At 34.3% G+C, this 115,343-nt stretch carries 97 protein-coding genes and 1 tRNA gene (2 of these 98 only partly in view); 38 read left to right on the forward strand and 60 right to left on the reverse strand.

Annotation, left to right across the window (positions count from 1 at the left end):
- The 11 genes from NMY3_RS11235 to NMY3_RS11285 form a co-directional block, all read right to left on the reverse strand.
- Window positions 1–79, reverse strand: partial view of an aminotransferase class I/II-fold pyridoxal phosphate-dependent enzyme gene (locus NMY3_RS11235; RefSeq protein WP_196815943.1) — the beginning only. Its footprint begins 1,436 nt before the window's first position; only the first 79 of its 1,515 coding nucleotides appear in the window; the start codon lies at window positions 77–79; its stop codon lies beyond the left edge, outside the window.
- A 10-nt stretch (window positions 80–89) separates the two neighbouring features.
- Window positions 90–1,199: a chorismate synthase gene (gene aroC / locus NMY3_RS11240; RefSeq protein WP_196815944.1), complete on the reverse strand. Its 1,110-nt coding sequence runs from the start codon at window positions 1,197–1,199 to the stop codon at window positions 90–92.
- A 101-nt stretch (window positions 1,200–1,300) separates the two neighbouring features.
- Entirely contained in the window at window positions 1,301–2,779 is a 1,479-nt protein-coding gene (locus tag NMY3_RS11245) for a 3-phosphoshikimate 1-carboxyvinyltransferase (protein ID WP_196815945.1), read from the reverse strand.
- A gap of 543 nt (window positions 2,780–3,322) precedes the next feature.
- Window positions 3,323–4,168, reverse strand: a complete 846-nt coding sequence (locus tag NMY3_RS11250; protein WP_196815946.1) for a shikimate kinase — start codon at window positions 4,166–4,168, stop codon at window positions 3,323–3,325.
- A complete protein-coding gene (locus tag NMY3_RS11255) occupies window positions 4,169–5,065 on the reverse strand; it encodes a shikimate dehydrogenase (protein ID WP_196815947.1) in 897 nt (298 codons plus the stop codon). It lies immediately after the preceding gene.
- A gap of 553 nt (window positions 5,066–5,618) precedes the next feature.
- Window positions 5,619–6,326, reverse strand: a complete 708-nt coding sequence (gene aroD, locus NMY3_RS11260; RefSeq protein ID WP_196815948.1) for a type I 3-dehydroquinate dehydratase — start codon at window positions 6,324–6,326, stop codon at window positions 5,619–5,621.
- Between the two features lie 79 nt (window positions 6,327–6,405).
- A complete protein-coding gene (tatC, locus tag NMY3_RS11265; RefSeq protein ID WP_196815949.1) occupies window positions 6,406–7,197 on the reverse strand; it encodes a twin-arginine translocase subunit TatC in 792 nt (263 codons plus the stop codon).
- A 100-nt stretch (window positions 7,198–7,297) separates the two neighbouring features.
- Window positions 7,298–8,077, reverse strand: coding sequence for a DNA-methyltransferase (locus NMY3_RS11270; RefSeq protein WP_231100419.1), 780 nt, complete (start codon window positions 8,075–8,077; stop codon window positions 7,298–7,300).
- Window positions 8,078–8,265: 188 nt separating this feature from the next.
- Window positions 8,266–9,453 (reverse strand): 3-dehydroquinate synthase II, encoded by a 1,188-nt coding sequence (locus NMY3_RS11275; RefSeq protein ID WP_231100029.1) that lies wholly within the window; start codon window positions 9,451–9,453, stop codon window positions 8,266–8,268.
- Window positions 9,416–10,207 carry a 2-amino-3,7-dideoxy-D-threo-hept-6-ulosonate synthase gene (locus NMY3_RS11280; protein ID WP_196815951.1) on the reverse strand — a complete coding sequence of 264 codons (792 nt, stop codon included), beginning with the start codon at window positions 10,205–10,207 and terminating at the stop codon, window positions 9,416–9,418. The genes NMY3_RS11275 and NMY3_RS11280 overlap by 38 nt, the downstream gene beginning before the upstream one ends.
- Window positions 10,208–10,284: 77 nt before the next feature.
- The gene (locus NMY3_RS11285; RefSeq protein ID WP_196815952.1) at window positions 10,285–11,067 is read right to left on the reverse strand and encodes an NAD+ synthase; all 783 of its coding nucleotides are present in this window, start codon (window positions 11,065–11,067) and stop codon (window positions 10,285–10,287) included.
- Between the two features lie 153 nt (window positions 11,068–11,220).
- On the opposite strand from NMY3_RS11285, the gene NMY3_RS11290 reads away from it, so the two are divergent.
- The 6 genes from NMY3_RS11290 to NMY3_RS11315 all read left to right on the forward strand — a co-directional run bounded on the left by NMY3_RS11290 (window position 11,221) and on the right by NMY3_RS11315 (window position 19,405).
- Complete coding sequence (locus NMY3_RS11290; RefSeq protein WP_196815953.1) at window positions 11,221–12,408, forward strand: citrate/2-methylcitrate synthase; 1,188 nt, start codon at window positions 11,221–11,223, stop codon at window positions 12,406–12,408.
- Window positions 12,409–12,479: 71 nt separating this feature from the next.
- Window positions 12,480–13,568, forward strand: coding sequence for a phosphoribosylformylglycinamidine cyclo-ligase (purM, locus tag NMY3_RS11295; RefSeq protein ID WP_196815954.1), 1,089 nt, complete (start codon window positions 12,480–12,482; stop codon window positions 13,566–13,568).
- Window positions 13,569–13,982: 414 nt separating this feature from the next.
- On the forward strand, window positions 13,983–15,911 hold the full coding sequence (locus NMY3_RS11300) for an elongator complex protein 3 (protein WP_196815955.1): 1,929 nt from the start codon (window positions 13,983–13,985) through the stop codon (window positions 15,909–15,911).
- Between the two features lie 5 nt (window positions 15,912–15,916).
- Window positions 15,917–17,626 (forward strand): lysine--tRNA ligase, encoded by a 1,710-nt coding sequence (gene lysS, locus NMY3_RS11305; RefSeq protein WP_196815956.1) that lies wholly within the window; start codon window positions 15,917–15,919, stop codon window positions 17,624–17,626.
- A 56-nt stretch (window positions 17,627–17,682) separates the two neighbouring features.
- A complete protein-coding gene (locus NMY3_RS11310; RefSeq protein WP_196815957.1) occupies window positions 17,683–18,978 on the forward strand; it encodes a hypothetical protein in 1,296 nt (431 codons plus the stop codon).
- A 103-nt stretch (window positions 18,979–19,081) separates the two neighbouring features.
- Window positions 19,082–19,405: a hypothetical protein gene (locus NMY3_RS11315; protein ID WP_196815958.1), complete on the forward strand. Its 324-nt coding sequence runs from the start codon at window positions 19,082–19,084 to the stop codon at window positions 19,403–19,405.
- Here the strand turns inward: NMY3_RS11315 and NMY3_RS11320 are convergent.
- Entirely contained in the window at window positions 19,402–19,791 is a 390-nt protein-coding gene (locus NMY3_RS11320) for a DUF6659 family protein (protein ID WP_196815959.1), read from the reverse strand. The genes NMY3_RS11315 and NMY3_RS11320 overlap by 4 nt on opposite strands.
- An 858-nt stretch (window positions 19,792–20,649) precedes the next feature.
- Between NMY3_RS11320 and NMY3_RS11325 the strand changes: the two genes are divergently transcribed.
- On the forward strand, window positions 20,650–21,198 hold the full coding sequence (locus NMY3_RS11325; RefSeq protein ID WP_196815960.1) for a hypothetical protein: 549 nt from the start codon (window positions 20,650–20,652) through the stop codon (window positions 21,196–21,198).
- A 331-nt stretch (window positions 21,199–21,529) separates the two neighbouring features.
- Here NMY3_RS11325 and NMY3_RS11330 read toward each other — a convergent pair whose 3' ends face one another.
- On the reverse strand, window positions 21,530–21,802 hold the full coding sequence (locus tag NMY3_RS11330) for a hypothetical protein (protein WP_196815961.1): 273 nt from the start codon (window positions 21,800–21,802) through the stop codon (window positions 21,530–21,532).
- Between the two features lie 337 nt (window positions 21,803–22,139).
- Between NMY3_RS11330 and NMY3_RS11335 the strand changes: the two genes are divergently transcribed.
- Window positions 22,140–22,730: a nitroreductase family protein gene (locus NMY3_RS11335; protein ID WP_425319407.1), complete on the forward strand. Its 591-nt coding sequence runs from the start codon at window positions 22,140–22,142 to the stop codon at window positions 22,728–22,730.
- Between the two features lie 266 nt (window positions 22,731–22,996).
- On the opposite strand, the gene NMY3_RS11340 is transcribed toward NMY3_RS11335, so the two are convergent.
- Window positions 22,997–23,560, reverse strand: coding sequence for a hypothetical protein (locus tag NMY3_RS11340; protein ID WP_196815962.1), 564 nt, complete (start codon window positions 23,558–23,560; stop codon window positions 22,997–22,999).
- A gap of 370 nt (window positions 23,561–23,930) precedes the next feature.
- Between NMY3_RS11340 and NMY3_RS11345 the strand changes: the two genes are divergently transcribed.
- The gene (locus NMY3_RS11345) at window positions 23,931–24,182 is read left to right on the forward strand and encodes a hypothetical protein (protein WP_196815963.1); all 252 of its coding nucleotides are present in this window, start codon (window positions 23,931–23,933) and stop codon (window positions 24,180–24,182) included.
- 119 nt (window positions 24,183–24,301) lie between these two features.
- Here NMY3_RS11345 and NMY3_RS11350 read toward each other — a convergent pair whose 3' ends face one another.
- The 5 genes from NMY3_RS11350 to NMY3_RS11370 form a co-directional block, all read right to left on the reverse strand.
- Window positions 24,302–25,285: an NAD(P)/FAD-dependent oxidoreductase gene (locus NMY3_RS11350; RefSeq protein WP_196815964.1), complete on the reverse strand. Its 984-nt coding sequence runs from the start codon at window positions 25,283–25,285 to the stop codon at window positions 24,302–24,304.
- Between the two features lie 51 nt (window positions 25,286–25,336).
- The gene (locus NMY3_RS11355) at window positions 25,337–25,567 is read right to left on the reverse strand and encodes an Lrp/AsnC ligand binding domain-containing protein (RefSeq protein ID WP_196815965.1); all 231 of its coding nucleotides are present in this window, start codon (window positions 25,565–25,567) and stop codon (window positions 25,337–25,339) included.
- Between the two features lie 98 nt (window positions 25,568–25,665).
- A complete protein-coding gene (locus tag NMY3_RS11360; protein WP_196815966.1) occupies window positions 25,666–26,502 on the reverse strand; it encodes a sugar phosphate isomerase/epimerase family protein in 837 nt (278 codons plus the stop codon).
- A 64-nt stretch (window positions 26,503–26,566) separates the two neighbouring features.
- Window positions 26,567–28,000 carry a nucleotide pyrophosphatase/phosphodiesterase family protein gene (locus NMY3_RS11365; RefSeq protein ID WP_231100031.1) on the reverse strand — a complete coding sequence of 478 codons (1,434 nt, stop codon included), beginning with the start codon at window positions 27,998–28,000 and terminating at the stop codon, window positions 26,567–26,569.
- Window positions 28,001–28,451: 451 nt separating this feature from the next.
- On the reverse strand, window positions 28,452–28,634 hold the full coding sequence (locus NMY3_RS11370) for a hypothetical protein (RefSeq protein ID WP_196815968.1): 183 nt from the start codon (window positions 28,632–28,634) through the stop codon (window positions 28,452–28,454).
- 252 nt (window positions 28,635–28,886) lie between these two features.
- Here NMY3_RS11370 and NMY3_RS11375 point away from each other — a divergent pair, with 252 nt between their 5' ends.
- Complete coding sequence (locus NMY3_RS11375) at window positions 28,887–29,255, forward strand: hypothetical protein (protein WP_196815969.1); 369 nt, start codon at window positions 28,887–28,889, stop codon at window positions 29,253–29,255.
- 172 nt (window positions 29,256–29,427) lie between these two features.
- On the opposite strand, the gene NMY3_RS11380 is transcribed toward NMY3_RS11375, so the two are convergent.
- The 5 genes from NMY3_RS11380 to NMY3_RS11400 form a co-directional block, all read right to left on the reverse strand.
- Complete coding sequence (locus NMY3_RS11380; RefSeq protein WP_196815970.1) at window positions 29,428–29,970, reverse strand: hypothetical protein; 543 nt, start codon at window positions 29,968–29,970, stop codon at window positions 29,428–29,430.
- 141 nt (window positions 29,971–30,111) lie between these two features.
- Window positions 30,112–31,080, reverse strand: coding sequence for a UbiA family prenyltransferase (locus NMY3_RS11385; protein WP_196815971.1), 969 nt, complete (start codon window positions 31,078–31,080; stop codon window positions 30,112–30,114).
- 34 nt (window positions 31,081–31,114) lie between these two features.
- Window positions 31,115–31,933, reverse strand: coding sequence for a sugar phosphate isomerase/epimerase family protein (locus tag NMY3_RS11390; protein WP_196815972.1), 819 nt, complete (start codon window positions 31,931–31,933; stop codon window positions 31,115–31,117).
- 182 nt (window positions 31,934–32,115) lie between these two features.
- A complete protein-coding gene (locus NMY3_RS11395; protein WP_196815973.1) occupies window positions 32,116–33,336 on the reverse strand; it encodes a 6-bladed beta-propeller in 1,221 nt (406 codons plus the stop codon).
- A 469-nt stretch (window positions 33,337–33,805) separates the two neighbouring features.
- Entirely contained in the window at window positions 33,806–34,405 is a 600-nt protein-coding gene (locus NMY3_RS11400) for a hypothetical protein (protein ID WP_196815974.1), read from the reverse strand.
- Window positions 34,406–34,867: 462 nt separating this feature from the next.
- On the opposite strand from NMY3_RS11400, the gene NMY3_RS11405 reads away from it, so the two are divergent.
- Both NMY3_RS11405 and NMY3_RS11410 read left to right on the forward strand, forming a co-directional pair.
- Window positions 34,868–35,014 (forward strand): hypothetical protein, encoded by a 147-nt coding sequence (locus tag NMY3_RS11405; protein ID WP_196815975.1) that lies wholly within the window; start codon window positions 34,868–34,870, stop codon window positions 35,012–35,014.
- Between the two features lie 237 nt (window positions 35,015–35,251).
- Window positions 35,252–35,425, forward strand: a complete 174-nt coding sequence (locus NMY3_RS11410; protein ID WP_196815976.1) for a hypothetical protein — start codon at window positions 35,252–35,254, stop codon at window positions 35,423–35,425.
- 318 nt (window positions 35,426–35,743) lie between these two features.
- On the opposite strand, the gene NMY3_RS11415 is transcribed toward NMY3_RS11410, so the two are convergent.
- Window positions 35,744–36,910 carry a hypothetical protein gene (locus tag NMY3_RS11415; RefSeq protein WP_196815977.1) on the reverse strand — a complete coding sequence of 389 codons (1,167 nt, stop codon included), beginning with the start codon at window positions 36,908–36,910 and terminating at the stop codon, window positions 35,744–35,746.
- Window positions 36,911–36,912: 2 nt separating this feature from the next.
- Window positions 36,913–37,389: a hypothetical protein gene (locus tag NMY3_RS11420; protein WP_196815978.1), complete on the reverse strand. Its 477-nt coding sequence runs from the start codon at window positions 37,387–37,389 to the stop codon at window positions 36,913–36,915.
- Window positions 37,390–38,120: 731 nt separating this feature from the next.
- Here NMY3_RS11420 and NMY3_RS11425 point away from each other — a divergent pair.
- Both NMY3_RS11425 and NMY3_RS11430 read left to right on the forward strand, forming a co-directional pair.
- Window positions 38,121–38,378 carry a hypothetical protein gene (locus NMY3_RS11425; protein WP_196815979.1) on the forward strand — a complete coding sequence of 86 codons (258 nt, stop codon included), beginning with the start codon at window positions 38,121–38,123 and terminating at the stop codon, window positions 38,376–38,378.
- Between the two features lie 393 nt (window positions 38,379–38,771).
- A complete protein-coding gene (locus NMY3_RS11430; protein WP_196815980.1) occupies window positions 38,772–39,290 on the forward strand; it encodes a hypothetical protein in 519 nt (172 codons plus the stop codon).
- Between the two features lie 1,745 nt (window positions 39,291–41,035).
- Here the strand turns inward: NMY3_RS11430 and NMY3_RS11435 are convergent.
- Together NMY3_RS11435 and NMY3_RS11440 are read right to left on the reverse strand one after the other, a co-directional pair.
- A complete protein-coding gene (locus tag NMY3_RS11435; protein WP_196815981.1) occupies window positions 41,036–42,058 on the reverse strand; it encodes an SDR family NAD(P)-dependent oxidoreductase in 1,023 nt (340 codons plus the stop codon).
- A gap of 244 nt (window positions 42,059–42,302) precedes the next feature.
- On the reverse strand, window positions 42,303–43,112 hold the full coding sequence (locus tag NMY3_RS11440; protein ID WP_196815982.1) for a TatD family hydrolase: 810 nt from the start codon (window positions 43,110–43,112) through the stop codon (window positions 42,303–42,305).
- Window positions 43,113–43,181: 69 nt separating this feature from the next.
- On the opposite strand from NMY3_RS11440, the gene NMY3_RS11445 reads away from it, so the two are divergent.
- Complete coding sequence (locus NMY3_RS11445) at window positions 43,182–44,252, forward strand: alcohol dehydrogenase catalytic domain-containing protein (RefSeq protein ID WP_196815983.1); 1,071 nt, start codon at window positions 43,182–43,184, stop codon at window positions 44,250–44,252.
- Window positions 44,253–44,334: 82 nt separating this feature from the next.
- Here NMY3_RS11445 and NMY3_RS11450 read toward each other — a convergent pair whose 3' ends face one another.
- The 8 genes from NMY3_RS11450 to NMY3_RS11485 all read right to left on the reverse strand — a co-directional run bounded on the left by NMY3_RS11450 (window position 44,335) and on the right by NMY3_RS11485 (window position 58,988).
- Window positions 44,335–45,588, reverse strand: a complete 1,254-nt coding sequence (locus NMY3_RS11450) for a hypothetical protein (protein ID WP_196815984.1) — start codon at window positions 45,586–45,588, stop codon at window positions 44,335–44,337.
- 243 nt (window positions 45,589–45,831) lie between these two features.
- Complete coding sequence (locus tag NMY3_RS11455) at window positions 45,832–46,755, reverse strand: glycosyltransferase family 2 protein (protein ID WP_196815985.1); 924 nt, start codon at window positions 46,753–46,755, stop codon at window positions 45,832–45,834.
- Between the two features lie 443 nt (window positions 46,756–47,198).
- The gene (locus NMY3_RS11460; RefSeq protein ID WP_196815986.1) at window positions 47,199–48,254 is read right to left on the reverse strand and encodes a glycosyltransferase family 4 protein; all 1,056 of its coding nucleotides are present in this window, start codon (window positions 48,252–48,254) and stop codon (window positions 47,199–47,201) included.
- Window positions 48,255–48,358: 104 nt separating this feature from the next.
- Complete coding sequence (locus tag NMY3_RS11465) at window positions 48,359–49,540, reverse strand: glycosyltransferase family 4 protein (RefSeq protein ID WP_196815987.1); 1,182 nt, start codon at window positions 49,538–49,540, stop codon at window positions 48,359–48,361.
- Between the two features lie 106 nt (window positions 49,541–49,646).
- Entirely contained in the window at window positions 49,647–51,491 is a 1,845-nt protein-coding gene (locus tag NMY3_RS11470; protein ID WP_231100032.1) for a hypothetical protein, read from the reverse strand.
- A 134-nt stretch (window positions 51,492–51,625) separates the two neighbouring features.
- Window positions 51,626–56,230 (reverse strand): hypothetical protein, encoded by a 4,605-nt coding sequence (locus NMY3_RS11475; RefSeq protein ID WP_196815989.1) that lies wholly within the window; start codon window positions 56,228–56,230, stop codon window positions 51,626–51,628.
- A 16-nt stretch (window positions 56,231–56,246) separates the two neighbouring features.
- Window positions 56,247–57,455 carry a glycosyltransferase family 4 protein gene (locus NMY3_RS11480; protein ID WP_196815990.1) on the reverse strand — a complete coding sequence of 403 codons (1,209 nt, stop codon included), beginning with the start codon at window positions 57,453–57,455 and terminating at the stop codon, window positions 56,247–56,249.
- 495 nt (window positions 57,456–57,950) lie between these two features.
- Window positions 57,951–58,988 (reverse strand): glycosyltransferase family 4 protein, encoded by a 1,038-nt coding sequence (locus NMY3_RS11485; protein WP_196815991.1) that lies wholly within the window; start codon window positions 58,986–58,988, stop codon window positions 57,951–57,953.
- A gap of 253 nt (window positions 58,989–59,241) precedes the next feature.
- On the opposite strand from NMY3_RS11485, the gene NMY3_RS11490 reads away from it, so the two are divergent.
- Together NMY3_RS11490 and NMY3_RS11495 are read left to right on the forward strand one after the other, a co-directional pair.
- Window positions 59,242–59,916: a class I SAM-dependent methyltransferase gene (locus NMY3_RS11490; protein WP_196815992.1), complete on the forward strand. Its 675-nt coding sequence runs from the start codon at window positions 59,242–59,244 to the stop codon at window positions 59,914–59,916.
- A 349-nt stretch (window positions 59,917–60,265) separates the two neighbouring features.
- A complete protein-coding gene (locus NMY3_RS11495; RefSeq protein ID WP_196815993.1) occupies window positions 60,266–61,780 on the forward strand; it encodes an oligosaccharide flippase family protein in 1,515 nt (504 codons plus the stop codon).
- Between the two features lie 153 nt (window positions 61,781–61,933).
- On the opposite strand, the gene NMY3_RS11500 is transcribed toward NMY3_RS11495, so the two are convergent.
- The 4 genes from NMY3_RS11500 to NMY3_RS11515 form a co-directional block, all read right to left on the reverse strand.
- Window positions 61,934–63,052, reverse strand: coding sequence for a hypothetical protein (locus tag NMY3_RS11500; RefSeq protein ID WP_196815994.1), 1,119 nt, complete (start codon window positions 63,050–63,052; stop codon window positions 61,934–61,936).
- 426 nt (window positions 63,053–63,478) lie between these two features.
- Window positions 63,479–64,744: a PQQ-dependent sugar dehydrogenase gene (locus NMY3_RS11505; protein ID WP_231100033.1), complete on the reverse strand. Its 1,266-nt coding sequence runs from the start codon at window positions 64,742–64,744 to the stop codon at window positions 63,479–63,481.
- Between the two features lie 599 nt (window positions 64,745–65,343).
- Window positions 65,344–66,462 (reverse strand): hypothetical protein, encoded by a 1,119-nt coding sequence (locus NMY3_RS11510; protein ID WP_196815996.1) that lies wholly within the window; start codon window positions 66,460–66,462, stop codon window positions 65,344–65,346.
- Window positions 66,463–66,770: 308 nt separating this feature from the next.
- On the reverse strand, window positions 66,771–67,157 hold the full coding sequence (locus tag NMY3_RS11515) for a hypothetical protein (RefSeq protein ID WP_231100034.1): 387 nt from the start codon (window positions 67,155–67,157) through the stop codon (window positions 66,771–66,773).
- A gap of 111 nt (window positions 67,158–67,268) precedes the next feature.
- Between NMY3_RS11515 and NMY3_RS11520 the strand changes: the two genes are divergently transcribed.
- Window positions 67,269–68,033, forward strand: a complete 765-nt coding sequence (locus NMY3_RS11520) for an SIMPL domain-containing protein (protein WP_196815998.1) — start codon at window positions 67,269–67,271, stop codon at window positions 68,031–68,033.
- A 561-nt stretch (window positions 68,034–68,594) separates the two neighbouring features.
- Entirely contained in the window at window positions 68,595–69,014 is a 420-nt protein-coding gene (locus NMY3_RS11525; protein WP_196815999.1) for a Trm112 family protein, read from the forward strand.
- Window positions 69,015–69,176: 162 nt separating this feature from the next.
- Here NMY3_RS11525 and NMY3_RS11530 read toward each other — a convergent pair whose 3' ends face one another.
- Window positions 69,177–69,470, reverse strand: a complete 294-nt coding sequence (locus tag NMY3_RS11530; protein ID WP_196816000.1) for a hypothetical protein — start codon at window positions 69,468–69,470, stop codon at window positions 69,177–69,179.
- Between the two features lie 90 nt (window positions 69,471–69,560).
- Between NMY3_RS11530 and NMY3_RS11535 the strand changes: the two genes are divergently transcribed.
- Entirely contained in the window at window positions 69,561–69,845 is a 285-nt protein-coding gene (locus NMY3_RS11535) for a hypothetical protein (protein ID WP_196816001.1), read from the forward strand.
- 391 nt (window positions 69,846–70,236) lie between these two features.
- Here the strand turns inward: NMY3_RS11535 and NMY3_RS11540 are convergent, their stop codons facing one another.
- Complete coding sequence (locus tag NMY3_RS11540) at window positions 70,237–70,977, reverse strand: protease inhibitor I9 family protein (protein WP_231100035.1); 741 nt, start codon at window positions 70,975–70,977, stop codon at window positions 70,237–70,239.
- A 433-nt stretch (window positions 70,978–71,410) separates the two neighbouring features.
- Window positions 71,411–71,695 (reverse strand): hypothetical protein, encoded by a 285-nt coding sequence (locus tag NMY3_RS11545; RefSeq protein WP_196816003.1) that lies wholly within the window; start codon window positions 71,693–71,695, stop codon window positions 71,411–71,413.
- A 331-nt stretch (window positions 71,696–72,026) separates the two neighbouring features.
- On the opposite strand from NMY3_RS11545, the gene NMY3_RS11550 reads away from it, so the two are divergent.
- Entirely contained in the window at window positions 72,027–75,728 is a 3,702-nt protein-coding gene (locus NMY3_RS11550; RefSeq protein WP_196816004.1) for an Ig-like domain-containing protein, read from the forward strand.
- A 446-nt stretch (window positions 75,729–76,174) separates the two neighbouring features.
- On the opposite strand, the gene NMY3_RS11555 is transcribed toward NMY3_RS11550, so the two are convergent.
- Both NMY3_RS11555 and NMY3_RS11560 read right to left on the reverse strand, forming a co-directional pair.
- Complete coding sequence (locus tag NMY3_RS11555; protein ID WP_196816005.1) at window positions 76,175–76,459, reverse strand: hypothetical protein; 285 nt, start codon at window positions 76,457–76,459, stop codon at window positions 76,175–76,177.
- A 533-nt stretch (window positions 76,460–76,992) separates the two neighbouring features.
- A complete protein-coding gene (locus NMY3_RS11560) occupies window positions 76,993–77,721 on the reverse strand; it encodes a hypothetical protein (protein WP_196816006.1) in 729 nt (242 codons plus the stop codon).
- 258 nt (window positions 77,722–77,979) lie between these two features.
- Here NMY3_RS11560 and NMY3_RS11565 point away from each other — a divergent pair, with 258 nt between their 5' ends.
- Window positions 77,980–78,432, forward strand: a complete 453-nt coding sequence (locus NMY3_RS11565; protein ID WP_196816007.1) for a universal stress protein — start codon at window positions 77,980–77,982, stop codon at window positions 78,430–78,432.
- A 270-nt stretch (window positions 78,433–78,702) separates the two neighbouring features.
- Window positions 78,703–79,494, forward strand: a complete 792-nt coding sequence (locus NMY3_RS11570; protein WP_196816008.1) for a cysteine hydrolase family protein — start codon at window positions 78,703–78,705, stop codon at window positions 79,492–79,494.
- A gap of 287 nt (window positions 79,495–79,781) precedes the next feature.
- Here NMY3_RS11570 and NMY3_RS11575 read toward each other — a convergent pair whose 3' ends face one another.
- Window positions 79,782–79,949, reverse strand: coding sequence for a hypothetical protein (locus tag NMY3_RS11575; RefSeq protein ID WP_196816009.1), 168 nt, complete (start codon window positions 79,947–79,949; stop codon window positions 79,782–79,784).
- A gap of 301 nt (window positions 79,950–80,250) precedes the next feature.
- On the opposite strand from NMY3_RS11575, the gene NMY3_RS11580 reads away from it, so the two are divergent.
- From NMY3_RS11580 to NMY3_RS11595, 4 genes are all read left to right on the forward strand, one after another.
- Window positions 80,251–80,703, forward strand: a complete 453-nt coding sequence (locus NMY3_RS11580) for a hypothetical protein (RefSeq protein WP_196816010.1) — start codon at window positions 80,251–80,253, stop codon at window positions 80,701–80,703.
- 348 nt (window positions 80,704–81,051) lie between these two features.
- Window positions 81,052–82,956: a potassium transporter TrkG gene (locus tag NMY3_RS11585; protein WP_196816011.1), complete on the forward strand. Its 1,905-nt coding sequence runs from the start codon at window positions 81,052–81,054 to the stop codon at window positions 82,954–82,956.
- 607 nt (window positions 82,957–83,563) lie between these two features.
- Window positions 83,564–84,208 (forward strand): hypothetical protein, encoded by a 645-nt coding sequence (locus NMY3_RS11590; protein ID WP_196816012.1) that lies wholly within the window; start codon window positions 83,564–83,566, stop codon window positions 84,206–84,208.
- 227 nt (window positions 84,209–84,435) lie between these two features.
- Window positions 84,436–84,738 (forward strand): hypothetical protein, encoded by a 303-nt coding sequence (locus tag NMY3_RS11595; RefSeq protein WP_196816013.1) that lies wholly within the window; start codon window positions 84,436–84,438, stop codon window positions 84,736–84,738.
- A 163-nt stretch (window positions 84,739–84,901) separates the two neighbouring features.
- Here the strand turns inward: NMY3_RS11595 and NMY3_RS11600 are convergent, their stop codons facing one another.
- The 5 genes from NMY3_RS11600 to NMY3_RS11620 form a co-directional block, all read right to left on the reverse strand.
- Complete coding sequence (locus NMY3_RS11600; protein ID WP_196816014.1) at window positions 84,902–85,399, reverse strand: hypothetical protein; 498 nt, start codon at window positions 85,397–85,399, stop codon at window positions 84,902–84,904.
- 170 nt (window positions 85,400–85,569) lie between these two features.
- Complete coding sequence (locus NMY3_RS11605; RefSeq protein WP_196818555.1) at window positions 85,570–86,967, reverse strand: M20/M25/M40 family metallo-hydrolase; 1,398 nt, start codon at window positions 86,965–86,967, stop codon at window positions 85,570–85,572.
- 187 nt (window positions 86,968–87,154) lie between these two features.
- Window positions 87,155–88,399, reverse strand: coding sequence for a hypothetical protein (locus NMY3_RS11610; RefSeq protein WP_196816015.1), 1,245 nt, complete (start codon window positions 88,397–88,399; stop codon window positions 87,155–87,157).
- A gap of 266 nt (window positions 88,400–88,665) precedes the next feature.
- Window positions 88,666–89,322 (reverse strand): HNH endonuclease, encoded by a 657-nt coding sequence (locus NMY3_RS11615; protein WP_196816016.1) that lies wholly within the window; start codon window positions 89,320–89,322, stop codon window positions 88,666–88,668.
- Window positions 89,323–89,382: 60 nt separating this feature from the next.
- The gene (locus NMY3_RS11620) at window positions 89,383–90,150 is read right to left on the reverse strand and encodes a hypothetical protein (RefSeq protein WP_231100036.1); all 768 of its coding nucleotides are present in this window, start codon (window positions 90,148–90,150) and stop codon (window positions 89,383–89,385) included.
- 107 nt (window positions 90,151–90,257) lie between these two features.
- Between NMY3_RS11620 and NMY3_RS11625 the strand changes: the two genes are divergently transcribed.
- The gene (locus NMY3_RS11625) at window positions 90,258–90,716 is read left to right on the forward strand and encodes a COX15/CtaA family protein (RefSeq protein WP_196816018.1); all 459 of its coding nucleotides are present in this window, start codon (window positions 90,258–90,260) and stop codon (window positions 90,714–90,716) included.
- A 64-nt stretch (window positions 90,717–90,780) separates the two neighbouring features.
- Here NMY3_RS11625 and NMY3_RS11630 read toward each other — a convergent pair whose 3' ends face one another.
- Complete coding sequence (locus NMY3_RS11630; protein WP_231100037.1) at window positions 90,781–91,854, reverse strand: NAD(P)/FAD-dependent oxidoreductase; 1,074 nt, start codon at window positions 91,852–91,854, stop codon at window positions 90,781–90,783.
- Window positions 91,855–91,909: 55 nt separating this feature from the next.
- Between NMY3_RS11630 and NMY3_RS11635 the strand changes: the two genes are divergently transcribed.
- Both NMY3_RS11635 and NMY3_RS11640 read left to right on the forward strand, forming a co-directional pair.
- Entirely contained in the window at window positions 91,910–92,143 is a 234-nt protein-coding gene (locus tag NMY3_RS11635; protein WP_196816019.1) for a hypothetical protein, read from the forward strand.
- A gap of 47 nt (window positions 92,144–92,190) precedes the next feature.
- Window positions 92,191–92,691 (forward strand): hypothetical protein, encoded by a 501-nt coding sequence (locus NMY3_RS11640; protein WP_196816020.1) that lies wholly within the window; start codon window positions 92,191–92,193, stop codon window positions 92,689–92,691.
- A gap of 464 nt (window positions 92,692–93,155) precedes the next feature.
- Here the strand turns inward: NMY3_RS11640 and NMY3_RS11645 are convergent, their stop codons facing one another.
- The gene (locus NMY3_RS11645) at window positions 93,156–96,314 is read right to left on the reverse strand and encodes a leucine--tRNA ligase (RefSeq protein ID WP_196816021.1); all 3,159 of its coding nucleotides are present in this window, start codon (window positions 96,312–96,314) and stop codon (window positions 93,156–93,158) included.
- 420 nt (window positions 96,315–96,734) lie between these two features.
- Between NMY3_RS11645 and NMY3_RS11650 the strand changes: the two genes are divergently transcribed.
- Window positions 96,735–97,694, forward strand: a complete 960-nt coding sequence (locus NMY3_RS11650) for a hypothetical protein (protein WP_196816022.1) — start codon at window positions 96,735–96,737, stop codon at window positions 97,692–97,694.
- Window positions 97,695–97,742: 48 nt separating this feature from the next.
- Here the strand turns inward: NMY3_RS11650 and NMY3_RS11655 are convergent, their stop codons facing one another.
- Complete coding sequence (locus NMY3_RS11655) at window positions 97,743–99,947, reverse strand: elongation factor EF-2 (RefSeq protein ID WP_196816023.1); 2,205 nt, start codon at window positions 99,945–99,947, stop codon at window positions 97,743–97,745.
- A 293-nt stretch (window positions 99,948–100,240) separates the two neighbouring features.
- Between NMY3_RS11655 and NMY3_RS11660 the strand changes: the two genes are divergently transcribed.
- Complete coding sequence (locus NMY3_RS11660; RefSeq protein ID WP_196816024.1) at window positions 100,241–101,074, forward strand: menaquinone biosynthesis family protein; 834 nt, start codon at window positions 100,241–100,243, stop codon at window positions 101,072–101,074.
- A 212-nt stretch (window positions 101,075–101,286) separates the two neighbouring features.
- Here NMY3_RS11660 and NMY3_RS11665 read toward each other — a convergent pair whose 3' ends face one another.
- A complete protein-coding gene (locus tag NMY3_RS11665; protein WP_425319408.1) occupies window positions 101,287–102,381 on the reverse strand; it encodes a radical SAM protein in 1,095 nt (364 codons plus the stop codon).
- A 102-nt stretch (window positions 102,382–102,483) separates the two neighbouring features.
- Between NMY3_RS11665 and NMY3_RS11670 the strand changes: the two genes are divergently transcribed.
- Window positions 102,484–103,611 carry a CofH family radical SAM protein gene (locus tag NMY3_RS11670; protein WP_196816025.1) on the forward strand — a complete coding sequence of 376 codons (1,128 nt, stop codon included), beginning with the start codon at window positions 102,484–102,486 and terminating at the stop codon, window positions 103,609–103,611.
- 114 nt (window positions 103,612–103,725) lie between these two features.
- The gene (locus tag NMY3_RS11675; RefSeq protein WP_231100039.1) at window positions 103,726–105,123 is read left to right on the forward strand and encodes a hydroxymethylglutaryl-CoA synthase family protein; all 1,398 of its coding nucleotides are present in this window, start codon (window positions 103,726–103,728) and stop codon (window positions 105,121–105,123) included.
- Window positions 105,124–105,188: 65 nt separating this feature from the next.
- Here NMY3_RS11675 and ilvA read toward each other — a convergent pair whose 3' ends face one another.
- The 3 genes from ilvA to NMY3_RS11690 form a co-directional block, all read right to left on the reverse strand.
- Window positions 105,189–106,421: a threonine ammonia-lyase gene (gene ilvA, locus NMY3_RS11680; RefSeq protein ID WP_231100040.1), complete on the reverse strand. Its 1,233-nt coding sequence runs from the start codon at window positions 106,419–106,421 to the stop codon at window positions 105,189–105,191.
- Window positions 106,422–107,675: 1,254 nt separating this feature from the next.
- Window positions 107,676–107,903 (reverse strand): hypothetical protein, encoded by a 228-nt coding sequence (locus NMY3_RS11685; protein ID WP_231100041.1) that lies wholly within the window; start codon window positions 107,901–107,903, stop codon window positions 107,676–107,678.
- Between the two features lie 290 nt (window positions 107,904–108,193).
- Window positions 108,194–109,081, reverse strand: coding sequence for a hypothetical protein (locus NMY3_RS11690; protein WP_196816027.1), 888 nt, complete (start codon window positions 109,079–109,081; stop codon window positions 108,194–108,196).
- A 90-nt stretch (window positions 109,082–109,171) separates the two neighbouring features.
- Between NMY3_RS11690 and NMY3_RS11695 the strand changes: the two genes are divergently transcribed.
- Window positions 109,172–109,420: an Lrp/AsnC family transcriptional regulator gene (locus NMY3_RS11695; protein ID WP_144728331.1), complete on the forward strand. Its 249-nt coding sequence runs from the start codon at window positions 109,172–109,174 to the stop codon at window positions 109,418–109,420.
- A gap of 183 nt (window positions 109,421–109,603) precedes the next feature.
- On the opposite strand, the gene NMY3_RS11700 is transcribed toward NMY3_RS11695, so the two are convergent.
- Entirely contained in the window at window positions 109,604–109,759 is a 156-nt protein-coding gene (locus NMY3_RS11700; RefSeq protein ID WP_196816028.1) for a hypothetical protein, read from the reverse strand.
- A 30-nt stretch (window positions 109,760–109,789) separates the two neighbouring features.
- A tRNA-Phe gene (locus NMY3_RS11705) sits at window positions 109,790–109,885 on the reverse strand.
- 150 nt (window positions 109,886–110,035) lie between these two features.
- On the opposite strand from NMY3_RS11705, the gene NMY3_RS11710 reads away from it, so the two are divergent.
- From NMY3_RS11710 to NMY3_RS11720, 3 genes are all read left to right on the forward strand, one after another.
- Window positions 110,036–110,221 (forward strand): hypothetical protein, encoded by a 186-nt coding sequence (locus tag NMY3_RS11710; protein ID WP_196816029.1) that lies wholly within the window; start codon window positions 110,036–110,038, stop codon window positions 110,219–110,221.
- Window positions 110,222–110,293: 72 nt separating this feature from the next.
- Window positions 110,294–110,845: a cob(I)yrinic acid a,c-diamide adenosyltransferase gene (locus NMY3_RS11715; RefSeq protein WP_196816030.1), complete on the forward strand. Its 552-nt coding sequence runs from the start codon at window positions 110,294–110,296 to the stop codon at window positions 110,843–110,845.
- A gap of 808 nt (window positions 110,846–111,653) precedes the next feature.
- Window positions 111,654–115,343: the 5' portion of a hypothetical protein gene (locus NMY3_RS11720; protein ID WP_196816031.1), read on the forward strand. The gene runs 906 nt beyond the window's last position; the window shows 3,690 of its 4,596 coding nt (coding positions 1–3,690); its start codon is at window positions 111,654–111,656; its stop codon lies off the right edge, out of view.

Genomic DNA, 115,343 nt, shown 5'->3' on the forward strand with positions numbered 1-115,343 from the left:
TTTGATTGACTAGTTGCATGATTTGCTTTGTAATTTCTTTCATGTCATTCCTCAAAATACTAACTTCTTCTATCGTCATCTTCGAATCCCTAACGTATTACCCTTGGCACAAGATTAGATTTTAGACAAAAATCTAGCAACACGATTGCTGTAATGCTATCTACTACAGGCGGGGCCCTGGGGACTACACACGGATCATGTCTACCGGATACAATTAATTGAGATTCCGTCATATCCTTCAAATCTACTGTCTTCTGAGGTTTTGGGATGGATGCAGCCGGTTTGAAAGCAACTCTAAATACTATTGGCATTCCATCTGTAATCCCACCCAATATTCCTCCTGATTTATTTGTATCAGTAATTATTTTGCCAGTGGATTTATCAATAGAGAATGAATCATTATTCTCAGACCCCCTCATAGCCGAACCGCTAAATCCAGATCCAAATTCAAGTCCTTTAACCGCAGGAATGCTGAAAATACCTTTTGATATCTCAGACTCTATTGATTCAAAAATTGGTTCGCCTAATCCTACTGGCACTCCTTGTGCTACGCACTCGATTACACCTCCCAATGAATCACCTTCTCTTCTAGCGGACAATATCAAATCCCTCATTCTCATTGCTATATCCTGGTCAGGGCAACGAACATCATTAAGATATCTGTTTTTAGAAAGCGTGTCAAATGGTATGTCAGCAGTATCCATTGTTATATCTCCAATAGATTTTGTATAACTTATTATTTCAATATTTAAATAATTCTTTAATATTTTCAACGCTACGGCTCCTCCCATCGCTATAGTCGCAGTTAACCTGCCTGAAAATCGTCCACTTCCCCTAAAGTCATTGAATCCTCCATATTTTGAAAAAGCAGTATAGTCTGCATGACCAGGTCTTGGCTTTGATACGAAATCATCATATGAACGAGAATCAGAGTCCTTGTTCCAAATAATCATGCTGATGGGAGCACCAGTTGTGAATCCATTGAAAACACCTGAAAGTATTTCCACTGTATCAGTTTCCCTCCTCTGGGTTGTAATGATTGATTGTCCGGGCTTCCTTAAATCAAGTAATGGCTGAACATCTGCCTCCGAGAGACGTAGTCCTGCTGGACACCCATCTATTATAGCTCCTATGCATTGGCCATGGCTCTCACCAAAACTTGATAACGTGAAGCAATCCCCAAGCGTATTTGAAGGCATGAATAAATTTTTAGTTGTAATTCTGATATATTATTATTTTTAATATTTAATCTACATCTTACAAGTTATGCTTGGATGTTCACAAATCATAGTCAACAATTTCACGTTACCAAATACTCAATTTGGGCGCCTATCCCTTTCAACTCACTTATGAAATTTGGAAAGGATACATCAACGGAATCTGCACTATCGATAATGGAATAGTCTGTAGATAAACCAGCTATCGTAAAGGCCATAAAGAGTCTGTGATCGTCAAATGAATTGATTACCGCATTTTTTAATTTGTCTGGAGGGTATATAGTTATTGAATCGTTTTCTTCTTTTATTTGAGCCCCAAATTTTGCTAGTTGAGAGGAAATAATAGAGACACGGTCAGTTTCCTTATATCTTGCATGCGACACACCAGTTATGATAGTCTTTTCTTTAGCCTTTAGTGACAAAATTGCTACTACCGGAAGTAAATCTGGGGTAGCAACCAAATTAAAGTCTCCGCCTTCTAATTTATCCGATCCATCTATTTTAGCCACTCCTTTGCTCTTGTCGGTTTCAATTCTACCCCCCATTCTCTTGATTATATTAATTATTTCCATATCTCCCTGAGGCATCGTAAAATCCAAATTCTTTATTACCAGAACACCTTCTGACATAATGGCTGCGGACAATAGCAATGCAGCAGTAGAAAAATCACCAGGCACTCGAAAGGTTTGGGCTTTGTAATCACATTTTATAGGTAGTCTATATTCCTCTGAGATATTTAGAATTGGTTTGGACTCTTTTGAATCATCTGAACCATCTCTCAAATTCTGAAGAAATTCCCTATTTGAAGAATTCTCCACTTCAACACCAAATTTTTTCATAATAAAAATAGTTGAGTCAATATATGGTTTGGAAACTTGGTTGCCTAAGACTTGGATCGTAGTTGGAGTTTGAGAATATATTCCGGAGAGAAGGATTGATGATATGAATTGGCTAGAAATATCTCCTCTAATCTTAGCCGTTCCTCCTTTAAAACCACCACCCTTTACGACAAGTGGAGGAAAGTTTTTGCTATTTGTGGAAAAGCAACTGACGCCCAATTGATTTAACGCGTTGATCAGATCACCCATGGGTCTTTTTCGAAGACTCTTATCACCAGTTAGAATACTATAACCATCATTTACCAAAGAACACATGGATGTAGCAATTCTAATGGTCGTACCTGAATTGTCAGCATTTAACACATCATCCGGTGTTTTAAAACCTCTCCTTCCTCCGTTGCTTTCAACTGTGAGATCCTGCATACCGGATAAACTAACTTTATCATACCTGGGCCCACTAACAAGATATGCTTGATAATTTTCCAGGTTATCAAATTTAGAAGTCTCTGAATAATTGGACTCTTTATTTAAAGGATTAACGATGACACCTAACATTTTGACACAGTCAATCGATGCAAGCGTGTCTCTAGAGATTAGGACATTTTCTATGTGGGATTTGCCACAAGAAAGGCTAGATATCAATATGGCCCGGTGACTATAACTTTTGCTTGGAGGACAATTGATCTCCCCGCATAGTTGGGATTTTTTTACTTTTATTTCCACGTAGATGACCTGCTATATTATTCACAGAAAATTAATATCAATATTGCTATTCTCAATAGCCCACATAAAACCTACTTTAAGTCAAATAGGATTTGTTATGAGGATTTATGAAACAAATTAACAATATCTTTTCTTTCTTCTCGCGGGCCTTGAAGGTCATTGAATGTGGAGATTCATCTGACTTACAAGTAATCTCTGTATTGAATCTAAAGCTGACCGAATAATCTTCTCAAATACCTTTTCTTTTCAAAAGTAGTGATTAGAATAACCGTTAAACTTATTCATAGGCAAAATTCATTAAGAGAATCAGCCTCTCTATCTTTCTAACTGTTTTCTCTGTAGAATTCTTGCTCTCATTGATTGATATAATATTGTAGTTTACCTTGTTGTTTGATAGATCCATTTTTATCAATTATCTGGTTATTTAGGCATTCCTGCAAAATATCAACAGGCATATTTATGATGACTAAGATTTCGAATCTCATTTAGTTGCGATATCAAATGCTAAATAAATTGGATTTGAAACCGGCTCATCTTGTGTATTTATTCAACGGTTGCTTTAGTGTTATTAACTTTAGCCGAGATTATTTTTCCGTCAAATTTTTCCATAGAATTCACGAAATTTTCTACATTGTCTTTATACAAAACCGCTGCAATAGCTGGTCCATTTCCTGAATGACTAATACTCAAACAATGATTTTCGAATGCATTAATCATGGGTGCGTAATTATTATATAAAATTGAGTTTATCAGGACACCGTTGAGATTCATCGCCTTCCAATAATCTCCTTTTAGGGCTAGTCTAAAAGCATGGTTGAACAGGTCCTTATGAATTCGTAGTTTAGGAACTTCACCTCTGGCAACTCCTGTAGGCAGAAATATAACAACAGCAAGATCGTTATTCACCACATCTCTTTTTATTATTTTCTTATAGTGGTTATCAGTTAATATTACTCCACCATAATAACATGCACAAGCATCATCAAAAGCCCCAGTCATGCTCACCTTTGCCCATAAAGAAGAATTGACCGCTGTGCTTAGGACTGCTCTGTCATAGATTTGATCATCCAATAATTTGTAGCATGCAAGTGAAATTGCATTTGAAACCGCACTCGAACTCTTGAGACCCCAACCTGCTGGTATTTCAGATGTCAGACTAATAGATAAGAAATGATTTTTCAAAACACTACCAGGCAATATGCTCCTGATTATCTTATTTACCAGTTTATCATTCACAAAATTTCTGGATATCCCTTGATGTCCTTTCTCAAGTGATAATTTTACCTTGACCTTTTGCGAAATTCCAAAAGTACACCCCTTGCCTGTTGCGATGGCATTTACTATAGATATGGCACCAAACATAGTAACAGAAGCAGAAGAATTTTTCATTTATTTCGGTACCCCAAATATTCCAAGTAATGACTTTCGCATGACTTCCTTTGGTGCATTCAACCCTGTCCATATCTCAAATGATTTATAGCCTTGGTTTAGTAACATCTCGTATCCAAATATTACCTTTGCATTAGCGCTTCTTGCACGATCTAAGAAATCAGTCATAATTGGTTTGTAAATAATGTCAAAAACTATAGATTCGTTGCTCATGGAATCTGAGCTTAAAAGACTTTTTTCGTTATTAAGACCTACTGAAGTAGTATTGATAATCAGTTTACAATGCGAGGAAACATGAGATAATTTCTCATGGTCTGAATACTCCATCGGAATACAATTTAGTCCCAAGGTATTGCCCAATTCAATTACTTTAGAGAGTTTTTGCCTATCTCTATTTACAACAAATACCGATTTTATACCTTTTTTTCTTGACAGTCCTACTAGCGCTGCTCTGCTTGATCCTCCTGCTCCAAGTATCAAAATTTCTAGGCCTTCAAATCTTGATATTCTTTCTTCAATTGGGGCCATCAATCCGTAAATATCTGTGTTATATCCAAAAAGGATTCCGTCTTCATTTTTGACTGTATTGACTGCCCCTGCCAGAGAAGCCTCTTCAGTTAATTTGTCGACATATTTTGTCATTTCTACCTTATGCGGAATCGTGACGTTGAACCCTGTTACATTAATTTGGCGCAACGATTCCACTGATTCCTCGAGTTCGTTTATCTTAACCTTAAAAGCAATGTATGAATAATTTAGATTTAGATACTTAAACGCAGCATTATGCATCAAAGGGGATAATGAATGCTCAACGGGATCTCCTATAATACAAAAAGTCTTAGTAGATTTATCTGCGGCTACCTGTGGATTAGATGTATCCTCACTAAAACTGCTCATGACTATATTCAGAATAGTTTTTGAAGCATATTTATTCTAAAGCATCATAATTCCATTCACCATCTGACTAGTTTGATTTAAAGAGTATTTTTTGTCTAGTTGTTTTTCATGTTAACATAGCTCGCCCTCCCTTCTCTGGGCTATTAAATGAAATGATATAATTCAATAAAAATTGAAATAAGCTTTTTTTGAGTTACAAAGTATTGTTAGCATGTTACTACAGTCTGCAATTTTATTTTCTCAAATGCAGTATTTGATTTGATCATGATGATCGATTATTCTTCTCATCGTGATCATCAAAAAGTTGATAATGCAAGTCTGGAACAATATATAGTCATTGATACTCCTCTAAATTACAAGATTCATAATTTATTCTGATTTTAATTTGCTACGATAACTAATTGCATAATAAAATCATTTTAAAAGCTATAATAAATTGGGGAACGATATCCTTTGGTAATAAGGATAAGTTGATGCCCTAAAAATGGTAGAAAAGGTAATTGGTAAAGGAAGCAATCGGATCCATTTTAGATTTTTATCAAACGTATCTTCTCTAAAACAAATCATAAATTGATTTCATTTGACCTATCGATAATTGACCTGGGGCTAGAGCTGCTCCAACCGATGCAAATGTAAATGGGGCTTTACCCACCACCGTACACAAAACTCTGCTTAAAACACCTGTTTCCCCCATTGCAAAAGCTATCAAATTAATGTGGGTATCAATTGATTGGTATATACTTAAGATCTTTATTGAATCATCTATTGACCTTGCGGTAGTAACTACCTTTACAAATGGGCTGTAAATTTGCATGTTTTTTACTTGTTCTAAAAGGCGATTTAATTCAGGAGTTTGAGAAAAATCATGCCAACTTACAAGAATTCGGGTGTTTCCATTTTCAACCAGATCGGCGATAAAGTCGTTACTTGAAATCAAATTGTATTCGATATCTACGAAAAGTGGACTTTTACGAATAAATTTGGCTATTATCTCAGCCCTTTTCTCGGAATCATTGGAAAATTTGCCACCTTCATTCTCAGGTCTGATTGTGTAAATGCATTTGTCCTGATATCTTGACAAAATATCTAAATAGAGATCGATATTTTCGAAACTACTAAGGTAATCAAATCGGCACTCAATTATATCTACTCCCCTACTTATTGCCTCGTCTATTTGATTCACGGTTAATACCAAACTTTTATCGTTATCAGTATCATTTATGACAGGAATTGATGCACATAATTTTCTATTGATAGACAAGTTAGATAATTAAAGAACTAGCAAGGTTACTTTATGTCTTTCTTACTACTAAGGGTTTCAGTAAGATTTGAGTAATCTCTTACTTGTTCCCCTTTTCTTTTAATGTTATGATTGCTATCCCAATTAAATAAAGTGCCAACATTGGTATCGTAATACACCACATTGTTATTCCACTACCATCAGGAGTAATTATTGCACCAAAGATGATCATTATCAATAGTGCATATTTCAGATTCTTTATCCAAAATTGCAGACTGATAAGACCGCTAGCCGTTAGGATGAACATAACGAGTGGTAATTGAAAGGAGATCCCAAATGCTATGAAAAACTGTAGTACGAAATTAATAAAGTCCGAGATGTTTAGAAATGTAAGGACGCCAATCGTTTGTCCGTACTCATACAAGAATGTTAGAGTGATTGGGATTGCCAGATAGAAGGAAAATGCCATTCCACTTATGAAAAGAATCGATGTGGGTAGCAGGTACATGAAAAAAGCCTTTTCTCGACTTTTAAAAGACATAGCAGGACTAACGAATCCAAAAACTTCCCTAACGATCAAAGGGATTGAACAAGAAACTGAAATCAGGATCGCTACATAAATTTGAGCATAAAGGGCTTGTCCGGGTGCTGTCTGAATCAAATCGACGCCATGTGGAATAAGATTATTACTTAGAAATATCGTCACCTGACTTGCGATATTATTATAGACCGTCGGAACAAGGAAATAAAATGAATAATTATTCACAGTCACCAGATGGATGCCAAAAACAGTACAAATAATCATTATTGCAATGGTAATAACTAATATCCTCAAAAATCGATTTCGTAATTCTTTTACGTGATCCATGAAAAGCATATCGCCAGGTGCCATTTACCTTAGACTCTTGTACCAAAAAAAGTAAAAAATATAAACTATGCTTAAACCGAACCTGTTGAAATGCCCTCTAAGATCTAACCCTTAGACCTTAAATCTACACCGCATGAGACGCTATTTTTTTCCAATTTGCTATGAGTGCTTCAGGTCTAATGTGTAGATCCTCGTTCAAAATTCTTTTTTTTGCCAAATCAACGTATTCCTGTTTAATATCAATGCCAAGAAAATGTCGATCAAGATTGTAAGCTACCTTTGTAGTTTGACCGCTTCCATTAAATGGATCCAGTACAATATCCCCATTGTAAGAGTAAATTTTAAGTAAACGATAAGGTATTTCCTCGGGGAAAGGACATGGATGTTCGATATAACCTGGAGGTACTGGAGCTATATGCCACACAGAATTTGCTATTTCTTTGGTCCATTCCTCATGGGTAGCCGGTAGGATTTCTCTTCTTTGATTCCTTCCGGTCTTCACGTCACCCTTCCTTAATACTAAAATGAATTCATGCATAATATTTGCCCTGTAGTATTTGGGGTATGGGTTTATCACAAACGAACCGTACCTGTTGGTTCCTCCAGTTACTTTGTGCCAAATAATTTCTTCATGAAGACTCCAGTTTCCACCAGGTGTCACTAGTTTTGATAATAGCAAGTGGGGCAATGGAATTAATGTCCCATTCACAACCTCGTTGGCGATCACAATACAGCAATACCCCCCCTCCTTGGTTACACGATATACCTGATTATTAAAAATAGTAACCATGTTTTCTATATAATCATCCAAACTGACCTTCTGAATCCCTCTATAATTCTCTGTGTTTCTTTTTGAGGTGTGTAAATCATAGTCTATGGCATTCCCATAAGGAGGTGAGGTCACAGTCAATTGGATACTTCTAGAAGGAACATTTTTTAATATCTTTTCACAGTTTCCTAATAAAATTTTATCGTATAGAGATTCGGACCTGATTAACACAAATTCAGTTTTTGGATAAGGTCCATAATCACATTACTCTAAAAATTTATACTCATTGATAAAAAGATTTAACAAATTTTAGAATTGTTTTATCATTTTTCTAGTATGTATTCGTTTGAAACCTCCATGCCAAAATGTCTACCTACCGATGGAATTGAATACACCAATATCTTATCACCACGTTTTGCATGAGTGACTGGCAATATTTGACCGCTCTCATCCAAAAATCTAATAGTTTCTGCATTTTGAACTATGATGGTTCCCATCTCACTATCATTAATTGCTGCTCTAAATAGTCGTAACGGTCGTGATTCTATTTTAGCTCTCCCAACGCCGACTATTCGAGCTTCGCCTTTGGTGTTTACTATAAAGACCTGACTTCCAGATTCAAGTTCAGACAAATACTTTGTTGTTCCGTCTGGGGTTATAGTGTAACAATGGACTGCACCAGCGTTCACCCTGAAAGGACGAGGTGATGTAAAAGATGATCCTATTGATTCGTTGTGTACTAGAAACAAAAAATTGGACTTGTTTCCAACTAGCATTCCCTCCCCTTCAGCCAACATAGATACGGTATCTATACAAACTCTTTCTCCCATACCTACCTCTTGTACTTCTTTTATTTCTGCAATTTTTATTTGAAACAAAGATTTTCTAATGATCTTTCTTGCTCTGGCTATTTCCTCTTCACTATTTGTGGACATCAGTACTCCGTCCACACCCAATTCTAACACGGTGAACAGAGTTTCAACTTCCTCTATGGATTTTGCAACCGCGAATATCTCCGTACCGGTATTCTGGAGAGAAGCTATAACATTTTCAAGTGGTATTATCCTCCAATCATCCAAATCTATAATAACAAATGATAAATGAAATTTATCTATTAAGCGCTTCATTTCATCTATATCTTGATTACTGGTAACCTTTTTGTAAACTCCAGTTTTGGTCCCTGCAGTCAGATTTGTTGAGTTGATTTGGTCAAGCTGTTGTTCTGATTCAAAAATCACATAATCCGCATCCTTAGAATTAAAAATTGTTTTAATTTTAGTTGAATTCTTGTTCAGACCATCAAGCTCCTCTGAAGGATCGATATAAATCAAATCAATTTGGTCTTTTATCCGTGTAATGAGACTAGCAAAATCAACAAATTTATTTTTGCCATGTAATTCAGGAATACTTGAAAGATCAGAATTAGAATAAGCTAATGGCTTTAGTATTATTTTCTTAGCTTTTTGGTTCTTTCTACTTTCTTCCGCTTTTCTTGGATTTGTTTCTGCCATAGTGCTTGTTCTCTATGATAATAGCATGCAAGGCTTTTATTATTTCATTTGGATTATCATGTTGAAAAATATTTCTGCCAAAAGTTACGCCAATAGCTCCTGCCTTCATTGCATCATTGCACATTTGTAATATTTCATGGTCGGTATTAGCCTTTGGTCCACCAGCAATTACAATCGGGACAGGGCATGATTTTATGACCTCTCTAAATGAATCAACATCACCCGTGTAAACTGTCTTAACTATATCAGCGCCTGCTTCTGCACCTATTCGAGCTGTATGAGCGACTATAGTCGGATCGTGTGGGTTTGTAATGTTGTCTCCACGAGGATACATCATCGCAATTAACGGGATATTCCATTCATTGCATTGATCGGACACTTGACCCAGCTTGTAAAGCATACTTGGCTCTTCTTTTGAACCTATATTAATATGCAAAGAAACAGCATCAGCCCCTAATCTTATCGCTTCTTTCACTGAACCCATCAAAATCTTGTTGTTTGGATCGGGGCCAAGGGAGGTTGCAGCCGACATGTGGGCAATTAGTCCTATACGTGGAGGCGCCGGGAGAGATTTTATGATTCCTTTATTTACTAGGAAACATGTTAAGCCGGAATCCTGAGTTTGGTTTATCAGTTCGGATATATTTTGAATGCCCCTCAATGGGCCACTGCTTATTCCGTGATCCAGCGGGATACATAACATTTTTCCCTTTTTTAATATACGATTGAGCCGAATTTCTTTCCCAAGGACCATAATACAAGAAAAATTGTAAACCTATTTAAAAGTGATATGGTTAATTTATTAAAAATTATCAATCACCAATCCTGGTTTCATTTTGAAATTCTACAAATTGGTGGAGAAGTCAGTTTGTGCTGATTATTTCTTATCCTTTGTTGAACCTCTTGTATAGCCTTCAAAGACAAACCTGGAAATTCACCAGCGATATCTTGTATGTCAAAGTGTAAGTTATTTTGTGACTCAAATAGTTGAAGCATATGATCGAGTTTAATGAATGGCAAACCTAATTCATCTTCGGTGAATTGGTCGGCCCATAACCTTGCGCTGCTTTTCTTGTCTATAACGGAACTGGGAATTTCAAGATACTTTGCTAACCCTAATAATTGAGTCTTATACAAGTCACCTAGGGGTAGTAAATCGGCTGCACCGTCTCCGAATTTTGTAAAATAGCCAAGCATCAGTTCGGTCTTATTAGACGATCCTACTACCAGCCTTCCCATTAGGCCAGAATAATAATATAACACACACATTCTAATTCTAGCAACCAGGTTTCCAGTCAGCAGTATATTATCGGTGTCCTCTATTACTTCTATGAAACTATTTTTGGGTTTGTTTATGTAAATTTTTTCACTATCAATTTTCAATATTGAGCATATTCTAATAGCATCCTCGATATCACTTGACGGGGTTACAGTTTCATCTGGCATTATCAACCCTTTTACATTTTCTGGCCCAACCGCGTTTGCTGCCAGATAAGCAAGCACAGTGGAATCTATGCCCCCAGAGATTCCTAAAACTACTCCGTCTGATTTTCTGGATTCTGTTTCTTTCTTAATGAAATTCATAATTTCCTGGCTAATTAATTCAAAGTTCATCGAATTTAAAGTCCTTATTAGAAATATCATATTAATTTTGTCATGTTACAATGTTCAGATTAGACTAGCTATGAAATTTCATCAGAAAAGAGAGCTTGCTTTGAATTAATAGAATTATTTTAATATGCAGAATCAATATTAGAATTTAGGTCATTGGATACACGCAATATAGGCTTAAGGAATATCGAAGTAGCGGACACAAAAATATGTTCCATCGACGGTGAAAACGGAAAATTGATTTATAGAGGTTATGACATTCTTGACCTGGCCAATCATTCCACTTATGAGGAAACAGCATTCCTCCTGCTATTTGGAGATTTGCCTGTAAAAGAGGAACTTGATGTCTTCAACTCAAAATTGACTGAGGCACGAAGAATTCCTGAATCAGTTACCAAGAATATGAAAAATAAACCTGTTACAGCACATCCAATGGATGTATTGCAATCTTCCATATTAGAACTAGCAGATTACGACCGGAACAGACAGGATGAAGGGAAAAATGCCAATATTGAAAGGGCCATATCTTTAATTGCAAAGATACCAACGATAGTTGCTGCATGGGATAGGATCAGAAATAACAAAAATGTAGTTGAACCACTTGTTGAAAATTCACACGCACATAATTTTTTATATATGCTTAGAGGAGAACACCCAAAGCACGATATATCTAAAATATTTGATATCAGTTTAATACTACACGCTGAACATAGTTTTAATGCCTCAACTTTTGCGGCTCGTGAGATAGCATCAACACGAGCAAGCATCTATGCAAGCATAGGCGGTGCAGTGGGTGCCTTGTCTGGGGAGCTCCATGGCGGAGCTAATATTCAAGTAATGAAGATGTTACTAGAAATTGGCGATATAAATAACGTTGAAAAATGGGTCCAAGATAGGCTGACAAAAGGTGCAAGAGTTATGGGGATGGGGCATGCGGTGTATAGAACTACCGATCCAAGATCAGAAGTCCTAGCGACATTATCTAGGGCTATTTCCAAAGAAAAAGATTCAAAATGGTATGACATAACTGAAAAAATTGAGGAAGTAACAAAGCGAATCATGTATCAGACAAAGAAAATGCTGATTTACCCAAATGTTGATTTGTACAGTGCCTCATTATACTACAGTTTGGGGATTCCCATTGATCTAAATACACCAATCTTTGCTATATCAAGAATAGCGGGATGGAACGCCCACATTATTGAAGAGAAATTCGCTGAAGCCGCTCCAAAACCAGCTCTCTATAGGCCAAAGGCAGTATATGTAGGGAGATACTGTGGCCCGATGGGTTGTGAATATATTAGTCTTATCAACAGAAAAAATCAGAATCCTCAAACATCATGATACTAAATTTGATTAGAAAGTATCATCCTCTTAAATTTATAAGGACCATCAAATTTCTCTAATTCATATCGTTGAAGTTCTCAAGCAAGAACAATATTAAATATAGTGATGTTGGAATAGACGTAGATAAGATAAAGTCAATTCAAAATTCTATTGGAAAAAACATAAAGAGTACTCATCTATTACCAAAAATAGGTAAAGTAATTTCTGGATTTGGTCACTATGCAGGGCTCATCGAATTCAATAGTAGAATAATGACATTGCACACTGATGGTGTTGGATCAAAGATTTTAGTGGCTCAAGCCATGAATAAGTACAATACAATCGGACTCGACTGCATAGCTATGAATGTTAATGACACCGTTTGCTTAGGCGCTACCCCTGTAGGGTATCTTTCATACGTAGCTCTGGAAAAAACTAATGACAATTTATTAAAGGAGATTACTAAGGGCCTAGTCAAAGGAGCTAAAATTTCAAATATGGCAATAGTTGGAGGCGAAACAGCAATACTTCCAGATATAATTACAGGACAAAAAAAAGACCATAACTTTGACTTGGCAGGAATGGTTCTTGGAATATTAGAAAATAAGAAAAACATGATACTAGGGGATAAGGTTAGACCTGGTGACTTGATAATAGGAATAAGGAGTTCTGGAATCCATTCGAATGGGTTAACTCTAGCAAGAGATGTCCTGCTTAAACAGCATGATATTAACGATAAACCAGATTTTGTTAATCAACCAATTGGATCTGAATTACTTAAACCCACTGCTATTTATTCAAATGTTATCCTTAGGATAGTTGAAATATTTGGAGCAAGAATACATGGACTTGCACATATTACAGGTGGTGCGTTTACAAAGCTAAAAAGATTGAATAAACGAGTTGATTATGTTTTAGATAATATGCCCGCTATTGAGGGTATATTTAAACAAATTATGATAGACGGGAATATTTCAGAAAAAGAAATGTATAGGACTTTTAACATGGGTATAGGGTTTTGCGTTATTGCAGCACGAGAAACTGCTAATGAAATAATTGAAACCATTAATGATGAGAGAATGAAATCCACCATAATTGGAAATATCCGGAGAAACGGAACAGGTAATTCATTTATCAAATCATCAAATCATAATAGGATAAAAGAAGTCCAGCTCTAGCTAAGAAATTGTTATAATGCCATTCTAATTGTTAAATCTTAATTGAATTTGAAAATTGGTCTAGTGTACAGTAGTGAATTGAATAACAAGCAGCCAATACTGTCCTCCATATAGGCAAGTTTCATTTTGTTGTTTTGATATTTTTTCGATAATTTGCCTTTTTAGCATGTGATTTGTGGTGTTTTTTTGGTTAACAGTAAATAGGACAGATAAATTTCCAAAGCTTTTTTAGTTAATTTTCAGATGGTTTAGTTTGGATATCTATTTGTAGCTCCGTTTCCGTCTCATTCCCCCTCATACCCTTCCTGCTATTCGCAGTTGATACCATCTAAATCAGAGTAATTTTTTTTAGAAAATTAGGAAGAGATATTTAGTCGGCATAATAGAATATTTTCAGAGGAGACAGTCACTAGATTGTTTGTAAAAGCGTCTCGTTATAATGATAAAGATGATAACAGATATCAGCAGATATGCAATGAAATAGCTAATGATATCTTGTCTAATAATACTAATGGCAATATGATGAATTTACGTGAGATCAATAGTCTCATAAAATCAAAATCTTCTCAGTATAAACTTCCTAGTATCCCAAAATATGCTGAAATAAACCGTTTCATCCCAATCAATAGTCAATATAAAAGACTCTTAAGGAAAAAGCCTATGAAAACTCAATCTGGTATAGCAGTCATTACAGTTATGCCAATGCCTTACGATTGTCCCCATGGGAAATGTATCTACTGTCCTGGTGGGAAGGAATACAACACACCTCTTAGTTATGTGGGTACTGAACCATCCACCAAATTCGCTCAAAGGGTAAAATATGATTCTTACGAACAGGTCCGTTATAAAATAATGCAATTGATGGAAGGCGGTCATGAGGTCAGTAAAGCAGAGTTAGTTGTAGTCGGAGGAACGTTTCCCTTCTATCCTAAGGATTACCAAATTTATTTTGTTAAAAGATGTTATGATGCTCTAAATTCAATCAAACATGTAGAATATCCGATCCAAGTACCTTATGAATATTCTAGTACCTTAGATAAGCATACTACGCTTTCAACAGGTAATAGTTCTCAAGAAGAAAGGATATCTAAATTGGATTCGCTTTTGCTTACACTCGAGAAAGCAAAGCAAAAAAATGAAACGGCTTTTGTAAGATGTGTTGGTCTCACCATAGAAACAAAACCTGACTATTGCAAAATGGATCATATCAATTTGATGTTAGAACTTGGAACAACCAGGATTGAACTAGGAGTCCAGTCACTTAATGATACTGTTTTTAAAATGGTCAATCGAGGTCATACTATCGAAGATGTTTATAAAGCTTTTTATCAGGCCCGCAATTCCGGTTATAAGATTGGTGCTCATATGATGCCTGGTTTACCCGGATCTTCTTTTGAGCAAGATTTGAATGATTCAAGGATCTTGTTTGAGGATGAAAGACTAAAACCAGATATGCTAAAAATCTACCCCACACTCGTAGTACGAAATACAGGACTCTATAAATTATATAAAGATCAAAAGTACAAAAGTTACTCTACAAACCAGCTTGTGGAACTCCTGGTAGAAATAAAAAAATTTATTCCTCCATGGGTAAGAATAATGAGAATACAGAGAGAAATCGAAGCTCCTGACATCATCTCGGGCCCTAAAATGGGAAACATTAGACAGAAGGTGCTAGAAGAATTAAAAAGACAAGGAATAAAGTGTAAATGTATACGCTGTAGAGAAATAGGACTATATGAAAACAAAGTAGAATTTTCAAACGATGATGTTTTGTTATTTAGAACAGAGTATAATGCAGCTAATGGAAAGGAAATTTTCTTATCTTTTGAGTTAAAGGATAGGATGCTCCTCTTTGGTTTCCTCCGACTGCGGATCATGTCTGATCCTCTTAGAAAAGAATTGCAGTCAGGGTTTGACTTTATAACAGGATCCAGTAACAACAATATCTCTGATTCGACAGACAAATCATTTACCTCTGCAATTGTACGAGAACTACATGTCTATGGCACTGTCGCAAAAATAGGAGAACAGGTTAATAAGAAACAATCTACAACTGATAATAAAAAATCTAGTATGATGTTCAGAATTGGTGACAACTCTTATGATAATTATTCCACTATTTTTAATCCCATTGCTAATGATAGTGGTTTGGTTGGTAATAATCAAGTCAAATATCAACATAAGGGTCTAGGTAAGGGTTTGTTAGCTGAAGCCGAAAAAATCTGCAGGGAAGAATACGGTTTAAAAAAAATTTCAGTTATAAGTGCAGTAGGTACCAGAGATTATTATAGAAAATTTGGATATACTAATAATGGTCCGTATGTTACAAAATTATTATAGGACAAATGAGTAGTTCTCCTGAAAATATAATTGGCAAAGGAACCTGGATTGATAAGATTGCATACACAATAATTGAACGGGAAAAAAAACTCGGCAGGTCAACGGCAAACATCAAGGTTGAAAGTGGTTTAGGAGCATCCGGGATCCCTCATATTGGAAGCATGGGGGACGCTGTGAGAGCGTATGGGATTTCTTTGGCCTTGAAGAATCTCGGTTATTCATCAGAATTAATAGCATTCTCAGATGACCTAGATGGATTAAGGAAGGTACCGGCTGGGCTGCCCAAATGGCTGGAAAATCACATTTGTAAGCCAGTATCTACCATTCCCGACCCATATGGTGATTGCCATGACTCCTACGGACAACATATGAGTAGTTTGCTTTTAGAAGGGTTAGACTCGGCAGGAATAAAGTACACCTTTAGGAGCGGTACCCAAACTTACAAAAGTGGTATACTAACAGAGCAAACTCACAAAATTCTATTAAATAGCAAATTGATTGGAGACAAGATTGCAGAATCTACGGGTCAACAAAAATACCTCAAATTTCTACCTTATTTTCCTATTTGTGAAAAATGTAGCAGACTTTATGTCGCTAACTCAATTGACTATTTAGAAAATGAGAGAGCTGTGACATATTCATGTACCGGTAACACAATTGGAAAGAAATTAATTCAAGGGTGCGGACATTCCGGTCAAGTCAAAATTGACAGTGGAAATGGAAAATTAGCCTGGAAAGTTGAATTTGCAGCACGTTGGCAAGCCTTTGACATCAAATTCGAGGCCTTTGGCAAAGACATTATGGATTCTGTAAGAATTAATGATTGGATATCTGATGAAGTCTTGAAATTTAGTCATCCTTTGCACGCAAAGTATGAAATGTTTTTAGACAAAGGTGGTAAGAAAATAAGCAAATCCGCTGGAAATGTCTTGACTCCACAGATGTGGCTAAAGTACGGATCACCTGAATCTCTTTTATTATTGCTCTACAAAAGAATTTCAGGTACCAGACATGTTGGCATTGACGATATTCCTTTACTCATGGATGAGTACGATTTATTTGAAGATATTTTCTATGGAAAAATAAGTGAACCAAATGATAGCAAACGACTGAAAATGAATGGAGTTTACGAGTATATTAATCACCTTCGTCCAGCAGCAGACGATTCCTCGTCAATACACATACCCTATAGGATACTAATACAGCAGGCAAATCTGTTTAATAACCAAATCCAGGATTCAGAACTGCTGTTAAATGCTATATTTGATAGGCTCAAGAAATATAGGTTGGTAAAGGCAGAAGACATCAAGAAAAAGGATTTGATTAACAAAATAACTCTTGCTACAAGCTGGGTAAGAGAATTCAGTGACTCGACAGGAGGTGAAGGCGAAGCCGAAGGTGGTAGAGCCGATGAAAAAGTTGAAATGAGCAGTATTCAGAAAGAAGTAATATCCGAAATAGGAAATCAGTTATCTAGCTTGGCATCAAACGTAGCTAAAAAGAGAGATAATTCTAAAACTCCAGATGAAGATTTAGCCCAAGAAGTACAAACCATAATTTTCAATAATGCTAAAGGCAACAATCTTCAGCCCAAAGAGATATTCAAACTATTATATAAGATTTTGATAAACACAGAAAAGGGTCCAAGGCTTGGTAACTATATTGTGGACCTTGGAATAGATAATGTGGTAAAAGTGATAGAAAAGAGAATCTGACTTTGTAGGAACGAGTTGGTCACATTTCAATATTTTAGGTGAACAGATGATTAACAATGTCGATCATTTCACTCCAGGCCTTTAGTGATATTCTTTATAGATATCAAAATTTAATCATCATTTCTGGACTAATTATCTCATTTTCGGGAGGCAGCTGGGATATAACGTACCATATTTTGAGCCAGCCTGAAAGTTTCTTTTCATATCCACATACCTTAGTTTATACTGGAATTTTTATTGTAATTAGTACATTTTTTATTAATTTAAGAAAAAATATTTCAAATAAAAATCCACACAGAAAAGCCAATATCCTCATATTATTAGGGACTATTTTGATTCTGTCAGCAGGACCATTTGATTTCTCTTGGCATCTAAAATTTGGACTAGATGGTCTTCTCAGCCCACCTCACGTTACTTTATTGATTGGGTGGATGTTAGTAGGATCGGGAAACCTTTGGATTACAAATAATTTGATTGATTCAATCCTCTTACAGAACAAAAAATCCAACAACCGCAAATCTGCCGATGAAGGAGATACAAACTATCGTGATCTTGATAATTTAAGCACTCTAGATCACTCAAATAGCCTACTAGATAAGAATGAACAAACTATTCTTAAAATTCAACTCATTCTCAATCTTTCTTTTATTTTGGTGATTTTGTCTGGATTTATTTATTTTTTCTCGCTACCATTTTCAGAAACTCAATTTTATAATTACAACCCTAATCCACTAGTTGCTTTGTTAGTTTATGGTTTTGGGTTCCCATTTTTGCTTTCGAGCTTTTTTATTAACATATTGAAAAATTATCCGGGTTTCAAAGAAGTGATCCTATTGGTGGGAAGTTTCTATATAATAATCATGCTTTTAACCCAAATCATCTCTAACCCATTCTTGATTGGGTTATCATGGTACTATATTTTAAACATAATCCCATTTGCAATTATTTATCTACTTGACAAAAAACAATCAAGAAAAACATTTACTGAAATAAATCTTCCACCACTATCATCGTCAGGGAATTTAAAAAACAAGACAAAAAAATGTACACATCCAAAAATCTATATTTTCTATGCATTGATACTAGCGATTTTTTCATTTACAATTTGTTTCCCACTAAATACCTACATATTAAACGAAGAACTTTATGGATATTTGGTATATCAGAATTTGGTATTCAAAGTGTATGCTCAACTATTCGCAGACTATTTCATTATAATTATGAGTATGTCTATAGTTGGCGGGCTTTTAGGATATGGTCTGGTGACGACTGGTGGAATAGTCGGACCATCGAAACATATGGTAATTCAAATGCATCATTATCTTTCAGAGCTTAGACATAGAGACCGATAATTCCTTTCTAAACCCTACAGAATCAGAAAATACAGCTTATGCTGAAACTGATGAAAAAATATATCTTGTGCGCCTCTTATATCCGAACATGAGAAACAACAGGATGCCGTCCATTTCTAATATCGTCTCAGAATCTAAAGAAGAAAGGGTTATACTCTATAGAAAATTCTTCGCTGAACTGAGATTAAATAGGTTACATTTTCAATTAATAATCCTAAATTATTTCTCTAATTTGGATACACCAGATAATAGACAATCTTTTATAAAGGAGCTTGAAAACTATATTTCTTTCTTTAGAAAAATGGATAGTTGGCTTGTGGCTTTAAAACAGGAAGGATTGTACCCCGAGTTTCAAGAACAATGCTTAGATGAAATAAAAGCCATAGAACAGATTATCCAGAGTTACGAAGGCAAAATGAAAACCTAAACAGTTGGCTTTTGATCAAATTCACTAATATACGCAAGGACGGCATTAACTATTTTTTCGTGATCTGCTTCTTTCTCTAGTGATAGTCTAATTATGTGACCATTGATTGGAAAAGAAAGCATTTTAATCTTTCTTCTGACAGTTAAAGAATAAACTACCTCCCCTAATTTAGAGTCAAAATCGGTATGTAATTTTGAAATTAAGGCAAATTCCATGTAAATTTTTACAGATTCAGTTTCAGATTCTAGTGAAATTTTTCCAGATCTCATTCCACCATACACCAATCTTCCCATATCATCTATCAATCCAACAAATCTGATGGTTGGGTCTAATCCCATAATAAAATCATAAATGGTCTTATAGTCTAATCTATCATGTTTTATCAATACTTTCACCGACTAATTTCAAATGCCAGACCAACATATTTATCTTTGGAAATAATTGTCGTGAATCTGCTCTTAGATACCAGATCAAATACTTTGAACTGATCTGACCAGTCTTGAAATTAATGTTTCTCCAAGGATTGAATCCATGCTATAACAATAAGCCAACAATAGCGATTATCTAACTTGAGAGCAAAGATCAAAAAAACATAGCCTTTTGAATTAATAGTATCTGCTCTTGATACCTCAGATAAAAAAAACAGGATTACAATTAATGAGTAACCTTTTCGTTTCCCCTATACTTGTAGATGAAGTTGCGGTCAATCTTATTCTTCTTATCAGAAACTAATCGTAACATTTTATTAAAACTGAAAAGTAAAAGTGAGGTTTGCTGACTATGGATTGAAGCATTACCCCACTTTTACTGATGCGTGCCGATCCTTCAAGACCAGTTCGTATTTTAGAATAATTATTAAACTATAAATACAGTGATCATACATTCTGCAGTTTACAAAATTCGTTAAATGCCAACATTTCATAAATAGATTTGATGACTAGACTTTTTTTTATTACTTCATACCAACATATAATTGATTGATCATGTTAAAATTGGTTAAAACACTAGTCCAATCAGACTATAGTATATCGAAGTTCTTTGCTAAAGTAGAAATCAAAACCAATACAAGAATAATTTTCTGCGCTCCACGTGCTGCAATTTTAGTCAATAAATATTTGGGAGATGAGAATTTTGTTAGCCTGGAATTGACTTGTATATCAAAGCAGGTGAATTTGGCAATCCACTACAGATTATATTTAAGGATCATTCAATGAAATACAATTCAAATGCAAAGAGGATTTAAGGTGCTAATTATAAGTGGTGCTCTCTTTTTAACTTCAATAATAGTGTTCTTTATGTGGGGGCTGTCTTTTAGCGGCATGTTTATTCAGAACAATCCAAGCCTCTCTACGAACCAAATAACACTTGATCCCCTAACGGCCTATAATTCTAGTATTTTCATTAATTCTACTGACAAGCTGCTTACTATTACCATTGATTCTACAGACAATGCTCAGACAGTGCTAAATGAATTGGTAACTGCTCCTAATGGAAAAATAGTGTCCAATTCTACTTTTCAAAAGACCTATTTTTCTACTATAACTCCAAATTCAACTGGAAGATATGATATTTCGGTGTTTAACATGGATCAAAACAATAAAGCTTCAGTTTATCTATTTTTCGGAAATTTACCATTCCTAAAGGATAATGGTGAAATAGACCTAAGCAGTTTTGGAGGCTTAGTTTTGGGAGTAATTTTGTTTATTGCAGGATTAGTAAGTTTTGTTATTGGTATAGTTTTATATCTTAAAGATAGGAACAAAGAAAAATACCGTGGTTTTATACCAAGGTAGAATTTTCACATTTAAAACTCGCTATTCTACTTGTTTCGTGGTGGCACAATATGGAGAAAAATTTAGATTTAAAGAGCTTTGTTAGGACACATTCCAGCAGACTCAAAATGTAGATGCATAGTCAAGTACTGAAAATGATTTTGATTTGTTGTTTGGTATAAGATGATTATTGCCAAAACAAGGTCCTACTATGAAATAAGACAAGTGCTAAAAGTTACTTAGGTATTCTATATTAAATTCCGAAATGGCAATTTATTTAGTAAAAGGCTAAAGAGGTATTTATTTGCTCAAGAAAATGTCTAATGCTATTTGAAATTACAAAAAAAGGAATTTAGTCGCTTTGACCTAAAACGTTGGAACCGAAGTTTTGTTGGTTTTGGAGGTTGATATTGTTACCAGATAAGATATTACCGCCACCGCCTATTGATTGGCTGCTTTGATGTGATGATTGATGTTGAGTAATGCTTTGTTTTGCTTTATTCTTTGCGAATGCATCTTCAGACATTGCCAATGGAGCTACGATTAATGCGAATGCGATTATGACTGCACTACATGCTAGAACTGTTTTTGTGTTCAGGTGTATCTTATTTAGAATCAGACACAAATATAAGGTTTCTCTTATTGGAAATCAAACCCAAATCAAAGCAAGTTCATTTTCTTAGGAAACAAAATAGAAAATACTACCTGTAGAAGTTACTATTACAAAATAGGTAAATCTTTAAGATACATTTGATTATTTAAATTATATGCAAAATTTTATCATTTCTTTTAAATAGAACTTTGTTCCATATAGGTCTAAAATAACTTGAACTATATAAATTAAATTAATAAAATAAAAATAATGTTGAATAATAAAACTAGACTTATTTTTTCAATCTATAATCTTTTTTAATGACGCTTATCTATTATGGATATTGGAAGATAATCGAATTTTAGAAAGTATGTTCCCTTCTGACATACTTCCAAAAGTTTATCCAAAAGAACCCACTCCACAGGAGAAGTCCGAAATTGACGACGTGTTGGGTAGTAATATTTTTAATGTTATGCTAAATAGGCGTTCGCAGAGAAAATTTGAGGAAAGAGAATTAGAAGATTGGAAAATCGATATTATTTTTGCTGCTGCTGACACGGCCCCCACGGCTGGAGGGTTCCAAGGTTTTGAAATTTATCATATCAAAAACACCCAATTAAAACAGAACTTGATAAAAGCTGCCAATAACCAACCTTACGTAAATGCACCCTTAGTTTTGGTATTTTGCTCTAATCCCTCACGGATTAAATTAAATTTTGATCCAGAGGTAATAAATAAATTTTCCATTCAAGACGCTACCCTTGCAGCTGGTTATGCCCAATTAGCTGCTCATGCATTAGGATTGAGCTCCATTTGGATAGGCATGTTTAATGAACACTTACTGAAAGAAGTAGTTGGTACTGATTTAGCCCCATCCTCGATCTTATGCATAGGATATCCAAAGAAAATGCTAATTCCCAAACCAAAGAGAAATCTTACAGATTTGATACATACTGTCTAATTGTATTATTCTAAAATAATACATATTTGGTGGTCTAGATATGTATGACATTTATTTTCTGATAGCTACTATTACTATGAATCCCATCATATCAATTTAGGATTTCTGTTTCACAAATCATTTTTGATATCAGGTTAATGACATAGGTAACATGAGTTCAAGAACAAATGTTCAAGAACAAATTATTATCTAATTTAATCAATTCACTATACTATCAATAATTAATCAAAAAAAATGGTTATAAAAAAAGTAAGGTATGCGGCAGTTTATTGGTTTTTGTATATTGCGGTATAGGGCAAATCAAATGATTGGTATAATTCTGAAACACCACTATTTGTATTTCTGTCAAATTGGTGGCTCAAATCCAATTCATCTTGAAATATTTGTTTAGGTGAGGATTCGATTGATTTTTTGTTCTTATCTGCGTTTGTTTTTAGTGGCTCATCTGACTCTGTGCCCTTATTTAGGTTGATTGGTTTAATGATGTGATCATCTGATGATGCTACCGCAGGACCTGCTGTGAGAACACTGTCGGCTTTACTTTCCACACCATTACTTTTATCAGCATCTTCATCATCGATTGAAGATGCAGAATCTTCACTTTCAGTTTTCAACCCCGAATTCTTTGATACTTTATCCACTTTTTCATCACACGACTTTATATCCTTCGTGTTAAGATCATTAGATCCATCTGCAACTTCTTTACAATTCAAAATGTCGTCAAGGGCCATTGCCGTAGACACTTGACTAAGTCCAATTGAGATGGCTATGGAAAATACTGCTACTAGAACACCTGCGTTTTTTGTAGAAAAACTTTTAGTACTGGTCATAGACACTAAGGATTTGATTTTTATAATTTATATCAAATTTGAAGAATGTAGCAGTAAAAAATTGCTAACTAAATTTACTTAGTAATTCCTATTATGAAATCAATCATTTCGAAATAAACTTGAAAGAAAGTTCAGATTTGAATTCGGATGGATTCAGAATGCTTCTGTATATGCATATAATTATTAACAACATGAGATTGGATTCCTCATCTTTATCCAAAAATAATTATATGGAAAAAATCCTAATAGCACTATCCCCAGTAAAATGTATTCTCAATCGAAATTGTGATATTTTAATGGTTTGACCCATATAATCGTTATATAAATTTACCTGGATTAGGATAAATACCAAATAGAATACAAGAATTAGATGACACAACGCGCAAACATAAGCATTAGTATGGAGGAAGAAAAGGTAACCAAATTGAAAACGATAATCAATGACCTGTTTGAATCTGGATCAATTAATTCAAATGAGATGGAAGATTTTATTAAATTTACACTATTTATTGTTTTTGATGAATATGAAAAGAACATATCTTCATTGAAAAAATTCTATTCAATGAATTTAACAAAGTATCTAGAATATAAAAAACCCTGGCCTCAGACCGGGTCCAAATGATGTTTCAATTAAAATAGATTTAGCAATAAACGCTATTTTTTCTTTATAAAATTTGGAGGAAAATATGTCTTTGGCATCCCTAAATAAAAAAATAAAGAAGATAAAAGCGACAATCTACTCTAGTAATGGAACACTGTATCGCCTATAGTTTTCTTCCAATCTGAACGGATACCCGGCTTTCCTTTTAATTTTTCAACGTAATTAAATGCAGAAATCCCTGCAGCTGCCCCGTCACCGCATGCAGCTACGATCTGCTTATAAGGAATGTTAGTTGCATCGCCAGAAGCAAAAATAGCAGGGTGAGAGGTCTTTCCTCCATCACTAACCTCGATTTCACCTTTGGTGTTAAGTTTTATAAGATGCTTTACAAAATCTAGATTTATCTTTGATCCCATTTCAACAAATAAACCATCAACATTTATCATTTTTTCTACACCAGCATTGTCTTTGATTTGAATTTGCTGCAACGAGTTGTTACCTGAAACTAGAGTCACCATGCTATTAGGGATTAGTTCCACGTTATTTTTCTTCTTGATTGATTCAATCATATCCCTATCTCCTCCAAGCTGACCACCTCGGTAAATTAGGTAAACTTTTGATGCCATTCTAGACAACAAGATTCCTGATTCTAAAAGGTATCCACCGACTCCTACAGTCGCGGTAGTTCTACCTTGATAAAATGGAGCGTCACATTTTGTACAATAATGAACACCTTTGTTTTGAAATTGGATTTCATTCTCGACACCTAAATTATTTGGAACTTTACCAGGGGCAAGAATTAATGATTTTGTAAGATATTCAGAACGCCCAGTTTTTACCCTCAAGTCAGTACTTCCTTCGACTTGATCGACCTTTTCCACAGTATCGAAAGTCATCTCCCCATTGAACGTCAAATATTGATTTTCCAATGTTTTAGCAAGTAGAGGGCCGCTTGACATCATGGTTCCTGGATAATTCTCGAGTTTAGGAATCAAATTCATTTGTCCGCCTAAATCCTTTGAAATCACAAGGCATTTCGTCCTCTGTCTTGCCACAAATATGCCCGCTGAAAGTCCAGAGGGACCTGCCCCTACTATTATAACTTCATACTCTTCTACTGACAATTTCAATCAATACTCCATATTTTATCTTAAGCATACATTCCTTGTTTTCTCTTATGAAACAGATATCAATGTTGTCATGTTATCTACTCCGTCAATAAGTGGTAACTTTTCGTCTATTTCGCTCTTCACTTGTTGCAAATTATCCGATTCAAAAATGATCACTAGATCATAAATTCCGTATACAGATTTAACTGCCTTTACTGTAGATAACTGTTTTATATGATCTATTACACTGGATTGTTTCTTATAATTAACATTCAATAATACATAGGCTTCACTCAAAATAATCTGTAAGTATGCTATTGCCTTTATTAATAAAGATTGATGTCTTACGAAATATTTTCAATATGACCAATTATTATTTCAGAATTTTTATATATTTAATATTTCAAATCAAGTTTTTTTACATGCTCTAATCCAAAATTAACAGCAGGAAAGTAATTTTTGTTTGAGATTGTGGGTTCAAAACTAATCTTGCCCTTATATGAAATTTTTTTTAAGGTTTTTACAATTATATCAAAATCAATATGGCCAAATCCTGGCATTTTCCTGTTATTATCAGCAAAGTGCATATGAGAAAGAATATGCTGTGAATTTAGAATTGTATCCTCAAAAGAATCTTCCTCTATGTTCATATGAAAAGTATCTAGCATGAGTTCTAAATCATTACATTTTTCGATTAGCGGTGTTGCGTCTAAATAAGTACTACAGTAGGGTGTTGAATATCGATTAAGTGGTTCTACCATCAAAGAGACATCTACATCTCTAGCAATTTTTAAAAGCCGGTTCAATAAAGGGACACAACTAGACAACACAGTAGTCTTGTGATTTGGTTTAACGTTCCTATGAGTTACGTCAAAAGAATAAATTGGATCTGAAAACAAACACAGATTAATTCGATTTCCTCCAAAATAATTACATAATTTAATGCACTTTAGCACATAATCTTCAGAATATTTCAGTATTGATTTATCGTTACTTAGAAGACGCCTTTTCCAACCGTTTGAACTCGACCTACCCCACATCCCAGTAACTCCTATTACTTTTATGTCAAATGAATTTAGAAGATCCTTAAGATGATCCCAATCCATATCATCTGGTTCTCCATACACTTCCACTTCAGTCAAACCTAATCGGCAAAGGTTTTCTAAGGTTTCTATCTCGTTTTTTTGTATATTCAGAAACGAAGATAAAGTAATAGAGTATGAAAATGTCATTTTATTGTTGATCTAACTAACGAAATTTTTTTCGCATAAAATGCTATCTAATTCTTGTATCCTCTTAAACAAAGTTCTTTCTTACTATTTCAAAAATATCCAAACAATTGATTACAGGATGTCCGTCGAAAATTTCTTTATCAATATGTTCTATTTTCTTGTTTGATACGAATGCAGACAAGCCCTCCCCTGATTCAATGCTGAATGGTCTTCCATGGGATCCTCTGATCAGGCTAGTATCTGTCGAGATGCATTTTCTTTTAGGGTCGATGAATAAATCTAGAGGGTCATATCCTGGTTTTCTGTGAATATCAACTGTTTTAGTAAAGCTAGGTGCTTTTTCAATTTCATTATTTTTAGTATCATCAGGATTTGAGTTCTTGATTTTCTGGTCATCATACCACCAGTAGTAACTAAACCATTTGTCCTTTTCCGCTATGGCAATGAGTTCTCCACTCCTTGCATGATCTATGTGAAGGTTTTGTTTTTCTTTCTCATCACAAACCATATGGATTCCGTTGATATCTTCTATCGCAATTTTAATCTTCTGTTTATCTATCTTGTTACTTGTATTCATGTAAACATGTGCTACTTGATGATCTACCATTGCAAAGGCTTCACTATATTCATAGTCGATATATTCTTTTCCGTTAATGGTTCTTACTTGGAGCAATCCCTTCTCTCTTAAAATTCTATTTATTGGTATCGCATTTTTTACATCATTAAATCCATACTCAGAAATCAAGAGAAAATGAGTTTCATCAAAAATACCTGCTTCCTTAACCTTTTCTATAATATTACCGACGCAATTATCGATTTGCTTTAAATCATCTGTTACTTGGGGGCTAGAATAACCAAATTTCTGAGCAGTATAATCAAGTTGTGGAAAGTAAGCGTACAACAAGTTTGGGCGATGGTTTTTGATGGTGTATTGAACAGATTTCGTTATCCATTCAGAGGACTTTATAGAAGAAAACGGACCCCAATAATTCATCAGATTAAATCCGCCAATTTCTTTGCTTATTTCCTCATAATAGTTTACTGGTTTAGAATAACACCACATGTCCATCTGTCCGTTTTCTAAATGGATAGGACGAGGGGTAACAACGTAGTCATTATTTGAATACATAGAGTTTTGCCAGAATAAAAGGGCTGTCTTGAGGACATCATTTTTGGCTTTTATAGTATCCCAAATTTTTTCAGCCTGAACAAGATTAGTAGATTGCTCCCAGAATAAGGTCTGTAAGTTTTCTCTATCAAAAAAACCATTTGAAATAATTCCATGTTCCTTTGGATATTTTCCAGTCAAAATACTTGCCTGGACGGAACATGTTACAGACGGAAACACAGGCTTCATATATCCATATTCACCGTCGTTCCCAAGCAAACTTGAGATATTAGGATAATCCTGAGATGCCGAAGAAATATGTGAAACCCCTAATCCTACAATATCTAAAATAACAAAATATTTTGAACTTTTATTATTGTTGTTTGTCAAACAAGTGAATATATTGGTCATAGTATTTATTAATCAATAGAAAATTCTGCTTTATCCGTGGATAAAATTAACTAGCATACATTTGGCCTGTCTAGTAGAGCTTCCTCGTTTTCATCTTTTTGAAAATACCAAATAACTCACCCTAATAGAATCTACTTTAATTCCATGTTTTGTACAATAGAAAAAATAAATGATTAACTAAAATAGATGTACCCGATTGCAAATCTCAAATTAGTTAGTTATTGATTAAGTGTGTATTAATCAATCTTTTGTATTTTTAATAGTATCTCGCATTTGGGACAACTCAAGCCCAAGAACTTGAATAACAAATCCCCATCTTCGAATTCCTCCGTTATGAGTTGACTTAAATTTATTGCTTCCTTACAAAATGGACATTTTGCCATATGTATGAGATATCCAAAGTTCTTATTTAAAACTAGTGAATGCTATGTTATTTATGGTAAAGCCAACCTTTCTTGCTTAAAACTATAAATTCAATCGGTTTTTTGATGATATTCTTACATCCGATAATCAAGAAATTGTTTATATTATAGTTAGGTGCACCTAATATTGCATCTAATAAAGCATTGTTGTCAAGCAAAAACAACATCCAAATCCCTTGTTTGATGTCCAAATGTCTTACCTTCAAACCAATACACGTCTGGAAAATCTGGAAGTTGTTGAAAGGGTTGGCATCACATTATACCACGATTGGCAGTATGGCGGAAAAAAGGATGGCATTTTAAATGTCACCCAATTTTCAACTTTCAATAAAAGTCTTTGGATTTATTCATGTTTAGCAATTGTTAATACTAGAAACACTTGTCAAAATTAAATAAAGAAAAATAGGATCATGACTTAATTACTTTTCTTAACATATACTATTATGAAAGGCTACCAGAAGCTAACCATTATCACAGCTATTTTAGGACTCATTATTCCCTTTATTGGGCTCTTTTTGTATTTTTTGATAAATAGCTTTGTTGGAATCCCGATTTTGGCACTTTTTGTTGGTTGGGCATTGCTAATAGCAATAGCTATAATAGGAATAAACGTAGGAGCCATTATTGCTGCATTTAAAATTAAAAATAATAAAATTGTTGGAGGCATCTTAATCGCGTGTGGAGTAATGCTTTTCGCTCTGATTCAATGGTTTGCAGTGCCTGCATTGGCATTATTTGTTATTGCGGGGATATTGGCCCTTAGAGAAAAGAACACTCTTAGCAATCTTAAAAGTGACAATTTAGCACCTTAGCAAGATAGTCTACTAATTAGTATTTTGCAAACTTTCGCCTTTATTTTTTGGAAATATGCAAGAAAAAAGTATGTTCCACAAGATTCAACTAAGCCAGGATAAAGATAAAAAATAATATCTAGGTTTAGGACTAAACTCCTCTCAATTCACTTCAAAAAAACTCTGATCTTTTTTACTCTTCACTCATTTCCTTAGCAGCATCTTCACATTCAGACATATCTCCAATACCTGATGATCCCTTCTTTTCGCTGCAATTGTTGATATTGTAATAATGTATGCCATTATTATCAGTTAGATATTCGCCTCTTTGTTGAGAATCTGATATGGTATCATTGTTTGTAGCTTCACTGCTAACATTAGCCTTTATAGTATCATTAGAGGAATCCAAATCACTTTGATCTTTCACTACTCCTGTACTTGTATTAGTTGATGACAAAGAATTTAGTAGTGGAACACTTTGCATAGGTACATTAGTAACATTCTCGCTACTACTAGAATTTTCATTTAACCTGGAATTTTCATTTGGAATGATAATTGTAGTTACAGGATTACTTTCAAAACTGCTTACTGAAGAATTTGAAAGTGTCGAATTCTTTTCAGGTACAAAAGAAGATGCACTACTGGATTGAATATCTGGTGACCAAATAATGATAAAAGCTGATGCTACGAAGCAACCTAAACTTACGAGTAAAGCCAAATTAATAGATTTATTCATGTCATATACACATCATGAAAACCCATTTAAAAAAATTTGTAATACAAACCGTCTAGTTTGCATGTATATGACTTACCTTGTTAATTCATATTTTTGGATTAATAAAATAGTGAAAATTATCTCCTAATCTAAGGGACTTAATTATGTCATGCTTATCCATCTACCGAGTACTATGCACGGAATTGTAAGTAATGCTACAATTGACCCCGGCAGCAGGCCAACTTCGCCTGCTATAAATGCTGAATCTAGCATTATGAGGAGAATTAGCATGTATTTGACCAAGAATCTCATCATAAACTCACCCCGGCTGCGATCCATTTTGGAGGCTTTACCGAAAAGTAAATTGATCAAGAACAAGAATAATAAAATAAAAATTAGAAAATCCAATTTTAATGGGACCAAAATAATTGCTAAAGATAAAGTGATAAGCAAAAAGATAAGATACGTAATTTGGATTCTTTGAATATTTAGGGCATTTTTGACTATTAAGAATTCTCTGGTTGTTTCGTTTTTGCTAAGAGAGGTAAGGACAAAGACATGAAAATATACAGCAAAGGATGCCAAGGCAAGTAATAGAGAAGAGTTAAAACCTGTATTAGACATCAAAAGACTTCCGTTTTCAACTGTGCTATTGCTTGACAAATCAAAAACAAAGCTTGCACCATACAGAACGTTTAATGCTCGTATTCCCGCCATCAAATATGGTCTGAAAAAGCCATTCTTGATTCGATAGTTATATGATAATATGCCTATAATAAGTAACATCGAGATTCCAACAGCCGAAAGATTTACAAATGATGCTAGGATTATTCCCAGGCTAAACATGAGGATGGCAAGTAATAGTGCATTTGTTTTTCTTATTTTGCCTGAGGGTAAAGGTCTAGTTGGTCGCTCAAGTCTATCTACCCTGATATCAAATAGATCATTTGAGACCATACCACCAAGGTATAAAAATATGGATGAAAAAATCAGGATCACGAGATCTGAAATATTGTAACCTATTGATGGATTTATGCTAAGGGCAACTGCTAAAAAACCTACGATAATATCTGGTGGAATTGTAAAAACATTAGAAATACGGAAGAGTTTTAGATAAGGATTTTGTAACATGATAATTCAGTCAAATATTTGGAGTAACATGTGTCTAAATTGAATTAATGTAGTTCATTGATTCTAAAGCAGCACCAATGGGGTTTTCCTTATAAGGATATAGTTCAACAGTAACATAACCATCATAGCCTATTTCGTCCATTTTTGCAAAAGCGGTTCTAAAATCAATCGATCCATGTCCAGGGATCAGATGGAAATGCTTTCGGTTTTTTATATCGGCCATATGAAAATGTTCAATAAAGTTTTGCAACTTGAGAATCAAAGCGCTAGGATCCTCATTAACACAGTAAAAATGACCAATATCAAAATTTAATTTCAAATATTCAGAATCAAATTCCTTCATAAAATCCATAAATTCAGTTGAAGATTCTAGCAACAATTCTGGTTCTGGTTCAATCAAAACTTTTATTTGTTTTTTCTCTGCTTGTGGGAGGACAGACCTTATACCGCTCGCAAAAAGTTCCAAATACTTGTTTCTGCTTGTAGACATTTCAATCGGTCCTCCTGGTTCCACTGAAATATTTTTTGCGCCAAGTTTTTCAGCTAGATTAATGCAATCTATTGTATGTTTTATGCGGAGCTCGCGAGCATCTTTATCATTTTCTATCCAAGAAGGATGATAGGTATCGCCTAATCCAAATAAAGTAAAAGCATTTAGGTTTGAAATTTGTAACTTATTGCGACTTAATGAATTCTTAATCTCATTAATTTTATTTTCATTCAAATTTGGCGGGTAGGCATGGGGCACGTCACACATTATTTCGACACCTTGATAGCCTATTTTGGAGATTTCCTCTATCGATCGGGTTAGTGAATAATTGGTAAAGGCATTAGTACTAAAGGCAAACTTCACAAAAAAAATTATTTTCTTTGGGTTAAATAGTTATGTAGTAATTAAGATAAAGTAATCGTTGATTAATTTAACTGCAATTACTATGCCTAGAGTAGATTTATCTACGCTTAAAAAATATTGAAACCCTAATCTCTGCAAGTCAATGGAAAATAGAATCTAACTAAAAAAAATTGTAAAAAATATCATGATACCACGATGCTATGAGGATCAAGAAATTGATCATTATTACTTCCTTGGGATCCCCAAGTCGACAAGAATTCACCATTGCTATCAAACTTTTGAACTCTGTAATTCAGCTGCTCAACCACGTAAACGTTCCCATCAGAATCTACGGCAACATCATGCGGACTTGCCAATTGCCCATTCCCTGGTCCTTTAGATCCCCATGCTGATAGAAAGTTACCTTCGGTATCAAACTTTTGAATCCGACTATTGCCAGCATCTACTACGTAAATATTATCATTTTTATCTATATCCAACCCAGCTGGCTTCTTGAATTGACCTTCATTTTCACCAGTAATACCCCATTTGGAGATAAAGTTACCTTCGCTATCAAACTTTTGAACGTTATTGTTATCAGTATCTGTGACGTATATATTGTCCAAAGAATCTATGGCAACGCCTTCGGGAGCATTGAATTGACCATCACCAGTACCCATTGAACCCCATTTAAACAGAAAGTTACCTTCGCTATCAAACTTTTGAATATTAAAGTTTGCCATGTCACTTACGTAGGAGTTACCTACAGAATCCAATTTTATAGTATGAGGATGCATGAATTGACCATCACCAGTACCCATTGAACCCCATTTAAACAGAAAGTTACCTTCGCTATCAAACTTTTGAACGTTATTGTTATCCATATCAACAACATAAACATTCCCATCTTTGTCTACATCTACTCCATGAGGTACTCCGAACTGACCGTCTGCCTTACCTTTTGCACCCCACTTTGAGATAAAGTCACCTTGAGTATCAAATTTCTGGATTCTAATATTGCTGTAATCTACTACATATACATCGCCAGCACCGCCACCACTACCACTGGTAGTAGTAGGAGTAGGAGTAGGTGTATCAAGGTCATTGCCACCAATTCCAGTCTCGGTTTCCTGATTCGCAGGTGAGCCTTCATCTTGATTATCCTTGGTTTCAGATTTTTCTATCGGGTTCTGAAACGTTGGTTTTATTATTTCGTTAACCTGAGAATCTACCTCTTCATCAATATCACCAAGTTCTGAAAGTGAATTCTGCATGTTTGTTGGCATATCAGAATATGGATTATTAAAGGATAAAGAAGGTAGTTGAAAATCCGTACTTTGAGCATAAATATCATCATAATCAGATAAGATCAAACTTCCACCTACTGCAGGAATAAGAAGAACCAATAAAACCAGACTATTCACAAGATTTTATTGTTAAATTTATTATTATGTGATTGGGAATAAAAGACAATTATTATCCATATGACAAATTTTTGATGAAATGGATTATCTGAAGGTTTTAGGACAATTTACAATAACATTTAGCTGTCATTGATTTGATGACTATGATCTTGCCGTATTTTCCCATTTTTTTACGATTCGGGTTTTCGAATATCTATTCAAACTTGGTTAAGCTCTAGGTGGCAATAAGATGAAACTTACACCGCACCGAAGAATGATGATTGTTTTGTCGTGGAGGATATGGAAATCTACTAAAGGATTAAATTTTGATATATAAATGTAAATTTTTTAACCTATCTTATGAACAGAATTAAAAAGCAATAGTCTAGAGTTATCAACAAAGTTTGGTTTAAGAAACAAAACTTGATCAATAGGCATTATTCATGTAGCTTTATCAACAGAGATTGAGAAATTGGTAAAAAAATCAAAACTAGACAAGAAAATAGATTGAAAATAGTTCTTGATGGTTGTAATTGTAATTGACATTTGCTGTAGTCTGAACGAAGTTTTGTATGGTATCAGGTGCGATCAAATGAGCAGAAATATTTCCGGTTCCTCCACTTGCAAGAATATTTAACATAAATAGCGTTAAAATAAAGCCAACTACTACAGCAACAAGAATTATTATCTTAAATTTCATTGTACCAAGTGTCATCTTACCTTTCGGATCAGCGGGTGACGATGCAGAGACAGGAGCACTAACTGTTCCATTATTGGCTGGATTAGAATCCTTTAATTCCTCTTCCAGAACTCGCATTCTTTCCGCATGTTTGGACGTATTAAGTACGGGGACTCTTTTGATTGTAGATCCATCTATTTTTGATTTGTGTACTTCATATAATATTAGATTTTTACCCTCTTTTGACCTCTGATTAAACAATTCTAAGGCATCTTCATAATTTGGAAGTTCTATAGTAGAAGTATTTTTAAATTTCCCAACAATCTCTATCAAGTATTTTTTTGTTATCTCCGTATCACCATTAGAGTCCAAATTGGAATCACCATTATTCTTATCATCGATCCCTTCCATTTTTCATTTTCCTACCTTGTCTAATATAAAACTAAATATATCTAGTATTTACGCTATTTGGATTAAAAAAATTGATAAATGTAATCTTGTGTAAGATTGGGAAGATTGAGAACGAAACAAGCTAAAGATCGTTCAATTATGGAAGAGGGTATATCTGAAATCACCAAAAAATCGTTTTTGGTATTTAAACAGAACTGGCCAACTAAGAATGTCTTGAAGCTCACACATTTCAACCTGGAGATTGTAATCATTATGAGCGCTCCGTTCTAAATGGACTAGTCAGAACGGCAAAATAAGGTGTAATTTTTGCTTATAGAAGCAAAGTTATACTCAAAAGATACCATATGTCGAGGATCATTAGACCTAGAATAGTATGTAAATCATACTTATTCAGATGTAGGACATCTGTTCTTAAGCAACACGTTTAATGCTTATATTTACATTTGCTGTATAGTTATTGATATGGGGACATCAGCTGAACCAAGTAGCAAGCCGTCTACTGATAACACATGCCACCTATGCGGAATTACATTTAGAAACAAAGATGAAAAAGAAGAGCACATAAAGCTTGAGCATTCAGAACATAAACAGCCTAGTGGAGTTTCTTAAACTTCATTATATTTTGAATTTTGGAATAATTTACTTTCTTCATTTTAAGAAGGATTTTAGTTTCATAGTATCTGAATGAAATGACTGGATTATGACTAAAACTATGGCATTGATATGGAATTATTAGATCACCTCGAGGATTAGGTAGTTTAACTATAATTATTCTACGTAGTCAAATGATTTTTATATAATAATAAAAAAGTAACCTGTTTTATAGTTTATTGGCCTAAAACGAGCATGAAAAAGGATAGACACAAAACCGAAATCGGTACAGTAGAAAGTGGATTAAAATCTTCACAACTAAGGCCACTTTTTAATAGACAGGAATCAAATTCAGCCCAAGGTAAAAAGCGCGAACTACAAACAGCCGATAGAATATTACTATTAATGCAAGAAGAGGAAAAATACTAGGCAAAATTTTTACTAGGTTTTTATATAATATTCCCTAACATTTGAAGGATAGAATGTCTTTGATTACGCTTGCAGCCTTCCTTTTTTATGAAATATAATTTTTTAAGCAGGATAATGGTTGAATGATAATCAAATTTTTTGGGTAGTTTGTGCAGATAAATCCCATAATAATCTAACAAAGTATCATTTTTGAAGGAGCAAATACCAAAAAGAAAAGCAAATCTTGGCAGAACATTCTCGCGTATAAGTTATCAAGATTATTATTTTTTTCTACTGAATAAAAAAGGACAAATCTCAAGACTAGGACAAATAATTCATCTACTTGTCATCGTTGTTTTCTCTATTGTCATATTCCTCGTCCCTGTTATTTAGTATCAGTAGATTAATAATTAGTGGATTTAGTCGATGAGAAGTTGATAATCTTTTATCTATTTCTTGATGGATCTGTCTTGCCGCATTCATCGAATAAGTTATTTGATAAACTATATGATTCAGATTTGCTATCGCATCTGAGCAGGTCTTTTCCAATTCCTGTTTTTGACGATCTAACATCTCGACTTCCTTTTTTAGATTGTTTAAAATGGCTAAGCTCTGTTCAATTGCCACATGAATATTTTTTAAGCTCCTTAATTTTTCTATATACCGTGTCCAGAATTCATTCTTACTGACGGTGTCATTTCTTATAGGACTGTTACCATCCATATTTAATGAAAGGTCATCGACAAAACCGGTATTTTTAAGAGACGTTACCAAATTATAAATATTAATAATATCCTCGTTTGTTACACCGCTATGATTAAGATGGACTATCTGAAGGTTCAAAATCCCCTGTAATTGCAAATACATTTTATATTCTGGAACTTCTTCTTGCAGTTTCTCTTTTTCTGTCTTGAGACTTTTTATTATACTTTCAAATCCGAGTTTATTGTCGTATTGTTTTTCTACAATGTTGAGAAATTGAGGAAGTGCTTCATTATCAGGCAAACTGTTAGCTCTTGAGATTTCTACTAATCTGCTCAATAACCGTTTGAGTTCTTTAAGTCCAAGCCCTCTTTTCTGTAATTCCTCAAAAGTATTCGTGCTTTGTATATAATAGCTTCGTTTTTCTTCGAGAAATTCAATTTCTTTCAATAGTTTATCCCTTGCGGGTCTGTTCATTTCGAGCATGCTCTGGATTATCTGTATCTCTTCCCTTACTGATTTGAGCTCTTTATAATCATTGATTATATCGAGAACATTATAGTCATAACCATTAAAATCATTAATAGCCTTTGCAAAAGTACTAAATTCCTCTCTGATATCTAACCCATATTCGTCTCTCAATTCTCGAGTTAGGGACTTGTACCATGAATAATATTTCATGATACTTCGCTCTCTCTTTATTGCTTTATCTAAATCAGAGTCAATAGCATTCTTTAGCCCCTTTGCCCTTTCTATATCTCTCAAAAGTAAAGTATGGGCTTGTTGCAGACTTTGAAATTTCATCTTCATTTGCTCAAGATAACCGTCAATTTTAGAAACAAAAAGTATTTGTTTTTTGTATTTTTTACGAAACTATTTTTAGGTAAATCAATCGCATCCTCATTAATTGGATCTCTAGCTCTGGCATCAATGGTATTAGAAAGGAAGTCGGAAGAGCCAAATTCTAACAAGTCATTAATCCATCTTATTATTATAGAGGGATCGATACCGTGAATCTTGCATTGATTATACAGACTACCTACAAACATATAAAAACTGTTTCTGCGAGTTGGGGGAGCCCTGCCACGACTTTTTCCAAGTTTTCCATCTGCGATCCCTCCAGTTTCATCGAGGTGTGAATATTTAATTGGAGTCTTATCATCTGGACTGAGGGAGACATCTATTTCCGATTCATCCGTAATTCCAAACTTGGATAAAATTTTGATAAATCTAAAACCTTGAGCACATTGCTCAACGGTCAAGCCTGATTTGTTGACAAGCACCGAAAATTCTCTTAAAGAATCAATGTTTGGAACTGCGATTTGGTCCTTCCAACTCTATCATATTAAACACGGTACCCTTTGAGATTTGATTCTCTACGGATATTGTTTCATATGAATTTCCATTAGTTAATCCTCTATTACCGATTTTCCTGCCCCTTTCAAATCTACCTTGCGAGCGCTAAACTCAAATTTATACTATTCAAAGATATGTTCATTTTGTTCATATTTTTGTTCAACTCGTTCAAAAAATATGATTAGATGAAGAAATCTTATCTGAGGAGTATTATAGGTGGAAAATCACCTCCGTGAGATTAGTAGAGGCGAACGGGTAGGTCGTTTTTGGCTCCACTATCTATTAATATGCTGTTAGATTCTCTAGGGACGATATAGAAGCGGCTTTCTAATGACATTTTTGTCTTTCAGGGTTTGCTTTTTGTATCTAAGTGGATCATACTCACTGTACCTGTCACCCTGTTGACGTAGACCAAATAAGACTAACCCGGTAATTCGATGATGTGGTTTAAATCAAAAAGATTAAAGCTGTTAAATATAGTCAGATAAAAATAATCTGAGATCAACGACTATGAGATGATTAAATTGACGAGAGCTGGGATAAAATCCTACTCTTTATCCTGTTTATTTTAGCTGAAACATATGGAAATTAATTATAGTAAGATTATTTCAGAATCTGATTAAACAATTCACTTATACAATACTAGGAACCTATACACATGAATAAAAAAATTCAATTGTCAATCTTGTCAATCTTTATTGCAGCAGCTTTGGTAGGTTCAGCGGTCACATTTGGAGATAATATGGCATTTGCAACAAAGAAGAGTAGCAACGATTTAGCACAATTTTTAGGCCAATCATCAGAAACAGGCCAATTTTCAGAATGTGCAACAGACAACAATACACTCGCTTCATGTAACAATGTAGGCTTATCCATTAACGCACAAGACGGTAACAACGCCGCAGGTCAACAATAAACACTATTCAAAATAGTATTGCCACATCCTTTTTTTTAAACAAGATTTTTATATCGAATTAAAATCCTCAAAAATAGAAATTCAAGCCCTGCATATGGAATTTTGAAAATTAAATTAATTAATGTTTATCTGGTAAATCATACTAACCGCCTATTGTAGTTGTCTATTGCAAACTCTCCAGCTTGACAAATAACTAGTGAAAAGTTACAATTTTTCCTTTTGATTACTCACTTTAGACTTTGGGGGCTAATTGGCTATTATTTTTTAGATATATAAAGAAATTCTAAAACAATACCATAACAAATTAATGAATATTTTAAACAGAAATTATTACTCTGAAAATCTTAACAAATTGTTATATCATATTTTCATAATATAGAATTTAAGACTAAAATGTTAAGGTCAAACCATACAAAAAAAACTGCACTATTAGTTGTAGCAGTATTAGCGACAGTAATGATTATGGGTCCATCAATATCAGGCATAAATAGCGTACTAGCAAAGCAAAAGTACAATGATTGGGAAGATTGTAGGGATGATCATAGTAAAAACTGGTGCAAGAATTACTTTAGACACCACAATGATAACGATAATGGTAATGGTAACAGAGCATCACAAGCAATAGGTCAATCACAATCCTCCAGCCAGAATTCTCAATGTGTTTCTGGTGGTAGTACTAGCGGATCATGTAACAACTTTAATTTCCAAAACCAAAAGAACAGTGGAAACAATGCACTAGCACAAGATGGGAATGGAAAGGGTGGTAACAAAGCTAGTCAAGGAATAGGTCAATCACAGTCCTCCAGTCAAAATAGCCAAGTAGTATCAGGTGGAGACACAATAGGTTCTGGTAACAACTTTAATTTCCAAAACCAAGTTAATACCGGCAATAATGCCTTAGCACAAAGATAACCTATCTTATTTTCTTTTTTACAAATACTGTTTGTATCTCGATAACAAAATATAATGTTTCGGCTAATTGCATTAATACACCAAATCAACTAATTAAAAATATTATGGGATAAATCTTACCAAATTTGATAATGAGGTAAGAAGTTCTAAATCAATTTACTATGTAAAAAAAATGAAACTTCATTCTTTTGTTTAAAAATCTTATACATCAAATTTTGAATCGATCTAAATTTGTAATTCAGTAAGGGTATTTGATTCTTTTCAAGTTAAATGATTTTGCAATAAAATTACTAAATTTTGCTAGCCAAAAGATTTATAAAAATATGAAATTGAGATTTAATGAATTTGATTTCTTCCCAAGTCGCTTTCTTCTTCGCAAATCACATGTATTCAAATCAGATCACAGCAGCCGATAGGATAATTTTATATCTGCCAATTACTTGGAGGTTCTATTTACTTTTTTGTTCACAAAAGGGATCAAGTTATCGAATAAACTAAGGCGGCTTAAAAAAATTCTTTGCTAGGCCATATGCGAGAATTATGAATACCGGTTTGCAAGGTTTGAAAATTACTCTTGATAAACAAGTTCAAACTAATTTAGTTTTAGAGCGGTTTCAAGACATGATCGAGCAAGTGTATGAACAGTTTGCATAAATGGTTCTCGTATTAAGGTTTCAAATACAATGGATATAGCAAAGCAAGTCCAATGAAATTAACCTCACTGTTTGTTTGTAACGAATAAGAACCCCTATCTTTTGATAATTCATCGTTAATTGTGGGCGAAAATCATTAATTGTATTATTGGTCTTATTTTGTATATTCTTATCATCTTAGGTAAGAAAAGAGGCATACATATTATTTCAATTCACCCCAAGTCAGTTTTATAAATATAAACAATAATTTTGAAATCCTCGAAATAGTTAATATTAGTATTAGATATGCAATACCATCATCTGATGTTTCTTGGGAATAACTAATTAAATATATTAGGGCTGTATAGAAATATTTTTGCAATTCAATCTATTCATTTGCAATATCCGAACTCAAGCTAATGAATTTTGATTCTCAGTTAACGCAATAAAATAATTAGTCATATTTTAGAGCCGAAACTTTCCTTTCTATCATTTATTTATCATTATAGTGTTTTTTTATATTGATTTAAATATATAACCTTATATGGATAAAATAACATGATACCTAAAACGACTGCTACGTTCAGTTTTAGCACTTTTGTAATAATATCATATTTATTCACCGTCGTCGCCCATACCTCTACATATTGATTTCAGCGAATTAATTTGTGTTCATCGATCGGCCAAAGTAAAAGTCGATCATTATTAAATGCTTAATTAAAACTAATTAGGTCCTCCACTACACAAGAGAACTCATGCTTTCCTGTTGAACCAGATTCAGTCACAATGATTGGTACAGAGGGTCCATCCACTGCAGCTCCCGATTCAAACTCAACGTCTTAAAGTTTTTGATCGTAAAATGGCGGTTGTCTTTGATTATATTCCAGGTATTTGATGATCTGTAATTCCCTACAAATCCTAATATAACATTTCAATCTTGGTAATACTTGATCCATTTTATAATTTCTCATAAATCTGTTCCCATTAAAAGAAAGATCTATCACACTTCTGCTCAAAAAGGATATTTAAATATTCATATTAACAATAGTCAAATTAATTCAAAACATAAGCCTGCTCAAAAAATGCGATTCATTCGTTTATTTATTTAGTAATCTATGCACTAATGAGCGATGAAGATGAGTATGCTCTCACAAAACTTTCTAACCCATCTTGGAGATTTATTTTTGGATTATACGCTAATAAGTTTCGCGCCCTTGATATATCTGAAAGACTTTGTAGAATATCTCCAGCACGAGCATCAGTGAACGTAGGATTAATTTCATCCTTACCGACGGTGTTCCTTGCAATTTGAACTAGATCTAGAATTGATGTAGGGATTCCGGTTCCAACATTAAAAATTTCACCCACAGCGTTGTTAGATTCCATTGATAGCATATTGGCATAAACCACGTCTTGGATATTAACAAAATCCCTTGTCTGGGATCCATCTCCGTAAATAATAGGGGATTGATTGTTTATCAACCTGTCGATAAAAATTGTTATTACTCCACTATACTCATTATTGCTTTGTCTAGGACCATATACATTGAAATAACGTAAGGAAACGCATTTTAAACCATAAGTTTTCCAATAACTATGAAGGTAGTTTTCGACAGATAACTTTGAAGCGCCATAAGGAGAAGTCGGTTTGCACGCTAAATCCTCATTTAATACGTCATTAGACAAATCGCCATAGACTGCCGAGGATGAAGCAAAAATAATCTTTTTTACACCAGAATTCAGACAGAAATCGATTACCTTCATTGTGGATCGTACGTTTGAATAAAATACTTTTTCAGGATTTCGAACTGATTCCGTGACACTCGCTATTGCAGCTTCATGAAATACAACATCTATTTCCTCAATATCTTTCATAATGTTATGAATTTGGGAAATATCTCCAGGCAGAACATGCAATCTTGGGTTTAATAGATTATTTTTCAAATTATATAATTTGCCGCTAGAAAAATCATCAATGACAAAAGTTTCAAAACCTCTTTTTAGTAATTCATCTACAATGTGGCTTCCGATGAATCCGGCGCCCCCAGTTACAAGAACTCGTTGAACAGATCTCAAAGCTATAATTAGCCAATTCGAATTATAAAAACGTTCCTTAATAGAGTAAAAACTGTTCAAATGTTTTGTTGTTTTTTCATTTTTGTTTTATGATTCAACATAATTTTATTGATAATGATAATAACTTATAATTCAAGAAAAATTGATTAAATCTTTTTTGTAACAGACTAGTAAAACTATCCCTAGGTATTTGATTTTTATTCTTGTATTAAAGTACGTTTCTGATATTTGAATTTGAGCAAAAAAACAGATTCTGGGGTCGTCTATCACAAAGATAATACGCAGTTTTTAGACGTAAAAGAGATCATGGCACCCATGTAAATTTCTCTGATTGTCTATAAAATTCAAATGCATTAAGGAAAGTAACTTTTTCGATATCCGTGGGAGAACAGCCATTTTTTCGCATTTCTTTCGCGGTCAAAGGCACACTCAATGGGTCAGACACACCCCAGTCTGCTGCACTATTAACCATTATTTTGTCACTTCCATACTCTTTTACAATATTAATCACGCGATCAGGTGAAAGCTTCGTAACTGGATAGACTGAGAGTCCGGCCCAGGCACCCAGATCTAACGTCTTTTTTATTGTCTCCTCAGTATTATGATCAATAAGGATCTTATTGTAATCATAGTTACCGTTCTCAAAGATCTTTTCCATCCTTCTCATCCCCTCCGTTTTATTTTGATGTGGTAAGTGAATCATTGCCAATAAATTATCCTTTTGACAAATTTCCAATTGCTTAACAAAAATCTCCTCCTCAAGAACATTAATTAAGTTATAACCAATTTCACCAAGTGCAACAACCCGTTCTCTTTTTAAGAATTTATTATCTATCATTGCATTTAATGCGTCAATAGCTAAAGGTCTCTCTACTGATTCTTTAGGGTTGACAGAAATGCATGTAAAATGCTCTATGCCATGCTCTTTAGCTCTTTTTGTTTCAAAAGAAATCATGTGCTCCCAATAATCAATAAATGTGCCCACGTGAGTACGCGGGGCCCCTAGCCAAAATGAAGGCTGTACTATGACTTCGATACCGGCGATTGACATCCTCTCGTAATCATCTGTCGTCCTTGAATACATATGAATATGTGGATCGAAAAATCGGGTCATAATTCATCTATTTACAAATTAAATATATATACACTAACGACTGAAATATCTTTAAAAATTGAGACTTTGATGAAAGCTGCCTTCTTCTATGGACCTAATGATATAAGGATTAAGAATATAGACACTGAAATCAGAACTGATGGGGAAAGCAAGTTAAGGGTATTGGCCTGCTCGGTCTGCAGCTATGATGTAAGAACATTTAGAAACGGGAGCTTTAAAGTAACTCCTCCAGTTATCCTTGGTCACGAAATTTGTGCTCAGACTATAACAGATTATAAGGGGAAAAACTTTAGCATCAAATCAGGCACTAGAGTTTCAATTTATCCTGTTATTCCTTGTTTTGAATGTTGGTATTGTAACAATAATAAGTATAATTTATGCTCTAATCTAAAAGAAATAGGATCCACTGTTAACGGAGGCTTTGCGGAATTCATAAGGATTCCTAATCGGTTGTTTGAAATTGGTGGTATTGTTCCCGTATCAGACAAAATATCAAATGAGGAAGCAGCCCTCATTGAGCCCTTGGCCTGTTGTATAAATGGAATAAATCAAATCAGGAGAGGGGACTTTCAATCTATTGTAATTATAGGTGATGGACCCATTGGCCTTATGCAATTGATTTTATTAAGAAGATTATTTCCAGAAACAAACGTAACTGTGATAGGTAAAATAAAGCATAGATTAGAATCAGCTCGCAAATTAGGGGCACATAGGACCCTTGAAGTTACTGATAATGATTTCAATCCAATAATAGATGCCTTAAAGAAGTCTGACGAAGATCGTGCTCCAAATTTGATTTTTATTTCAAACAATAGCTCTACATCGATTGATCTAGCACTCAAGATAATTACCAAAAACGGAAAATTGGTTATTTTTTCAGGAATAAAGAATCAACATAATAATTCAAATACTGGGACGACAAGATTAGATCCTAATTTTATACATTACAATCAGATTACAATTTTTGGTAGTTTCAGTTCAAATCCTGAAAATCTAATAGAGGCAATGGATTTAGTTGATTCAGGAGAAATCAAATTATCTGATTTTATAACTGGTACATACCATCTGAAGGATCTTACTAATGCTTTCGCATTCTCGGAATCATTTAAAGGCTTAAAATCGGTGATCAATAAATTTTAGAAAAATTATAATATTAACTATATAGTCGATTGTTTGTATTGTGAATTCTCTTGAGATCTATGATAAGGATGCTTCAAAAAAATTAATTGAAGCTAAATCCGGATCCTAGAGAACCTTGAATTCGGTATTTAGCTTGAGTTATTGCGTCATCCAGTTGTCCCTGTGCTCTATCCAAGCTGCTATCTACTCTGTCTAACACTGCAGGGAATCCCTGTAAGAATGGAGTATATATTGCTCTTGCGTTATCGATTTGACCTATACCAATGCTCCTAGCTAAATCCAAGAAGCTGGTTGGATTGAAATTTGGAGTTGCACTTGCAGAAGCCTCTGGGTCTGTTGCTGGGGTGTTAATGAATGATGTTGGATTAATACCGCCAAATCTGTTTAAGATGTCACTAATTCCATTTTGTTGTGGGTTGTTGTCACCAACTAAACTTTGACTAGATGGGTTTGTATCTTCAGTGTTAGAGGGAGCATCTCTGTTAGTAAACTTGCTTATAATGTCGTTAATTCCATTTTGTTGTGGGTTGTTGTCACCAACTAGGCTTTGACTAGATGGGTTTGTATCTTCAGTGTTAGAGGGAGCATCTCTGTTAGTAAACTTGCTTATAATGTCGTTAATTCCATTTTGTTGTGGGTTGTTGTCACCAACTAGGCTTTGACTAGATGGGTTTGTATCTTCAGTGTTAGAGGGAGCATCTCTGTTAGTAAACTTGCTTATAATGTCGTTTACATTGTTTGTTTGTTCATTATCATCACTGCTTGTTTGTTCATTTTCGCCTGGGTTTGTTTGTTCTTCATTTTCGGTATTAGTATTTTCAGTGTTAGAGGAAGCATCTCTGTTAGTAAACTTGCTTATAATGTCGTTTACATTGTTTGTTTGTTCATTATCATCACTGCTTGTTTGTTCATTATCATCACTGCTTGTTTGTTCATTATCATCACTGCTTGTTTGTTCATTATCATCACTGCTTGTTTGTTCATTATCATCACTGCTTGTTTGTTCATTATCATCACTGCTTGTTTGTTCATTATCATCACTGCTTGTTTGTTCATTATTGCCGTTGTCATTGCCGTTGTCATTGCCGTTGTCATTGCCGTTGTCATTGCCGTTGTCATTGCCGTTGTCATTGCCGTTGTCATTGCCGTTGTCATTGCCGTTGTCATTGCCACCTCTATCGGTAAATTTCTTTATTGCATCTGAGACAGAATCTGCAGAAGTTTGCTGAAGACTCATATTGTTGATGGGAACAACGTATAACAGTAGTGTGAAAGCTACTACTACTAATGCTATTTGGTATTTATATTTTTTTAGATCTGTATCGCGATATTTCACTAGATATTATGAATATAACAATATATAAAAAGATATCTCTGTTGATATCGGTACTCTCTCCAACCTATAGTAACAAAATTGAAATATTTGAAAATCATTTAATCCTCCACACCTATATTCCAAAACCAATTTACTTTCTATTATTTTGGAATTAATTGAATTTATCAAAAAAAATTTTAATTGTATAGCCTTGTTATACTCTTTAATTTCATACTAACATCATTAAAGGAGGAATTTTTAAGATCATATTTCTCTCAATCTTCCTTTGAACAAGGTAATCAAAGTATATACAATTGCGGAAGTAGCCAGTAATAATATTCCCATAATTGCAAAACCGAGAGATAGTATTATCATATTGGTTGAAACAAAACGTGTCGTAGAAAACAAGTCAAGGGCACTATACATGAATATCGATGATATAATTAGTAATAATAATCCCGGAATACCATAGAATATCAGAGGCTTCCTGAATGATAGATATCTAAATAAATGGTTAAAAACCGCTAATCCATGCGCTATCGGATTATGTGTGGAACCATTACCATTGTACGTTACGGTAATTGGTACTTCTGCCACTCTCAAATTATGTTCATTAGCTTTTAACAAGATTTCAGTAGATATCGCCATACCGTCTTCATACAATTTTAGATTATCAAGGGCATTCAGATTATACGCTCTGAAGCCACTTTGAGCGTCTGTTATCTTATTATAAGAAACTACCTGAGTAAATTTTGTAATTGCTCTTATTCCAAAATTCCTATATGAAGGAACATGCTGCATATCTTCTTTTTTTAAGAACCGAGATCCGATTACAATATCTGCCTCATTTTTCATGAGCGGGTCGATTATCTCAGGTATCTGATCAGGGTCGTGTTGACCATCAGAATCAAGTGTTATCATAATATCCGCGTTTCTTTTCAAGGCAAATTTGAATAATTCACTCAGGGCCTTTCCATACCCTTTATTTCGAGAGTTTCGGATCACTACAGCACCTACTTCTTTAGCAATTTCTGAAGTTCGATCTATAGATCCATCATCATATACAATTACCTCACTAGCATGGGTTTTTGCTTTTGTTATTATTTCTCTAATATTATCTTCCTCATTATAAGCAGGAATACATACAATTATATGTTTAGACGTAGATTCATTTGAAACCAAATCCAAAGTCATTTTTTCATCACCCGATTAATTCCAAATTACTCCAATTCACCACATACACTACACTCGAAGGATAAGGATCTTTAGGTCCTATGTTAAACTGAAAATTCAATATTTTGTATTGATACAACAATATATAAAAAGATATCTCTGTTGATATCGGTACTCTCTCCAACCTATAGTAACAAAATTGAAATATTTGAAATTTGATTATTTGTTCAAAAACCGTTAGATTTGTTATAAATAATTTAATAAATGTGATACTATGTCTAATCTCCAATCAAGTATTATCCATTCAAGAAATTATTTAACGCAGAATATTAAATAAGTTTATTGAATGATTTTATTAGATTCAACATAAATATAAATTATGGAATGGATTATTTTGCATGAAAGATCGAATTGAAAGTATTAGAGAGAAATCATAATTTTACTCCCTAGAGAGTATACTATTTACCTGTAGCCAAAGCTTCATAAAGTGTCAAATATTTTTTCATAACCTTCTCATGGGCAAACATATTTATAGCAAATTCCTTATTTTTTAAACCCATTTCTTTGAATTTCTTATTATTAAATACAATATCATGTAATAATTTTTTCAGTCCATCATTAATGGAATCCTGATCAAGTTCCACTATGTAATTGTTATTGGAATCCATCATTTCTAATACTCCATCTAGTTGATTGCAAAAGATAACCTTTTCATTCATCATGGCTTCCATTATTACATAGGGTTGGTTATCTAATCCTGAGATATGCAAGTAAGCATCTGCATCTTTTAGGTAGTCATTAAAAATCCCACTAAATCCCATAAACTTGATATTCTTGATATAACCATATTTTTTTTTAAATTTCTCTAGATGTTTTCCATTCCCGAAAACTAGTAATTTAATATCTCTCGAAGGTATTGACACTTTTTCTATAACTCTCAAGAGGTAATTTAGCCCCTCAGCCTTCTTCTCAATCTTGAATGTGGTTGCAGTCAATAGAAGAATGTCTGCTATTTTTGGAAAAGCAGATTCGTGGTTAACAGTCTTTTTAGGAATGTAAGGATTGGGAATAATGGTATAATTTGTCCTAATCTTAAGCTCATTCAACAAATACTTGTTGAGGGATACTAATCGGTCTGAGATTAATCTAGATATTTTATCTGTGATTAGGAAAAGAAGGTATTGTATAGGTTGCCTAAATTTGGATATCTCTTTAGTATAAATTCCATGGTAGGTTATAATAATTTTCTTTTTTTTGAGTCTTGCAATAATCATGAATGGTAAAATGTATGGCGATAATACTACGAAGTGGATGATTTCAATTTTTGGTTGCAAACTTAAAAATTCTCTGAATAAGCCTAAGTAGCTCAAAAATAATCCATTTTCCCGATTCCAAAAAAGTTGGTACGATTTGATAGGTATGGTTTTAGCCCCCTCCGTAATTTCTCGTGCAAATCGTTGAACACCAGATTTTGAATTATTTGCAAAGGGACAAAAATACAATACTGATATCATTATATTAAAGCAGCAAAAGAACTAACCAGATAATTGATATATAAACCCATTCTAACCTCAATCCTAGCATTAGTCCGAGCTACAACATAAAGAGCGAATCTCTCTTATTGCAAATGATCTTGATTTATTGTCTGTCGATAGGCAAATTCAACTTGTCTTGTTATATTCCTCCAGTCAAATCTTTCCATATAGTTCATTACCTTCTTTTCATTAGTGGAAATGACCTCAAAGTTATTCAAGAGGCCTTCTATAGTTCTATAGATTTCATCTGCAGTACAACTTTTGATCATAGACTTCATCGGGTACTTTTCCAAGACTTCGGGCATACTTCCAACAGGCGTATATACGATGTGCATTGAAGCAGCCATGGCCTCAAGTAGGACTATTGGTAATCCTTCAAATTTTGAAGGGATTACAAAAATATCTGACATTATATAATATTTAATTAATTCTTCATGTGACTGCCAGTTTATTAAGATAATGTTTGGTTCATCCCTTATAATAGAAACTATCTGCTCCTTTAGAGATCCATTTCCTATCATTATCACTTTAATCATTTGGAAATTGCTTGCTAATTGTCTTGAAGCTTCAGCAAATTCTAATATCCCCTTCACATCTTCAAATCTCCCACAGAAAAGTATGATTGGAGTATTGTTACTAAGACCGTGGGCTTCTCGGAATGGAACTCTTTTGTTACTATTTTCATAATAAAGCTGGTTATTGATCCCGTTAGAAATTTGATAATAATACTTGTCACCTTTGGCATATAGTTTTGCATAGCTAATATTATTTGCAGTCAACCCTATTATCCCAGTAGTCTTACCAAGGATTCTTGCGAAAACAAGTTTGTTAAAATATTCTTCAATTTTTGTTTTTCCCCCTAGTCTTTTTGGATTTAGTGCGAAATTAGTATGGATGGTTAAAATACAAGGAACCCCATATTTTTTGGAAGATCTTATGGCCAGCCATGACGTTGGATAGTGCTGACCATGTGTATGTACCAGGTCAAAATTTCCATTCTTTATTATTTTATCGATTCGCATACCCAGGTCTACCGGAAAACTAAAATTTTTTAGCGTAGAATACGGCCAGGGCAATAAGTACAACGAAGGAATTTTGATCAATTTGTTAATATCGTTTGCATTATTTCTCTCAGTAATTTTATGCGGAGCTATGATAGTAACATCATGGCCATCTAATTGTAGATTCTTAGAAATGGCATATACATGGTCCGAAATTCCACCTATGTCTGGAGGGAAAAAGGGTGTAACTTGTAGAATTTTCAAAATAAACAATTAATTTAGAATACCAGACAGATTTATGGCTTATGTTGGTAACAACACAGTCAAATCTTGCAAGTCCCCAGAATATGTTTGGTTGAGAAAGATAAAATTATTGGCCAGGATAAAAATGAAAATTCATTACTGTCCTTACTGATACTGTGATCAAACTAATACAAATGAACAGGAGTAAAAGATTTCCGTTGTACCTTATTATTCTTGAAAGTCCTATGGCAGCGGGGATCTGTAATGGTATTTCATAAATTAGCCTGGTCAAAATTTCCGTTTCCCCAAATAATATGGGAAATAAGGTCAGAGAAGAAAAAATGAGGAAGAAGATAGTCCCTGTTTCCCTTGTCGAGCAATATATAATCCAATAGACTACAAGTGAGAGTATTATAGGATTCCCAATTTGGCCAGCCATGTATATTTGGGTGGTGTCAACCAAGTTGTGCCAAATTGTATAAATATCATTAACGCCGAGTCCTTGATTGTTCGCAAATGTGAAATTTTCAGTAACTCCAGAGTTATTAGTTAAAATCATTTTCGAAGTATCTATGGCTATAGATGGAATAAGCGCCAAAAATAGGAAGAGAATGAGTTTTCTCTGTTTACTATGGGAAAAAAGTAATGTTGTAAGGAAAATTAACAGAACAAGACAAAAAATGGTCCATGTAGGAGCATGACTAAAATGCACAAGAACTAATAACAATGAAAAAATTACTATGTAGCGAATTGATTTTTTCCTTAGTGATTTAAACAAGAAATATATGGCCAGGTAACCGAAAATTAGAGAAAACCAATTTGCATATAGTCCAGCATAAATCCCAATAAGAACTTGGAAAGGTATTGTAAATAATGCAGCTATTAATGCAGTCCTATAACTTGAAGTCAGTTCTACAGTAAGGAAATAGACGCTAAGTATAAGTAAAGGTCCTAACAGTAGAGGTAATAGTTCTAAAGTGGTACCATAGCCATTGGTATTTAGTATGTTAGAAATAGAATAGAAAACTAGCAGGGAAACAGCCCTATCTCCGCTTGACTGGTTATGAAATACTTGATAAAGAATTTCAGGAATCGAAGTTGACTCAGATTGAGTGTTGTTTAAAAATCTAATGTAATCAAGCGTATCATCACCAATAAACTGTGCGTCTGGATTTATTGTTATTAAATGAGGGATCAAAGAAATACTGGTCGAAATACAGATAATGATAAGCAGATAAATTACCCTATCCTTAAGGTTTGGTTGTGGACCAGAAATACAAAATTGCTTCGCCTGATCTTGATGAGGATCAATATGAGGTCTAAATATTTTTGAGATTGCCATCTTTATTGGAATAGCTAAAGCGATGAGGAATAACATAATCGGCGTAAGAACTGTAAATAACAAATAACCATAATAAAAAAAGTTCATTGGCGGAAATAACAAATCTGGGTCAAATACTAATGGAATGGTAATAGCCAGACTGAGGAGCGCTAAAGCAATACCCATGATCGAGATATAATTAATGCAAAGTTTTTCATCTATTAGTAACAAATTTCTTTTTGAAATCCGGTTGAATATAATAAGGGATACGATTGATGGTGGGATTATTAGAGATAGATACGTGATAAAGGTTGATAAATTGAGTACAATGCACGTCAAAACTAATATATAAAGTGGAATCCACATTTTCAAAGGATTTTTACTTCTTATGACTAAAGTGAACCAAGCTGCAGAACAAATTATGATAATCAAGGAATCCACATAATCGGAAAAAAAATGCTTGTCTACAAAGGGAGTAGAATATGTTACCCGATCTAAAAGTGGATAGATGGTCGGGCCGAAATAAGACCCCATGTTTAGAATAAAAAAATACAAAACTATCGAAAGGATAGTTGAACTCAGTACGACTCTGACAGCCGTAGTCTTCTCTAAGCGCCGAAAGGGGTTAACATAATATTCAATTTTGGTCACTATTTACTAATTACATAATACACTTATCTTTAAATCTTGGTTAATTATGATATCTTACAAATTTCTAGCCACGATTTGAATAATGCTATCGTGACATACCAATCTTATCCTTGCTTGATACAGAAACAGATGAATCATCTTAATCTCCTTTGAGTCAATCTTTTGACAAGGTAGATTGAGAGGATAATAGACGTCAGAGCGATCAGCACGTAAACCGAAATCGAATCCGAAGAAAGAAAGTTAAAAGTCGTTTTAAGAAAATCCGCATCAGTATATAACTTAGACGAAGGGATCTTTTGCATTTCCCCATGTGCCTTAAAATTAGAAACTAATGTGTATAAATCGGATAGCTCTGAAGTGAATGAGACTGTTCCATTTAACATGCGGTCTTGTTTAGCGTTTATGAACTTTCCAAAATAAAAATCTTTGATAAAGATGTCTCCATTGATTTGCACAACAGGATGATTGACATACATTCCTATCTGCTGATCATTTAAATCAATTTTTGATATATTAGGAAATTCAAAATATTTGCCGTTAGAAACTCCTGTTATTGTAGAATTCTCAGGTATGATAGACACTGAAGAATCGTTAGAACCTTCGAATTGGATATTATTATACAAGCCCCTTCCATTACCTAATCTAAATTCATCATTTCCCAGGACAGATACAGTATCGTAATCAGTGATTGATAAATCAGTAATATTGTTGAGCTTGTAAGAATTGTGGTTTTGTTCTAAAATAACTTCTGGATATGAATCATTTAACAAAATTACGGATGTTGAATTTATCACGATATTTCCTCGTCCCTTTATTTCTTGAAAAACATTTAGTCCATTTAGATCTATTGATGGTTTGGTTGAATTCTCTAAAGGTAAGACACTCGAAATTTCTCTAATGACCTCCGAAAAGTCTTGTGATGAGATAGAATTGGTCAGATATTTAGTCAGAGTAGGATATATATCGAAATATGTTATCTTACCTTTGCCGATATGTTTTTCAAATACAGGGACTACGACTTTAGTGTTATTGATGGTTATAATAGACTTGATGACATTGCCACCAAATATTGAAATCAAATCCTTGCTTTCTAAATCATTTTCAATCGAGTCATTATATTGAAGATTCATAGGCCTACCATTGCCACCAAATATTGAAATCAAATCCTTGCTTTCTAAATCATTTTCAATCGAGTCATTATATTGAAGATTCATAGGCCTACCATTGCCACCAAATATTGAAATCAAATCCTTGCTTTCTAAATCATTTTCAATCGAGTCATTATATTGAAGATTCATAGGCCTACCATTGCCACCAAATATTGAAATCAAATCCTTGCTTTCTAAATCATTTTCAATCGAGTCATTATATTGAAGATTCATAGGCCTACCATTGCCACCAAATATTGAAATCAAATCCTTGCTTTCTAAATCATTTTCAATCGAATTAAATTCAACAGTATTATTGAGTAATTTGACTAGGGTACCATAGTCATAAGTGTTAAATATATATAAATTCCCCCCATTATTGAGATATTCCAGATATCTTTTTATCTTTGATTCTTTGAACATGCTAGAGTCTTTTCGACCATAGTCCTTAAAGTCTAAGTCCTTTACTCCATTGTACTCTAATCCTACGTAACCATTTTTACCTAATGATTTATCATTAAATAAATGATATTTTGTACCATTTATGACCAAATAATGTGAACCATTTTGAATAATTAATTTCAATTCATAAAGAGATCCTGGGTTCCACTTTAAATTGGTCTTTACTCCGGGCCAAATAAATTCACCGCTCCGTTGACCATTCTCCACCTTATAAGAATTAACATAAATATCATCCTCCAAAAAATTGATACCTGTATATCTATAATTTCTATTATCCACAAATGAATAAATTAAGGAAACATAATTCGAGATATTCTTATTTAGACTATTAACATGGAAGGAAGTAGATAACTCAGTTAAATTTTCAGTGACTGGTTTTCTTATTATTATATTTTCGACCGCATTTGTATTTGTGCCCCCATGCAAGCTCTCCCCTGAATAACTCCAATATCCTGAAATAACATTCCACTTATTCGAATAATTGTCAAGAGTAAAATTGTCAATGCTATGTGAAGAGAAATCAGGATCGTAACTTAACAGAATATTTTTTCCTTTAAACATTTGTGGATCTTGATCCAATTTTTCTGTATAGCTAAGATTACCCTTCTTGTTAAATATTTCATTTAGATACAACCACTGATCATCCGAGAAAATAGTAGGATTAACAAGAGTTAGATTTGAATTCAATACGGGAGATGAACCCTTTGTGACATTAAATATCGTAACCACCCCGTTCGTGTAAATGATGGGTAATTTTGCAAGTAGATGACTTGACAGCCAGTCATCAGGAGATTGCTTTAGCAGAAAAGCATCTCTCTGGTGAAGATATAGATAACCATGATCAAAACCATTTACAGAGAAGGAAAGCAGAGGAATGTTGGGATACAAAGCAGAGGTTATAATCTGCGGTATAGGAAAATTGTATGCAGGAGCAGTAAAAACCATCAGCTCTCTTGACTGCGAAGTAGGAGCTATGACAAATGAGTATTTATCTTTACTCAATAATTCTCTAAGATAGTCAATAGCTTCTAATTCCTTTTCACTGATTTTCATACTATGAATATAGATATTCCAAAATTCAACTTGGAGCATTAATGAAGAGAATCCTAAAAGTACTAGTAACGAAATTGTAAATGCAAGAAGAGCGACGTATGGCAATCCCTTATCTCTAAATGACAAATAGTCACTAAGTTTGATCAAAGGTATAGGGGCGACTAGAGATGCGAAGAGGAAAGCAATCATGATCAATCTCTGCTCATAGTAACCCGTAATTATCAGATTACTATTCAAAACGGAAATAACTTTGCCTATCAGGAACATGGTTAATATCATTAGTAAAATGATTGTAAACCCGGATCTTTTTTCCTTAGACGAGTTCGAATAATGGTTTAAACTCAATATTGCCATTATTCCTACCACCCCAAATGCTATAGGGTAAATGAACCAGGGTATGTAACCAGTTTCATTCACTGAAGATATATCAATAGAGTCAGTTGAAAGCCAGATTACTATGCTAACAATGTATATAAGGATGAGTGACCACATCAACAAACTATAGAATCTATACTTTAGAGTGATATCCTTTATCGAAACTAACCTTTTTCTTAATTTTGGGGTAGTTCTATTTAGCTTTTGAATCAGGATGTCCGATATCTTGACTCTGTAAATGAATGCGAAGGTTAGCAGTAAGGGCATTGTGAAAAATATTAAAGATATTATACTAAATTGAGGAAATCGAAAATCTCCTGTCATAACAACTGTTTCGGTTATCAAAAAAATGTCAGTTATAACGGTTCCTATTATACATCCTAACAATAGTCTTTCTAAATTCAATAATCTAGATGTAGTAGCAAAAGACAAGACAAAAATAAAGATCAAAAATGCTAATCCTTCCGATACATGAATTAAGTTTAAGGATAGGGTCAGTATGGAAACCATCCCAATAAATCTAAATCTTGATTGATCTCCAATTCTTAACAAGAGGAATAAGGCGATTAAAATTATGAAGGAAATTGACATGGGTGTAAAATAATGAAATGGTTGTAGAAAGATCGAACCTCCGAGCGCCTTTTCACCAACTAATTGGAATAAATCAAGATTGGTAGGATGTCCAGCTACTTTCAATGATAGAAAGTATAAGAATGTAAAATTGCTAAAAAATGAATATACAATTACTGACAGGGATGGAATCCTGTTATCAATCGTTGTAAGATATCTCTTGGACAGGGTATAAACTGACAAGGGTAGGACTAAGTTTATCACAATTTGAATAGATTGAATATCGGTAATCTTTTGACCAAGCCCCGAGAGGGTATGTAATGATGCACCGAACGCGTGGAATAACAAATAATTAAATCCACTATATAAGTCGGGTGATTTTGATAAAATAATGAAGTTATGAAAATGCCTTGTAATATCCACATCTCTCATCATCGTTGCTTGTGGGTATAAAAGCCAGAATACAAAGCAAAAGAGGGTTACAGAAATCAGTATAGCATATATATCTTTGCCGTTAGATAGTGAGGAAATACTCAGGTCAATCGACGTCAGTTTTCTTTGTTTTATGACAAAAATGATTCCAAGAATAATAAAAATTGAGCAAAGAAAAATAATTCGTGCATGTTCCTCTATGGGTAATAAGCCAAGGAGAGAAAACCCAGAAACAACAAAACTTATGATAACAGAAAAAAGTATTATTTCAAGCAAGGAAAGACTTTTTGAAATCCCGCTTAATCTAACGATTGCATATCCTGGTAAAAAAGATACGCATGAAAAAGCCATGATCAATTGAATGTATTTTTGTTCGTAGTTTATGGAATTGAGAACTAAAATACAAATTGGAAATATAATGAGGAGTAGACCTAAAAATCTGTCAATATTGTTACTCTTATAGTTAGTTAGTGATTTTCTACTGACTCGGAAGAAGCGATGTAGTAAAAATATATTTTCTGAGGTAGAATTTCTTAAGATAAAATAAACCAAGATAATAATTGACATTTCAAATACAAAAAAAGGATATTTTATCCATGATTCGATCAACCATAGAGTGAATGCAGAAAATAAAACTGCAATTAGTGTAACGATTACAAAATCTTTTTTCTGAAATTTCTCGTCTATGGCTATATTCATCTTTTATCAATCAAAATTATCTTTTTTCTGTAACTAGGTTCATCAATTCATTAGCCAACTTTTCGCTATCAAATCTTTCCTTTATAAGGGAGATGCCTCTAGTACTAGCGTTGGTAACAAAATGACGATCCCAGAATACTGTGTATATGTTCTCCGAAAGCATTTGCACATTTTCTGGAGGGGATATCAGTCCAATCTGATTTTCTTCTATAAATCTACCAAGTAACGAAGTCCTATATGTAGTGGCCAAAATTGGAATTCCGCAAGACAAATACTCAAGAGCCTTAACTGGCATAGCATTATTTAGAAAAACATGATTCTCATGATAAGGAATCACTCCTACGTCTGAAGCAGATACGATATCAGCTACATCTGATCGGTTATTTTTTTTCCCTAAATATTTTACATTTTCACTGATACCCAAATTCTCAGCAAGATTCATGATGTTATCTATATCAGAACCGCCACCAATCAATATGAGCTTCAAAGTTGGAATTTTTGGCAAAAGGATTTTCATTGCATGAACTATTACCTCAATTTTATAATACTCTCCCAATAGACCGCTATGAATTAAAACAAAATCCTTAGTATCTAATCCAACCTTCTTTCTTATGGAATTCTTATTTTTAATATTAGGCTTAAAAATTTTAGTATTGGCCCCATTTGAAATAACTCGATTATTTGTTACACCTCTCAAAGAAAGTTTATTCGATACGGACTCTGTAACTGTAATTACGAGATTACTTTTCTTATAACATTTAGTCATAATTGTTTTCAATATTTTATACATGAATGTGAACACTTTGGCTTGTGAATTTGATATGGCATAGTCCTCCCATTCATCGCGGTAGTCAAAAAAAATTCGTTTGGTCCGTACTAGCTTTGCCAAAATAAAGGCCCCCAACGAAGCTTCTCCCGGCGGTACTGAAATTATCACTATATCAGGTTTTGCTATAACATAGGGTATCCAAGAAGTAAAGAAAAGTGAAAATAAATTAAAGACAAGGGTCAACGGCGTTAGATTTAATATTAGCGGAACATAATTAATTATCTTAATACCATTCCAATATCTTGATCCTGGTTTTCCTCCTCTCGTAGGATCAAAGATGCATGAGACTGTTACACTGTTTCCCATTCGCCTCAGATAGTCGGCATTATATTCTACCCTTGTTGATGCAATTCCGGGCCCAGAATTTTGAAGCGAAAGTATAAACAATATATTCATATTAAATCTAGTATTTGCAATTTTCGAAATCCAAATGATCTGATTTTAGCATCTTGGATGATAATTCCATAAAGACAAAGAAATGTCATATACTTGATCATTAATATTACTTTTAGAAACATAACAGATGATTAGAAAATCCTAGTTATTTATTTATTTCTTCTATGAAAGGCTATGAATATCTAGTTTCTAATGTATTGGAATGATGAGAATGTTTTAGTTCAATAGAAGCGAGAGGACCACTAAAGATTTCATTTGAATTAAAAGGGTTGATCTTTAATATTAGAATACAAACAAATAATTCATGAAAAACTTAATAGTTCCAGTTTTGATCTGTAATTTGAATTATGTTTTCAACTTACTGAACTTAATTTAAATCCATTAACATAAAAACAATAGGTACCGTAACAACCAATATTAGGTTTAGATACTCTATCTATTTTCGATCGAATTTTTTTGATGATGCCATTTTATAACAGAATTGTTAAATCAAATTTAACCCAAATCAACTGACAAAATCTTGCAATAGAGTTTATGATAGGCAATCGATACTGTTTTTGACGAGTATTTTGATAATGCATTTTTTCTATTATTCAAACCTTTTTGATAGAATGATTCCGGATTAATCTTGATCTCATGAACAATAGATCTAACTGCATTGACAACATGAGTCTCATCTAATATTACAATATAATTGTTAATAGAGTCAACCATTTCAGTTAACGCTTGCAAATTATTACAGAGGATCACATTTCCTCTCATAAGAGCGTCAACCAATGCATAAGGTTGATTGTCAAAGGTTGAAAAGTGAGCATATATATCTGAGGTTTGTAACGAATTTCCAAAATCACTTCGAAAACCCATAAATTTGATATTCGCGACCCCTCCAAACCTAGTCTTAAAATCTCTGAGATACTTCCCGTCTCCAAAAATGAAAAGTTTGATCTGCACCGTATCCTTTGAAACTTTGGTAAATGAATCACAAAGAACGTATAGGGCCGATACCTTCTCCTTTATATTAAAATTTGAAGCAGAAGTAATTATGATATCATCATCTTTAGATGTTTTTGGCTTTCTAGAAAAGCCCGTTATCTGTTCCAAGTCAAAAGGATTTGGGATTACGAATGATTTCTTAGAATCAAATTTTAGTTCGCTAAATAAATATTCGCTAGGTGATACAAGAGCATGTGAAAATTTTCTAAAAAGTTTATCACCTACCCAAAATAAGGCATTTAAAAGCGGATGACCAGTGATGGAATTCTGTTTCAGGTAGTCACCATGATAAGTAGTTAATATCTTTTTTCCAAATAATTTTGCCAATAATATGATTGGAATTTCTGCAGGGGACATCACAACAAAGTGAACTACGTTTACTCTAGTCATTTTTGAACAAAAATCCTTCATGAGTTGTATATAACCTCGGAAAATTCCATCACGCTTATTCCAATAGATACAGTATGTTGAAGGTTCCATGGCACTAATTCCTTTTATTATCTCTTTAGAAAATCTATGAACGCCAGTTTCGTTACCCATTTCAAAACCACAAAAAATCAATATAGATAATTGTTTTTCCAATTTTATATAGTACTACAGTAAATGGCGAATATATAATTTGTCCAAATGAAAAAAAGTCTCAGTTTGGTAACAACATGAAAGGCAGTAACCAAAGTAATGGACCAAAAATATCATTACTAGGATGATGGTATAGTTGAGTTTTTCAAATACGGGACTCTCTGAATTAATAACTCAAAGGACTTAAATATTTGATAAAAAAATATAAAACAACTTGAGACAAAATCTTTGGGATAATAAGGGGATAGCCTTAAATAGACAAATAAGAAGATCTCAGGTCGTTAAGAAGAGTTTAGATCGAAATAGTACAATGTTATTGGATATAGGGTGTGCAGAAGGTTTCACAACTAATTTTATTAAAAATATTGCCGAAACTGTTATTGGATTGGAATTAAACTTTGAATATTTAAAAATTGCCATCAAAAAGGTCACAACGGTGCATTTCCTAAATGCATCAATTGAATTCTTACCCTTTAGAGAAAAAACCTTCGATGCTGTTACTATTTTGGAAGTATTAGAGCACTTACCCACACAGTTACAGGTTGATGGGCTTCGAGAAGCAAGTCGGGTGTTGCAATCGACGGGTACTTTGATAATTTCCGTCCCGTACAAAGAACAAAGAACTTTTACTACGTGTATACATTGCAATAAGGATACTCCGTTGTATGGACACTTGCACTCCTTGGATGAGGACATGATAGGTTCAATTTTACCTAATAGACTATTTGAACCTGTTAAGAAATACTATTTGCCACATTTAGAAATGATATCCTGTTTGAATATTTTTCGTTTTCTACCCCTTTCGGCATGGTTGAAAATCAACAATATTCTAGGGAAATTTAATGTTATGAGAGGCTATTGGATAGTTTTGAAATATATTAAAATTTAAATACTGAATTTATTATTAATTAAATGTAACTAAATAGTAGATTATTCCCTCATTGAATTTAAGCCCTTATTGAGAGATGGATATAGAGATCAATTATGCATAAAAAGAGTTCTACACTTTGAAAGGATCAAAGATGGGATTGGTGCAATTTGATTATTTTATCATTGATTGTAGAAGATCAGATAGATTGACATTACCATTAAATAGGAAAAATGAATGACCTAGTTTGGTCATATTTTCTCCTAGTTTAGATTGGATAATTGATCGCTAAAAAAAATTAAATTACATTGCTTTATTAGTGGACAGAGAACAAGATAGATAATCTATATTTTTAATAGTTGATGATAAAATGAGCGAAATAAATAAAAAGAATGTAGGAACCGGAGCAGCATACCTCTACATAGAAGCACTTAGTTTGATGTTTTCCGGATATATTTATTGGTTAATATTATCAAGAATCGCAACTCCTTCGGAAATTGGAATTTCTTCTACAACTATATCTATAGCTTTAATTTTCATGACAATAGCGTCTTTTGGGATTTCGAATGGAATCCAAAGTTATCTTGGAAGATCTTTACTTAACAAAAATTCAGAAGAAATGAGGCAGGTTATTAATTCGTCAATTCTCATGCTTAGTATTGGAGTTATCGCTTCGGGCATCTTTATGATTTCTTATTCTGGTTGGATATATGGATCGTTTAAGGTAGATTTTGTATTAAGCATAATATCAGTTTTAATCATGGGGTTTTCTACATATGCAGGGCTCCTACGTGCTATTATTATTCCATCACTAAAAACAAGAGTAATAACAATTTCCTCAGTCTTGGCTACGATTGCGAAAATTTTAGTAGCAGTAATATTAGTAATGTTAGACTGGGGTGTAATCGGGATCTTAATAGGTTACATGATGTATCCAATTACCTCTATCTTCATACTGGCCTTCGCAGCTAAAAGAATACTTTATAGCGATCTAGATTTGAAATCTTGCAAAGAATATCTAAAAATAGGCAGTATATTTCAGATCCGTAATATTCTAAATTCAAGTCTTGCATTCTGGATCCCAAATATTGTAAATATCATTGGTTCTCAACTAGGAACAGTCACAGTATTCGTATCCAACGGTGCTGCTGATGCGGGAATTTACTTCATTGCTTTTTCGATCGTGACAGGTATCTCTATCATTCTATCAGTTTTCTCGACAATAGCTTATCCTACTTTGAGCACAATGAATGATGGGAGAAAACGCGCGGTTTGGAGACTCATTAAAATTTCACTTTTGATTACCATCCCTATTTCAAACATTCTGCTATACTATACCAATGAAATCATGACTCTATTCGGAAGCTCCTATTCAGCGGGTTCATCAAACCTAGCTATTTTATTGCTGTCCATCTTGCCAACGGCTTTAATTACTGGGGTAAGTGTTTTATCATACTCATACAATAACAACCGAAACGTTCTATACCTAGGACTCTTTACAAGTTTCCCAAGAACCCTTTTTTATTTGATTTTAGTTCCGATTTGGGGTGGAGATGGAGCAGCAATTACATACTTTGCTGGTTCTCTGATAGGATGCGTTGCTTCCCTTTTGATTGCTAAGAAAATGGGTCTAAAGTTTAACTGGACAATGATCGGAACAATATGTTTTGTTCCCCTATTAATAGCATTACCTTTTAAATTATTTGATATCAATTACGGTATTAGTATCATTGTTAGTATTATAATTTCGTATTTGATCTTATTAAGATTAAAAATCATTGAACTGGAAGATATTCAAGACATCCTGAGAATACTCCCTAATTTCATTGTAGAGCCATTCGTAAGGCTTGTTAAAAATGTAACTAGTAGGATAAGAAGGTTTTGAAAGTTCTTTCGACATAGTCCTCAGAATTTGCACAAAATATGAAGTATATTGAATTTTATATCATTTAATCATCATAAACAGAAATTTCTTGATCCCTGTGTAGTTTTATAAGCTCGTTGTAAGGGTTCAATACCCCACGGAATTCTGCATTCCCTATTCACCTAATCTTATAGATTGGATCATTGTAATTATCTGAGGCATGAACGCATCAAATTTTTCATACGAATTTGCAAAATAGGTATAAACAAATAATGAATTGTCTACAAACTTCCACAACTGCAGCCCTTTAAAGTATTGAGTTCCATTTTCATACGTAAATAAAATCATTGGTGTAGGATATCCCAATAAATTCGTTGTTGTAGAATTAATCACGCTGAAATTATGTAATGTTTGATTTAGAGAGATCATATGGTCGACGACAAAATCGTTATATGAGCTGTTAGAAAGCGGTATTCTAGAGGCAGTAATAGCAATTCCATCATCTTTGGAAGAAAATATCAAGCCGTCATTCGCTTCGATTTTTTTTAAGTTTGCAGGGTATTTTAGTGATAGGCTTAACTTCTGATTCTCATAATTTGACAATATGGTCTTTTTGGCTTGCTGAGTTTGTGATTTGTTGCCTTGTGAATCATTCAAGTGGTGTGATTGATTCAAGTTTTCTAAATATCGTACGGGTTCAAAAATATTTACAAACGAGGGCATTTGAAGTGATGAGTACATGTGTGAAGCCAACGGGAAAAAACGATCGAATAAATTTTCTTCAGAGTAATATGTAAAAACTATTGTTCTATCGTCATATATTTTGATGAATAAAAGAATCTTGTATGAATTATTTTCCTCTCCGTACCTAAATAATAATGTCTGTGTGGCTAAATTAGATGAGTCCTCAGACAGGTCAGTATTTAAGATTTGAACATTAGGAAACTTGGTTTGAATAGAAGAGATCATGTTCATTGTAATTTCATCTAATGATTCGTTTATACTGGGCTTATTTTGAATTATTACGCCGGTATTCGTAATAGGCGATTGGAAAGAAATTTCATTTGAATTACTTTGTGTCATTATTGTCCAAAATGAAGGATACTGAATCTTAATCATCTCATATGGATCATAGTAATTAAGAAATTTAGTACTTAAATTTACTTCGTTCTCAAAAGAAAGAGCATCTTGATATTGAGATGGAAGATTCAGTCCGAAGTATAATAAAAATAGGAGTGAAAATGTTATCAAAGTCAATTGAATCTTGCTTGACTGCATTACAGAATTAGGCATATTGCATTATATTAATATTAGTCATGAATGCGATCGCTCAGATTACTCCGCCATTTTATTACTGACTATAAGTACGATAGGTTCTTTAATACCAAGCTAAACATAAAAGGGCTAAGAGCGAGATTGAAAAACAATTATTGAATCCAAAATTATCCACTAGATTCAAGAAATATGAATATTTCTCTAAATTTAAATTTGAATTAGAACTATCAAAGTTGAAATTCAATATTTTATATTTGATTTGAACAATAACATTTATTTGACAATTCAGGTCTTAAAATTTGGATTTATTCGCTGTCTTCCAAAAGTGAACGTCATAAGTATCAAGGCACATAACTAGGAAGTGCATCGTAAAACCATGGAAAGATCAGATTAGTTCCAAGGTAAGATATTAATTTAAACATATTAAAAAAGTTCAAAAAATGATCATTTGGGGTATAGTTTAAAGATCCTATGTACAGGAGGATTATCATCAATTTTACCATAGCCATAATCGACGACGTATAATAATCCATCCGGGCCTGTTTTGACATCTGTAATTCTTCCAAAACCAGTTCCAAAAACTATTGGGGACTGTTCGAGATTATTATCCGCTACTAGATCTTGAAGCCCAGGTATATCATCGAAATTCAAACCTGTCCTAGTTTTATTTACCATCAAATGATACAGATTTCCGTTATTAAAGTCACCAACAAATAAATTATTAAGATATTTCGTTCCAAGTTTAGAAGATTTCATGAAATCTATGCCAGTAATACCTACGGGGATCTTCCAACTAAATACAGGATCGATATATTTGGCTCCGTGTAACTGAGTCAAATTCGCCAACGTTGAGTTGGTTCTTGATATTGGTCCATGCACAATTTTCCACCCGCCGTTGAAACCCGGATTTAAAATGTTTATCTCATCATATGATTCAGGGCCATTTTCTGATTCCCACAATTTGCCTGTAATTGGATCAAAGCTTATTCCGAAGCTATTCCGGATCCCATACCCAAAGTATTTACCTAAAGGGTCGCCAGTGTTATTGGAAAAAAAAGGATTATCGATTGGTTGTGAACCATCACTCCCATTAAGTCTTAATATCACACCTGTATCATCGGGAGCTGTTCCATTTTTGATATTTTGGAGTATCCCATTATGTCGATAATCTCCAATATGTTCATAATCGCCTATTGTAACATACAAGAATCCATCAGGACCCATTGCCAACTCACCTCCGTTATGGTGTGGGCCAGGAGGTAGTGGCAAATTCAAGATGAGATGCGGATTAATAAGTCTACTGCCGTTCCAATCATATTTGTATAATCTGTTATGAGTCAGGTTCCCGTCATGAATTTCTGTAAAATATAAATAAACACTCGTTCCTAATTCATTGTAAATGGTTTGATTAATGCTATCAATTGAGAATGGATCCTTTTCTATGGCTATGCCTAATAACCCCCTTTCAACTTCCCCACTAACATTTAGATTAAGCACCGGATTAGGTTGCAGTATCTCATTTGAAATTAGATAAATTTCTCCAGATGTTTTACCTAAAGCAAGTATATTATTCCTATCTAAAAAATCTATATTTGAAATTGAATCTGGCAATCCTTTACCTATTTCCTTTACACCTATGGAAGAATCGTTAACGGTGGGCAGTTTTTCTAAATTAAGTGTTGCATATACAAAATTTTGAGAGAAAATCATGACAACACATAATAATGCTGAATATAGAAACCCTATTAAGAGAACGATATTATAATTCATTTCCTAGTTTTTGTAACAATTTCTACAATATAAGCTTAGCCAAAGGTGAATGCATCACGACATTGCAAAGGGATCATCCACCACTTTGATGCCAATTTTATCTGATAATCATCAATCATTTAACTTGATTTTTATATTGACAGGATATTTAGATACTGATTAAATGAGTTAGGACTTGCAAATATACTGGGGAAGTAATCTTGTATTCCACTCAAATTAATCGCATTAGAAAAATTAAATGATTTATCAATAACATGCAGTTGCTTCAAATGTAATTCGATTGGCTAGGCCTATACGCACTTTAAAGAACATATTTCTATGTTTTGTTTACTATTGAGGGTGAGCACGGAACCAACTGTTCCTTCAATATTGACGCCATTTGCTTTTCGGATCTTAGGATGGGAGTAATGTAATATTCTGAATGTTGCAGCTTTTCAGTTCGACTCCTAATCCATCGACTTTGAAAGGGATCCATTAAGAATGATCAATTGATGGTTTGAAACTAGATCTATAAAACTATTCTTTTCATGCAAAAATCCTTAAGGTCTAGACATTTCATTTAGGCTGATCAATATGCTACTTTTACTTGGAAATTCAATATCATCTGTAGAGTTATTTTGAATGGCTATATCTGTAATAGGATTTGTTTCATCTGAAGCAACATTTACATGATATAAACAGAGTTCTCCAAGAGTAGACAATGGATCTACTAATTCCAAATCAGCTGGGTTTAGGTTTGGGACTTGACCAACGAGGACATTTAAATCAGTAGAACCATCACCATCACAGGGAAGATTCATAGCTACGTGGCCACTCAGGATTTTGTATGGGGAGCTATCATATATTTGAATATATTCGCCTCCGGGAATAGTTTTACCATCAAGTAAAATAGTTTGACTGTCCTGGGTTGTATATGATTTACCCACAGAATTATTTGGTTGCTCAGTAGTAAAACTAAAGAAATCCAGATCTTTAATTCTACCATAGTCTAGTCCTACCATGCCATCAGAAAGAAAATCCTCGGTGACGGGAATTGAATAGTAAGTTGTACCATTAATTATCAAATCCAAAGATGAATCATGATTTACTAGAGACATATTAAACAAAGTTCCTGGTTTCCAATTCAGATCTGTTTTTATTCCTGGCCATTGAGGGTATGAGGTCAAGATACCGTTAGTGACATTATAGAAAATCCCGTAAATAGCATCATCAAAAAGATTGATGCCAGCATATTTGTAATTATTAGAATCGAGGAAAGAATGCACTATTGCAACATAATTTGGAACTACCATGTTCAGATCGTTAATCCTAAAAGAGGTTGACAGATTCTCTATGGTATTATTGATGGCCGGATCCAATATTATGTTACTTACTAGCACTTTGCCACTACCGTCCGAGCCCCCATGAAAACCTCTTTCATCCGAAGTCCAATGCCCAGAAATATTTACCCATTGAATTGGAATATTATTTGATTGACTCTCATTTACAGATAAGTTTGATTCAGCACTGGGTGGTGTAATTGTTTGATTAGCATTTTCGTTTGCGACCAATTGGTTAAAGAGGCTCTGTCCGAAGATTGTTTGATCAAGAGTAGATATATTCAAAATTATTGTTAACATTACTAACGAAAATGTTACCCAATAGTACTTTGATTTCATATTGAATTCATGATCATCAGTCAATAAAAAGATATTGAAAATCTTGATAAATACATATTAAAAATAGTAACGTAACTAAAAGTATACAAAGTTTCTTCTGTTAAGCGAATTTTAATAAAATGTTCTTAAAAAGTTATGCCATTTTAAATGTATTTGAACGTCTTTTAAAAGATGCGCCAAATCGAATTTGGATTAACCCATGTATTTATCCAAAATGGAAACACTATTTCCTTGGATGAAATTAGCATTTGTATACCTTTCCCTAAGGCATTCTGTCCTCGTGTAGGATTACCACTTCTGGAATTAGATCATTTTTTACGATAGGCTATACGGTAATACTTTCTTACGTGAGGTCTGTACATATAGTAAATGATAATAGCGTTGTAGAGTACCCCAAATATAGAAATAAACTGCCCGTTTACGACATTTAGCAAATACCCGGCTGCTCCAAATCCTGACAAAACCAACAAAAGTTTCCATGACCAGTTCCTACCCATATAAAGTCCATATGCAGTTAACAACGATGCTACTCCCAAAATCAACAAAAATGCTGGCCCCATAAGATATACCCCGCCTAACGGTAGCAATAGATTAAATGCATAAGCAGACATCATTATAAGAAGTATACCACTAATTGTCGTAAGTATAGTGATTATCAAAATTCCTCGAGGAAGCTTTTTGTTTATTTTTTCCACTTTTTTATCTAAAAGTTGTGGGAATATAACTTTTAACTAGCGATTTAGAAATTTTATAACTGATCGATTTCAACAAAAAATCTTAAATAAGAATATTATCACAATTTTTTTATGGTTTTTAATAGAAAATTATACCTAGCTCTATCTTTTCTTATTGTGCTTCCGCTCACTGTCATTACCTCAAACGTCGCTATAGTTGATGCACAGAGTTTTGTCATCCCAGAAGAAAAGCCTACAATTTCCACAACTGGAAGTGCAGAAAAAGAAATTCCCTCCGATGAATCTCGAATATCTTTGGCGGTTGAAAATACGAATGCAAATCCCAATACTGCTAGAAAAAATAATGCTGACAAGATGAATGCAATAATTAATATCTTAAAACAGTCGGGACTTTCAGATGAAAACATTACCACTTCAAACTATCAAATAACGCCAAATTATGACTATGAAAATAGTAATTATGACAAAATAATTTCTTATACGGCTCTAAATAAAATAGAACTCAAGACTTCTGCAAATGCAAATATTTCCAAATTCATTGACCTTGCTGTTAATAATGGGGCTAATAGGGTTGAGAACATCGACTTTGTAATTTCAAAGAAAACTCTGGATGAGAACAGTATGGAGTTGCTCAAGGATGCTTTTAGAAATGCCAAACTTAAGGCTGAAATTTTGGCTACAGAAGGTAATTTTACAATAACAGGTGTAAAAAAAATTGATACTAGTTCTGAAGGAGGTTATACCCCACCAGTCTATTTCTACAATAATTATGCCGGAGATACTGCAGAAAAAATGCCATCTCCTTCTACTCAAATAATGCCTCAAAAAAACAAGATTACAATAACCCTGCCTGTAGTTTTTTATATAGGTAACTAGACCCAATAGTCAATACATCATTCTTTATCTTTGTGGCATAGTTCGCTTAATCTACTGGATATGTGAAGTATTCAGACTGCAATAATATTTCATTACTATTTAATGGCAATGTCATGGTAATAGAATAGTAGCAGAAAATTTAGTGTAAAATATGATTATGAACTAAATACAAATAATATACAACTCTCCTTTTTTGAAAACATGTACAGATATGATAAAAAGTGCACAAATAAGAATTTCTTATCCAAAGTCAAAAAAAGAATATCAAATGTATAGCAAAATTCAATGGTATTGATTCTATTTAGATTCTTCATAGGCATATATCAAGAGATGAGACATGCATTTTGTTTAGATGTAGACAAGATTATTTCTCATACAAATAAGGACATGGTAAAAGTACCAGTAATTGCCAAAAAAAGGACTATAAAATGTCCTAATTTAGGAGAAAATACCATATCCATTAAGCACTAGATGACCGGTTGTTTCTTACCTAGTAGGGAATAGGTCTGGATTAACAAATATTAAATAATTGGATCATATTGTTTCCCATAGTGAATAATGATGAATAAGAAACTTTTAGATATACTAGTTTGTCCGTTTGACAAGGTGTCTAGTCTCGAACTATTTCAATTCAAGGCTAAAACAAATTCTAACAATCCTACCTCAATTGTCAATAACATAGGTCCAGAAAGTAAAAATTCTTTAACAAATCAGAAGGAAAATGATCAAGAGTCAAAGGATATTAACACGAATACAAAAGACCCATCTGTTTCAGAATTAGACATGGAGTCTTCTGAAATTGTTGAGGAAGGATTATTACTATGCCGGACATGCCTTAGATTTTATCCCATCACTGAGGAAATTCCGATAATTCTGCCAGACGAGCTCAGGGATAAGAAAAAAGACTTGGAATTTCTGAAGACGTGGAACGAAGCAATTCCCAAGGACCTCTTAAAGAATCTAAAACCTTGGACTATATGAAAATACGTAAAAATAGGATCAGAAACTTCAATGTTAAATCAAATATTCAGACCAGTTTCAACTTAAAAATGGCTCTTTACTTTAGTTCCAAAACCCAATCTTGAGCAAGATATTGCCAAACGGGATTCTATAAATTAAACATCGGCACACTAGAAATATTTGTCAAGTTCGGTTTATCATGACGCTTGTTCTGCGATAATTCCGCATTACATTTAAAACCTGACTTAATTCTATTATCTCATTTTCGATAATATCCTTGTCATTTTCCTCTTCATAAGGTAGTCTTAGTAGCCTTTGACAGGCTTTCAGCTGTGCCTGTAATAGTTCTTCCTTGTCCAAACAAGTTGGATGAGCCGACTCCATAAAATGATAAGTAATATTTCTGTTTTTTCTGTTATTACAATCAGTTGTTTTTGCCTCCACTATAAAAGGAATTTCTGTTTTGATTATGTTCATATTATTAATACCATTGGAAGGAGTGCAGCTTACTATATAACGGTAATCAATGATCAAAATTTTTTATACTATATGGTGATACATTTCTTATTGACCAAAAAATCGACTCCCTCAATCTTTATAATCCTAGTTCTATCAATTTTTGTTGCATATTACCTCCAAAACAACTTTCATACAGTTTCAGCAACTACCGGTAGTCCCAAAGATCAACTAATGCCATTTGACATCAAGGATATGTTTGATGCCGGAGCCGCTCAAAATGAAACTGCAGAGAATTCATCAAATATTGTTACAGAAGACAATCAAGACAGTCCCGTAAACTGTGAAATGCCCCCATGTCCACCAGGACAGGCCTGCATACAAAGCTGCCCTTAATTTATTAAATTATGCTGTGACTGCATATCTTGGATTCTTATTTGATATTTCTTGTATTTGGTAATAGGTACGACAAAATCGACAAGTCCACCTCACATAAGTAAATAAATTTTCACTTGAAAAAGTAATCTGTAAGTCTATAACAGTCATCCGATGATTACCCAAACTTTTTTCACTGCAAGGATGAGTTAATCCACTTCCCAATTGTTGTTGTATTATTCCTAAACATTGAGGTTCCTTTAAAGTAGAGGTCATGGAATGGCTAAATAGCCATTAGTATGATAAAATAAAAGATGTGCCAGGTGGATCCCATCATAATTAGGTAATTCATAGTTGAGAAAATATCTTTAAGTGCTTAGATCTAAAAATTAAACTTAGCAGTCAAATCTCTCTAAGGTGCCATAGGTTCTATGTCCGGTGAAAAGACTTCTAGAACTGCACTTGGTAGCGTTTGTGCAAAAGCCTGAGCCATTACATCCTTTTCTACATAGTCAACAATAGGAAGTTGCTCAATTGATTCGATGACTTTATCATTTGGTACCTTGATTGTCAATCCGTTTATGACATTTTCATAAACTTGAAGAACTTCAATGTTTTGTGTGTCAGATTTTTTAGATAACATTGAAAAAAAGTCAGATACAGTCGTATCATCGTCCTTAAAAACAACAATATATTGCCCGGGGATTTCTTCGTCTTCAGAACCCATTGTATTTGAAAGAAAAGTAGATGGGGCGTCAGAATAATCACCGACCAAAGGTAAAGTATCTTGGAGTTCAAAGGGAGTTTTGCTGATCTTATCAGTGTTATCATCTTCGTTACTATAAACCTGTGTCATCATATTCGCCGGAAAAGGGAGGGAGGCGGATCGAGATGAGGTAGTATCTTCATTGGACTGCCCATCGCTATCCCTGTTATGTGTAGTGTCTAGGTCAGAATCCATATTATCCTTCTTATCGTCTTCGTCGGCATTAAATTTAGGAATACTATTTGTAATTGCACCAAAGTCAATAATAGACGAACTGTCCTTCTTAGGAGAACTATTGTCAAAATTAAAATTAAGAAAAGGAATATCAGGCAAGCCTATGCTAAATGCGTCGGCTCTTTGAATGACGCTTGTACTCAAAATACTCAAAAGTACCAATAAAGATAAAAAGTATAATTTAGCATGTTGACGGCCTTTGCTATTCACATATTAGTATCGATGCTAGAACATTTATGAAATATTGAAAATTTTCTCTTCTCATAGTTTCAGATCTTGATTATACAACACTCGACAAATATCAAATACTGGTATAGTTTTATGATAGATAAAATTACTAATGAGGAATTAGTTTATAGATAGTATATTAACTTCTGGTATAGTTTTATGATAGATAAAATTACTAATGAGGAATTTTGTTTAATTAAGTAATATAATCAAAACAGGTAATTCATAAAAAAGTGAAAAGAGTAACTTTTCTTTTAAATTCTTGAATATCATATATGACAGAAAAAGATAGGTTAGGTAAATATATTAAAATACGGATTTCTATTAAAAATTTGATTTATGAAAATAAAAAAAGGTCTTATTGTTGACCTAATGCGTTGTTGCCGTCATTTAAGTTCAATGACAAGGCTACGTTGTTACATGATGCAGTTGTATCGTTACCAGAACCACATCTTGATGATTGGAGTGTTTCTGTATCTTGAGCGATCCCTTGTGCTGCTTCATTAGATTTTTTCTTGTGTTTATCCCCATGGTGATTATCCCCACCTGCAAAGGCCATGTTATCACCAAATGTTGCTACTGAGCCAATCAAAGCTGCTGCTATAAAGATTGACAAGATTGACAATTGAATTTTTTTATTCATGCAAGATAAAGTGTCGTATTATATAATTGGATTGTTAAATCAGATTCTGAAATAATCTTACTAAATATGATTCTTGAATAATATTTCTCGATAAAATTCAACCACAAATTATTCGATGACTTATAGTTCTAGTATTGTATACGTATCTCATAATTTCCACGTCAAAATTCATTGATAAGCATGTTACATATACAGCAAACGTCTCAAAAATAGTTCGATGAAAACCGTGAATGGTTAATTATCTATATTTTTGATTAAAAAACTAATCATTTCTATCTCGGAATCAACTATCATCATATAACTTAAATAGTTGCTTTTTTTTGATTTAATATTGAACAAGAATTTCATACTTGTGATTATTTTAATATTATCGGCAACCGTGTACATCAATTATTCAGTCTGGATTGACATATACGCACAAAATAACGGATCTGGGGATAATGATGAAAAAGACCCAGTTATCACTGTCCCGGCCAATCCAATAATCGCGGAAGCTACAGGACCACTAGGCTCCCTTGTTTCCTATAATGTTTCAGCAACAAATGCTACTGGGACCCCTATAGACGTTAGCTGTACACCACCAAGTGACAGCATGTTTGCCTTGGGAACTTCAACGGTAGAGTGTATCGCTATAGATGAAGCAGGAAATGATGCAAAGGCTTCGTTTGCAGTATTAGTTCAAGATACAACTCCACCTACAACCGAACTAGGAATTGTTAAGACAGGTTGGATGGGCATATTAATTGACAATGATTCTACAAATTCTGATGATATTGGATTTGCCTTTACAGGTTCCGATCTTGTAGGTGTCAAAGGCTTTGAATGTAAACTGGATGATGGGAATTGGCGTCCAAGTACAATAGATTATCAGGAAACTGATAAAGCTGGGTGTTATTACATGAACGTCGAAGAAGGCCCTCATTCGTTTCAGGTTAGGGCAGTAGATACATCAGACAACAAAGATCCAAATCCACAATCCTTTTCATGGACAATCATATCTCTTGAAGATGCAATAGTTAATCTTCGTGATTTTGTATCGACAATAGTTATGCCTCCTAATTTGGAAGAAGAATTAATAGATTCGCTAAACAATGCGATTGGTAATATTCAGGATGATGGCAGCTACGACCATCTAATTTGCGAATACCTAGATTCATTTAGTTATAGTTTTGCAAAGGCTTCTGTACTAGATTTGTTTAATCAAGACGTCACAAATTATGTAGATAACTCATTCACATCAATCAGAGACAGAACAGGTTGTAATCCACCAGTAGTGAGTCTAGAAAATGAGATCACAGTGGACGAGGGGGTCAAAGGTGTGATTTTGGATGCTTCTGGTAGCTTTGACTCAAAGGATGGGAAAAATTTAGACTACGAATGGAGTCAAATCGCAGGTACTACAGTAGATTTGTCAAATATTTACAAGTCAAAGGCCTCCTTTGATGCCCCAATTCTTGAAGGCACTTCAAACCAAGTAGTATTTTTCAAAGTACAAGTAACTGACAAGAATGATCTATCATCAGAAAAAACTATCAAAGTGGTAATTCGAAATTTGGTACCGGTCCATGTTCCACCAGTAGCCGATGATCAGCGTGTGTCAGCAAATACGGCTGATCCTACAGAGATAACTCTCACAGCTACAGATCCAGGTGGTAATCCTTTGACATATTCCATAGTTTCACAGCCACAGTCAGGCACCATCACAGACCTTAACGAAGACACAGGTAGTTTGGTCTATACATCCAATGCCGGATTTACAGGACAGGATAGATTCACATTCAAGGCCAATGATGGAACCGTCGACAGCAATACAGCCACAGTAAGAGTAACAGTGAACGCAGTCAATGTTCCACCAGTAGCCGATGATCAGCGTGTGTCAGCAAATACGGCTGATCCTACAGAGATAACTCTCACAGCTACAGATCCAGGTGGTAATCCTTTGACATATTCCATAGTTTCACAGCCACAGTCAGGCACCATCACAGACCTTAACGAAGACACAGGTAGTTTGGTCTATACATCCAATGCCGGATTTACAGGACAGGATAGATTCACATTCAAGGCCAATGATGGAACCGTCGACAGCAATACAGCCACAGTAAGAGTAACAGTGAACGCAGTCAATGTTCCACCAGTAGCCGATGATCAGCGTGTGTCAGCAAATACGGCTGATCCTACAGAGATAACTCTCACAGCTACAGATCCAGGTGGTAATCCTTTGACATATTCCATAGTTTCACAGCCACAGTCAGGCACCATCACAGACCTTAACGAAGACACAGGTAGTTTGGTCTATACATCCAATGCCGGATTTACAGGACAGGATAGATTCACATTCAAGGCCAATGATGGAACCGTCGACAGCAATACAGCCACAGTAAGAGTAACAGTGAACGCAGTCAATGTTCCACCAGTAGCCGATGATCAGCGTGTGTCAGCAAATACGGCTGATCCTACAGAGATAACTCTCACAGCTACAGATCCAGGTGGTAATCCTTTGACATATTCCATAGTTTCACAGCCACAGTCAGGCACCATCACAGACCTTAACGAAGACACAGGTAGTTTGGTCTATACATCCAATGCCGGATTTACAGGACAGGATAGATTCACATTCAAGGCCAATGATGGAACCGTCGACAGCAATACAGCCACAGTAAGAGTAACAGTGAACGCAGTCAATGTTCCACCAGTAGCCGATGATCAGCGTGTGTCAGCAAATACGGCTGATCCTACAGAGATAACTCTCACAGCTACAGATCCAGGTGGTAATCCTTTGACATATTCCATAGTTTCACAGCCACAGTCAGGCACCATCACAGACCTTAACGAAGACACAGGTAGTTTGGTCTATACATCCAATGCCGGATTTACAGGACAGGATAGATTCACATTCAAGGCCAATGATGGAACCGTCGACAGCAATACAGCCACAGTAAGAGTAACAGTGAACGCAGTCAATGTTCCACCAGTAGCCGATGATCAGCGTGTGTCAGCAAATACGGCTGATCCTACAGAGATAACTCTCACAGCTACAGATCCAGGTGGTAATCCTTTGACATATTCCATAGTTTCACAGCCACAGTCAGGCACCATCACAGACCTTAACGAAGACACAGGTAGTTTGGTCTATACATCCAATGCCGGATTTACAGGACAGGATAGATTCACATTCAAGGCCAATGATGGAACCGTCGACAGCAATACAGCCACAGTAAGAGTAACAGTGAACGCAGTCAATGTTCCACCAGTAGCCGATGATCAGCGTGTGTCAGCAAATACGGCTGATCCTACAGAGATAACTCTCACAGCTACAGATCCAGGTGGTAATCCTTTGACATATTCCATAGTTTCACAGCCACAGTCAGGCACCATCACAGACCTTAACGAAGACACAGGTAGTTTGGTCTATACATCCAATGCCGGATTTACAGGACAGGATAGATTCACATTCAAGGCCAATGATGGAACCGTCGACAGCAATACAGCCACAGTAAGAGTAACAGTGAACGCAGTCAATGTTCCACCAGTAGCCGATGATCAGCGTGTGTCAGCAAATACGGCTGATCCTACAGAGATAACTCTCACAGCTACAGATCCAGGTGGTAATCCTTTGACATATTCCATAGTTTCACAGCCACAGTCAGGCACCATCACAGACCTTAACGAAGACACAGGTAGTTTGGTCTATACATCCAATGCCGGATTTACAGGACAGGATAGATTCACATTCAAGGCCAATGATGGAACCGTCGACAGCAATACAGCCACAGTAAGAGTAACAGTGAATGAAGTTAGTACTCAGCCTGTGCCTAAGCCAGAATCTGAACCAGAGGTAGACAACTCATCTGAGGATACCACACCTCCAACATCAACTAAAGATACCACACCTCCAACATCAACTAAAGACAGTAAACCTTCAACTTCCAAATCAACCGGTCTTAACAGTACAAGCCTCAGCAGTGGCGGGGGCCTCTTTTCTGATGGATTTCCAGGGTTTACAGGTAATATGAAGAATCTATTTGGCAATTAAGCAAAGGGGAATACATACATTATTGATTGATTACCTAACACTGATCTAAAAGCGCTCTTATTTTTTTAGATTTTAAACATTTACATTAAAATTATTTTTCTAAAATTCGATTGTCCCAGAATAAAAAATTTAGTTCATAATCATATGTCAACTTTGAAAAAGAGTCATTTTTGATCTTGTCGATTTAAATATGATAAATTTGACCCATCTGAACTTAGAGGATATCAAAAGAGAACTCAAGTTTGGTTAATATTTTGATCTGATAAATAATTTATTACCATTCAAAAACTGAGACAATTAGATCATAAAAAAACCTGATTAGTCATTTAAGATCTAGTAACAGTATTTCACGACATCATAAACCAAATATGGTAATATACAAAATGCATAGAACTTGAGAATAATTTTTTGATATAAAATATCTGAGATAAAAAAGAATAGGTCCTTTACTCTTGACCTAATGCGTTGTTGCCGTCATTTAAGTTCAATGACAAGGCTACGTTGTTACATGATGCAGTTGTATCGTTACCAGAACCACATGATGAATCTTGACCAGTTCCTGAAAATTGTTCTAGATCTTGGAGTGCTTCGTTAGATTTTTTCTTGTGTTTATCCCCATGGTGATTATCCCCACCTGCAAAGGCCATGTTATCACCAAATGTTGCTACTGAGCCAATCAAAGCTGCTGCTATAAAGATTGACAAGATTGACAATTGAATTTTTTTATTCATGCAAGATAAAGTGTCGTATTATATAATTGGATTGTTAAATCAGATTCTGAAATAATCTTACTAAATATGATTCTTGAATAAGATAGTATTATAGAATTTTATTATTTGATTTTCGTATGTTTGAATGGAAACGAAATAAGGCTAATCTCTATTTGTACGGTATATTGTAATCATGCTATTACATAATATGGATATCAAACTTGTTTATATAGAATAAATGGTTTAAATTGAGTTTCTACAGGGGCCTTTTTTTAAATCCGTGCGTATCATATAACTCAAATTAAATTAGGCGAGTTCGCTTAGACAAATATTAGATAAGCCTGACTTTTGAAACTTTTTTATGGCAAAAAGTTCATGGACAATTGGACATGTCTAATAAGATTGGAGTAGATATAAGAATAGTGGATAGCAAGTCATGTCTTTGAAAGTTCATAAAAAATTATACCAATAATGTCATGTTCTCATTTAGAAAACACCGGTAAAAAAGATGAAATTTGAATCTCTAGTACAGTATGGTATTAAAACTCATTATCCTAATTATTTGCTCTCAGTGTCCCTGTGCCATTTGGATATAGGTTTACACTAGTTGATGCATCCGAAAATATTACACCACCAATCTCAATATTTTCTACCAAATTAGGACTGTTGATAATTGTTTTAGAGCCGTCGGGGTTCTGCGTTGTATTTACCGGATTTGAGAACACTTTCATGTACACGGGCAGAGCACTACCAGTGGAATTGTCTAATTTAATTGTAGCTCTCATTGAAATAAGAATATCAGTAATAGTAATCTCATCGCTAGTATCATTTAAAAATTCATATGTTAGAGGAACGTTATTTATCAAAACCTTCGGTTTGCCTACTATTAGATAATCAGTGTCAAGTCCCACCGGTTTAGATGAAAAATTAGCAACAAGAGTCACATTTTCTGTCCCAGTTAACTGAGTATCATTTACTATAGAACCAGCGGTGCCTGTTACATTTGTCAGGTTATCCATGCTAGCAAATTGTTCGCTCAGCGGGGTATTATTGATCAATCCCAATGTAGAATTAGAGAGATTAAGGTTAAGGTCAAGGGTTGATGCATTTGTAAGGATAGAGGAAGACAAAAGAGAAGAGTTTGAAGAGTTTGTTCCAGACAAATTAGGGGATGTACTTTCATCAGTAGAGGCCACCGTGGAAAATGCTGGATTTAACGATATAAGCATCAAAACTATTGAAAGTGTCAAGCAGGAAATTATGCTATATTTTATTCCAGCCAATTTACATAAAAACTGCATTAAAAAAATACATAGATTGTAACGTAATTAAGTTTTTACTTAGAAAGTATTCGGTCCGGCTCATATTTACACCCCATTCAAGATTTATCAAAATTCAAGAATTTGGCTGTCTTAGAACAAGATGGAAAATCAAGGTAAATACCTCATAAAAAAATTAGCGATAATCCAAAATCAAGACAATTCATATCCTTAATTTCATGAAAATTCAAACTTTATAAAAAAATTTGCGTAGGGGAAAATATGTATAAAGATCTCAATATTTCTAGAATCCTGGTTGGAATTGATGGATCAGAGTATTCAATCAGGGCCTTAGAATTCTCAAAAAACTTGGCACATAAATACAATTCTCAAATCATCGCGTTTACTGCATTTAATATTCCAGATATGTACAAGATATTTGAAAAAAGGGAAGAAGATTACAACACTATCTCCATAGAAAAAGAGATTCGTGAATTAAAGATACTATTATCAAATTTAACAAAGAAGGCAATAGAAGAAGGGATCAATTTGAAAAGCGTATTTTACGATACAAAATTAACTCCAGATCTGGCAATGACAGAATATGCCGAAAGCGAAGGAGTAAACCATATTGTAATAGGCTATAGAGGTAGATCATTTGAAAACCTCTTGATTGGTAATATCGCAACTTCTATTGTGAAAATATCAAAATGCTCAGTCACCATAATAAAGTAAGATAGGAATCCAAAATAAGTTTTGATAAAATTGAAACTTTTTGTCCATTCAGAAGAGCCATCGAACCTGACTAATATTATTTCAACCGAGTATCTAACAAGACGACCCTTAGAGGACAAACATAGCGGACAATTACTATAACAAAATTATTTTTATCATACGGCCATCCATATTACACTCAAAAAATTGTATGATCTTTAGAAATTTATTGAAATGCCGCCTTGATTCTGCCTGATTCCCAGGCTTTTCTCTTTTTTGAGTAAATAGACAATGGAAAAAACAATTTTAATATGGTACAATAGTCTAAGTCTAATGCTTCAAATCCAGTACGGTAGTAACCTTATCAGTTTAGGGTTGGTAATAGTAGACATGCAGAATGGATTCGTTAGTAAAGATGGATCCTATGATAAACTTGGCATGAATATTGAAAATTACCAACAAATAATTCCTAATATTAAGAGGTTGATAAGTTTTTGTAGGACTGAAAAAATTCCAATCTTTTATACCGAAGCCATCAGGGAACCAAGCGGTATTGATCTTCTACTTAACATTCACAACATTCTTCCCAGGGCAAGGGAAGAGAGGCTTCAAAACAAAAAAATTCCAATATGTATGAGAGATACGTGGGATGCACATATTATTGACGATATAAAACCCGCCCCTGAGGATCATGTTATCCTCAAGCGACGTGATTCAGCATTTCAGGATACAGAATTAAGAGTATGGTTGCAAAGTATTCACGTGAATACTTTGATTTTTTGTGGTATAGATACCTCGATTTGTGTCGAGACATCTTTAAGAGATGCTTTTAATTTAGGATATGATGTTATTTTGGTATCCGATGCAACGGCATCTGGATCAAAAAAACATTATGAAACTACTATTGAAAGAGTACGAGACTACTATGGAGTTGTTATCAAGATTGATGATCTAAAAAAAATGATTCAGACACTAGATGATCTAAGTAAGGATGAAATGCAATCTAATGAGGAGGAAAATGAAAGTATTAGCCAATTCCTTGAGAAGCATAATTTGATAAACGTGAGAAGAGAAAAGAAGTAGTTTTTCAATTTCGGTTTAGAGCATTCATTACGTCTGTTACAATCATGGATAAAAAACCTATTCTGAAAGACTTGTAAATTTAAGATAGTGTCATCTTGAGTTGATTCCTTTGCTTATAAGCGCGGGGATATCATTTGTTTAAAGGATGTTCATAAGTATTATAAATCTCAGATCAGAGCTGAATTGGATTTACATGATTTCTTAGTCTTATTGAAGTTACAGTTGGGGTCAAACCTGCAATAATTATGATAAAAGCGTATGTTTGAAGAATGGATGGTACTTGTCGCTTAAGCACTTGCAATTATTGCTTGATTGATTCCTAGAAAATATCCTACATTTAGTATCTTGGCTCTAGATTTATCATTAGGAAACAGAATATTTGGTAATTTACATCCTGCAAGTCTCCTAGATAATGCTATAAACATCAATTGATTTGCAAAAACTATTATTATCAAATTCTGCTAGATGGTTTATATTAGAAATCTTGACATGGGCATGGGCATAAAATCCTACAATGATGGGTCTACATGAAGAATAGTATATATCGTTTCAAAACTCAGTAATGGTATACAATAATTAATTAATCTACTAATGATCCTCATCCAATAAACCGTGCCAATAAATTGATACTAACTAAGAGATCTATCATTTTTTGGTGGGTCGGCATGTAGAATAACTTATCCTACAGTCTTTCAGAATTTTATTCTAGCATAATCATTAACAAAATTTAATAAATAATTTCATTTTAATATAGTAATGAAACTATGTTTTGATGGAACATATTTAAAGCGATCTCCTTCAATTAGAAACACAACCAAAAGTATGAGGATTAATTCATTATATGCATGCGCTTTACTAGTCTTAATTGGATCAATTGCCATTTCTTGGGGTATTAAAGACGTAAATGCCCAAAGCGCACAAAGCGGTCAATTTAAGGTAATAGTTCAAGTGCAAAATACAGGCAATTTAGACGAACATGGAGCTTTACATGTTGCTATTGACGGCTCACGCAATCCTCAAACTATGGCCGGATTAATCTTTCCAGGTTTACAAACTAGTTCATATACATTTGAATTCAGTTCTGCTGAAGTGCCAGTAGGAAAAGGCTTTACTGCGGAAGTAATTTACGGAGATGACGATGTAAAGAGAGCAACTGGAACAAATAGCGCCTCTAACACACCAGAAATGGTGACTTTATTAATTCCATAGGCCGTCTATCCTTCTTTATGTATCTAGTTTCATTCTAATGTGCCTTTATTTTTTTATGACAAATAAGGTAATACTTTATACATTCTACGCTGCAACCAAGTAATTATAATGAAATTCTGAGCAAACAGTTTCATCTACAAAGCGATGGAGTCTGAAACTGAATTTATCCCCCATCATAAATATTCGTGGTTTTAGTTTGTTTTTCTATTACCTAAAGACAAAAATAGATTCACACAAAATTGAGATTCATCAAATAAAAACGAGTGATTAATAGGGTTTTTAAAGTTGGCTGCATAGAAAAGTTTAAAATGATTTGTCATACCATCTTTACTAAATTCTGAAGAAATAATGGACACAGACCCTCTCAACCGTCCTGTATTAACCTATGCGCATCACAACTATATAATTTTAGATGAAGAGACAGACGCGGCAAATGCTGTTAAACTAATGCATGGAAAAAAGGCCGAAACCATTATTGTAACGAACAAGAAGGAAGAACACGTAGGGATTATAACTGATAGCGATATTTTAGACAAAATTGTTATGAGAGGAGAGGATTCTGACCAGGTCTCAATTAAATCAATAATGTCTTCCCCCCTCATCACAATATCAGCTAAGGCAAACGTAAGGCAAGCGTTAGAATTGATGAGATTAAATCTGATCAAGAGAATTCCCGTAACCGACAATGTGCATATTTTGGGGATGGTAACTCAAGAAGGGTTGGCAAATGCAATTAGGACATCAGTTCTAGAACGGCAGTTTAGGAGTTATAGGGTAGTAATCAGGGAAAGGTACAAACCAATTTGGGGAAACCTAGGGTTCATCCTTCAATTCTCAGGTTTACTTTTCATTGCCCCAGCCATTTTAGCCACAGCACTAGGTGAAGTAGTTTCTGCAACCGGAATATTCCTTGGAATTACCACAATGTCCATTACAGGATTCGTCTTGAATGCTTATGGAGAAAAGACGCCGATGAACCTTAGACAAGCGTCAATTCTAATGGTCTTTAGTTTTGTCTTACTAAGTTTTTTTGGGAGTATCCCCTACATGTATGTTAATCCTTTCGGTCAAGGTACAGACCCTTTAACTCTGGTGGTAAACAGTTTCTTTGAAAGTGCGTCAGGTTTTACAACCACTGGGTTATCTATGATAGTATATCCCGAAAATCTCCCACAGAGTTTTGATTTTTATAGAGCATTTACCCAGTGGATAGGGGGTTTAAGTTTCGTATACTTGGTAATCACTTTCTTCTACCCCGAAAGGAAGTTGGCTCATATGAAAGGCATGTTAGGTGGAGGAAGCCTTCGTTTAAAGCAATTGATCCTAACAATAGGAGTTATTTTTAGTATATACACTGTTTCCTTGTCAGTTTTATTATATATTTCAGGAAACCATAATATCATCTCTAATATTTCGCTAATATTTAGCGCGGTAACAGGTGGAGGCTTTGTACCTTCTTCTACATCCCTAATTTCTGAAAACTTTTTGGAATTATTTGTGATAATGGCTGGTATGATCATTTCTGCCTTACCATTTGCTTTTCATTATGCTGTTTTTAGCAAAGAAATGCATACCACAAAAATGCGTCCAGAAGTAATATTATACTTTGCGATCATGTTTACTGCTATTCCCATTTTCACATATCTTCTTTTCTTATCTTATCCGGATGCAAATATTGTAACTGGAATTTTTCATACCGTGAGTGCTGCAACCACTACCGGGTTTCAATTCATAGATATTACACTATTATCGGATGATGGCAAGATTCTATTGATAATTATGATGCTGATTGGAGGAACGGCTTTTTCAACTGCGGGTGGAATTAAGGTTGGAAGAATTTTACAAATAGTCCAGAAATTGACAAAAAAGAAATTTTCTGCAGACGTAACAACTCGATCAATTTCAGCAGTCTCTTCCAGGTACAACAATTCATATCATGGCTTTGAAAAAAAATCCGACATTCATAAGGAAGAAAAAACATTCAACGAAGCCATCCTTGTTATTTTCCTTTTTATCTTTATGTCTTTTTTTACTGGTGCGCTATTATCAATATTTACAGAAAAGAATTTTTTAGATTCATTATTTGAATCAGTATCAGCATTAACGACTACGGGTTTGACAGCAGGAATAACAAACATCAATGCAGATCTGCTTTCTAAAATATTACTTATCGTTAACATGATTATAGGTAGATTCGAAATAATTGCAGTGATTTATCTATTTTTAGAAATTTCAAAAATAAAAAAACATTGATTCTTTTTTTGCTGGAAATGGAGATTAGATAGATCGAACTCCCAACTATTCTTTATTTGAGGACCGTAATCCTAATAATCCCAACGACCTGATCAAGTCGAAATAGTCTATTTGATAGAAGATTATCCATGTAATGCTCCTTTGCAATGTTACTTCGTGTTAGTGTACTCTCTTATTCAATTCTTATTAACCAAGATTAAACATAAAAAGAGAATGGGGACCAAAATGATAGTAGTGTTAGCAATAATAGCCTATAGACTGACACTTGTAATTCTAATTTTGACACCAAAAGCTTAATTTTGTCGTGTCATGATTTTAATGAATATCTTAAATTCCAGTTTCTGAGTAGTGGGATGAAGTACTAGATCTTAATTCCGGTTTGAACTATTCAAATGAGAGGAACTATGACAATTAAATTTTCAAACCTTTTAATTATTATCACAATCACGAATAGACCTTACAATTTTGATTTGAATAAAAAACGGTAAGTATAACTATACTAATGAAATAATTGGGATAGTGCTCCTTTACTACCAAGAATAAGTAATAATTTTCTATTGAAATAATATAGTATATACTTTTATATTTTGAAATTCATTAAATTGCAATGAATACAAAAAATTCATTTACCTTTGTGTTTCTGGCAGGACTATTGGCAGCATCGATTGGATTTTTACCGTTGATGAATTCAAATAATGCCTTAGCCCAAACTAATTCAACAACTAGCACCGGTTCAACTAATATGACCGGTGGAGACGATATGATGATGAAGAAAGACAATTATACCAACCCTATGATGATGAAAGAATATAAAAAGTATGAAAAAATCAATGGAACATTGAACATGATGGAAACAATGTTTCAGGCTATTGGAGATAAATTTAATGTAACACTACCACAGGCTATATCCACAGCCGAACAATCGGTAGGAAATGGTTCTTTTGCGATGTCAGCCAATGGTGAGGAGAAAGACGGATTTCTTGTAATTTCAGTAATTCTGGGCTCCCCTGACATGAAATTTACGAAAGTGCTCGTTGATCCTGGAACTGGTCTAGTACTACAAACAAAGCCACTTTCTATGATGGAATGGATGAAAATGATGCACTCTCAAGGGCATGAAGACAAGAAAATGAAAGGAATGCATGGTGAATATGGTATGGGAATGGAAGGAATGTCTGGTGAAGGATATGGTGAATATGGTATGGGAATGGAAGGAATGCATAGTGGAGGCGGTCAGGGACCAGGATGGTAGTAAATCAATTTTGGCAAGATTTCAACCCTTACCCATTTTTTTATGATTTTATAGGTATTTTTTAGTCACACGATTGCTCTAGTTATTAAAAAGGTTTAGTAAAAAACCACGTTCAAAACCTTACACGCTACTTAATTCAGCATCAAGACTGTAATTATTTTAGTTTCGTCACTTAAATCACAGACATTATATTATTTGTTTGATATGATCTTGATAGAAAGACAAGTATGTCCGATCCCGACAAAAATGAGGCAAGCGTAGATACCATATTATTTTCAGAATTTGAAATTGAAAAAATCTCAAAATTATATCAAACAGCTTTGGATTTAACGACTGCAAATGAGCATGGACTTTCAAATAATGTAAATCCAGAAACTTCCAAATCAGACCTCATTAACAAAAAACGCCAGGCTTGGCATGAAGTTCAAAATTATTTGGAAGAATTAGGGAAAAAATATAATTATGATCCGGAAAAATATGTAATAAACAAGATTACAAGGAAATTAGAACTTTACAAGCCAAAATCTTGATCTTTTAGAATCTTTATTTGGATCAAAAAATAACCCCTAACTATCTGTTCAATAAGTCCAAAGGTTATATCAGGTCGTTTCTAAATCAAGCATGGTTGAAAAGGAGGGTTAAAAAAAACTACGTTCTTTTTCACATCCTACAAGGTAAAAGATGGTATGCGTGTCACTTGGTTGAAAATATCTTGTAAATGTGTTCCCCAGTCTCGCAATCATCATCAGGATCATCAGCTATAATTTGAAGAGTGTAAGCTTTTGATACATTTGTAATGACAGTTTGTTTCGGAACGTACTCGGCTTTTTTACCACTGAATTTTGGTTCCCCGGTAGCGTCCTTATGATTAACGCATTCACCTATTTGGAACTTTTTAATGTCAAAATGATCGGCACTATAGTATGGTTTGTTCCCATCTTCATCTAGAGCAACCGAAGCTGCAAAGATGCCATTATTAGTTACAAATGTATATGCATAGTAACTCTCATCTCCCCCACTTACTGAAAATGATCTACCAGGTTGACCCTGTAATTCCATGAAGGGAACTCCATTACTAACGCCGATATTGGTAATTAGAAAGTCTTCTCTATGAAAGACTGCAAATGCATTTGGAACACATATTGCAAATAGCAAACCTAGTCCAATAACGAACATAATTAAATTTTGCACAAAATTTCTATATTGCTTTTATATTTATGTATTTATTTAATAATTTCCTAAAATGTAATATTATTGAAATGGTAATCGATTGGTGTGATCGAATCTAGTATTGCCACAAATAATGATAGATAAAATGTGATTGTCAAAATGATCATTGCATTATCTTATCAATGTCTGTCCTAACCCCTTGAAAAATTCTTTATGATTTCAATAAAACACCTGGTACCTTTTTTTAATAGATCAAGATTAGTGAATTCATTTGGTGAATGCATCTTATTTGGCAAAATAGTACTTCCAATACAAATTGAATCGACGTTTAGGATTTCCTTAAAAACATACATAGGTCCAGTTCCTGACGAGGAAACATTCAAAACGACACCGTTAAATATCTTTGATGCAGAATCCACAATCATTTTTACATACTCATTATTCAACGGTGTTCTGAAAGATGGCTCACCACTTACATAGTTAATAGTAACATCTTTTTCTGAATAACCTTTTGATCTCAAGTACTTTACCAATTTATTGAATTGTATACCCGGATCCATATTTGGCACTAATCTAAAATCCATCTTGACGGTAGCAGTCGAGGGAAGTATCGTTTTTACGCCTTTATTGGTATAGCCTGTAACCAATCCCGAAATGTTACAGGAGGGTTCTGTAGCAAGGGCTTTCTTTATATCGTAAGAAGATTGTCCCTTTATGAAACTTGAAATACCGTATTCCTTTTTGAATGCTTCCTCATTGAATGGTTCATTGGCGATTAATTGCAATTCCTGTTTACTTAAAGATGTTACTTCATCATACCACCCTTTAATGAGGACTTTTCCGTCATTCGAGTCATACAACAAAGACAATAAATGTACCAATCTCCAAGCAGGGCTCTCAATAGCGACCGCTAAACTAGAATGAACATCCCTGCTAGGTCCATGTACCTTTATTTCTACGTTTAGGATCCCTTTTTGACCCAATGAAATTATTGCTCTATCATCTTTATCAACATAACCACTTTCCCAGATCACCAGGTTTGATTTGAACTTTTCCTTGTATCTTTGAACATATTTTATCAAGTTTGGACTTCCAATTTCTTCCTCACCTTCTATTATGAATTTGATGTTGCAAGGTACATCCCCTGTCTCTTGTAAATGATATTCTACAGCCTTTATTCTAGTGATTAATTCTCCCTTATCGTCAGAGGACCCACGACCATATATCTGATTACCAATTACTTTCCCACTAAAAGGATCTTCATTCCACTTTTCAATTGGATCTACAGGTTGTACATCATAATGATTATAGAACAATATAGTCTTTCCACTGGGATTTGATTTTGATTTAACCTCACCATAAACAACAGGAGGTATCCTGCCCATGGTTCTACTTTCTACCTGTTCTTCTAAGGCTAAATACAAAAGTTCTGTTTGAATTCCAGCATTTTTCATCATATTCGACAATAGAATCGAACACTCCTCCAAACCCTGATTGGTTGCAGAAATGCTTGGCTGCCTTATCAATATTTGCAGATCAGATATCAGATCATTCATTTGATCATCTGTCAACGAAGTGGGAAGTAACATATTATCCAATTAATTCATCTGTCTCCCAATAAACCACAATAATTAAAAAACCTTCCTTCTTTCCATATCCGGCTGACCTATTTAACACACATTATTATCTATTAAAATTTTGTTAAATGAATTAGATGAAAATTTACCTGAACAAAAAGATAGAAAATATGAATGTAACAAATGGAATAGAAAATTTCTAAAGCAAAGGAGAATTATTCTTTGTTTTATCCCAAACATGTTGAATAATTTCCGATACTGTTTGATAAACATTCCCATTGAAATTAGAGTCCCATAATCTGGTAACGTATTCCCCGGGAGAAGTCTTGTTTTCTAGCCTTTTTTCAAGTATTCCTATAAATTCAGGTCCAAGGCCCAAGTCTTTCAAGCCTTTTTTGGCAACATGTAACTGAGTCTTTGCAGTTTCTGAAATATTAAAATGAGTTTTAGAATTATACCCGGTACGGATCACTGCTAGTCTTTCTTCTCTTATTGATGATAATGGTCTTAGCGGCTTTCCCTCCAGAATTGAGCGATACAAAAAACCAATAAAAAACTCAATCATTGCCACCATTTCCTTTGGGGTCGGTTGGACAGACATTATTCTAGTCTCAACTCTGTAATATGGGGAATTCAACCGTATCCTCAGATCATCATGTCTGTCTTTTTCAAGACCAAAATAATCATTAGTACTGTCAGGACCTGGTCTTGATGCAATATAGTCTACATAATCTTCTATCCTATCTAAATATTTTGCAATGGCCGGAAATCCAGAATTTTGTTGTTCTGAGTGATCATATAAATAGACTCGTGGTTCATAAAGTGAAAATAGTTTGCCCGCAAATAATCTACTATTTGAACCTAGTAATATTGCCGAAGGTAACAAATTTAAGATATAATTAAACATGTATGTAGTATAGACAGGATTTAGACCTTGTAAATGAAGATGAAACCCCTGAATAGCGGTGGCAATGTCACACGACTTGAATTGTTGACCATCAATTTCGATCTTTGGAAACTTCTTTTGCAATTCATAGATATTGAGATAGCGCTCCTTTCTTGTTATTAGTTTCTTTTTGAATATATCAGGCGAAGGATTTCCTCCAAGAAAAACAGGGATTATATTCCTATTTTTGTAGACTTTCTTAATTGCGACACTCAGATAGTCTATAAATTCTTCAAAAAAAACATTCACGCTCGACAAACCGTGCATAGAAATTGGGTCAGTTTTGACTTCAAATTGACACTTTCCGTATTCATGATCTACATCATACTTGGTACTTAATTCTTTTATCAAAGTATGTGCGTTCACGGGAAGTGACTTGTCATCAAGTAAACAAATTTCAATTTCAACGCCAACCCTGTAGATTTCGTCCAGACGCCGGAGGTCATCTTGGATTCTTCTTTTTAACCCAAGAGTCTGGTCTGCCAAGATATTATTCAAATTTGTTAAACCTATTAATGATATATACTATAAATTTCTTTATATAATTATTCTGGTAAAATCTAATATAACATAAAATCTTGGTGATAAACAATATAGATCATATAGATACGATTGTTAGGGATAATATGAACTACCTATTTCCAATTCCAAATAGTGAGGGCAATATTCTCTATTAGTATTATTTTAAACATTGTTCTTCCATTTAGATTCAGTAAAGGTACCTAGATCTACTATTCTATAGTTATCTTCCTAATCATGTTTTCTCAATTATCATCGTTTACGTTAATAAGCAATGCCTTTGTCTTGAAATTATTTAATGTTACTTCCTTATGACATTTATAGCATAAAGTTCTTAAATTTTTATCATTATGTAAAAATTCCAATACTGTCTTAACCTTATTTTCTAATGTGTCAAAATTATATCCTAAAAAAGTGTAGTAAGATTTAGGTATGATATGATCACACTCAAGCCAATTCTCAATTTTTTTGTTGTGCCTTTTCTTTTTATTTAATTTTAACCCGCAAATCTGGCAAGTATAATTGTCCCTTTTCAAAATACTATTGCGAATATTACGCCAATAAAAATTCTTATTGTACCATCTTGTAAATTCCACGCTACACTTTCTCGAACAATATTTTCTAAATGGTTTACAAACAAATTTTTCACAATTGTTATTTCTGCATTTTTGATTTCCTTCCTCGTCTAATCTATCAAACTCATTTATGTAAACAACTAGTCTAAGGATTCTTTTGGACTCTTCTCTATAAGAAACAGCTGGAGAAACATCCTTCTCTCTATTTTTATACAATTCGCGATCTGTGGTGTGTGACGAGTTTAATGAGATAGTAGGTTTGTCATTAGATTTGTTTGATTGTTTAGTATTTGATTTTCCTTTCCTTTTTCTCTTTTTAATTATCATTTAGATTTATCCTTTATCTGAACTTCAAATCTAGTTTCTATACTCAAGTCTTTATTCAATTTAGTGAGTATTGGGCCATAACCAGATTGTTCTTTGGGTTGTGGGAGTAGCAGAAGTAGCAGAAGTAGTGGATGAAGATGAAGATGAAGTGGAAAGATGAGAGGGAGAAGGAGATTTGGTAATGTCGTCAGCCTCAATTGAAAATTCGTATATTCCCACTCGGTTTTTTAGCAAGGATAATTCATCATTCTTGCCTGCGACAACAGGAGAGAAAAATATCATTCCTGCGTAGTGAACCGTATCATTTGATTTGTTGATAATTTGGTCGAATGCATCCCATTCAATAATATCTCCGTTCTCTGTCAAAAAAATGCCAGAGCCTTTATAGTAATTCGGGCTTGGTTTAGTTTCGAGACCGCTGCTTAGAGGCTTGAATTCAGGCTTAGACCCATCGATGGTAGAATCTTCTACATAATACCCCACATTGTACGTTACCAAAGTAGAATTAATTACTCCTCTTTCAACATAAAATTGAACTTCTTTATTTATTGAGCTTGATTTCTCTATTGGGACTTTAGCTAACATTATAGTAGCATTTGATGAATAGTAAGGATTTGAAAAAATCAAAGTATCTGACTTTTTATTTTGGATCGTGTGGTGTAAACTATTACTTTGCGGATAGCTTTGAGTTTGACCTTTACTATAAAAAGTCTCGTTAGATGCTTGGACTTTAATAGGTTCACTTGATTGGTAGGCATATAGCATAAAAGAAACAATTAGGAAGGACGATGAGAAGATAATGATAATAAAACTACAAGTAATTTTCATAGGTTTCATAGGTTTGAGATCATTAGTTTGAATTTAGGAACTCTAATAAATTTTAAACTTGCTATAAACATTTAAAAATACGATAGAAAAATGAATATTTATTTAATTTGAAGAGCATAGGCCAGGATGGCTTTCCAAGCAAATCATTGTTTATCATTACTTTCATGATTCTGAGTTTAATCTTTTCTATAATGATTGTAGGAGTCTATCTTTCATCAATCCATCAAGGATATTCCTGTAAGACATGGCCTTTATGTCCTAATGGCTTTGACTTTCCACCAAAGGAATACTTTTATGAGCACTTTCATCGATTTTTGGGACTAATTCTGGCGATATCATTATTTTCATTTACTGCGTTTTCAGTCATCAAACTCAGAAACAGGAATTTTAGTATAAAACTTTTGATTGCATCTACTCTTCTTGTTTCACAAATAATTCTCGGTTGGGCAGTAATTGCAACTAAATTGCAGCCATTAGTTGTTGCAAGTCACCTTTCCACCGGAATTGCATTATTTGGAATTTTGGTAGTTACTCTGATCTCGTTGCAACACAAGATGAAACCATAAAGGATAGTTTTTGGATTTTTAGAACCTCTGGCAGTGGCAGGTATATATGAAAAGAAGTATATTGCTAGATTTTTGTAAGTTTAAAGAGGTTTAACATATTAATTTCCATTCCAAACCTATCTTCACTCTTTTTCATGTACTTGTAAATTTTGAGAAGTTCAACAAAATCCCTAATAATGTTGAAATTTTGAGATATTCGTTTTTTAATAAAGTTATATACACTTGTATAAATTTTAAATGTTGACAATACTTGTGAAAAGTATTTCTCCTTGTCGTACAGGTTATCAACAAAGAGTTGAGCACAAATTGTAGATGGTATGATACCCTCACCCAACAGAGCATATACCGTTCCTATCGATTCACCCACTCCAATCGTTTTGTTTCCATCATCAAATGGAAGGCACTTTGAGGGAGGTGTAATCCTAACAGGTCTACCCACTTTTTTGATTACTTCGCATGGGTATTTTTTCATAAAAGAGTCCATAAAAACATGAGTTTGCTTTCTTCTAAAGTCTCCTGATCCTATATGTGCGTATCCATTGCCTAGCGGAAAGTACCAAAAGTACCCTGATAACAATGGAAAAGCCTTTAAGTAAAAATCATCAAAAGGTACTTGATCATACTTTACTTTGTACTGAATACATGGTATCCATAATTCATCGCTTAACTTGGGTAAATAGTGTCTGTGAAATCCGGTGGAATCAATAATCAAGTCAAAATCTTGTTCAAGATTTTTCTTATTCGGCACTTTTTCAAATACAATGTCAGTTCCCCTTATCATATCCTGGATTAGTTTTAATTTATCATAACTTATCATACCTTTTAGTTTAATGTCGATTGTGTTGCCAGAGTTTATCCCATTCCCTATATCTACTCTCATCTTTTTTCCATCATGTAAAACATAATTGTCAAAATTTAGACCACATATGTTGGCATAATCTCTCATTACATTATCGCATGTAGCCCAAGCACATACGGCATCGTGTTCCTTTTCCGGCATTCTTTCAAATCCTTGCACGTGTACATCGTGCAGATCACTAAGTTGATTCATTAAATATGCACCTGCGACTCCTATCCCAACTACAGCAATCTTCATAATATCAGAACATACGGTTAATGACAAATAAATTGATTTCATTAGGTGGAATGTGAATGGATATGATTAAAAAGATCCCGAGTAAGTAATGTAATACATGGTTGCAAATAAGGCGCCCAAACCAAAAAAAAGGAAAATGGCTGGGCCATTGAGGGCGGGCATCGCATTAATGATCCTTGGAGCAATACTTGTGGGATTTGGAAGTTTATATGGCAGAGAATCACTTTCTATTTATGGTTTTATAGTAGTCGTTAGCGGGTTTTTTTTATATTTTGTGTCTTATTACTACCTAGATAGACTACAGAAGCAAAAAACGAATAATCGACGCTAGAAGGTATCAGAATCTAATCTGAGAATTAACAGTAGATTTTAAAAACCATGAATGCTAGTTATTTGTCATATAGAAAAATAATGGATGACATTTTATTCAAAAGATTTTACAGTAAAAACATGGGGATCTCATTTTTTTATGACGCCTCCCTTCTGCCTGATGATGATTCCTCAAGTAATGATACAAACTATAGCCTTAATTTGAGAAATAAAGATTTGCAATTTAATTTAATTAAATTGTCGACTGAAGCAAACGTTGGGCTGAGGATTTTTGGTTTGGAAAAGGGATTAAAATCATCACTTGGCGAAATTGAAATTTTAATAGAGGAAGTAAGAACACAAAATTATGAGATAAATGGTAATAAGACCGCTTACACTACTAGTATTTATCCCTCTGAATCCGGTAATATCAAGATAAAACGCTTCCTTGTTTCTCATGACGGTCAAGGATATCTCTTGGCATTTCAAAATAAAGTCGAACAATTTGAATCTGAAGAAAGCCGAGGGACGTTTGATACGATACTCGATACTTTCAAATTCTTAAAGTGATTTACAATATGTGAAAATCGGTATTTTGATAATTCATTTTCAAAAAATGGAATGATTATATCCCAAGTTATAACTCATTTGTAAGATTTGGTAAGAAGTTAGAATTCAATTGCATAATAGGCAATTGAGATATAATAGAAAGGCCCAAAGGCAACTAGTTCTGCACCACAACTGAATTAATTCATTCTGATTTGGACTAAAAAAATATTTAGTATCGAATCAAGTTACGATCACGTTACCTAAACTAAAAGAATTTTCTTGTTATTAAATTAGTAGGACAAATGGACATTGGGGTTTACTGTTACGAAGGACGTATAGCCAGTAACTAATACAGAACCAATACAAAAATCTAAGCGATTTTGAATTATTTAGCCAAATTAAAAGAGGAGATTTGGGACTGGGCCTTTATGGGATTATTTAGTAGGACCTTATGAATAAAAGATCTGACTAAAATCTTGATTTGATTATTCAAGATATATTGCGGGTTTAAAAGGCCTAGAGAACCTTGCCTTATTTTTAGGATCATAAATTTTGGGATCATTTTCGTGGTATATCTTTATGGATGAATCTTTAACATCAAATTCAGAGGATATCAATCCAATCCCATCCACTAATGCAATGTATTCATCAAACAAACCAATGGTTATCCTTCTTTTTTGTTCTACAGGGGACAAAGAAAGGATATCCTCATTTATTTTCTTAATGAAATCTGTATTACTTTTCACTAAATCCTTATGTTCAACAGACATTGAAGGATCCGAAAGCAATGATTTCATAATAAGTCCAAAATTCTTAATGTTAGAGTTCGTCACCAGATTTAGGACTTTATCATAAAGGATTTTTTTGTCATTTGATGATAAATAGATATGAATATTTTTTAGTTGAGTATTTTTTGTTACTTTTACAATTTTATGCAAATCGTCAAGAATATTAAAAATTTCCCGTTCGTTTTCATCGGTGACTGGATTGATTAATCCATTGTTAATGATAGGCCAGTTGTCTTGAAAAATGGATCCTTTCTGTGGTTCTAATAACTCCCACAGCTCTTCAGCAAGAAATGGACAAAAAGGCGCCAACATCTTGATTCTCGCCTTAAAAAAGTATGAAATAACAGATAGATTTGTATTATTATCAGAAACATGATCAGACCTGGATTCCTTCCTTTTTTTGTACCATTCAAAATCCTTATCCATCAAATACAAAGCGGTATTTAGTGCATCTCTTATTCGCATTTCTTCAAATGAATTAGTAATATCTTTTACGGTAGAGTTTACGCGTTGAAGTAACCATTTATCCTCCCAATCTAAATCAATAAAAAGTTCAGTAAAGTCATAGTCAATAGCTCTCAGGTTGGTAGCAGCCTTTTGTTTTTCAACTAAATCTTTTCCAAATTCATATATTTCATTTAGCCTCGAATATATTCCCTTTAACGTTGAAAAGGAAAAATCAACATCTTGTAATAATTCTCCCAAAACTAACATTGCCACTCTTATGGAATCGGCGTTAAACTGTTTTATAGTACTTCTCAATGGTATTATGTTACCCATGGACTTTGACATTTTCTTTCCGTCCATTAGAACAGAGCCATTGACAACTATTTGTTTTGGCCATAAAGATTTTGGAAAAATTATTGAATGATTAAAAATAAAAAATGATAAATGATTTGGTACCAAGTCTCTCCCCGAATGTCGAGAATCTAAAGGATAATAGTACTTAAATTCTTCGCGAATTTGTTTAGACTCGACCAAAAACTCATTTAAGATTGATAAATCCGCACCCGGATCAATCTTGATGGAAGTTAGATCGCCTGAGAAATTATCATTTTCGTCAAGTGCGAGAAAATGACCAGACTTTAAATTCAGAAGAACGTAATCAAAAAATGAACTATCGATAAAATCTGAATATTTATCCAAATCATGCAATTTTACGTATTTAGATATGATGTAGTAAACCATGTAGATAACTGAGTCAGACAGACTCTCAATTATCCAATCTTTGTCCCATGGTAATGGTGTACCTAACCCAGTCTTTCTCGCGCATGCTCTAACTTTAAGCCAATCAAATACGTTCCTAAATTCTTTAATTATCTCCGAGGGTATCACTTCCATTCTGTTTAAACATTCAAGGGCCAAGGTTTTCCATTCAGGATTACCATAGTTTAGGAACCATTGGTTATTTAGTAATTTGACATAACATAGAGTTCCACATCTGCAGTAAACCGGTTTGTTGGTCATTTCAAAAAACTGAATAGACTTTTGTAATGCAATTAAACGGTCCTTGACTAGATCTTTGGCTTTTAAAACTGGCATCCCTGAATATTCAAAAGTTCCTTCATTCATTTTTCCGCTATAAAATTCTAATGAATACAATTCAGACGTAGCCTTCTCCAAATTAGGGTCAATTTGGGAGGATATACCGTATTTCTCGAGGAAAACCACAGCGGGAATCACTCTATTACCTAAATTACCTTTATCGGCTCCCTGTATAAAAAGTCCTTTTGCATTGTTTAGAGTCTCGTTATCAACGTGATGTGGCAATTGATCGTCTTGTCGCTGAACTTTAGAATCTATAATTACTATAGGAACAATTGTGTCTAAACTCAATAAAGATGGGTAGTCTGAAGATCGTTTTCTAAAATCCAACAGGGCTTGCATATCAAATGGAGCATGAGCAGGAACCGACATTACTATTCCACTGCCTTCATCCAATGTAACAAACGTAGCGGGCAAGATTGGAATAAATCGGTTAGTCAGAGGGGATTCAACCAAAGAGCCTATCAATTCTTTGCCCAAAAGTGTCTTTGTTATTTTTACCGAATAATTTAGATATTCTAATTTCTTTGCGGCTAATCTGCTCAATACCCAATTTTCAGTATCATTGACAAGTACTTGAGTATACTCTTCTTCAGGATTTATCCAGAGATTAGTTGCCCCAAAAATGGTTTCGGGTCTGAGGGTAGCAACAGGGATGATCAAATCCTGACTCTTAATTTTGAATTTGATTAGCGAATACTCTGTAAATGATGGCTCAACGTCACCCAGGGTATCATGCTGACTAACTGGGTTTAAGTCATTGGGGCACCAACCAACCGGATGGGACCCTTGTTCGATCACTCCGAGTTTTTTAAGAGTTTCAAATTGCCAAGATATTAGTTTCTTATATACAGGATCAATGGTTGTAAATTCTCGTCTCCAATCAATTGAATATCCCATCTCCTTCATTCCAGCCTTTATCTCGTTATGAAAATATTTGGCTATGTGAAGAGGCTCGCTAAAAGTGAGTATATCCTGGTCACTGATATTGTATATTTTTTTGAAATTTTCTATAATTTCTTTATCCCCTGCTTGTACCCGCTTTGCCATTCCAAGAATTGGGGTACCGGTATAATGAAATGCCATAGGAAAGAGTACATTAAAGCCTCTTAGCCTCTTGTACCGGGCATGCACATCTGCTATAGTGTAAGTTCTTCCGTGTCCAATGTGTTGCGGTGAGTTGGGATACGGATAGGCAACTGTAATAAAGAATTTTTTTTTGCCTGGAACGGGATCCGATGTATTTGTTGCATTTTGCTCCCAAATTTGTAACCATTTGTTTTCTAGCGAATTCCAGATATTGGTGTCCATTTCTTTTTCCTATCCTTATTTTAACGAATTAATCACGGGTATTTCAAAATTCGTAACCTGCTTATCATATGTATTTTCTTTAAATTGAATCTGCGTACAAATCTTTGATTTATTGAAAGTATAGTGATCAAAAATAGTGGTTGACAGAAATAAAAATGGGATTTGATCAATATCTTGATAACTTAATTTCACAATTCTAAAAAATCCGTTCCCTGTTATATTTAGGTTATCAAATCAAACTACAGAGTTAATAAAGCAGCAAAAAGAATGCTTAGATATTTTTTTGGTTGTTGGCTTTTGCGTCAATATCTTAAATCCTATCACTACAACAAGAATTTGGGTGATTTGTAGTTTTTTTAGGTTTGAATGGTTTTGACGAGCACCCTGAAACGCTTAATTTAAACTTGTAATGAAATTAACATGATATTGAATAAGTACCAGAATTATTCAAAGTATAAGAACGGTATAGTGATTCCTGCCTTGATTGGTACAGTTTTATTCTTTATTCTTTATTCATATTCTCGCCTTACTACACCTGGTGTAGAAGTTTTCCTGTCTGATTCATTGTATTGCCTTGCTGCCACAGTACTGATAACGTATTTGGCTTGTCTTTTTCTCTTGTATTTGAGTATTCACAGGTATTACTTTTCAAGGTCAAGAACTGAAAACAATCCTCAGAATTTGCTATACTACCTGCAATCTCCTTTTAAGTCGACAAAGTATAAGCTCATTTTGGTAATTTCTTGTCTGATTTATTTTGTGTTTTTTGGATTCGTTTCAAATGTTTTTATTTATTTCGTAGATGAAAATACTGTTTTTTCAATTTTTCCTATTCCTTCACCCGGCCATTTATCACATGAAACAAACGGATCTCATACTACCAGTAATCACCAAAGTGAATCAGAATCAAGTAACCAACATACGGATCAAATAAGGAGCATCGCATACCCCACATCCAAGCTCATTATTTGTTGCAACTATATTGGGTATCTCCCTATGCTGATTCTTCAATTAAGTGAAAGCCTATCCATTCTGATAATACCACTGAATTTCATAATTGGGATAACACTTTCTATTTTGGTTGGGTTGAATGTTACCCTAAACATATTTATTTTGTCAAAAAATCGAACAGCGGAAATGTCAAGAAGAAACCTATTTGGAGTTGTAGGAATTTCTACTGGATTGTTTGTGGGATGTCCAACCTGCACAGGTAGTTTGTTCTACTCTTTAGTGGGACTTAGTTCGACGGTGCTTTTATCATCATTAAACATTTATCAGATCCTGTTTGTAGTTATCAGCATACCTATGCTATTTGCATCTCTATTTCTGATGATGAATGTTCTCCGGAAATCTTATCTTAAATCTTGTCAAATAAAATGATTGAATTCAATCCTAAGGAAAAAGAGTGGATGAAATACTTATTTGCTATTATTCTTTATCTATGAATTCGTCTGGTGAGGGAGGTTCTGGATTGATGCCCTTTCTTTTTCTTATGTCAGTAATAATATTTCTTATAACAGATTGAGGTACTGCTTGCCATGTTTTAAAATAGGTACTCCACATTGCTTTTCCGGCTGTTCCTCCTCTCATCATTTCAGACAAATCAAATGTTTCTGAGGCAGGTACTTCTCCCAAGATAATAGCAATTACACCCTTTTGATCCACGTTTAGCAATTTACCTCTTTTCCCGGATAGTATGCCGGCGACCGTACCGATCTGTTCCTGTGGACATTTTACTTCTATTCCTAGGATTGGTTCTAACAAGACAGGATCGGCTATCAACATAGATCCCAGCATAGCTCGTCTTGTTGCAGGCATTAACTGAGCCAAACCTCTGTGTGCTGGATCCTCGTGAGGTACAAAGTGGTGCAATACAAAGCGCAACCCTCTGACAGATTCTTGAGCGATTGGTCCTGAATGAATTACATCCTCAAACCCTGATTTTATTGAATCCATGGACTCTTGAATAAATTGAACTCCTTTTGTCTCGTCAGAGAGCATATTCCCGGTAGGGTCAACTGTAACTACGCTCCTAGCATCATCCGTACTCCAACCCTTTTCCCTAAGAAGCCTAGATAATTCTTTCTTGTCCATATCTTCTCGAAGTTGCCCTGTTCTAATCATATCGATGACTTCCTCGCTCAATGGTTCTACTCTCAAGAATATCTTATTGTGCTTGTTTGGTGATTTGCTCATTATTGGGCCTGCTCTTCCTCTGATGGTTTCTCTGTAGTTAATCAAAGGTTGTGTCGTTTTTATATCCAGGCCTAATTCTTGCAATAAGGATGTTGCAATTTCAAGGTGCAAAACCCCCATGCCTGCCATTAGTGTTTCTCCAGTTTCTTCATTAATCTTTACAATCAGGTTAGGATCCTCAACGGTTATCCTTCTCAATCCTTCAACAAGCTTTGGCAAATCTTTTGGATGCTTGGGTTCAACGGCGATGGTAACTACAGGTTCTGAAACATACTTTATGGATTCAAAGGCGGGCACATTCTTAATAGAGGAAATAGTTTCTCCTGCTACGGCATAATCCAAACCTAATAGAGCAGGAATATTACCACATGGAATAACACTTACGACCTCACGTGTGTTCCCCATATAAATATTCACAGATTGTACCTTTCCAGTTCGCTTAGCGTCGATAAGGAAAACTTCATCTCCGTCTTTGATTGTACCAGAAAATAACCTACCGGTAGCAACTCTTCCAGCTTGAGGATCTACGTTAATTGTTGTTACCATCATCAAAACCGGACCATTTTCATCACAATTCAAAAGCGCCTTTCCAATATCAGAATCCAAATCACCTGGCCAAATTTTTGGAATTCTGTATTTTTGTGCTACATGAGGTGGAGGATGATGTTGAACCACCATACCAAGGACTGCATCATGCAAAGGTGCTCTTTCGGATAACTTCTTAATAGATGTAGGATCAGTTGATGTGTATGCATCATACACATCCTTGAAGCTAATCCCTTTTTTCTGTGCCACCTTAAAATTAAAGCCCCATCTATCCTTTGCAGATCCAAATGCTACTGTATTTCCCTGGATGCTTACCTTCCATTTTTCTTTTAGTTCAGGCTCGGCGTATAGATCTACTAATCTATTAAATTCTGCGATAATATTAGATAGCCATTTTTGCATGGCCGCTGGATCCAAACGAAGTTCCTTAACCAACCTATCTATCTTATTTATATACAATACTGGTCTAACCCGTTCTTCTAATGCTTGTCGGGTTACTGTTTCGGTCTGTGTCATTATACCCTCTACTGAATCTGAAACTACAACTACCCCATCGATTGCTCTTAAGGCTCTAGTAACTCTACCAGTAAAATCAATGTGCCCAGGAGTATCTATCATGTTTATGACATATTCCTTACCATCATCATTTTCATAAAATAGAGTCACATTTGCTCCTCTAATTGTCATCTGTCTATTCTGTTCTAGTTTCATGGAATCCAAGGCCAATGCTTGTCCTGCAACACTTGGGGAAATAATTCCCGAAGCGGCCAAAAGGCTATCGCTCATGGTAGTTTTGCCGTGATCCACATGAGCAATAACTCCGAAATTTCTAATTTGATCTTTATTTCCAATTATCCTGAGAATATCTTGAGTCGATTTAAACTTGGGCATCCTATATTTCAAAAAAGTTTTTTTAGGGTTATTAAACCTTCCTTGTGTATAATACGACAATAAAAACCATTAAAAAGCCTGTCGAATTTTCTTACTTTCGGTACTTTGTTTCAAAGAAAAAAGGCAGATCGGGATGGATTGGATGTAGGGAACGAATAGTGTTATACAATCCAAACATGGAGGTTCAAATGGATAAAACAAAATTCAGCCTATACAACAACATAAGAGCGAGCTTAAGCTTGATCAACCCGTTAACTTATATGACAACAATTTATCAAAAAAATTGTTAACTCATGGTGCTAGAAATTAGAGTAGGGCATACACCCGACGCTGATGATGCTTTCATGTTTTATGCTTTAGAAAAAGAACTTATTCCAATGGGAGACTTTAAGATTGTTCATCAAGTAGATGATATTGAAAAACTAAACAAACTGGCGGTTAGTCATGAGTTAGAAGTTACGGCCATATCTGCACATGCACTTGCATTTCTCAAGGACTATAAAATTTTAAGTAGTGGAGGCAGTTTTGGAATTAACTATGGTCCAATCATTATTTCGTACAAAAAATCCTTAGATGAAATATCACATCACATCGTAGGAATTCCCGGATATATGACCTCTGCTTATCTTTTGATGTCAATAGCCCTTGGGAAATTAAATTGTCATGAAATGCTTTTTAGCGAGATTCCGGGAGCGATCAAAAATGGAACTGTTGATTACGGATTAATCATACATGAATCTCAAATTACTTATGTTAAACAAGATTTTAGCAAGTTATTTGATTTGGGTGAATGGTGGAATGCAAAAACTAACGGATTGCCAGTCCCATTAGGAATCAATGTGGCTAGTTCTAAGTTGATGACTAATGATATGATTAAAGCTTTTGATAGTATGTTGCAGAGTTCAATCAAATACAGTCTAAATCATTTAGAAGAGGCTATAGAATTTTCCTCTAAGTATGGTAGAGGAACAGAGAAATCAACACTAACCAAATTTGTCAAAATGTATGTAAATCCCTATACCGTAGAAATGGGAAAAGATGGAAGACAGGCAATTTCCAAGATGTTTGATATGGCACTAGAAAAAGGCATTATAAAAAGTATACCTCCACTTGACTATTCTTATTGAAAATGCAGTCGTAGTTCGATTTTTATTCCCCCTTTTTTCAAAAAAATGAAATGATAAACTAATTAATTTTGTAAGCTCTGTTTTCTATTTCTAGGATCTATATAAAATAAACTGATAAATGAAATGAGGATATATGATGAGCGTTGTAGTATATCACATCCGAAAAAGATTGTGGAAATATGTCTCAAACTTTAGGCCCTAAACAAATTACTCTATTTTATTATATTGAAAAAAGTGTCTCTTTGTACGGGGTTCCGCTTGATTTCTCTAATAAGATAGTTCAGCTCGTTTATAGAAATTTGGTTTGGTTTGCCTGCAGCCTTAAAAATTTCCTCTGAAAAAGCTGTTCCTACCAAATCATTACCACCATAGCATAAAGCTACTTGAGCTAATTTTTTACCTAAAGCGATCCAATAAACTGAGACATTTTTGAGGACCTTACCGAGCAAAAGCCTTGAAATGGCGATTATTCTAAGATCATAGATTGATGGGCTTTCAGAAACGAGGGTGTGTTCCTTTTCTAGCTGTGTATTTTCTAGGCTGAATTTTAGTGGGATAAATGTTGTAAATCCCCCAGTTTTCTTATTTAGTTCCCTTAACTTTATGATATGATCTACAATGTCCTCGGGTGTTTCGATATGGCCGAAAAGCATTGTGCAATTTCCCCTAAGGCCTAACTTATGTGCCTGATAGGCCGTATCTAGCCATTCGTCCCCTGAACACTTACCTAATACAATTTTATCACGCGTACGTTTACTAAATATCTCGGCTCCTCCACCAGGTAATGCATCTAGTCCAGCATGTTTTAGTCTCTCTAAAACTTCTTTAATTGAATTTTTAGTTACCCTTGATATGAAAAAAATCTCAGCCGGTGTAAGAGCCTTAATTACTACTTTTGGAAAACGATTTTTAATTGATTTAAACATGTCTTCATAATACTCCAACCCCAACTTTGGGTTGAATCCTCCTACAATATGAAGTTCAGTAGCACCTAAGTCATTTAAGGCAAACTCAGCCCTTTTTACAATTTGTTCATTTGATAGCGTGTATGCGTCATCATCTTTTTCCTTCCTATAAAATGCACATAGCTGACAACTTGCAGCACAAACATTGGTGTAATTGAGGTAATAAGATGATACAAAGCTTACGTTATCTCCACGAATATCTTTTCTCAATTGATTCGCGGCATTTCCTAGCAAAAAAAGATTCTCATTTTTGAGTAAATCGACTCCTTCGTTAAATGTCAATTCCTCCCCTGACATCACTTTTTCTAACGCAGCAGTAGGTCTTATGAGACTATTTGACAACACTATGCGTACCACGTAAAAAAATATAAGTGCTTTTAATGCCTAAAGGCATTTATCCAAAATCAAAGAATAAATTATACCAAGAATAAGATTAAACAATCATTGCAAAATACCCAGGTTCATCATGATATTTTTAAGGACTCTGAAATTGAAGAAACAATAGATAGAATTCAAGAAAATCATGAAATTAAGTTAAATGATGTTATTTACTTGTTAGAATCACAAGAGATTCAACGCCTTGGGTTGGTTGGTAACTCCATTAGAGAAGGCATGTTTGGCAAGAATGTCACTTTTATTAATAATATAATATTAAATTACACCAATGTATGTGTTACTTATTGTAAATTTTGTGCGTTTTATAGACCTCCTGGACACGAAGAATCATACACTGTATCAAAGGAAGAAATTCTAAATAGGGTCATTTTTGCAAAGTCTAACTATAATATCAAGCAAGTCCTTTTTCAAGGAGGGCACAACCCAAAATTAGATACCGAATATTTTGAAGATATCTTTAAGACACTTAAAGCAAAATGTCCTGACGTTGCAATCCATGGATTGTCTGCTTCGGAAGTAGATATGATAGCAAGGGTCGATAGGACTTCGCCACTAGAGGTATTATCTCGTTTGCAAGTTGCCGGTCTCGAATCGCTTCCTGGAGCGGGCGCAGAAATTCTTGTTGACGAAGTTAAGGATGTTATAAGCCCATTAAAAATATCTAGTCAAACTTGGTTAGACATCATGGAAAAGGCTCACAGTATAGGAATAAAATCTTCTGCCACCATGATGTATGGAACTGTTGAGTCCGTAGAACAGCGGGCACGTCATATCCTTAAAATCGCAGATTTACAAAGAAAAACAAATGGGTTTATGGCATTTATTCCCTGGAGTTTTGAACCCAATAAGACAGAAATGCAAGGTACTGGTTTGGTGCAACATCCCATGGGCGGTTTTGAATTATTAAAGATGATATCGGTGTCAAGGATTGTTTTTAATGGTCTGATAGATCATCTCCAGTCATCATGGCTGACTAATGGGATTGGAATGGCTCAACTAGCAATCTACCATGGATCCGATGACTTTGGAGGAACTCTCATAGGAGAAGAAGTTGTAAGTGCTACTGGTGCGAGATCTACAGAATTGTTATCTAAGAATATAATTACTGCTATAAAGGCCATGGGATATAAACCGGCAGAAAGAAACAACTCATATGATATAGTAAAACAGTACTAAGAAAAATAACTCCTCGTGTTGGCATGAATCATATTTTCTGACAGAATTCTTATGACTATCTACAAAGGGCTTTATAAATAGATTTATAAATGTATTTTCATAAACTTTACAATTGTGCCAGTTGGAATAGACGACATGGCTATCTACGTTCCGAAACTTTATATAGATTACAAAGACTTCGCTGAAGCAAGAGGGATAGACCCACAAAAACTAGAATATGGAATAGGAATCAAAAAGATGGCTTTGGCCGACGCTAATCAAGATCCAGCAAGCATGGCTGCAAATGCTTGTATGAGATTAATGAAAAATAATGATCTGAATCCGCAGGATATAGGAAGAATTTATGTGGCTACCGAATCTGGATTGGACGAATCGAAAGCAATGAATTCATTTGTAATAGGAATGTTAGAACAGGTATATGGAGAAAGTACCCTCGAACATGCAGGTGGTATAGAATGCAAGTTTGCATGTGTGAGCGGTTCGTACGCCTTATATGATAACACGAACTGGATCCGTGCTGGAGAGAGTAACGATAAGGCGGCTATAGTCATTGTTAGTGATATTGCAAAATATGATATTGGTTCTGCTGGGGAATATACTCAAGGTGCTGGCGCTGTTGCATTGCTCATAAAGGAAAATCCTAGACTATTGTCATTTGATGAAAAAGTCACTTCAACCATAATTAAAAATGAATATGATTTTTATCGACCAATTGGAAAGGAAACCCCACTTGTTAATGGTTTATACTCAAATTTGCTCTATTTGATTCAAGTAAGAAAGGCCCTTGAGACATATAAAGAAAAGGCAATAAAGTCTGGCATAATTAAACTTGGAAATGACGAATCAATCATAGACCATATCGATTACATAAGCGTTCATTTACCTTACAGAAGAATGGGTGAAAAGGCACTAGCATATTTGTTAAGACATGAATGGAGACATTTATCCAGATGGGAGGATATTATTTCTGAAATAGGAACAGATGAACCTCTCCCCAAAGACCCCCGGGGCACTATTGAATCAATCTTAGCTGATACCGACTTCATGAAGGCGGATGAAAAATTTAGAAGAGAGTTTATGAAAACTAAACACTATAAAGAGATTTTTGACAGCAAGATGTCCTCATCCTTGCAAGCATCTGCTGTAATTGGTAACTTATACACTGCTTCAATGTATATGGGTTTGCGAAGTCTGCTAGAATTTGAATTTTTAAAGGGCGTAGATTTGTTTAACAAGCGGATAGGTTTTGGTTCATACGGCAGCGGCTGTAGTGCGATGGTATTTTCTGGAGTTATCCAAGAAAACTATAAAGATCTTGTAAAGCGTATGAATTTGGAAAAGGACATAGGTCAAAGAACAAAAATATCAATAAAGGATTACGAAATTTTACACAAAAATACTCGCAAGTATGACGAGGCCTTCTTAAATGCGGAAGATGAATTTATCCTAATCAACATAGGTGGCACAACAGCTGATAGGGCCGGATTTAGAGAATATTGTTATGCATCATGATTTTAAGTGGTGATTTGATGTGCAGAATACAATATGGTAATTTAGACCAGACTTTTTTATCCTAGTCATTTAATGATTTTATACTTTATTTTCTGTTTACTAAAAAGTTCAATCAACACATTTGATTGCTCTTTGTTTTCAAGTTCCAAACTCAGATATACTCCGGCCGTTCCAGCAGGAATATTCGAACTAAGTCTGTCATGAACTACCTCAACAATATTCACATTTGCTTGTGCAATGTCATTAACTATATTTCTCAAAGCCCCAGGCTTATCTTTGAGTTCTATAAACAATTTTATTAACCTGCCTGTTTGCATCAATCCCTTTGCTACTACTTGACCTAATAGATACATGTCTACATTGCCACCTGATAATATAGATACAATATTCTTGTTTTTTGGGATACTTTTCTTATTTGAAATTAGATAAGCTAGGGATGCAGCACCTGCAGGTTCCGTTACAATTTTAGAACGTTCCAACAATAAAAACATAGTCTTTACTATGGAAAGGTCATCTACTAACACAATATCATCAACCTTGTCCCTTATTATCTCATAAGGTAATTTTCCAGGTGATTTTACCGAAATCCCATCGGCTATCGTATAGCCTTCTTGAACTTTGCTGATTTTCCCCTTTTTAATAGCCTTTTTCATAGATGGAAAAGCTGTAGATTCGACCCCAATTATACTAATTTTAGGATTAATTGACTTTATTGCTAACGACACTCCTGCGATCAACCCACCTCCACCGACTGGAACATAAATCTCATCAATGTGTTTCAAATCCTGGAGGATCTCAAGACCAACTGTACCTTGGCCTGCAATGACATCAGGATCATCAAAAGCAGGTACAATGGTTCTACCCTCCTTTGTAGCAATTTCCTTAGCATAAACGGACGATTCTTCATAGTTATTACCTTCTAAAATTACATCTGCCCCATAAGATCTAGTAGCAGCAATCTTCGCTGGGGAAGCATTTTTTGGCATGATTATAGTACACGACATCTTGTTCATAGCAGATGCATAGGCTACCCCTTGGGCATGATTGCCAGCAGACGCCGCGATAACACCTGCTTTTTTGGAATCAGCGTCTAGTCTATCAATCATGGTTACTGCGCCTCTAACTTTAAATGACCCAGTCTTTTGATAACATTCTAATTTTAGAAAAATGTTATTACCACACATATTTGAGAAGGTATTTGACCGGATTAGATCAATTTTTCTAATTGCTGACTTTGCTAACACCCCTTGTGCCTCTCTTATGCTGCTTACATCTATTCTAGAAATTTTTTTTCTCAAAGAAATGGTAACTCAGGGTTTATTTAAATTTAGTTCCGCTAGTATTATGACAAGATATTTTTTGGTCGAGTAATAGAAGAAGCGGGGTAGTTTTCTTCTTGTAGTCTTATCTTAAGGGATTTCCTAGATCCTTCTCACACTACATTGCGATTTTGTCTTTTTCCGCAATTCCCACAAAATTCAGCTCTGATATGGAATCAGAATGAAAAAATGTATTGTCCCCCTAGCAAGGCGTATTTAATCAGTAAACCCTGGTCAGAGCCATAAATTCCTCTCAAATTTACATTCTATGTTCTGAAATTCCAAGTACATTGCTTAGATCGGGAGTCTCACTTTTCCATATTGCTTTCTTGCCGATATTGTGTTTGATCATGTCAATATTCTTGGTAGGAAATGAAATTGTTTAGGGTTCGTCACCTAATAGCAATTGGTCATGACTATAGGTTGGCATTTCAAACTTTCTAGGTAGTATTATGATATGCATATCTCCCTGCGAAGTATTGATCAATTCAAAATTTTCATAGTATGTCACAATTGCAAGTAATTGACAAGGAGTAGTCAAAATTTTATCTTGGTAGAGATGGAATGAGAAATAATAAAGGAATATTGATGTGCAAACCCCTAGTTTACTTCTCATCCATGCACTATGACACAAAGCAATAGCAAAGTAGACATCTTCAATAGCATTTAGTGCAGTATTGTTTAGAGTATAAATTATTAAGTTTGTATCATGATTATTGAAATTGAGAATAAATTAGAAAAAGTGAATTAATTGATTTCTGGAATTCCTCTCTTTAAAAGCATGGTCAAACCGAATTAAATAATAGAGTTGTATCAAACAAATCAAAGGTGTGGACAACCCTGCGGGCATCAACGTCAGGCAATGATAATAACCCTTCTCATGCTTTCATATCTGCTAAATCTTCCAAGCTTATCGAAAGATTTAGAAACATTTATCACATGAATGTAGCCCTGTTATTGATCATCCTCACATCCTTTAACTTGTTTAGTGAATATTTGATTTGCCGTATGTGCTTTCGCTAGGTATGATAGTTAAAAACTGTATATATTATTGATCCAGATTTTCTTTCTAGAAATCCAGAATCCAAAAATGAAACGACCTCCCTAACAATTCCGCTGCAGAAATCTCTTAAATAATACCTCAAAGCATTTTCATCTTTTTTTGAGAGAAAATAACACTACTTGAGTGTCTTACTCCACCAAACGCCAAAGACCTTATAGACATATTTGTAATTATAATGTTATTGCGGTTGTGATCTGTTCTTTTCTCTGTCTGATAATTTCATCACACCTGAGTTTGAGCTCACCCTCACGGAGTTTTATTCGTAATTTGTTTCCACAGCAAGGACAGTAATTATTAGTTTGCCAAATTAAATAAATCTGACAAACTTGACACCGCTTCTGTCCTTCTGCGTACCTGAGTGTGTAACTTCCTCCTCCATGATTTGCTTTATGTCTCACACAAACACCTTTAAAAGCCATAGGATATATTTTAAAGATCTCATTCTAAAAACGTGTATCATGATTTTTATTTTAGAGAATAACTTCTAAAAGAACCGATGATAACATCATAGGCGACAAAACACTGATTGGTTGGTTTAATGCTAGAAATTATTTTTTGTGGAGAGGTCCTTTTATGAAATGGAAGCAACTACTTTTCACATTTCACTTGCCATCCTGATATTTACTAAAGTACCATGTTCAGTTTTGAAATCCTACAATCTCTGGAACAAGACTGGTTAATTACAGATTCAGGCTTTTAATTCATTTTTCATCAAGTCATACAGGAAATCAAGTTCATTCTTTATCGTCTCAGTAGATTCTTTTGGTATTTTTTCAAAATTAATTACCGAAGTCTTTTCTTTTGTTTTTTTGTTCTTTATCATTTCAAAATCGACGTACAAAACCATCCCGTTTTCACCTTGGAGCATCTTGTTTTGGTCAAGTGATGCCAAGTCAATATGAAAGGTTTCTATTATCAGATTTTCAAGATCTTTTTTTAACTTTGCGATTTGGTCGATGTTCCTTTCCATCTCGGGGTAATTTCCTTCAATAGATGAAGCTTTTTCTATCAGTCTGTTTGACAAATCTGTATGTGTGAATAATTCTTCAAACAATTGAGTGTTATCAACGTCTTTATAACCTAGTTTCTCAAGTTCATTTTTTATTATTTGGTCACCTTTTAAAGTAATTTCACTTTTTGCGCTATTGTTTAATTCTTGCAACTCACGGATTTGCTTTGAAATTTGAATTACCTGTTTATCAACTTGATAGTATAGTAACGAATGAAATTGGATCCCCATATATATATAAAAATAGAATTTATCAACTTCTAAGCTCACCTGGAAGTAAAGTCTACGTATATCGTCAGATTTTGTTGATTGGATAGGCACACTCTGCCAATTCTTTGATCTATTGTTTACCATCTTCTCGAAATTCTGAAAGAGAGTTACTATCTTGTTTGGGTCAAAGGAAGAGATATCTATTACTGAAAAATCTGCTAGCATTACTTTAGTATCTACGGTGACAATGTTTGCCCTAATGGAATTTTCAAAAACATCTTTAATATTTTCATAAAATTTGTTTAAAAGGATGATTGTATCTGGGTTTTTTCCCTTTTCTTTCAGCGGTAATCGCATCTGTTTCTATCTTAATGATGACTATTTAAAATTTGAATTTATCTATGAGATATCAATAGATTAAAATATCATCCCAGTGACATAATGCTTATGCCTACAGCCTATATCTTAATTAATTGTATTTTAGGAAAGGAAGAAGAAATAATTAAACAAATATCTCAAATTCCACAAGTAAAGGAAGTTCGTGGAACTTATGGTGTTCATGACATGTTTGTGAAAATTCAGACAGATACAGTAGACGAAATGAACAATACAATTACCAACAGTATAAGAAAAATCAACGGAATAACCTCGACTGTTACATTGGTCTCCATACCTGAGCAGGGTGGCAGGGGCTAAAATTTCTATTTCTTAATGTGCAGAATTATAAGAAAACTACTGATTCCAACACATATCCAACCAACTGATCCAACTATGAAAAAAAGATAGTAGATTGGGATTAGCAACGCAATTGCTGCTAGAGCTGCCCCAATACACCATATAAAAATCAGAATTTGTATATCTATTTCAGAAACCTTCAACTTAGCCCCTTATGTCCTCGTCAAATCCGCATATCGTGTTCACAATCTTTCCACAACTCCTGCAGACATTAAACTCTATAAACTCAAAATCATCATATTTTCTGTAAGAAAATTTATCATCATGAGTACAAAAAATCCTTTTTATGTTCTTTATCATTTTTTTTGGCATCTCAGGTCGATATTTTAGTGCCGCCGGTGAGATTTGAGCTCACGACAGCTCGGTCTTCAGCTTCACCCTGCAATTTAAACAGTCGAGTGCTCTTCCAGGCTGAGCTACGACGGCACATTCTAGAATCATTGGTTTATAGTATATATATTATTGCTTTAAATCAGTCAAAAATAATATTCTTAGGTTAAAAAGATATATTTAATTATTAAATAAAATTCGACCCCAATCCTAATAAATAAATGAGTATAAACTAAAGAATTAGCTATGACAGATAAAAATGAAATGGATAGTTCAGCTAATGAATCATCTTCAATATTAGAAAGTCCTGAAGAAAAGAAGAAAAGATTCCTAATGGAGTTTGAGAATCCATTTAAATGTGACAAATGTAGTGAACGATTTAAGAAGAAAAAATATTTGAGAGAGCACAAAGCCGAAGTGCATGCGTATTAAACCAGCCTATTTTGAAAATCATGATCTAGTCGAAGCCAGGCAGTTCTAAATATCGTTGTTAATAGTAAAAGCATGAAAATTTACACAAAGACAGGAGATCAGGGTGAAACAGGTTTAGCTGATGGCACAAGAGTAAGAAAATCAAACAGCCGGATACAATCTTACGGAGCGGTTGATGAAGTTAACAGCCATGTTGGAATGTTGATATCCTTAATGAGTGCTAAATCAAATTTGAAAGATATAGTAGAGGACCTGATAATGATACAGCACCAATTGTTTACCCTTGGTAGTGATCTGGCTAATCCACAAAAGAAGTTAGAGAATTATCCTCGTATTACTGAGAGAGAAATTACCTTTTTAGAGAATTGCATTGATAAATTTGATATAGAACTTGAACCCTTAAGGGCTTTTATCCTGCCCGGGGGTACAATTGAGGCTTCTCAGTGTCATGTGATTCGTACTGTTACTCGTAGGAGCGAGATCAAAATAGTCGATTTATACCTTAATGACGAAATCAGCAAGAGTTGCTTTGTTTATATTAATAGACTATCAGATCTTTTTTTCATATTGGCAAGAGTTTGTAATAAAAGACAGGATCAATCAGACGTCATATGGAAAAAATAGACATACTAGATACTATTTTTCTGAGTTGAATTTATCTATTTCATGATCATAGGGTATTGACATTCTATTACTGGTCTGGTACTGTTGTCGATATTTAGAATTATAAAATATAGTTGAAATTGACTGGCGATATCGAAGGTTACTAAATTACAAAGCACATCATTTCCATCCTTAGATCGTAATAAATGGGATTCTAAAAAATAGCAATTCAAAATTCCAAAAGGCCTTTCTGGGGTATTTAGTAGATTGTTGATGGAGATTTGTAAGATGCAAAATATGATTGTTAAAGCTATTGGAGTATCATAAATAGTGTCAATGGTATTAGGTTAAAGATTTTTTGTTTAGGCTCAAGACCACAGGCTTAACATCTAGATGAATGAGAAATTCATAAACTTGAAATAAATGGCTGTGAGTTGAGAGATTAGTCAAATACAAACCTATCAGATTCTATAATTCCAAACCTACTAAATTCTTAAATATATTATTTGAGGTGAAAAATAAATTTGGTTATCGAAATTATGGAAAGTACTTTAATTACTTTCATTAACAATAGTAGTAATATTTTTCGTATAACTATACTGTACATATTTCAGATTAGTATTCACATTAAATTAAGTCATTTCAAAATCTTCAATAACAATTGCGTCAGTTTCCCGAAAATTGGGACAATAATATCAAAAAAGACAAACAATAATTTCAAACGACCAGTAGAGATTAACTACCACGATGCATGGGGTAAAAATCTTTGAAATATACTCTTCATTCTAGATTTCGTATCTCGATTTGCGCTTCGTTTTGTTTTGTACTATTGGTGGTCAATAGCGTCATTCCAGTAAGTCTGCTTACTACTTCTTTTGGACAACAGTTTGAGCCGTCCTTGATTCAAATGCCCTTAGGTATATCTACCGAATTTGGGCTTCGCCAGGATGACGACAAAACTGCTCTGCATGATAACATTTTCGAAGGTTCTTCAGACATGTCCGCTCAGATCAGAGATGAAAAAGAAATAAAGCAAGATAATATTGCATATGAGAGACAGGATATTGATTCTCAATCTGGGAATGTTAAGAATTTAGTTCAAGCTGATTCTGAAAGGGTTAGTGTAAAAGAACAGGATAATTATGAAGATGAAAAGCAGAATGGTCATCATGAAGATGAAAAACAGAATGGTCAGAATGGTCAGAATGGTCAGAATGGTCAGAATGGTCAGAATGGTCAGAATGGTCAGAATGGTCAGAATGGTCAGAATGGTCAGAATGGTCAGAATGGTCAGAAAAACATCAAAGGTCCTGTTAAACTAAATTTTGTCGATTCGTACTGGACAAATAATATTGCTCCAGAAACTGTAGTTGCGAGTATTTCATCTGGTCAAGTAACTGCCCAGCAAATGCCACCTGTTCCTAGACAAGAAGTGGATCCCGCAGAAGGTAACTCAGTATTGGCGGTAACTATCATCAACCAAGGTTTTTCAGATATATCAGGGGTTAAAGGGTATTTTGACTTCCCAACTGGATTTAAAGCGTTAGTTACTCCTGATAATGTTGATTCTGATACAGCAATTTCCACATACAATGGTGTAGTAAAAGCTGGGCAATCATTTGTTCTCTATTTCCCTGTAAGCATTTTGCAAAATACCCAAGTGGGAAAAGAGTATCAGGGACAATTGAAAATAAAGTATTTCAAATTGACTGAACAATCTAAAAAGGATTTTAGAACAGCCAATATTGAGGTTCCATTTAGACTCTCTGGTAAAGTAATACTTGAAGTGCAGGGAAGTAACCAAAATTCAATCGCCCCAAATTCCAACGGGCAGTCCTCTCAATACCCCTTTTCGAATTCAGATATAATCAACGCAGTCGCTGGTACACCAAACACCCTAAAGATCGAAGTTTCTAATCTGGGAAGCGCAAGTGCTACTGGAGTGATTGTAAATGTTTTGAATAACAATCAACAAATAACCAACGGCAATCAAGTTGTTGGGGCATCCAATTCAAGTACTGCAAGTGACATAACCACCACCCAGGTTCCATACATAAATTTAGGTGACACAGTTTTTAATATTGGAACTCTATCACCCAATCAAAAATCTGAAATAGACCCCATCATATTTCCGCCGGTTTCATCTGCAAACGCGATCCAAAATATCGAAATCAGAGTTTCATACAATGATGCATATGGCAACAAGAAAACAATTAATCATTTGTTGGGAATACAGGTGGTACCTACATCTCCTCAAAATGATTTCTTTATTTCACCTGCCTCAAACGAAAAAGAAGCAATAATTCAAAACTTACCCCAATCTGTTTCAGGGCAGGCTGAGTACTACAGTAATTATGGTGAAGTTAATTATGTGGGAATGAGTGATATATTTCCTTTTAGAGCGCATCCTATCACCACTCTTTTGTCGCCAGCTCCACCCAGCTTAATTGAAAAACCAACAATACAAAATTCAGAAAAACAATTAGAAATTGTGGCAGGCAAGGTAGAAAATATGAGCTTTAGTATAAACAGCTTTGGAGAATCTGGTCAAACAGGTAATGAGACGCTATCTAATATTGCGATTACACTAACCCCACAATCCCCGTCAGTCAAAATTCTTGGAAATTCGGTCTGGAACATACCTAATGTAGGTAATGTACCCAACGTCCTCACTACTAAGGTTTTTGCATCTCCATCACTTATAGGGAACCCAGTATTTTTTACCGTTAATGTAAAGTATTTGAAAAATTATCAAGAACTAAAAACGGCCAATTTTAATCTAGGTGCTGTCGTAACTGGAAATATAAATTTGGATGTAAATGATCTAACTTTAAGACCGATTGGCAATTCATACAACATTGCTGGAAATATTTTAAATCAGGGTAATGCATTAGCGCAGTTTTCAAAAATTTCCATAACTGAGCAACAAATTCCAAGTAATGTAAAAAATACCAATAACAGCTCTGCTACCAATGAGGTTACCCAAAAAGAAAATGGAATTTCAGAATATATAGGAGACCTGCCAGTCAACCAACCAATTCCTTTTAACATGCCAATTCCAAAGTCCCAATTGCAATATCTCTTGGGTACCGGTGAGAATCCATCGGGACAATCAGCCGATCTGCCAAATAAAACCATAGTCTTGCCGGTCAAATTGACATATACAGACAGTATTCAAAAGGTGCATGAAATTGTTCTATACAAGTCACTTCCAATTGATCCTAGTTCAATGAACAACTACTTGGGACAGCCTCCAAATAATAATGGGTTTATAAGCACTTACTGGGCTTCCGATGCACCGCTTCAAAGTAATTCTGCTTCAACTTCCAATACATTTTCTAAATTATCCAATCAAAGGGCAGTAGGCCCGGGTGAGGGTAGCTCCATTCTAGCTATAGAATTATCTAATACAGGGTTTTCAGACATCAGCGGAGTCACAGGATACCTGAAATTACCATCAGGATTTGTAGCTGATAATTCTGGCTCACCTAGCGCAATGAATGATCAACAACAGGAGATTGATAAATTTACTTCAGTCGCAAGTTCAAATGATGTGATTAAATCAGGGCAAACTTATACGTTATATTTCAAAATCAAGGTGTTAGGCAGTGCCACTCTTGGAAACCATCTCGGATCACTATCTCTATACTACTTTAAGGTGCCTGATACTAAGATCGGAACTTACCGCATTCAAGATATTGATATACCCTTTTACCTTCCAGGGAAAGCGATCCTAGACTCTACGTCTAATACTACTGATCTTCAACCCGGAATAAACAATCCAGTAAAATTGATAATTAGTAACAAGGGTACTGCCGACGCAACTGGGGTGATATTACAAATATCCGAGTCAGATCAAACAGTAATATCAGATAGCTCACGTGAAAGTGTTATTTCAAATGAAACATCAATCAACACTCTTGATCAAGATACATCTTCTCTGCCTGTTATTAACACTGGACAAAGCACGTTTAGTATTGACAATATACCAAAGAATGGATCAACTGAAGTCCTAATTAAAATAATGCCATCTATTAATGCCGGTGAAAGCCTTCAAAAAATAAATTTGCACATAAACTACATTAATTCAGTGGGGGTGCCAAACTCAGTCGATAAGAGCATAGGATTTAGAGTCCTACCAAATCCACCTGATGGGGGGCTGAGCATATCTACAACTGCATCGGGCACCCCTGAGCCTATCGAACCTAGTGCTCCTAGTAATGATAACAATCAGGTAGAAGAGGAGGGATTGAGCGTCTCCCCTAGTATGGCTAATAACCTTGAAATGGAGAGTGGGTCAGGCAATGCAACATTTATGAATGAATATCAACAAAAATCAGGTTATGTGGATGTAGATCTTAAAAAACCAACAAATATTCCAAACCCTATGTATTTTGTCTCAGCTGAAAATTCTACCGTTTCCCCCCAACAATTACCCCAAAATGAGCCCAATGTGAATACCCTTCCTCAAACAAGTGAGGATACCGTATTCTTAACAGCTGGAAAAATTGATGATTTC

This window comes from Candidatus Nitrosocosmicus oleophilus, assembly GCF_000802205.1.
Taxonomy (GTDB): domain Archaea; phylum Thermoproteota; class Nitrososphaeria; order Nitrososphaerales; family Nitrososphaeraceae; genus Nitrosocosmicus; species Nitrosocosmicus oleophilus.

What these genes read in the sequence shown, in the direction of transcription:
- aroC (WP_196815944.1), bottom strand. Translation starts at nt 1,199, where the DNA reads ATGCCTTCAAATACGCTTGGGGATTGCTTCACGTTATCAAGTTTTGGT.
- NMY3_RS11250 (WP_196815946.1), bottom strand. Translation starts at nt 4,168, where the DNA reads ATGAAAAATTCTTCTGCTTCTGTTACTATGTTTGGTGCCATATCTATA.
- NMY3_RS11255 (WP_196815947.1), bottom strand. Translation starts at nt 5,065, where the DNA reads ATGAGCAGTTTTAGTGAGGATACATCTAATCCACAGGTAGCCGCAGAT.
- tatC (WP_196815949.1), bottom strand. Translation starts at nt 7,197, where the DNA reads ATGGCACCTGGCGATATGCTTTTCATGGATCACGTAAAAGAATTACGA.
- NMY3_RS11275 (WP_231100029.1), bottom strand. Translation starts at nt 9,453, where the DNA reads ATGGCAGAAACAAATCCAAGAAAAGCGGAAGAAAGTAGAAAGAACCAA.
- NMY3_RS11280 (WP_196815951.1), bottom strand. Translation starts at nt 10,207, where the DNA reads ATGGTCCTTGGGAAAGAAATTCGGCTCAATCGTATATTAAAAAAGGGA.
- NMY3_RS11285 (WP_196815952.1), bottom strand. Translation starts at nt 11,067, where the DNA reads ATGAACTTTGAATTAATTAGCCAGGAAATTATGAATTTCATTAAGAAA.
- lysS (WP_196815956.1), top strand. Translation starts at nt 15,917, where the DNA reads ATGAGTAGTTCTCCTGAAAATATAATTGGCAAAGGAACCTGGATTGAT.
- NMY3_RS11310 (WP_196815957.1), top strand. Translation starts at nt 17,683, where the DNA reads ATGTCGATCATTTCACTCCAGGCCTTTAGTGATATTCTTTATAGATAT.
- NMY3_RS11315 (WP_196815958.1), top strand. Translation starts at nt 19,082, where the DNA reads ATGCCGTCCATTTCTAATATCGTCTCAGAATCTAAAGAAGAAAGGGTT.
- NMY3_RS11335 (WP_425319407.1), top strand. Translation starts at nt 22,140, where the DNA reads ATGTTCCCTTCTGACATACTTCCAAAAGTTTATCCAAAAGAACCCACT.
- NMY3_RS11340 (WP_196815962.1), bottom strand. Translation starts at nt 23,560, where the DNA reads ATGACCAGTACTAAAAGTTTTTCTACAAAAAACGCAGGTGTTCTAGTA.
- NMY3_RS11345 (WP_196815963.1), top strand. Translation starts at nt 23,931, where the DNA reads ATGACACAACGCGCAAACATAAGCATTAGTATGGAGGAAGAAAAGGTA.
- NMY3_RS11360 (WP_196815966.1), bottom strand. Translation starts at nt 26,502, where the DNA reads ATGACATTTTCATACTCTATTACTTTATCTTCGTTTCTGAATATACAA.
- NMY3_RS11375 (WP_196815969.1), top strand. Translation starts at nt 28,887, where the DNA reads ATGAAAGGCTACCAGAAGCTAACCATTATCACAGCTATTTTAGGACTC.
- NMY3_RS11380 (WP_196815970.1), bottom strand. Translation starts at nt 29,970, where the DNA reads ATGAATAAATCTATTAATTTGGCTTTACTCGTAAGTTTAGGTTGCTTC.
- NMY3_RS11385 (WP_196815971.1), bottom strand. Translation starts at nt 31,080, where the DNA reads ATGTTACAAAATCCTTATCTAAAACTCTTCCGTATTTCTAATGTTTTT.
- NMY3_RS11400 (WP_196815974.1), bottom strand. Translation starts at nt 34,405, where the DNA reads ATGGAAGGGATCGATGATAAGAATAATGGTGATTCCAATTTGGACTCT.
- NMY3_RS11405 (WP_196815975.1), top strand. Translation starts at nt 34,868, where the DNA reads ATGGGGACATCAGCTGAACCAAGTAGCAAGCCGTCTACTGATAACACA.
- NMY3_RS11410 (WP_196815976.1), top strand. Translation starts at nt 35,252, where the DNA reads ATGAAAAAGGATAGACACAAAACCGAAATCGGTACAGTAGAAAGTGGA.
- NMY3_RS11415 (WP_196815977.1), bottom strand. Translation starts at nt 36,910, where the DNA reads ATGAAATTTCAAAGTCTGCAACAAGCCCATACTTTACTTTTGAGAGAT.
- NMY3_RS11425 (WP_196815979.1), top strand. Translation starts at nt 38,121, where the DNA reads ATGAATAAAAAAATTCAATTGTCAATCTTGTCAATCTTTATTGCAGCA.
- NMY3_RS11430 (WP_196815980.1), top strand. Translation starts at nt 38,772, where the DNA reads ATGTTAAGGTCAAACCATACAAAAAAAACTGCACTATTAGTTGTAGCA.
- NMY3_RS11440 (WP_196815982.1), bottom strand. Translation starts at nt 43,112, where the DNA reads ATGACCCGATTTTTCGATCCACATATTCATATGTATTCAAGGACGACA.
- NMY3_RS11445 (WP_196815983.1), top strand. Translation starts at nt 43,182, where the DNA reads ATGAAAGCTGCCTTCTTCTATGGACCTAATGATATAAGGATTAAGAAT.
- NMY3_RS11460 (WP_196815986.1), bottom strand. Translation starts at nt 48,254, where the DNA reads ATGATATCAGTATTGTATTTTTGTCCCTTTGCAAATAATTCAAAATCT.
- NMY3_RS11475 (WP_196815989.1), bottom strand. Translation starts at nt 56,230, where the DNA reads ATGAATATAGCCATAGACGAGAAATTTCAGAAAAAAGATTTTGTAATC.
- NMY3_RS11480 (WP_196815990.1), bottom strand. Translation starts at nt 57,455, where the DNA reads ATGAATATATTGTTTATACTTTCGCTTCAAAATTCTGGGCCCGGAATT.
- NMY3_RS11485 (WP_196815991.1), bottom strand. Translation starts at nt 58,988, where the DNA reads ATGGGTAACGAAACTGGCGTTCATAGATTTTCTAAAGAGATAATAAAA.
- NMY3_RS11495 (WP_196815993.1), top strand. Translation starts at nt 60,266, where the DNA reads ATGAGCGAAATAAATAAAAAGAATGTAGGAACCGGAGCAGCATACCTC.
- NMY3_RS11500 (WP_196815994.1), bottom strand. Translation starts at nt 63,052, where the DNA reads ATGCCTAATTCTGTAATGCAGTCAAGCAAGATTCAATTGACTTTGATA.
- NMY3_RS11505 (WP_231100033.1), bottom strand. Translation starts at nt 64,744, where the DNA reads ATGATTTTCTCTCAAAATTTTGTATATGCAACACTTAATTTAGAAAAA.
- NMY3_RS11510 (WP_196815996.1), bottom strand. Translation starts at nt 66,462, where the DNA reads ATGAAATCAAAGTACTATTGGGTAACATTTTCGTTAGTAATGTTAACA.
- NMY3_RS11520 (WP_196815998.1), top strand. Translation starts at nt 67,269, where the DNA reads ATGGTTTTTAATAGAAAATTATACCTAGCTCTATCTTTTCTTATTGTG.
- NMY3_RS11525 (WP_196815999.1), top strand. Translation starts at nt 68,595, where the DNA reads ATGAATAAGAAACTTTTAGATATACTAGTTTGTCCGTTTGACAAGGTG.
- NMY3_RS11530 (WP_196816000.1), bottom strand. Translation starts at nt 69,470, where the DNA reads ATGAACATAATCAAAACAGAAATTCCTTTTATAGTGGAGGCAAAAACA.
- NMY3_RS11545 (WP_196816003.1), bottom strand. Translation starts at nt 71,695, where the DNA reads ATGAATAAAAAAATTCAATTGTCAATCTTGTCAATCTTTATAGCAGCA.
- NMY3_RS11555 (WP_196816005.1), bottom strand. Translation starts at nt 76,459, where the DNA reads ATGAATAAAAAAATTCAATTGTCAATCTTGTCAATCTTTATAGCAGCA.
- NMY3_RS11565 (WP_196816007.1), top strand. Translation starts at nt 77,980, where the DNA reads ATGTATAAAGATCTCAATATTTCTAGAATCCTGGTTGGAATTGATGGA.
- NMY3_RS11570 (WP_196816008.1), top strand. Translation starts at nt 78,703, where the DNA reads ATGGAAAAAACAATTTTAATATGGTACAATAGTCTAAGTCTAATGCTT.
- NMY3_RS11580 (WP_196816010.1), top strand. Translation starts at nt 80,251, where the DNA reads ATGAAACTATGTTTTGATGGAACATATTTAAAGCGATCTCCTTCAATT.
- NMY3_RS11585 (WP_196816011.1), top strand. Translation starts at nt 81,052, where the DNA reads ATGGACACAGACCCTCTCAACCGTCCTGTATTAACCTATGCGCATCAC.
- NMY3_RS11590 (WP_196816012.1), top strand. Translation starts at nt 83,564, where the DNA reads ATGAATACAAAAAATTCATTTACCTTTGTGTTTCTGGCAGGACTATTG.
- NMY3_RS11595 (WP_196816013.1), top strand. Translation starts at nt 84,436, where the DNA reads ATGTCCGATCCCGACAAAAATGAGGCAAGCGTAGATACCATATTATTT.
- NMY3_RS11605 (WP_196818555.1), bottom strand. Translation starts at nt 86,967, where the DNA reads ATGTTACTTCCCACTTCGTTGACAGATGATCAAATGAATGATCTGATA.
- NMY3_RS11615 (WP_196816016.1), bottom strand. Translation starts at nt 89,322, where the DNA reads ATGATAATTAAAAAGAGAAAAAGGAAAGGAAAATCAAATACTAAACAA.
- NMY3_RS11620 (WP_231100036.1), bottom strand. Translation starts at nt 90,150, where the DNA reads ATGAAAATTACTTGTAGTTTTATTATCATTATCTTCTCATCGTCCTTC.
- NMY3_RS11630 (WP_231100037.1), bottom strand. Translation starts at nt 91,854, where the DNA reads ATGAAATCAATTTATTTGTCATTAACCGTATGTTCTGATATTATGAAG.
- NMY3_RS11635 (WP_196816019.1), top strand. Translation starts at nt 91,910, where the DNA reads ATGGTTGCAAATAAGGCGCCCAAACCAAAAAAAAGGAAAATGGCTGGG.
- NMY3_RS11640 (WP_196816020.1), top strand. Translation starts at nt 92,191, where the DNA reads ATGAATGCTAGTTATTTGTCATATAGAAAAATAATGGATGACATTTTA.
- NMY3_RS11645 (WP_196816021.1), bottom strand. Translation starts at nt 96,314, where the DNA reads ATGGACACCAATATCTGGAATTCGCTAGAAAACAAATGGTTACAAATT.
- NMY3_RS11650 (WP_196816022.1), top strand. Translation starts at nt 96,735, where the DNA reads ATGATATTGAATAAGTACCAGAATTATTCAAAGTATAAGAACGGTATA.
- NMY3_RS11655 (WP_196816023.1), bottom strand. Translation starts at nt 99,947, where the DNA reads ATGCCCAAGTTTAAATCGACTCAAGATATTCTCAGGATAATTGGAAAT.
- NMY3_RS11660 (WP_196816024.1), top strand. Translation starts at nt 100,241, where the DNA reads ATGGTGCTAGAAATTAGAGTAGGGCATACACCCGACGCTGATGATGCT.
- NMY3_RS11690 (WP_196816027.1), bottom strand. Translation starts at nt 109,081, where the DNA reads ATGCGATTACCGCTGAAAGAAAAGGGAAAAAACCCAGATACAATCATC.
- NMY3_RS11695 (WP_144728331.1), top strand. Translation starts at nt 109,172, where the DNA reads ATGCCTACAGCCTATATCTTAATTAATTGTATTTTAGGAAAGGAAGAA.
- NMY3_RS11700 (WP_196816028.1), bottom strand. Translation starts at nt 109,759, where the DNA reads ATGATAAAGAACATAAAAAGGATTTTTTGTACTCATGATGATAAATTT.
- NMY3_RS11710 (WP_196816029.1), top strand. Translation starts at nt 110,036, where the DNA reads ATGACAGATAAAAATGAAATGGATAGTTCAGCTAATGAATCATCTTCA.
- NMY3_RS11715 (WP_196816030.1), top strand. Translation starts at nt 110,294, where the DNA reads ATGAAAATTTACACAAAGACAGGAGATCAGGGTGAAACAGGTTTAGCT.